The organism is Parafrankia sp. EUN1f (genome assembly GCF_000177675.1).
Classification (GTDB): domain Bacteria; phylum Actinomycetota; class Actinomycetes; order Frankiales; family Frankiaceae; genus Parafrankia.
In genome coordinates this window covers 1-93300 of record NZ_ADGX01000014.1, presented here as the reverse complement: position 1 = coordinate 93300, position 93300 = coordinate 1, and the positions used below count along the sequence as shown (strand labels likewise).

90 protein-coding genes, 4 tRNA genes and 1 pseudogene are annotated in these 93300 nt (G+C 70.0%); 11 read left to right on the top strand and 84 right to left on the bottom strand.

From position 1 onward, the window contains the following. The 28 genes from map to rpsL all read right to left on the bottom strand — a co-directional run. Window positions 1–672, bottom strand: a 672-nt coding sequence (gene map / locus FREUN1FDRAFT_RS06370; protein ID WP_035950365.1) for a type I methionyl aminopeptidase, incomplete at its 3' end; no start/stop codon positions are given. A 378-nt stretch (window positions 673–1050) separates the two neighbouring features. Further along, the gene (locus tag FREUN1FDRAFT_RS06365; RefSeq protein ID WP_006539153.1) at window positions 1051–1704 is read right to left on the bottom strand and encodes an adenylate kinase; all 654 of its coding nucleotides are present in this window, start codon (window positions 1702–1704) and stop codon (window positions 1051–1053) included. After that, window positions 1704–2996, bottom strand: coding sequence for a preprotein translocase subunit SecY (secY, locus tag FREUN1FDRAFT_RS06360; protein WP_006539152.1), 1293 nt, complete (start codon window positions 2994–2996; stop codon window positions 1704–1706). The genes FREUN1FDRAFT_RS06365 and secY overlap by 1 nt, the downstream gene beginning before the upstream one ends. A gap of 365 nt (window positions 2997–3361) precedes the next feature. Continuing rightward, complete coding sequence (rplO, locus tag FREUN1FDRAFT_RS06355) at window positions 3362–3859, bottom strand: 50S ribosomal protein L15 (RefSeq protein ID WP_006539151.1); 498 nt, start codon at window positions 3857–3859, stop codon at window positions 3362–3364. Next, window positions 3859–4044, bottom strand: a complete 186-nt coding sequence (gene rpmD, locus FREUN1FDRAFT_RS06350) for a 50S ribosomal protein L30 (protein WP_006539150.1) — start codon at window positions 4042–4044, stop codon at window positions 3859–3861. Before rpmD ends, rplO begins: the two co-directional genes overlap by 1 nt. After that, a complete protein-coding gene (gene rpsE, locus FREUN1FDRAFT_RS06345; protein WP_006539149.1) occupies window positions 4044–4652 on the bottom strand; it encodes a 30S ribosomal protein S5 in 609 nt (202 codons plus the stop codon). Before rpsE ends, rpmD begins: the two co-directional genes overlap by 1 nt. Before the next feature lie 29 nt (window positions 4653–4681). Then, complete coding sequence (gene rplR, locus FREUN1FDRAFT_RS06340; protein ID WP_006539148.1) at window positions 4682–5056, bottom strand: 50S ribosomal protein L18; 375 nt, start codon at window positions 5054–5056, stop codon at window positions 4682–4684. Between the two features lie 10 nt (window positions 5057–5066). After that, window positions 5067–5603, bottom strand: a complete 537-nt coding sequence (gene rplF / locus FREUN1FDRAFT_RS06335) for a 50S ribosomal protein L6 (RefSeq protein WP_006539147.1) — start codon at window positions 5601–5603, stop codon at window positions 5067–5069. A gap of 12 nt (window positions 5604–5615) precedes the next feature. After that, a complete protein-coding gene (gene rpsH, locus FREUN1FDRAFT_RS06330; protein WP_006539146.1) occupies window positions 5616–6023 on the bottom strand; it encodes a 30S ribosomal protein S8 in 408 nt (135 codons plus the stop codon). A 113-nt stretch (window positions 6024–6136) separates the two neighbouring features. Further along, complete coding sequence (locus FREUN1FDRAFT_RS06325; protein WP_006539145.1) at window positions 6137–6322, bottom strand: type Z 30S ribosomal protein S14; 186 nt, start codon at window positions 6320–6322, stop codon at window positions 6137–6139. A gap of 3 nt (window positions 6323–6325) precedes the next feature. Further along, window positions 6326–6895 (bottom strand): 50S ribosomal protein L5, encoded by a 570-nt coding sequence (gene rplE / locus FREUN1FDRAFT_RS06320; protein ID WP_006539144.1) that lies wholly within the window; start codon window positions 6893–6895, stop codon window positions 6326–6328. 29 nt (window positions 6896–6924) lie between these two features. After that, the gene (rplX, locus tag FREUN1FDRAFT_RS06315) at window positions 6925–7242 is read right to left on the bottom strand and encodes a 50S ribosomal protein L24 (protein WP_035950362.1); all 318 of its coding nucleotides are present in this window, start codon (window positions 7240–7242) and stop codon (window positions 6925–6927) included. Window positions 7243–7254: 12 nt separating this feature from the next. Next, window positions 7255–7623, bottom strand: a complete 369-nt coding sequence (gene rplN / locus FREUN1FDRAFT_RS06310) for a 50S ribosomal protein L14 (RefSeq protein ID WP_006539142.1) — start codon at window positions 7621–7623, stop codon at window positions 7255–7257. A gap of 237 nt (window positions 7624–7860) precedes the next feature. Further along, window positions 7861–8190: a 30S ribosomal protein S17 gene (rpsQ, locus tag FREUN1FDRAFT_RS06305; RefSeq protein WP_035950336.1), complete on the bottom strand. Its 330-nt coding sequence runs from the start codon at window positions 8188–8190 to the stop codon at window positions 7861–7863. Further along, window positions 8187–8438 (bottom strand): 50S ribosomal protein L29, encoded by a 252-nt coding sequence (gene rpmC, locus FREUN1FDRAFT_RS06300; protein WP_006539140.1) that lies wholly within the window; start codon window positions 8436–8438, stop codon window positions 8187–8189. Before rpmC ends, rpsQ begins: the two co-directional genes overlap by 4 nt. Continuing rightward, window positions 8438–8854: a 50S ribosomal protein L16 gene (gene rplP, locus FREUN1FDRAFT_RS06295; RefSeq protein ID WP_006539139.1), complete on the bottom strand. Its 417-nt coding sequence runs from the start codon at window positions 8852–8854 to the stop codon at window positions 8438–8440. The genes rpmC and rplP overlap by 1 nt, the downstream gene beginning before the upstream one ends. Window positions 8855–8859: 5 nt before the next feature. Next, window positions 8860–9822: a 30S ribosomal protein S3 gene (gene rpsC, locus FREUN1FDRAFT_RS06290; protein ID WP_006539138.1), complete on the bottom strand. Its 963-nt coding sequence runs from the start codon at window positions 9820–9822 to the stop codon at window positions 8860–8862. Continuing rightward, entirely contained in the window at window positions 9822–10244 is a 423-nt protein-coding gene (rplV, locus tag FREUN1FDRAFT_RS06285) for a 50S ribosomal protein L22 (RefSeq protein WP_006539137.1), read from the bottom strand. Before rplV ends, rpsC begins: the two co-directional genes overlap by 1 nt. Beyond that, on the bottom strand, window positions 10237–10518 hold the full coding sequence (rpsS, locus tag FREUN1FDRAFT_RS06280; RefSeq protein ID WP_006539136.1) for a 30S ribosomal protein S19: 282 nt from the start codon (window positions 10516–10518) through the stop codon (window positions 10237–10239). The genes rplV and rpsS overlap by 8 nt, the downstream gene beginning before the upstream one ends. A gap of 63 nt (window positions 10519–10581) precedes the next feature. Continuing rightward, window positions 10582–11415 carry a 50S ribosomal protein L2 gene (gene rplB / locus FREUN1FDRAFT_RS06275; RefSeq protein ID WP_006539135.1) on the bottom strand — a complete coding sequence of 278 codons (834 nt, stop codon included), beginning with the start codon at window positions 11413–11415 and terminating at the stop codon, window positions 10582–10584. Window positions 11416–11473: 58 nt separating this feature from the next. After that, entirely contained in the window at window positions 11474–11770 is a 297-nt protein-coding gene (rplW, locus tag FREUN1FDRAFT_RS06270; protein ID WP_006539134.1) for a 50S ribosomal protein L23, read from the bottom strand. After that, entirely contained in the window at window positions 11767–12510 is a 744-nt protein-coding gene (gene rplD / locus FREUN1FDRAFT_RS06265) for a 50S ribosomal protein L4 (protein WP_006539133.1), read from the bottom strand. Before rplD ends, rplW begins: the two co-directional genes overlap by 4 nt. Continuing rightward, window positions 12507–13220, bottom strand: coding sequence for a 50S ribosomal protein L3 (gene rplC, locus FREUN1FDRAFT_RS06260; protein WP_006539132.1), 714 nt, complete (start codon window positions 13218–13220; stop codon window positions 12507–12509). Before rplC ends, rplD begins: the two co-directional genes overlap by 4 nt. An 18-nt stretch (window positions 13221–13238) precedes the next feature. After that, a complete protein-coding gene (rpsJ, locus tag FREUN1FDRAFT_RS06255) occupies window positions 13239–13547 on the bottom strand; it encodes a 30S ribosomal protein S10 (RefSeq protein ID WP_006539131.1) in 309 nt (102 codons plus the stop codon). 297 nt (window positions 13548–13844) lie between these two features. Next, entirely contained in the window at window positions 13845–15038 is a 1194-nt protein-coding gene (gene tuf, locus FREUN1FDRAFT_RS06250) for an elongation factor Tu (RefSeq protein WP_006539130.1), read from the bottom strand. Between the two features lie 78 nt (window positions 15039–15116). Further along, window positions 15117–17213: an elongation factor G gene (fusA, locus tag FREUN1FDRAFT_RS06245; RefSeq protein WP_006539129.1), complete on the bottom strand. Its 2097-nt coding sequence runs from the start codon at window positions 17211–17213 to the stop codon at window positions 15117–15119. 6 nt (window positions 17214–17219) lie between these two features. Next, complete coding sequence (gene rpsG / locus FREUN1FDRAFT_RS06240) at window positions 17220–17690, bottom strand: 30S ribosomal protein S7 (RefSeq protein ID WP_006539128.1); 471 nt, start codon at window positions 17688–17690, stop codon at window positions 17220–17222. Further along, a complete protein-coding gene (gene rpsL, locus FREUN1FDRAFT_RS06235; RefSeq protein WP_006539127.1) occupies window positions 17690–18064 on the bottom strand; it encodes a 30S ribosomal protein S12 in 375 nt (124 codons plus the stop codon). The genes rpsG and rpsL overlap by 1 nt, the downstream gene beginning before the upstream one ends. Window positions 18065–18970: 906 nt before the next feature. Between rpsL and mug the strand changes: the two genes are divergently transcribed. After that, window positions 18971–19714, top strand: a complete 744-nt coding sequence (gene mug, locus FREUN1FDRAFT_RS06230) for a G/U mismatch-specific DNA glycosylase (RefSeq protein ID WP_006539126.1) — start codon at window positions 18971–18973, stop codon at window positions 19712–19714. Window positions 19715–19791: 77 nt separating this feature from the next. Here the strand turns inward: mug and FREUN1FDRAFT_RS06225 are convergent, their stop codons facing one another. The 10 genes from FREUN1FDRAFT_RS06225 to FREUN1FDRAFT_RS06180 all read right to left on the bottom strand — a co-directional run bounded on the left by FREUN1FDRAFT_RS06225 (window position 19792) and on the right by FREUN1FDRAFT_RS06180 (window position 33793). Next, window positions 19792–20118 carry a hypothetical protein gene (locus FREUN1FDRAFT_RS06225; RefSeq protein WP_006539124.1) on the bottom strand — a complete coding sequence of 109 codons (327 nt, stop codon included), beginning with the start codon at window positions 20116–20118 and terminating at the stop codon, window positions 19792–19794. A gap of 113 nt (window positions 20119–20231) precedes the next feature. Next, a complete protein-coding gene (locus FREUN1FDRAFT_RS06220; protein ID WP_006539123.1) occupies window positions 20232–24122 on the bottom strand; it encodes a DNA-directed RNA polymerase subunit beta' in 3891 nt (1296 codons plus the stop codon). 135 nt (window positions 24123–24257) lie between these two features. Then, on the bottom strand, window positions 24258–27683 hold the full coding sequence (rpoB, locus tag FREUN1FDRAFT_RS06215) for a DNA-directed RNA polymerase subunit beta (RefSeq protein ID WP_006539122.1): 3426 nt from the start codon (window positions 27681–27683) through the stop codon (window positions 24258–24260). Between the two features lie 1873 nt (window positions 27684–29556). Beyond that, window positions 29557–29949, bottom strand: coding sequence for a 50S ribosomal protein L7/L12 (gene rplL, locus FREUN1FDRAFT_RS06210; RefSeq protein ID WP_006539121.1), 393 nt, complete (start codon window positions 29947–29949; stop codon window positions 29557–29559). A 96-nt stretch (window positions 29950–30045) separates the two neighbouring features. Next, a complete protein-coding gene (rplJ, locus tag FREUN1FDRAFT_RS06205) occupies window positions 30046–30624 on the bottom strand; it encodes a 50S ribosomal protein L10 (protein WP_006539120.1) in 579 nt (192 codons plus the stop codon). Between the two features lie 402 nt (window positions 30625–31026). Then, a complete protein-coding gene (gene rplA / locus FREUN1FDRAFT_RS06200) occupies window positions 31027–31740 on the bottom strand; it encodes a 50S ribosomal protein L1 (RefSeq protein ID WP_006539119.1) in 714 nt (237 codons plus the stop codon). A 174-nt stretch (window positions 31741–31914) separates the two neighbouring features. After that, on the bottom strand, window positions 31915–32349 hold the full coding sequence (gene rplK / locus FREUN1FDRAFT_RS06195; RefSeq protein WP_006539118.1) for a 50S ribosomal protein L11: 435 nt from the start codon (window positions 32347–32349) through the stop codon (window positions 31915–31917). A gap of 35 nt (window positions 32350–32384) precedes the next feature. Further along, a complete protein-coding gene (gene nusG / locus FREUN1FDRAFT_RS06190) occupies window positions 32385–33185 on the bottom strand; it encodes a transcription termination/antitermination protein NusG (RefSeq protein ID WP_006539117.1) in 801 nt (266 codons plus the stop codon). A 239-nt stretch (window positions 33186–33424) separates the two neighbouring features. Next, complete coding sequence (gene secE / locus FREUN1FDRAFT_RS06185) at window positions 33425–33688, bottom strand: preprotein translocase subunit SecE (RefSeq protein WP_006539116.1); 264 nt, start codon at window positions 33686–33688, stop codon at window positions 33425–33427. 32 nt (window positions 33689–33720) lie between these two features. Beyond that, window positions 33721–33793 (bottom strand) — tRNA-Trp (locus FREUN1FDRAFT_RS06180). A gap of 175 nt (window positions 33794–33968) precedes the next feature. Here FREUN1FDRAFT_RS06180 and FREUN1FDRAFT_RS06175 point away from each other — a divergent pair. Further along, window positions 33969–35168 (top strand): pyridoxal phosphate-dependent aminotransferase, encoded by a 1200-nt coding sequence (locus FREUN1FDRAFT_RS06175; RefSeq protein WP_006539115.1) that lies wholly within the window; start codon window positions 33969–33971, stop codon window positions 35166–35168. 231 nt (window positions 35169–35399) lie between these two features. Here the strand turns inward: FREUN1FDRAFT_RS06175 and FREUN1FDRAFT_RS06170 are convergent, their stop codons facing one another. The 5 genes from FREUN1FDRAFT_RS06170 to FREUN1FDRAFT_RS06150 form a co-directional block, all read right to left on the bottom strand. Continuing rightward, entirely contained in the window at window positions 35400–35837 is a 438-nt protein-coding gene (locus FREUN1FDRAFT_RS06170) for a MaoC/PaaZ C-terminal domain-containing protein (RefSeq protein WP_006539114.1), read from the bottom strand. 20 nt (window positions 35838–35857) lie between these two features. Continuing rightward, window positions 35858–36313, bottom strand: a complete 456-nt coding sequence (locus FREUN1FDRAFT_RS06165; protein ID WP_006539113.1) for a MaoC family dehydratase N-terminal domain-containing protein — start codon at window positions 36311–36313, stop codon at window positions 35858–35860. Window positions 36314–36581: 268 nt separating this feature from the next. Next, on the bottom strand, window positions 36582–36746 hold the full coding sequence (rpmG, locus tag FREUN1FDRAFT_RS06160) for a 50S ribosomal protein L33 (protein ID WP_006539112.1): 165 nt from the start codon (window positions 36744–36746) through the stop codon (window positions 36582–36584). 94 nt (window positions 36747–36840) lie between these two features. Continuing rightward, window positions 36841–36917: transfer RNA gene (locus FREUN1FDRAFT_RS06155), tRNA-Met, on the bottom strand. Window positions 36918–37011: 94 nt separating this feature from the next. After that, a tRNA-Thr gene (locus FREUN1FDRAFT_RS06150) sits at window positions 37012–37084 on the bottom strand. A gap of 430 nt (window positions 37085–37514) precedes the next feature. On the opposite strand from FREUN1FDRAFT_RS06150, the gene FREUN1FDRAFT_RS39520 reads away from it, so the two are divergent. Continuing rightward, window positions 37515–39173: a GH25 family lysozyme gene (locus tag FREUN1FDRAFT_RS39520; protein WP_083828578.1), complete on the top strand. Its 1659-nt coding sequence runs from the start codon at window positions 37515–37517 to the stop codon at window positions 39171–39173. 89 nt (window positions 39174–39262) lie between these two features. On the opposite strand, the gene FREUN1FDRAFT_RS06140 is transcribed toward FREUN1FDRAFT_RS39520, so the two are convergent. Then, window positions 39263–39805 carry a hypothetical protein gene (locus FREUN1FDRAFT_RS06140; protein WP_006539110.1) on the bottom strand — a complete coding sequence of 181 codons (543 nt, stop codon included), beginning with the start codon at window positions 39803–39805 and terminating at the stop codon, window positions 39263–39265. A gap of 432 nt (window positions 39806–40237) precedes the next feature. Between FREUN1FDRAFT_RS06140 and FREUN1FDRAFT_RS06135 the strand changes: the two genes are divergently transcribed. Beyond that, window positions 40238–40987 carry a hypothetical protein gene (locus FREUN1FDRAFT_RS06135; RefSeq protein WP_006539109.1) on the top strand — a complete coding sequence of 250 codons (750 nt, stop codon included), beginning with the start codon at window positions 40238–40240 and terminating at the stop codon, window positions 40985–40987. Between the two features lie 88 nt (window positions 40988–41075). Here the strand turns inward: FREUN1FDRAFT_RS06135 and FREUN1FDRAFT_RS06130 are convergent, their stop codons facing one another. From FREUN1FDRAFT_RS06130 to FREUN1FDRAFT_RS06120, 3 genes are all read right to left on the bottom strand, one after another. Then, window positions 41076–41561, bottom strand: a complete 486-nt coding sequence (locus tag FREUN1FDRAFT_RS06130) for a gamma-glutamylcyclotransferase family protein (RefSeq protein ID WP_006539108.1) — start codon at window positions 41559–41561, stop codon at window positions 41076–41078. Beyond that, window positions 41558–42094: an orotate phosphoribosyltransferase gene (gene pyrE, locus FREUN1FDRAFT_RS06125; RefSeq protein WP_006539107.1), complete on the bottom strand. Its 537-nt coding sequence runs from the start codon at window positions 42092–42094 to the stop codon at window positions 41558–41560. The genes FREUN1FDRAFT_RS06130 and pyrE overlap by 4 nt, the downstream gene beginning before the upstream one ends. Before the next feature lie 140 nt (window positions 42095–42234). After that, window positions 42235–42319 (bottom strand) — tRNA-Tyr (locus FREUN1FDRAFT_RS06120). Between the two features lie 143 nt (window positions 42320–42462). Between FREUN1FDRAFT_RS06120 and FREUN1FDRAFT_RS06115 the strand changes: the two genes are divergently transcribed. Next, window positions 42463–42951, top strand: a complete 489-nt coding sequence (locus FREUN1FDRAFT_RS06115; protein ID WP_006539106.1) for a YajQ family cyclic di-GMP-binding protein — start codon at window positions 42463–42465, stop codon at window positions 42949–42951. Window positions 42952–43465: 514 nt separating this feature from the next. On the opposite strand, the gene htpX is transcribed toward FREUN1FDRAFT_RS06115, so the two are convergent. Both htpX and FREUN1FDRAFT_RS06105 read right to left on the bottom strand, forming a co-directional pair. Beyond that, the gene (gene htpX, locus FREUN1FDRAFT_RS06110; RefSeq protein WP_006539105.1) at window positions 43466–44338 is read right to left on the bottom strand and encodes a zinc metalloprotease HtpX; all 873 of its coding nucleotides are present in this window, start codon (window positions 44336–44338) and stop codon (window positions 43466–43468) included. A 137-nt stretch (window positions 44339–44475) separates the two neighbouring features. After that, entirely contained in the window at window positions 44476–45462 is a 987-nt protein-coding gene (locus tag FREUN1FDRAFT_RS06105; RefSeq protein ID WP_006539104.1) for a Rossmann-like and DUF2520 domain-containing protein, read from the bottom strand. 1171 nt (window positions 45463–46633) lie between these two features. On the opposite strand from FREUN1FDRAFT_RS06105, the gene FREUN1FDRAFT_RS06100 reads away from it, so the two are divergent. Then, window positions 46634–48520 (top strand): 2-oxoacid:acceptor oxidoreductase subunit alpha, encoded by a 1887-nt coding sequence (locus FREUN1FDRAFT_RS06100; RefSeq protein WP_006539103.1) that lies wholly within the window; start codon window positions 46634–46636, stop codon window positions 48518–48520. Continuing rightward, window positions 48517–49578, top strand: coding sequence for a 2-oxoacid:ferredoxin oxidoreductase subunit beta (locus FREUN1FDRAFT_RS06095; RefSeq protein ID WP_006539102.1), 1062 nt, complete (start codon window positions 48517–48519; stop codon window positions 49576–49578). Before FREUN1FDRAFT_RS06100 ends, FREUN1FDRAFT_RS06095 begins: the two co-directional genes overlap by 4 nt. A 564-nt stretch (window positions 49579–50142) precedes the next feature. Here the strand turns inward: FREUN1FDRAFT_RS06095 and FREUN1FDRAFT_RS43515 are convergent. Further along, window positions 50143–50724 (bottom strand): hypothetical protein, encoded by a 582-nt coding sequence (locus FREUN1FDRAFT_RS43515; protein ID WP_157474380.1) that lies wholly within the window; start codon window positions 50722–50724, stop codon window positions 50143–50145. Between FREUN1FDRAFT_RS43515 and FREUN1FDRAFT_RS40605 the strand changes: the two genes are divergently transcribed. Then, entirely contained in the window at window positions 50714–51439 is a 726-nt protein-coding gene (locus FREUN1FDRAFT_RS40605; RefSeq protein WP_157474378.1) for a hypothetical protein, read from the top strand. The two genes, FREUN1FDRAFT_RS43515 and FREUN1FDRAFT_RS40605, sit on opposite strands and share 11 nt — an antisense overlap. Window positions 51440–52091: 652 nt before the next feature. Here FREUN1FDRAFT_RS40605 and FREUN1FDRAFT_RS06080 read toward each other — a convergent pair. From FREUN1FDRAFT_RS06080 to FREUN1FDRAFT_RS06005, 16 genes are all read right to left on the bottom strand, one after another. After that, window positions 52092–53108, bottom strand: coding sequence for a polyprenyl synthetase family protein (locus FREUN1FDRAFT_RS06080; protein WP_006539099.1), 1017 nt, complete (start codon window positions 53106–53108; stop codon window positions 52092–52094). A gap of 7 nt (window positions 53109–53115) precedes the next feature. Continuing rightward, entirely contained in the window at window positions 53116–54693 is a 1578-nt protein-coding gene (nuoN, locus tag FREUN1FDRAFT_RS06075; protein ID WP_006539098.1) for an NADH-quinone oxidoreductase subunit NuoN, read from the bottom strand. After that, a complete protein-coding gene (locus FREUN1FDRAFT_RS06070) occupies window positions 54690–56255 on the bottom strand; it encodes an NADH-quinone oxidoreductase subunit M (RefSeq protein ID WP_006539097.1) in 1566 nt (521 codons plus the stop codon). Before FREUN1FDRAFT_RS06070 ends, nuoN begins: the two co-directional genes overlap by 4 nt. A 1-nt stretch (window position 56256) precedes the next feature. After that, window positions 56257–58242, bottom strand: coding sequence for an NADH-quinone oxidoreductase subunit L (gene nuoL, locus FREUN1FDRAFT_RS06065; protein WP_006539096.1), 1986 nt, complete (start codon window positions 58240–58242; stop codon window positions 56257–56259). 277 nt (window positions 58243–58519) lie between these two features. After that, on the bottom strand, window positions 58520–58819 hold the full coding sequence (nuoK, locus tag FREUN1FDRAFT_RS06060; RefSeq protein WP_006539095.1) for an NADH-quinone oxidoreductase subunit NuoK: 300 nt from the start codon (window positions 58817–58819) through the stop codon (window positions 58520–58522). Further along, window positions 58816–59769 carry an NADH-quinone oxidoreductase subunit J gene (locus FREUN1FDRAFT_RS06055; protein WP_006539094.1) on the bottom strand — a complete coding sequence of 318 codons (954 nt, stop codon included), beginning with the start codon at window positions 59767–59769 and terminating at the stop codon, window positions 58816–58818. Before FREUN1FDRAFT_RS06055 ends, nuoK begins: the two co-directional genes overlap by 4 nt. Beyond that, window positions 59766–60437, bottom strand: coding sequence for an NADH-quinone oxidoreductase subunit NuoI (nuoI, locus tag FREUN1FDRAFT_RS06050; RefSeq protein WP_006539093.1), 672 nt, complete (start codon window positions 60435–60437; stop codon window positions 59766–59768). Before nuoI ends, FREUN1FDRAFT_RS06055 begins: the two co-directional genes overlap by 4 nt. 3 nt (window positions 60438–60440) lie before the next feature. Further along, window positions 60441–61775, bottom strand: coding sequence for an NADH-quinone oxidoreductase subunit NuoH (nuoH, locus tag FREUN1FDRAFT_RS06045; RefSeq protein ID WP_006539092.1), 1335 nt, complete (start codon window positions 61773–61775; stop codon window positions 60441–60443). Continuing rightward, window positions 61772–64204, bottom strand: a complete 2433-nt coding sequence (locus FREUN1FDRAFT_RS06040) for an NADH-quinone oxidoreductase subunit G (protein ID WP_006539091.1) — start codon at window positions 64202–64204, stop codon at window positions 61772–61774. The genes nuoH and FREUN1FDRAFT_RS06040 overlap by 4 nt, the downstream gene beginning before the upstream one ends. Before the next feature lie 4 nt (window positions 64205–64208). Further along, window positions 64209–65546 (bottom strand): NADH-quinone oxidoreductase subunit NuoF, encoded by a 1338-nt coding sequence (nuoF, locus tag FREUN1FDRAFT_RS06035; RefSeq protein WP_006539090.1) that lies wholly within the window; start codon window positions 65544–65546, stop codon window positions 64209–64211. A 2-nt stretch (window positions 65547–65548) separates the two neighbouring features. Beyond that, window positions 65549–66277, bottom strand: coding sequence for an NADH-quinone oxidoreductase subunit NuoE (gene nuoE, locus FREUN1FDRAFT_RS06030; RefSeq protein WP_006539089.1), 729 nt, complete (start codon window positions 66275–66277; stop codon window positions 65549–65551). Then, a complete protein-coding gene (locus FREUN1FDRAFT_RS06025) occupies window positions 66277–67674 on the bottom strand; it encodes an NADH-quinone oxidoreductase subunit D (RefSeq protein ID WP_006539088.1) in 1398 nt (465 codons plus the stop codon). The genes nuoE and FREUN1FDRAFT_RS06025 overlap by 1 nt, the downstream gene beginning before the upstream one ends. 124 nt (window positions 67675–67798) lie before the next feature. After that, the gene (locus FREUN1FDRAFT_RS06020) at window positions 67799–68488 is read right to left on the bottom strand and encodes an NADH-quinone oxidoreductase subunit C (RefSeq protein WP_006539087.1); all 690 of its coding nucleotides are present in this window, start codon (window positions 68486–68488) and stop codon (window positions 67799–67801) included. After that, window positions 68481–69275 carry an NADH-quinone oxidoreductase subunit B family protein gene (locus FREUN1FDRAFT_RS47930; protein WP_006539086.1) on the bottom strand — a complete coding sequence of 265 codons (795 nt, stop codon included), beginning with the start codon at window positions 69273–69275 and terminating at the stop codon, window positions 68481–68483. The genes FREUN1FDRAFT_RS06020 and FREUN1FDRAFT_RS47930 overlap by 8 nt, the downstream gene beginning before the upstream one ends. Further along, complete coding sequence (locus FREUN1FDRAFT_RS06010) at window positions 69266–69628, bottom strand: NADH-quinone oxidoreductase subunit A (RefSeq protein WP_006539085.1); 363 nt, start codon at window positions 69626–69628, stop codon at window positions 69266–69268. Before FREUN1FDRAFT_RS06010 ends, FREUN1FDRAFT_RS47930 begins: the two co-directional genes overlap by 10 nt. A 328-nt stretch (window positions 69629–69956) precedes the next feature. Then, entirely contained in the window at window positions 69957–71255 is a 1299-nt protein-coding gene (locus tag FREUN1FDRAFT_RS06005) for a geranylgeranyl reductase family protein (RefSeq protein ID WP_035950322.1), read from the bottom strand. Window positions 71256–71903: 648 nt separating this feature from the next. Here FREUN1FDRAFT_RS06005 and FREUN1FDRAFT_RS06000 point away from each other — a divergent pair. Continuing rightward, a complete protein-coding gene (locus FREUN1FDRAFT_RS06000) occupies window positions 71904–72533 on the top strand; it encodes a dienelactone hydrolase family protein (RefSeq protein ID WP_006539083.1) in 630 nt (209 codons plus the stop codon). Window positions 72534–72996: 463 nt separating this feature from the next. Here the strand turns inward: FREUN1FDRAFT_RS06000 and FREUN1FDRAFT_RS05995 are convergent, their stop codons facing one another. The 5 genes from FREUN1FDRAFT_RS05995 to FREUN1FDRAFT_RS05975 all read right to left on the bottom strand — a co-directional run bounded on the left by FREUN1FDRAFT_RS05995 (window position 72997) and on the right by FREUN1FDRAFT_RS05975 (window position 78733). Then, complete coding sequence (locus FREUN1FDRAFT_RS05995) at window positions 72997–73782, bottom strand: demethylmenaquinone methyltransferase (protein WP_006539082.1); 786 nt, start codon at window positions 73780–73782, stop codon at window positions 72997–72999. A 4-nt stretch (window positions 73783–73786) separates the two neighbouring features. After that, a complete protein-coding gene (add, locus tag FREUN1FDRAFT_RS05990) occupies window positions 73787–75025 on the bottom strand; it encodes an adenosine deaminase (RefSeq protein ID WP_006539081.1) in 1239 nt (412 codons plus the stop codon). A 74-nt stretch (window positions 75026–75099) separates the two neighbouring features. Then, complete coding sequence (mqnC, locus tag FREUN1FDRAFT_RS05985; RefSeq protein WP_006539080.1) at window positions 75100–76305, bottom strand: cyclic dehypoxanthinyl futalosine synthase; 1206 nt, start codon at window positions 76303–76305, stop codon at window positions 75100–75102. A gap of 320 nt (window positions 76306–76625) precedes the next feature. Continuing rightward, window positions 76626–76898: a hypothetical protein gene (locus FREUN1FDRAFT_RS05980; protein ID WP_006539079.1), complete on the bottom strand. Its 273-nt coding sequence runs from the start codon at window positions 76896–76898 to the stop codon at window positions 76626–76628. A gap of 74 nt (window positions 76899–76972) precedes the next feature. Further along, complete coding sequence (locus tag FREUN1FDRAFT_RS05975) at window positions 76973–78733, bottom strand: serine/threonine-protein kinase (RefSeq protein ID WP_035950319.1); 1761 nt, start codon at window positions 78731–78733, stop codon at window positions 76973–76975. A gap of 610 nt (window positions 78734–79343) precedes the next feature. Here FREUN1FDRAFT_RS05975 and FREUN1FDRAFT_RS05965 point away from each other — a divergent pair. Beyond that, entirely contained in the window at window positions 79344–79907 is a 564-nt protein-coding gene (locus tag FREUN1FDRAFT_RS05965) for a sirohydrochlorin chelatase (protein ID WP_232295064.1), read from the top strand. On the opposite strand, the gene cobA is transcribed toward FREUN1FDRAFT_RS05965, so the two are convergent. The 6 genes from cobA to FREUN1FDRAFT_RS05940 all read right to left on the bottom strand — a co-directional run bounded on the left by cobA (window position 79850) and on the right by FREUN1FDRAFT_RS05940 (window position 85301). Next, window positions 79850–81484, bottom strand: a complete 1635-nt coding sequence (cobA, locus tag FREUN1FDRAFT_RS05960) for a uroporphyrinogen-III C-methyltransferase (protein ID WP_083828579.1) — start codon at window positions 81482–81484, stop codon at window positions 79850–79852. The two genes, FREUN1FDRAFT_RS05965 and cobA, sit on opposite strands and share 58 nt — an antisense overlap. Window positions 81485–81660: 176 nt before the next feature. Further along, window positions 81661–82332 carry a phosphoadenylyl-sulfate reductase gene (locus FREUN1FDRAFT_RS05955; RefSeq protein ID WP_006539075.1) on the bottom strand — a complete coding sequence of 224 codons (672 nt, stop codon included), beginning with the start codon at window positions 82330–82332 and terminating at the stop codon, window positions 81661–81663. Then, window positions 82332–82613, bottom strand: coding sequence for a hypothetical protein (locus tag FREUN1FDRAFT_RS05950; protein WP_006539074.1), 282 nt, complete (start codon window positions 82611–82613; stop codon window positions 82332–82334). Before FREUN1FDRAFT_RS05950 ends, FREUN1FDRAFT_RS05955 begins: the two co-directional genes overlap by 1 nt. Continuing rightward, on the bottom strand, window positions 82610–84337 hold the full coding sequence (locus tag FREUN1FDRAFT_RS05945; RefSeq protein ID WP_006539073.1) for a nitrite/sulfite reductase: 1728 nt from the start codon (window positions 84335–84337) through the stop codon (window positions 82610–82612). Before FREUN1FDRAFT_RS05945 ends, FREUN1FDRAFT_RS05950 begins: the two co-directional genes overlap by 4 nt. A 55-nt stretch (window positions 84338–84392) precedes the next feature. Beyond that, a complete protein-coding gene (locus tag FREUN1FDRAFT_RS47925; protein WP_341271968.1) occupies window positions 84393–84497 on the bottom strand; it encodes a putative leader peptide in 105 nt (34 codons plus the stop codon). Window positions 84498–84755: 258 nt separating this feature from the next. Further along, window positions 84756–85301 (bottom strand): response regulator transcription factor, encoded by a 546-nt coding sequence (locus FREUN1FDRAFT_RS05940; RefSeq protein ID WP_035950314.1) that lies wholly within the window; start codon window positions 85299–85301, stop codon window positions 84756–84758. Window positions 85302–86103: 802 nt separating this feature from the next. Between FREUN1FDRAFT_RS05940 and FREUN1FDRAFT_RS05935 the strand changes: the two genes are divergently transcribed. Next, window positions 86104–87270, top strand: a complete 1167-nt coding sequence (locus FREUN1FDRAFT_RS05935) for a helix-turn-helix transcriptional regulator (protein WP_006539071.1) — start codon at window positions 86104–86106, stop codon at window positions 87268–87270. 141 nt (window positions 87271–87411) lie between these two features. Here the strand turns inward: FREUN1FDRAFT_RS05935 and FREUN1FDRAFT_RS05930 are convergent, their stop codons facing one another. The 7 genes and pseudogenes from FREUN1FDRAFT_RS05930 to FREUN1FDRAFT_RS05900 form a co-directional block, all read right to left on the bottom strand. Then, window positions 87412–88434, bottom strand: coding sequence for a menaquinone biosynthetic enzyme MqnA/MqnD family protein (locus tag FREUN1FDRAFT_RS05930; protein ID WP_006539070.1), 1023 nt, complete (start codon window positions 88432–88434; stop codon window positions 87412–87414). Further along, on the bottom strand, window positions 88431–88736 hold the full coding sequence (locus FREUN1FDRAFT_RS05925; RefSeq protein WP_035950311.1) for a DUF4229 domain-containing protein: 306 nt from the start codon (window positions 88734–88736) through the stop codon (window positions 88431–88433). The genes FREUN1FDRAFT_RS05930 and FREUN1FDRAFT_RS05925 overlap by 4 nt, the downstream gene beginning before the upstream one ends. Next, the gene (locus tag FREUN1FDRAFT_RS05920; RefSeq protein ID WP_085948851.1) at window positions 88736–89116 is read right to left on the bottom strand and encodes a hypothetical protein; all 381 of its coding nucleotides are present in this window, start codon (window positions 89114–89116) and stop codon (window positions 88736–88738) included. Before FREUN1FDRAFT_RS05920 ends, FREUN1FDRAFT_RS05925 begins: the two co-directional genes overlap by 1 nt. A gap of 6 nt (window positions 89117–89122) precedes the next feature. Continuing rightward, on the bottom strand, window positions 89123–90271 hold the full coding sequence (gene mqnE / locus FREUN1FDRAFT_RS05915) for an aminofutalosine synthase MqnE (protein ID WP_006539067.1): 1149 nt from the start codon (window positions 90269–90271) through the stop codon (window positions 89123–89125). Window positions 90272–90958: 687 nt separating this feature from the next. Beyond that, window positions 90959–91672, bottom strand: a complete 714-nt coding sequence (locus FREUN1FDRAFT_RS05910; protein ID WP_035950342.1) for a UbiX family flavin prenyltransferase — start codon at window positions 91670–91672, stop codon at window positions 90959–90961. A 68-nt stretch (window positions 91673–91740) separates the two neighbouring features. Beyond that, a complete protein-coding gene (gene mqnP / locus FREUN1FDRAFT_RS05905; RefSeq protein ID WP_006539065.1) occupies window positions 91741–92706 on the bottom strand; it encodes a menaquinone biosynthesis prenyltransferase MqnP in 966 nt (321 codons plus the stop codon). Beyond that, a pseudogene (locus FREUN1FDRAFT_RS05900) lies at window positions 92703–93300 on the bottom strand (UbiD family decarboxylase domain-containing protein); the annotation flags it as partial. The gene mqnP and the pseudogene FREUN1FDRAFT_RS05900, both read right to left, overlap by 4 nt.

Here is a 93300-nt window from a genome sequence, read left to right as displayed (position 1 = left end):
GTCCGAGAGAATCACCGTGTCCGGCGAGCCGAGAGTGATCATCGGCTCGATGGCCAGCGCCACTCCCTCGACCAGCTTCAGACCGCGCCCAGGCCGGCCGTAGTTCAGCACGTGCGGCGGCTGGTGCATCTCCGTGCCGATGCCGTGACCGCCGTAGTGGTCCACGATGCCGTAGCCATGCGGGGTGATGTGGCGCTCCACCGCGTTGCTGATGTCGGTCAGTCTGCCGCCGAGCTGGGCGGCCGCCAGGCCCCGCCACAGCGCCTCGTCGCAGACCCGCAGCATGTCGAGCACCTCGGGGGCCACCTCGCCGACGGGGACGGTGATCGCCGAGTCGCCGTGCCAGCCGTCGACGATCGCTCCGCAGTCGATCGAGACGATGTCGCCCTCGCGCAGCACCCGCCGCCGGCTCGGGATCGCATGCACGACCTCGTTGTTCACCGAGCTGCAGATCGACGCGGGGTAGGGCGGGTGGGCGTAGCCCTTGAAGGACGGAATGCCTCCGTCGGCCCGGATCGTCTTCTCCGCGAGTTCGTCCAGATCGGCCGTGGTGACCCCGGGCGCGACCGCTTCCCTCAGCTTGGCCAGGGTTTTCGCGACGAGCAGCCCGGCCACTCGCATCTTGGCGATCTCAGATGCCGTCTTGATCTGGACATGCTCTCGTCGTGCCACGGTCTGACCGGTCCCGTCCTCAGTAGTGTTCGCCCTGTTCAGCAACCCAGCCGAGCCGTCAGTCCCACCGGGAGCGTGCCGCCACGGGGCAGGGCCGGCGGGCCCTGGCGGGCCGGCTCGGCTCCGCAGGCCCGGTCATCGCCTCCCTGAGCCGGGAGGCGAGCCACGCCCCGCGGAAACAGGCTTCCGCGCCGACAGGCCCCACCTCTTCCTCGACGATAACCGCCCGGAGCCGCCTCGACGGGGCCGCGGCCGAGTCCGGGCCGCCCGGTTCGTGACCGGGCGCCCCGCGCCGGTGCCGGATGCTCCAGGCCGAGCAGTCGGCCCGCCCATCCGCCGGCAGGGATCTACCGACGCGGATCAGTGGGCGTAGTGGCGTCAGTCGGCGTAGTGGCGCAGTGCGTCCAACGCGCGATCGGTCACGTTGTCCACCGGCCCGGTCGCGTCGATACCGATGAGAACGCCCTTGGCCGCGTAGTAGGCGACGAGCGGAGCTGTCTGCTCCGCGTACACCTCCAGCCGGTGGCGAACGGTCTCCGAACGGTCGTCGTCCCGCTGGAACAGCTCACCCGAGCAGCGGTCGCAGACCCCTTCGTCGCGGGGCGGATCGAAGTCGAGATGCCAGATGTGCCCGCAGTTGCGGCAGGTGCGGCGACCCGAGAGCCGACGCACCACCTCATCGTCGTCGACGACGAGCTCAAGCACGACGTCGAGGCGGGTGCCCATCTCGTCCAGCATGCCGCCGAGCACCTCGGCCTGTGGCACGTTGCGCGGGAAGCCGTCCAGGAGGAAGCCCTTGACCGCGTCGTCCTCGGCGAGCCGGTTGCGCACCATGCCGATGGTGATCTCGTCGGGGACGAGGTCGCCGGCATCCATGTAGGTCTTCGCCAGGACACCCAGCTCGGTGCCTTCGCGTACGTTCGCCCGGAAGATGTCACCGGTCGAGATCTTCGGAATGGACCTCGCCTGGGCTATGAAGGCGGCCTGCGTTCCCTTACCTGCACCGGGCGGTCCGACCAGTACGAGGCGCACTACCGGAGGAATCCTTCGTAGTTGCGCAGCATCAGCTGGCTTTCAATCTGTTTCACGGTTTCCAGCCCCACTCCCACCATGATCAGCACCGACGTACCAGCGAACGGGAAGGGCTGGTCCTTGGTCAGGTTGAGAAGCGCCAACGGCAACACCGTGATGACCCCCAGGAACAACGAGCCAGGGAGGGTGATGCGGGACAGCACGTGGTCCAGGTATTCGGCCGTCGGGCGGCCGGGCCGGATCCCCGGGATGAACCCGCCGTACTTCTTCATGTTGTCCGCGACCTCCGTCGGATTGAAGGTGATCGCGACGTAGAAGTACGTGAAGAAGATGATCAGCGCGCCGTAGGCCACGAGATAGAGCGGGTGGTCTCCGCGGGAGAGGTAGCGCTGCTCGAAATCCTGGAATGTCTGGTTGTTCCACACCTGGCCCAGCAGCTGCGGGAGCTGAAGGAGCGACGAGGCGAAGATGACCGGGATGATGCCGGCCTGGTTCACCTTGATCGGCAGATAGGTCGAGGTCCCGCCGTACATGCGGCGCCCGATGAGGCGCTTCGCGTACTGGACGGGGATTCGACGCTGCGACTGCTCGACGAAGATGACGAACACGACGATCGCGAGGCCCAGCAGGATCACCAGGCCGAAGACGAGGCCACCTGCGACCTGGAGGATGCGCCCGCCCTGCGAGGGCAGCTGCGCGGCGATCGAGGTGAAGATCAGCAGCGACATGCCGTTACCCACGCCGCGGGCCGTGATCAACTCACCCATCCACATGATGACCGACGTGCCGGCGGTCATCGTGATCACGATGGTGGCGATACGGAAGAGGCTGGTGTCCGGAATGATGGCGGCGCTGCAGCTCGGGAAGAGCCGACCGCTGCGCGCCAGCGCCACGATGCCGGTGGCCTGCAGAACCCCCAGCGCGATCGTCAGATAACGGGTGTACTGAGTGAGCTTCTGCTCACCCGAACTGCCTTCCTTCTTCAGCTGCTCAAGCCGCGGGATGACCACGACGAGCAGCTGGATGATGATGCTCGACGTGATGTACGGCATGATGCCGAGCGCGAAGATCGACAGCTGCAGGAGTGCGCCGCCGCTGAACAGGTTGATCAGCGAGTAGACGTTGCTGCTGTCCTCGCTGGCCGCGTCCAGACAGGAGTTCACCGCCGCGGTGGAGACGCCGGGCGACGGCATGACGCTGCCCAGCCGGAACAGGACGACGATGCCTGCGGTAAAGAGCAGCTTCTTCCGCAGGTCGGGCGTGCGGAAGGCCCGCGTGAAGGCGGTGAGCACGTCTCCTCCTGCTGTTCCTACGGCTGACGGGACGGCGCGGCGTTTGGTGCAGATCCGTTCGGTGCAGATCTCCGGCGGCCCTGGAAGCGGACCGTACGCGGTGAGGCGACTCTAACAGCACCTGAGGCTCACTCGTCCGGACATCACGCGCGGTAGGCACTGGTGTACCGGGAAGCCGGTGCGCAAACCACTGCCAAACCACGCCAAGCCCAAACCACTGCCGAGCCGGCGTGTGCCGGTATCCGTACAGTGGCCTGTCCTGCCCGGGTCACGCGGCGAGATGTGCTTACAACCACCTCGCCGCGCGGCCCGGCAAAGCACGAACGCCTCGGGACGGGCGTGGGTACGCCCGTCCCGAGGCGCTGTCAGACCTGGGTGACGCTGCCGCCGGCGGCCTCGATCTTCTGCTTGGCCGAGCCGGAGAAAGCATGCGCGGTGACCTGAACGGCCACGCCGATCTCCCCGTCGCCGAGGACCTTCACCAACGACTTCGAGCGGACGGCGCCAGCGGCCACCAACTCGTCGACGCCGACCGTGCCACCCTCGGGGAACAGCTCCTCGATCGTGGCGACGTTCACCACCTGGTACTCGGTACGGAAACGGTTACGGAAGCCCTTCAGCTTCGGAACCCGCATATGCAGTGGCATCTGGCCACCCTCGAAGCGGGCCGGAACCTGCTTGCGGGCCTTGGAACCCTTCGTACCACGCCCCGCGGTCTTTCCCTTGGAGCCCTCACCGCGGCCCACCCGCTGCTTCTTCTTGTGGGCACCAGGCGCCGGGCGAAGGTGATGGACCTTCAGCCCGAGCGCACGGGGCTCCTGGGCGCCGGCGGAATCCGCCTTCTCGAGCGTCTGCTCGGCCATCAGGAGTCCACCTCCTCGACCCGCACGAGATGGGTCACAGTAGCGATCATCCCACGAACCTCGGGACGATCCTCACGAACAGTGCTGCCGTTGATACGGCGCAGACCCAGCGTCCGCAGCGTCTCACGCTGGTTGCGGGTTCCGCCGATCTCGGAGCGGATCTGGGTGATGCGCAGCTTCGCCATTACGCACCGACCCCAGCCGCCCGCGCGCGAAGCATAGCCGGCGGAGCAACGTCCTCCAGCGGCAGCCCACGACGAGCGGCGATCTCCTCAGGCCGCATCAGCCCGCGCAGCGCCGCAACGGTCGCGTGCACGATGTTGATCGGGTTCGAGGACCCCAGCGACTTCGACAGCACGTCGTGCACGCCGGCGCACTCCAGCACCGCACGCACCGGGCCACCGGCGATGACACCGGTACCCGGCGAGGCCGGCTTGAGCAGCACGACGCCGGCGGCGTCCTCACCCTGCACCGGGTGCGGGATGGTGGAGCCGATCCGCGGGACCTTGAAGAAGTGCTTCTTGGCCTCCTCGACCCCCTTGGCGATGGCCGCCGGGACCTCCTTGGCCTTGCCGTAGCCGACGCCGACGGTCCCGTCCGCGTCGCCGACGACGACGAGCGCCGTGAAGCTGAAGCGGCGCCCACCCTTCACGACCTTCGCCACCCGGTTGATGGCGACGACCCGCTCGACATAAGCGGTCTTCTCCTGCGCCGGGCCACCGCCCGAACGGTCGCGGCGCTCGCGGCGGTCGGAACCGCCGGAGCCGCCTCCGCGGCGCTGCTGGCCTGGCATCTAGAACATCTCCCTAGTAGCTGTGGTCATCAGAAGTTCAGCCCGCCTTCGCGGGCCGCGTCCGCCAACGCGGCGATCCGGCCGTGGTAGGTGCGACCACCGCGGTCGAACACCACGGCGTCGATCCCGGCGGCGCGGGCACGCTCCGCGACGAGGCGGCCGACCTCGCGGGCCTTGGCGCTCTTGTCTCCCTCGGAGGCGCGCAGACCGTCCTCCAGCGTGGAGGCCGAGGCCAACGTGTGCCCGGCGACGTCGTCGATGACCTGGGCGTAGATGTGCCGCGAGGACCGGGTGACGACGAGACGCGGGCGGGCCGGGGTACCCGACACCTTCTTGCGCACACGGACGTGGCGGCGGAGCTTGGCCGTCCGCCGACGCGCGCTGGCGCTGAGGCTCACTGCCATGTCTGTCTACCTACTTCCCGGTCTTCCCGACCTTGCGGCGAACGACCTCGCCCTGGTACCGCACACCCTTGCCCTTGTAGGGGTCCGGCTTGCGCAGCCCGCGAATCTTGGCGGAGACCTCGCCGACCAGCTGCTTGTCGATGCCGTGCACGACGAAGCGGGTCGGGGTCTGCACCTCGAACCGGATGCCCTCGGGCGCCTTCACCGGAACCGGGTGGCTGTAGCCGAGAGCGAACTCCAGGTCCGAGCCCTTGGCCTGGACCCGGTAACCGACCCCGACGATCTCCAGGGTCTTCGAGTAACCGGCGGTGACCCCGACGACCATGTTGGAGACGAGCGTCCGGGTCAGGCCGTGCAGCGCGCGGCTGCGCCGCTCGTCGTTCGGCCGGCTGACGACGATCTGACCGTCCTCGCGGGCGACCTCGATCGGCTCGACGACAGTGTGGCTCAGAGTCCCCTTGGGGCCCTTCACCGTCACCGTCGGGCCCTCGAGAGTCACCTCGACGCCGCTGGGAACACTGATGGGCTGGCGCCCGATCCGTGACATCGTTCGCCTTCCTTACCAGACGTAGGCGAGGACTTCCCCGCCCACGCCCCGCTTGCCGGCCTGCCTGTCGGTCAGCAGCCCCGACGAGGTAGAGATGATTGCAACACCCAGGCCGCCAAGGACCTTCGGCAGGTTCGTCGACTTCGCGTACACGCGCAGACCCGGCTTGCTGATCCGCTTCACGCCCGCGATGGAACGCTCCCGGTTCGGGCCGTACTTGAGGTCGACGATCAGAGTCCTGCCGACCGCGCCCGCCGGTGCGTCCTCGACGTGCCAGCCGAGGATGTAACCCTCCTGCTGGAGGATCTCGGCGATGTGAGTCTTGATCTTGCTGTGCGGCATCACCACCCGGTCGTGATAAGCCCGGTTGGCGTTGCGGACACGGGTGAGCATGTCCGCGATCGGATCGGTCATCGTCATGGCTTGACGCCTTTCTCACGGCGGTTCCCGTCGCTCGCACCGGAGCCGGTCGGGCCTACCGCGATCGTGTGGGTACTACGAGGAGCTCGAGGTACTACCAGGAGCTCCGTCTGCTACCAGGAGCTCTTGGTCACGCCCGGCAGTTCGCCCCGGTGGGCCATCTGCCGCAGGCACACCCGGCACAGCCCGAACACCCGGTAGACCGAGCGCGGCCGGCCACACCGCTGGCAGCGGGTGTAGCCGCGCACGGCGTACTTGGGCTTGCGGGCGGCCTTCTCGACCAGCGCCTTCTTCGCCATCTCTCAGCTCTCCCGGAACGGGAAGCCCAGCGCGCGCAGCAGCGCCCGGCCCTCGTCGTCGTTGGTCGCGGTGGTCACGACCGTGATGTCCATACCGCGGACCCGGTCGATCTTGTCGATGTCGATCTCGTGGAAGATCGACTGCTCGGTCACACCGAACGTGTAGTTGCCCGCGCCGTCGAACTGCTTGGGCGACAGCCCGCGGAAGTCGCGAATGCGGGGCAGCGCGATCGAGACCAGGCGGTCGAGGAACTCCCACATCCGGTCACCGCGCAGGGTCACCTTCGCCCCGATGGGCTGGCCCTCGCGCAGCTTGAACTGGGCGATCGACTTCTTGGCCCGACGGATCGCCGGCTTCTGGCCGGTGATGGCCGCGAGGTCCCGGGTGGCTCCGTCGATCAGCTTCGCGTCCCGGGCGGCGTCGCCGACACCCATGTTGACGACGACCTTCACCACGCCTGGGATCTGCATGACGTTGCCGTAGGAGAACTGCTCCCGCAGAGCCGGGGAGATCTCCTCGCGGTACCGCTGCTTCAGCCGAGGGACCGGCCGGGCTTCCGTGGTCACACTCATGTCTCGTTTCCTAGCCTTGCGCCGGGGGCCTAGAGCTCGGCACCGGTGCGGCGCGAGATCCGGACCTTGGTGCCGTCCTCGTTGATGCGGTAACCGACACGGGTCGGCTTGCCATCCGACGGATCGACGATCATCACGTTGCTCACGTGGATCGGCGCTTCCTGGGTGACGATTCCCCCGGACTGCGAGCCACGCGCGCTCTGCTGGACCCGGGTGTGCTTCGTGATCCGGTTCGCGCCCTCGACGACGACCTTGTTCTGGTCGGGGAGAGCCCGGATGACCTTGCCCTTGAGACCCCGGTCCTTGCCAGTGATGATCTGGACCGTGTCGCCCTTCTTGATCTTCAAACCGGCCACGGTCTAGAGCACCTCCGGCGCCAGCGAAATAATCTTCATGAAACGCTTGTCCCGCAGCTCACGGCCGACCGGGCCGAAAATGCGGGTACCGCGGGGGTCTCCCCCGTCTCGGATGAGGACCGCCGCGTTCTCGTCGAACCGGATGTAGGAGCCGTCCGGCCGCCGCCGCTCCTTGGTGGTGCGCACCACGACCGCCTTGACCACGTCGCCGCGCTTCACGCCGGCGCCGGGCAGGGCGTCCTTCACCGTTCCGACGATGATGTCGCCGATCCCCGCGTAACGACGCCCAGAGCCGCCGAGAACCCGGATGCACAGAATCTCCCTGGCTCCGGTGTTGTCGGCGACCCGAAGTCGCGACTCCTGCTGAATCACTTTCCGCTCCTGATCACCCGTTGCCGCCGTTGCAATCCCTCGTACGAGGCGATGAGGGCCGCCCGTAGTGCGGCACCGCCTCGCGCCGGCACCCGGCCGGCCGTCCCCGTGGTCACGGCACCCTCGGGTCCGGATCCGGCGAGAGAATCCGGATCACTGCCGGGCCGATCACCGCTGGGTTGTGGTGGCGCGAACCCATCACGGCCACGCCACCACAGCCACCAGGCCGCCTCGGACCTACTTGGCCTTCTCGAGGACCTCGACGACCCGCCAGCGCTTGGTGGCCGACAGGGGCCGCGTCTCCATCAGCAGAACGCGGTCGCCGACACCGACGGTGCCGGCCTCGTCGTGCGCCTTGACCCTCTTCGTACGACGGATCGTCTTGCCGTAGAGCGGGTGCTGGACCCGGTCCTCGACCGCGACGACAACCGTCTTCTCCATCTTGTCGCTGATCACCAGGCCCTCACGCACCTTGCGGAAACCCCGCGCGGCGGCCTCGTCGGTGGCGGCAGCGGTGGTGCTGGTGGTGCTTTCCGTGCTCACTTCTTCTCCGCTCACTGCGCTCACGCCCGATCCGTGCCGGCGTCGTCCACCGCGACGGCCGGGTCGTCGCTCAGCCCGAGCTCCCGCTCGCGCATAACCGTGTAGATCCGCGCGATGTCCTGACGGATGTCGCGCAGCCGCCGGTTGTTACGCAGCTGACCAGTCGCGGCCTGGAACCGGAGGTTGAACAGCTCCTCCTTGGCCTCCCGCAACTTGTCCACCAGCTCGCCGGCGGACAGGGCACGCAGATCGTCCGCTGTCGTGACGGCCATCAGGCACCACCCTCACGGGTCACGAAACGGCACTTCATCGGCAGCTTGTGGATGGCGCGGCGCATCGCCTCACGGGCGACGGGCTCCGCGACACCGGACAGCTCGAACATGATGCGCCCGGGCTTGACGTTGGCGACCCACCACTCCGGCGAGCCCTTACCGGAACCCATCCGGGTCTCGGCCGGCTTCTTGGTCAGCGGACGGTCCGGGTAGATGTTGATCCAGACCTTTCCACCACGCCGGATGTGCCGGGTCATCGCGATACGGGCCGACTCGATCTGCCGGTTCGTCACGTAGGCCGGCTCCAAGGCCTGGATCGCGTATTCGCCGAAGGCGATCCTCGTGCCGCCCTTGGCCGCGCCCGTCCGCTTGGGGTGGTGCTGCTTGCGGTGCGCGACCTTCCGGGGAATGAGCATGTTTCCTAACCCTCCGCCTTCTCCGGCGCGCCCTGGGCCTCGGCGACCACCGGGGCCGACGTCACCTCGGGCACAACCGCCTCGGGCGCCGCCGGGCTGGCCGGCGTGCTCTCGGTCGCGGTCTTCTCGCCCGAGGTCTTCTCGCCCGACGCCTTCTCCGCCGCCGAGCCACCGGCTCCGCCGCTGCCGCCACGACCGCGGCGCTCACCCGCGCGGGCAGCCGCCCGGCCGGCGTCCGTACCGCCCTGCGTGGTACCCGACGAACCCGAGCGCGGGCCGCGGCGCGGACGGTCGCGACGCTGCTGACGAAGCAGCGCCTCCTGCGCCTCCCGCTCCGCGCGGCTCTGGACGACGTCGCCCTTGTAGATCCAGACCTTCACGCCGATGCGGCCGAAGTTCGTCCTGGCCTCGTAGAAGCCGTAGTCGATGTCCGCGCGCAGCGTGTGCAGCGGCACCCGGCCCTCGCGGTAGAACTCCGACCGGCTCATCTCGGCGCCGCCCAGGCGGCCCGAGCACTGGACCCGGATGCCCTTCGCGCCGCCCTTCATCGCCGACTGCATCGCCTTGCGCATCGCACGCCGGAAGCTGACCCGGCTGGACAGCTGCTCGGCGACGCCCTGGGCGACAAGCTGCGCGTCGGTCTCGGGGTTCTTGACCTCGAGGATGTTGAGCTGCACCTGCTTGCCGGTGAGCTTCTCCAGGTCACCGCGGATGCGGTCGGCCTCGGCGCCACGACGACCGATCACGATGCCCGGGCGGGCGGTGTGGATGTCCACCCGCAGCCGGCCCTGGGTGCGCTCGATGTCGACGCGGCTGATGCCGGCCCGCTCCATACCGCGGGACATCATCTTGCGGATCTTGACGTCCTCACCGACGTACGCCTTGTACTGCTTGTCGGCGTACCAGCGGGAGGTGAACTCCGACGTGATGCCAAGTCGGAACCCGTGCGGGTTTACCTTCTGCCCCACTACCGGGCCCTCCTTGTCGTCCTGGCGCCGGCGCCCGTCGCGACCGGTTCCCGGCTCTCCACCACGACCGTGATGTGGCTGGTGCGCTTGCGGATCCGGTACGCACGGCCCTGCGCGCGGGGCCGGATGCGCTTGAGCGTCGGCCCCTCGTCGACGTAGGCCGCGCTGATCCACAGCGTCGCCGGGTCCAGGGAGTGGTTGTTCTCGGCGTTCGCCACCGCGCTCGCGACGACCTTGTAGACGTCGGTGCTCGCCGCCTGTGGGGCGAACCGCAGGATGTCGAGCGCCTCGCCAGCCGACCGGCCGCGGACCAGGTCGACGACCCGGCGCGCCTTGGTCGGGGAGGTGTGGACGTACCGGGCGGTCGCCTTGGCTCCGGGCAGGCCGGCGCGGGTCAGGCCCTCGACGAGGTCGTCAGCCACGACGTGACCTCCGGTCCTCCTTGACGTGCCCGCGGAACGTGCGCGTCGGCGCGAACTCGCCAAGCTTGTGCCCGACCATGCCCTCGGTGATGAACACCGGGACGTGCTTGCGGCCGTCGTGCACGGCGATGGTGTGGCCCAGCATGTCGGGGATCACGGTCGAGCGTCGCGACCAGGTCCTGATGACGTGCTTGGTGCCCTTCTCGTTCTGGGCGTCCACCTTCTTGAGCAGGTGGTCGTCGACGAACGGGCCCTTCTTAAGACTGCGTGGCATGGCTGTGTCTCCTCCTTCCTGCTCAGTGGTGGGGGTGGATCGAGGTGGCCGGCACGCTCATTGTTACCGCCGCCTGTTCTGCTTGCGCCGACGCACGATCATCGCGTCGCTGGACTTCTTGGTCCGCCGGGTCCGACCCTCGGGACGGCCCTTCGGGTTGACCGGGTGGCGACCACCGGAGGTCTTGCCCTCACCACCACCATGCGGGTGATCGACCGGGTTCATGGCGACACCGCGCACGGTGGGCCGACGGCCCTTCCAGCGCATACGGCCGGCCTTGCCCCAGTTGATGTTGCTCTGCTCGGCGTTGCCCACCTCGCCGACGGTCGCGCGGCAGCGCACGTCGACGTTGCGGATCTCACCGGAGGGCATCCGGAGCTGGGCGTACGGACCGTCCTTGGCGACGAGCTGCACACTGGCGCCGGCGCTGCGGGCGATCTTGGCGCCGCCGCCGGGGCGCAGCTCGATCGCGTGCACCACGGTGCCGGTCGGGATGTTACGCAGCGGCAGGGCGTTGCCCGGCTTGATGTCGGCGCCGACGCCCGAGCTCACCATGTCGCCCTGGCGCAGCTTCACCGGGGCGAGGATGTAGCGCTTCTCGCCGTCCAGGTAGTGCAGCAGCGCGATGCGCGCGGTGCGGTTCGGGTCGTACTCGATGTGCGCGACCTTGGCCGGCACGCCGTCCTTGTCCCGACGGAAGTCGATGAGCCGGTAGGCGCGCTTGTGGCCACCACCCTGGTGCCGGGTGGTGATCCGCCCGTGAACGTTACGACCGCCCTTGGAGTGCAGCGGCCGGACGAGGGACTTCTCGGGGTGATCACGGGTGATCTCGACGAAGTCTGCGACGCTCGACCCACGGCGCCCCGGCGTCGTCGGCTTGTACCTACGAATACCCATGCTCTACTTCCGATCCGACGCCGGGCTGTGCGGCACCCGGGTGAGCCCCACGCGGGTGTCAGGCACCGGGGCCTCCGAAGATCTCGATGGTGTCACCGGGCGCGAGGCTCACGAGCGCACGCTTGGTGGCCGGGCGGTGTCCCCAGCCGGACTTCGTCCGCTTGCGCTTGCCCTGCCGGTTGATCGTGTTGACGCTGGTGACCCGCACGTTGAAGATCTTCTGCACGGCGAGCTTGATCTGCGTCTTGTTGGCGTCGGGGCGGACGATGAACGTGTAGACGTTCTCGTCGAGCAGGCCGTAGCTCTTCTCGGAGACGACCGGGCGAAGAATGATGTCACGCGGGTCGGGGATCACTTGTCCTCCTGCTCGCCAGCCGGGCTGCCGGCCAGGCTGCCGTTGTCAGCCGCCGGACGGGAGCCACGCGCGAGGAACGCGGCGAGCGCGCCCTCGGTGAACACCACGTCGTCGCTCACCAGCACGTCGTACGTGTTGAGCTGGCCCGGGTCGAGCAGGTGCACGGCCGCGACGTTGCGCAGGCTGAGCCACGTCTGCTCGTCCGAACGCTGCGCGACGACCAGCACCCGGCGGGCGTCGACCAGGCTGGTCAGCGCCTTGAAGGCGGCCTTGGTCGACGGCGCGTCGCCGGCGACCAGCGAGGACACCACGTGCACCCGGTCGTTGCGGGCCCGGTCGGACAGGGCACCGCGCAGCGCGGCGGCCTTCATCTTCTTGGGCGTGCGCTGGTCGTAGTTGCGCGGCTTCGGGCCATGGACGACGCCACCACCGGTGAACTGCGGCGCCCGCAGCGAACCCTGGCGGGCGCGACCGGTGCCCTTCTGGCGGTACGGCTTGCGGCCACCACCGCGAACCTCGCCCCGGGTCTTGGTGTCGTGCGTGCCCTGCCGCGCCGCGGCGAGCTGCGCCACCACGACCTGGTGGATGAGCGGCACGTTGAGCGGCACGTCGAAGACGGCACCCGGCAGCTCGACGCTGCCCGCGTCGCCACCCGCCGGCGCGTGCACCGGGACCGTGCGGTCGACCGGCGCGTCCACCTCGGCGGAGTCTTCCTTCGTCACTGTTGCCGTCGCGCTCATGCCGAGGCCTCCTCAGCGGTGCCAGCGGTCGCACCTTCGGCCACCGGAGCGAGCGGCTCCGGCGCGGGCCGCTTGGCCGCGCTGCGCACGAAGACCAGACCGCCGTCGGGGCCGGGGACCGCACCCTTGATCAGCAGAAAACCACGCTCGGTGTCCACGGCGTGGATGGTCAGCCCGGCCACGGTGACCCGGGCGTGCCCCATCCGACCGGCCATCCGCAGGCCCTTGAAGACCCGGCCCGGGGTGGCACAGCCACCGACCGATCCCGGGGAGCGGTGCTTGCGCTCGACGCCGTGACCGGCGCCCAGGCCCTTGAAGCCGTGCCGCTTCATGACACCGGCGAAGCCCTTGCCCTTGGAGGTGCCGGTGACGTCGACGACCTGACCGGCGTCGAACAGCTCACCGGTCAGCTCCTGGCCGGCCCGGTAGTTGCCGGCGTCCGCCGTGCGGAGCTCCACCAGATGCCGCCGGGGGGTGACCCCGGAGGTCTCGAAGTGGCCTCGCAGCGGCTTGTTGATCCGACGCGGGTCGATCTCGCCGAAGCCGAGCTGGACGGCGGAGTAGCCGTCGTTGTCTGTCGTCTTGACCTGGGTCACGACGTTGGGGCCGGCCTGAATGACGGTGACCGGCACGACGCGGTTGTTCGCGTCCCATACCTGGGTCATCCCGAGCTTGGTGCCCAGGAGCCCTCTGTAATTGCGGTTGAGCATGACTGGCGCCGGCCCCTCTTACAGCTTGATCTCGATGTCCACGCCGGCGGGCAGGTCGAGGCGCATCAGCGAGTCGACCGTCTTCGGCGTCGGGTCAAGGATGTCGATCAGCCGCTTGTGCGTCCGCATCTCGAAGTGCTCGCGGCTGTCCTTGTACTTGTGCGGCGACCGGATGACGCAGTAGACGTTCTTCTCCGTCGGCAGCGGCACCGGACCCGCGACCTGCGCACCGGTACGCGTCACGGTCTCGACGATCTTCCGCGCCGAGCTGTCGATGACCTCGTGGTCATAGGCCTTGAGCCGGATGCGGATCTTCTGTGCCGCCATGGTGGGCTTCGCCTGTCCTGTCTGTCTCGTCCGGCCGGTATCACTACCGGGTCCCCGTCGACCTGTCCGGCGCTGCGCGGCGCGGGCTGCCGTCGGGATCGACGGCAGCCCGGCCGGGCCGGATTCGTGCCGGGTGTACCGCCTTGTCTGACGCCTATCGGTTCCGCAGCGCGGCCCGCAGGCAACTTCCGAGCCCGGTCTCGCACTGACCCGGGGCGATCGGAGTCGCCCCGGCGTGCCGCCGGGCAGCAATAGCGGGCGGCGGGGCCCCGTGGAGGCACCCGCCGCCCGCCGTTACTACTTGATGACCTTCAGAACCTGGCCCGCACCGACGGTCCGGCCACCCTCGCGGATGGCGAAGCGCAGACCTTCCTCCATGGCGATCGGCTGGATGAGCTCGACCGTCATCTCGGTGTTGTCGCCCGGCATGACCATCTCGGTGCCCTCGGGGAGGGTCACGACGCCGGTCACGTCGGTGGTGCGGAAGTAGAACTGCGGCCGGTAGTTCTTGAAGAACGGCGTGTGCCGGCCACCCTCGTCCTTGTTGAGGATGTAGACGCGCGCCTCGAACACCGTGTGCGGGGTGATCGACTTCGGCTTGACGATGACCTGGCCGCGCTCGACGTCCTCGCGCTTGATGCCACGCAGGAGCAGACCGACGTTGTCACCGGCCTGGCCCTCGTCGAGCAGCTTGCGGAACATCTCGACGCCGGTCACGGTCGTCGTCGTGGTCGCGTCCTTGATACCGACGATCTCGACGGTCTCGTTGACCTTGACGATTCCACGCTCGATACGGCCGGTGACGACCGTGCCACGACCGGTGATCGTGAAGACGTCCTCGATCGGCATGAGGAACGGCCGGTCGATGTCACGCTCGGGCTCGGGGATGGACGCGTCCACCGCCGCCATGAGCTCGAGGAGCTTCGCGCCCCACTCCTTGTCGCCCTCCAGCGCCTTGAGCGCGGAGACGCGGATGACCGGCACGTCGTCGCCGGGGAACTCGTAGGTGTTCAGGAGCTCCCGGACCTCGAGCTCGACGAGCTCGAGGATCTCCTCGTCGTCGACCATGTCGGCCTTGTTCAGCGCGACGACGATGTACGGCACGCCGACCTGGCGGGCGAGGAGCACGTGCTCCTTCGTCTGCGGCATCGGGCCGTCGGTCGCCGAGACCACCAGGATCGCGCCGTCCATCTGCGCGGCACCGGTGATCATGTTCTTGATGTAGTCGGCGTGGCCGGGGCAGTCGACGTGCGCGTAGTGCCGCGCGTCGGTCTGGTACTCGACGTGCGCGATCGAGATCGTGATACCGCGGGCCTTCTCCTCCGGCGCCTTGTCGATCTGGTCGAACGGCGTGAAGGGGTTGAGGTCCGGGTGCGCGTCGTGCAGAACCTTGGTGATGGCCGCAGTCAGCGTCGTCTTGCCATGGTCGATGTGACCGATGGTGCCGATGTTGACGTGCGGCTTGGTCCGCTCGAACTTCTGCTTCGCCACTGGTGTCCCTCCAAGGACGGGTGGTGTCGTGCTGGTGTAGTCGTCAGTGGTGCCGGCAGCCCGGCCCCCGGAGCGTTGTTACTCGCCCCTTGCCTTCGCGATGATCTCCTTGGCGACGTTCGCGGGAACCTCGGCATAGGAGTCGAACTGCATCGAGTAACTCGCCCGACCGGAGGTCTTCGAACGCAGGTCGCCGACGTACCCGAACATCTCCGAGAGCGGGACCAGAGCCTTGACGATGCGGGAACCGCCCCGCTCGTCCATCGCCTGGATCTGCCCACGGCGTGAGTTCAGGTCGCCGATCACGTCACCCATGTGGTCCTCGGGTGTCGTGACCTCGACCGACATCAGCGGCTCGAGGATGACCGGGTCAGCCTTGCGCGCCGCGTCCTTGAAGGCCATCGAGCCGGCGATCTTGAAGGCGAGCTCCGAGGAGTCCACCTCGTGGAACTGACCGTCCCGCAGGGTGACCTTGACGTCCACCAGCGGGTAGCCGGCCAGGACGCCGAACTCCATGGCCTCCTGGCAGCCGGCGTCCACCGAGGGGATGAACTCCTTGGGGATGCGACCGCCGGTGACCTTGTTCGAGAACTCGTAACCGCCGCCGTCGCCGCCGGAAGGCTCGAGGTCGATGATCACGCGAGCGTACTGACCGGAGCCACCCGTCTGCTTCTTGTGGGTGTAGTCGACCTTCTCCACCTTGCGGCGGATGGTCTCCCGGTAGGCCACCTGCGGCTTGCCGACGTTGGCCTCGACACCGAACTCGCGGCGCATCCGGTCGACCAGGACGTCGAGGTGCAGCTCGCCCATCCCGGCGATGACCGTCTGGCCGGTCTCCTCGTCGGTGCGGACCTGGAAGGTCGGGTCCTCTTCGGCGAGACGCTGGATCGCGGTGCCCAGCTTCTGCTGGTCGGCCTTGGTCTTCGGCTCGATGGCGACGTCGATGACCGGGGCAGGGAAGATCATCGACTCGAGGATGACCGGCGAGTTCGGGTCGCACAGCGTGTCACCGGTGGTGGTGTTCTTCAGGCCCACCACGGCGACGATCTGGCCGGCGCCCGCGCCCTCGCGGTCCTCCCGGTGGTTGGCGTGCATCTGGAGGATGCGGCCGATCCGTTCCTTGCGGTCCTTGGTCGAGTTCAGGACCGCGGAACCACCACTGATCTTGCCGGAGTACACCCGGATGTAGGTCAGCTTGCCGACGTACGGGTCCGACATGATCTTGAAGGCGAGAGCGGAGAACGGCTCGTCCTCGTCGGCCCTGCGGACGACCTCGGTGTCCTCGTTACCGACCGCGTGGCCGATGACGGAGCCGATGTCGGTCGGCGAGGGCAGGAAGTCGATGACCGCGTCAAGCATGGGCTGGACGCCCTTGTTCTTGAACGCGGAACCGCAGAGGACCGGGTTGACCTTGCTGCTGACGGTCGCCCGCCGCAGCGCCGCCATGAGCTGCTCCTCGCTGGGCTCGACGCCCTCGAGGTAGAGCTCCATGAGCTCGTCGTCGTTCTCGGAGACCGTCTCGACCAGCTTCTCCCGCCACTCCTGCGCGGCTTCGGCGTGGTCCTCGGGGATGTCGACCGTCTCGTACGAGGCGCCCTTGTCCTCGGTGTGCCAGAGCAGGCCCTTCATGCGGATCAGGTCGATCACGCCACGGAAGTCGGCCTCGACGCCCCAGGGCAGCTGGATGACGGCGGGCGTCGCGTCCAGCCGGTCGATCATCATGTCGACACAGCGGTGGAACTCGGCGCCGACCCGGTCCATCTTGTTGACGAACGCGATCCGCGGGACGTCGTAGCGGTCGGCCTGCTTCCACACCGTCTCGCTCTGCGGCTCGACGCCGGCGACGGCGTCGAACACGGCAACCGCTCCGTCGAGGACCCGCAGCGACCGCTCCACCTCGACGGTGAAGTCGACGTGGCCCGGAGTGTCAATGATGTTGATGGTGTGATCGCGCCACGAGCAGGTGGTGGCGGCGGAGGTGATGGTGATCCCCCGCTCCTGCTCCTGCTCCATCCAGTCCATCGTGGCGCCACCCTCGTGGACTTCACCGATCTTGTAGTTCACACCGGTGTAGTAGAGGATCCGCTCGGTGGTCGTGGTCTTGCCCGCGTCGATGTGGGCCATGATCCCGATGTTGCGGGTCGCGGCCAGCGCGGCACGTACGTCAGCAGCCATGATGAGTTACCAGCGGTAGTGGGCGAAGGCCTTGTTGGACTCCGCCATCTTGTGGGTGTCCTCCCGGCGCTTCACGCTTGCGCCGAGGCCGTTGCTCGCGTCGATCAGCTCGTTCATCAGACGCTCGGTCATCGTCTTCTCACGACGGCCACGGGCGTACCCGACGATCCAGCGCAGAGCCAGCGTCGTGCTGCGGCCCGCGCGGACCTCGACCGGCACCTGGTAGGTGGCGCCACCGACCCGGCGGCTGCGCACCTCAAGGGTGGGCTTGACGTTGTCCAACGCGCGCTTGAGCGTGACGACCGGGTCGTTGCCGGTCTTGTTCTTGGCGCCCTCGAGCGCACCGTAGACGATGCGCTCCGCCACCGACTTCTTGCCGCTCAGCAGCACCTTGTTGACCAGAGCGGTCACCAGCGGCGAGCCGTAGACCGGGTCGACGACGACGGCGTGCTTGGGCGCGGGCCCCTTGCGCGGCATCAGCCCTTCTCCTTCTTCGCGCCGTAGCGGCTGCGAGCCTGCTTCCGGTTACGGACGCCCTGCGTGTCGAGAGCGCCACGGACAATCTTGTAGCGAACGCCCGGAAGGTCCTTCACTTGGCCACCGCGCACCAGGACGATCGAGTGCTCCTGCAGGTTGTGACCAACCCCGGGGATGTAGGCGGTGACCTCGATCCCGCTGTTCAGCCGGACGCGAGCGACCTTGCGCAGCGCCGAGTTCGGCTTCTTGGGCGTGGTCGTGTAGACGCGGGTGCACACGCCACGACGCTGCGGGCTCCCCTTGAGTGCCGGGGTCTTGGTCTTCTCGACCTTGTCCTGCCGGCCCTTGCGGACCAACTGCTGGATCGTGGGCAACGCCGCTCCCGTTCCTTCGTGCCTCGTCGTACTCGTCGGCAGCCATCCCGGATGGCCGGCCTGTCTGCCTGCTGTGTAACGGTGCCGCTCCTGGCCGTCTGGCACGGAGTGTGAGCGCCGGTGTGCCCCTCTGCCGACCCACGCGGTCGGGCGTGTCGCGCCTTCCGAACGATTCGGATGAACCGAACTGTCCCAGAAGGAGCGCGCCCACCCGACTGCCAGTCGGCCCGAACCTGACAGTCACCGACGGCTGCCTGATCACCTGACCGCCTGGTTCACGCGGACCTCAGTCCAGCAGGAACCCACCGGTTGGTTCTCGGCGCCACGGCGCCACGACAGGGCGCAGGACACACGCCGGAGCCACGTGGGCTCCAGCCACAGGCACCAACATTACTCCACGCCCGCGTCAAGTGTCGAACGGGGTATCAGCCGACGACCACGACACCCGGGATCGGGCAACCGACGCCCTGGCCTGCGGCTTCTCCGTCCACCGCAAGGCCCACACCGATGGGTCCGATCATCGGTGCGCTACCGGTGTCTTTCTGCCGTGTTGCCCGCGAGTGTTGTTGGAATGTTTGCGGCCGGCGCTCTCATCCCTGCCGTCGCAGACGGTCATCCCGGTCGTTGCCGACGGGCGTCGACTCGCGGCATCCGTCGCGACTCGCCGAATCGGTCCCAGCTCAGCGTTGCTACCGGGCAAGACCCGAGGATCTTGGCCGTCAGAACAGCCGAAATCCTCAACCTTTGCCTGGCAGCTGCCGCTGCCGGCCGCAGCGGCGGCAGCGGCAGCGGCAGCGGCAGCGGCAGCCACGGTGGCGGCTCGACACCCTCTCCTGCGACCGTGAGCCTCGAGTTCTCGCCCAGCCCGTTGGAAGGCCGGCGGGCCTCGAGGTGAAGGATGGCGCCGTGCGCAGCTCTCCACCGTTTCCCGCCACCTCCGAGCCACCGACCGCCGCCCCCACGCCCGGCACGGCCGACACGGCCGACACGGCCAGCACGGCCGGCTCGGCCAGCACGGTCGGCGCAGGCGACACGGCCGGCGCAGGCGACACGCACGGCCAGGCAACCCGCCGGCGGGAGCTGCCGACCCGGCCCAGCCGTGCGGAGGTGCTCGCCGCCTACGGCAGGACCGTCCCCGACCTCGTCGGCCCCGAGACCCGGGTGCTGCTGTGCGGCATCAACCCGTCCCTGGAGTCCGGGGCGACCGGATTCCATTTCGGGACGCCGAGCAACCGGCTGTGGCCGGTCCTGCACCTGGCCGGATTCACCCCCCGGCGGCTGCATCCGTCGGAGACCGACGAACTGCGCTCCTGCGGCATCGGCATCACCAACCTGGTGCACCGGGCGACGGCGCGTGCCGACGAGATCGACGACGACGAGGTGCGGGCGGGCGTGGCGACCCTCACCGTGCTGGTGGAGCGGGTCCAGCCGGAGTGGGTGGCGTTCCTGGGCCTGGCCGCCTACCGCATCGGCTTCGGCCGGCGGTCGGCGAAGGTGGGCCGGCAGGCGGAGCGCCTCGGCCCGGCCGGCGTCTGGCTGCTGCCGAACCCCAGCGGCCTCAACGCCCACTACCAGCTTCCGGACCTGGTGCGCGTCTACAGCGAGCTGCGCGAGGCGGTGAGCGGGTCAGGACCTCTCCCGCCCGGCTGAACCGCCGAGGCTCTCCACCGTCACGGTGGGATAGGGATTGGCCAGCCGGCCGAGATCCGAAGCGTCGCCGGTGAGGATCACACCACCGCCGGCCTCGACCGCGGCGGCACCGCGTGCGCGTCGGCGAGATACCGGGAACCGAGCCCGGCCTGGGCCAGCACCGCGCCGACGAGCCGGGCCATCGAGCGGTCCGTGTCGCGCAGGCACAGCGCCTCGGCATCCCGGGCGAGCAGGGCGTCCACCGCCACGCTGCGGCCCGCGCCGCGGTAGAGCTCGGCCAGGACAGCGGAGGGCACGACGACGTCACGGCCGAGCCGGGCCGCCGCCCGCAGACAGTTCCGGACCTGAGCACGGCTGCGGTGGTCGCGCTGGAGCAGCGCGTTGTGATCCCACCCCGAGCACACGCCCTTGACGCGCCCAGGAACGCGAACGGCCCGGCAGGCCCACCTGATGTGGGCCTGCCGGGCCGTGCCGCGTCAGACCGGCCGGGCGGGCTGGTCAGCCCGCCCGGAGCGGATCAGCGGTAGTCGCCGGAGCTGCGGTAGTCGAACTCGTCCAGCGGGACGGCCTGGCCGGAGCCGGCGCCGAACGCGCCGTACTCGACCGAGCCGCCGTCGTCGTAGCCGCTGACGGAGTACATCGCCGCGCGCGCCTCGTCGGTCGGCTCCACCCGGATGTTGCGGTACCGGGAGATACCGGTACCCGCCGGGATGAGCTTTCCGATGATGACGTTCTCCTTGAGGCCGACCAACGAGTCCGAGCGGGCGTTGATCGCCGCGTCGGTGAGCACCCGGGTGGTCTCCTGGAAGGACGCCGCCGACAGCCACGACTCCGTGGCGAGCGAGGCCTTGGTGATACCCATGAGCACCGGGCGGGCCGAGGCCGGCTGGCCGCCGGTCTCCACCACGCGGCGGTTCTCACTCTCGAACCGGGCCCGCTCGACGAGCTCGCCGGGCAGCAGCGCGGTCTCCCCCGACTCCAGCACGTTCACCCGCTTGAGCATCTGGCGGATGATGATCTCGATGTGCTTGTCGTGGATCGACACACCCTGCGACCGGTACACCTCCTGCACCTGGTCGACCAGGTGCAGCTGCACCTGGCGCGGGCCGAGGATGCGCAGCACCTCGTGCGGGTCGACGGCACCGTCGATGAGCTGGGCGCCGACATCGACCCGCTCACCCTCACGGACCCGCAGCCGGGAGCGGCGGGACACCGGGTAGGCGATCTCCTCGCTGCCGTCGTCGGGGACGATGACGACCTTGAAGGTCTTCTCCGTCTCCTCGATCTTGACCCGGCCGACCACCTCGCTGATCGGAGCCTTGCCCTTGGGGCTACGGGCCTCGAACAGCTCGACGACTCGGGGCAGACCCTGGGTGATGTCGTCACCGGCGACACCGCCCGAGTGGAAGGTACGCATCGTCAGCTGCGTACCCGGCTCACCGATCGACTGGGCGGCGACGATACCGACGGCCTCGCCGACGTCCACCAGCTTGCCGGTGGCGAGCGAGCGGCCGTAGCACTGCGCGCAGACGCCCATCCGCGACTCGCAGGTGAGCGCGGAGCGCACCCGCACCGTCTCGATGCCGGCCTCGATGATCTGGCCGATGACCACGTCACCCGCGTCGGCCCCGGCCGGGACGACGACCTCGCCCTGGGCGTCGACGGCGTCGGAGGCCAGCGTGCGGGCGTACGCGGAGGTCTCCGCGTAACGGTCGCGCACCAGCGTTCCGTCCGGGCCCTTGCGCGCGATCCGGGTGAGGATGCCACGCTCGGTGCCACAGTCGTCATCGCGGACGATGACGTCCTGGCTGACGTCGACCAGACGGCGGGTCAGGTAGCCGGAGTCGGCGGTCCGCAGGGCGGTGTCCGCGAGACCCTTACGGGCACCGTGCGTCGAGATGAAGTACTCGAGCACGGTGAGGCCTTCGCGGAAGTTCGCCTTGATCGGCCGCGGGATGATCTCACCCTTGGGGTTGGAGACCAGACCACGCATACCGGCGAGCTGCCGGATCTGCATCATGTTTCCGGCGGCCCCGGAGTTGACCAGCGTGTAGACCGGGTTGGTCTCCGGGAAGTTCGCCTCCATGGCCTCGGCGATCTTGTTCGTCGCCTCGGTCCAGATCTGAACCAGCTCGCTGCGGCGCTCCTCGTCGGAGAGGAAACCGCGGTCGAACTGCTTCTGCACCCGGTCGGCCCGCTGCTCGTACTCGTCGAGGATCTCGCCCTTGTTCGGCGGGGCGATGACGTCCTCGATCGCGACCGTCACACCGGACCGGGTGGCCCAGTAGAAGCCGGCGCTCTTGAGGGCGTCCAGCGTCGCCGCCACCTGGATCTTCGGGTACCGCTCGGCCAGGTCGTTGACGATCGCGGCCTGTGCCTTCTTGTTCAGCTGGGCGTTGATGAAGGGGTAGCCCTCCGGCAGCGCCTCGTTGAGCAGGCAGCGCCCGAACGTGGTCTCCAGGGTGAACGGGTCACCCGGCAGCCAGTCCGCCGGCGGCACCCAGTCGGTCGGCGGCGTGCTCTCCCGCAGCCGCACCTGAATGCGGGCCTGCAGCTGGATCTCACGCGCGTCGAAGGCCATCTGCGCCTCGGCCACGCCGGAGAAGTACCGACCCTCGCCCACGGCACTGTCGGCCATCCGGGACAGGTGGAACACCCCGGTGACCATGTCGAGGCTGGGCATGGCCAGCGGACGTCCCGACGCCGGCGACAGGATGTTGTTGCTCGACAGCATCAGGATCCGCGCCTCGGCCTGCGCCTCGGCGGACAGCGGCAGGTGCACCGCCATCTGGTCACCGTCGAAGTCGGCGTTGAAGGCGGTGCAGACCAGCGGGTGGATCTGGATCGCCTTGCCCTCGACCAGCTGCGGCTCGAACGCCTGGATGCCGAGCCGGTGCAGGGTCGGCGCCCGGTTGAGCAGCACGGGGTGCTCGGTGATGACCTCTTCGAGCACGTCCCACACGACGGGGCGGGCCCGCTCGACCATGCGCTTCGCCGACTTGATGTTCTGCGCGTGGTTGAGGTCGACCAGCCGCTTCATCACGAACGGCTTGAACAACTCCAGCGCCATCTGCTTGGGCAGGCCGCACTGGTGCAGCTTCAGCTGCGGGCCGACGACGATGACCGAACGGCCGGAGTAGTCGACTCGCTTGCCGAGCAGGTTCTGGCGGAACCGGCCCTGCTTGCCCTTGAGCATGTCGGACAGCGACTTGAGCGGACGGTTGCCGGGCCCGGTGACGGGCCGGCCGCGGCGGCCGTTGTCGAACAGCGCGTCGACGGCCTCCTGCAGCATCCGCTTCTCGTTGTTGACGATGATCTCGGGCGCGCCGAGGTCGAGCAGCCGCTTCAGCCGGTTGTTCCGGTTGATGACCCGGCGGTACAGGTCGTTCAGGTCGGACGTCGCGAACCGGCCACCGTCGAGCTGCACCATCGGGCGCAGGTCCGGCGGGATGACCGGGACGCAGTCCAGCACCATCCCCATCGGGGAGTTGCGGGTGTTGAGGAACGCCGACACGACCTTGAGCCGCTTGAGCGCACGGGCCTTCTTCTGCCCCTTGCCGCTGCGGATGGTCTCGCGCAGCGACTCCGCCTCGGAGGCCAGGTCGAACTCGGCGAGCCGGCGCTGCAGCGCCTCGGCGCCCATGCCGCCCTCGAAGTACTGGCCGAACCGGTCGCGCAGCTCGCGGTAGAGCAGCTCGTCCGGCTCCAGGTCCTGGACCTTCATGTTCTTGAAGCGCTCGAAGACCCGCTCGAGGTCGTCGATCTTGCGCTGCGAACGGTCCCGGATCTGGCGCATCTCGCGCTCGGCCGACTCGCGGACCTTGCGGCGCGCGTCGCCCTTGGCCCCTTCGGCCTCCAGCTGCGCGAGGTCCTCCTCCAGCTTGCGCTGGCGGGTCTCGACGTCGGCGTTCTTCTTGTCCTCGAGCTGCTGCTTCTCGACGCCGATGCGGGCCTCGAGAGTCGGCAGGTCGCGGTGCCGGCCGTCGGCGTCGACCTTGGTGATCATGTAGGCGGCGAAGTAGATGACCTTTTCCAGGTCCTTCGGCGCCAGGTCGAGCAGGTAGCCGAGACGGCTCGGCACACCCTTGAAGTACCAGATGTGGGTGACCGGGGCGGCGAGCTCGATGTGGCCCATCCGCTCACGACGCACCTTGGCGCGGGTTACCTCGACGCCACAGCGCTCACAGATGATGCCCTTGAACCGGACCCGCTTGTACTTCCCGCAGTAGCACTCCCAGTCCCGGGTCGGACCGAAGATCTTCTCGCAGAAGAGCCCGTCCTTCTCCGGCTTGAGGGTGCGGTAGTTGATCGTCTCCGGCTTCTTGACCTCACCGAACGACCACTGGCGGATGTCGTCCGCGGTGGCCAGACCGATGCGCAGCTCGTCGAAGAAGTTGACGTCCAGCAAGACTGTCGCCTGCTCTCTCTTTCTCAGTCGGGACGCTGCCGGGGCCCCCGGTCAGGCACCGGTGGGTGCCGCGCCGGGTGGCACGAGTGGACGGGGTCGGGGGCCTGGCCTGGCTAGACCAGGCCCCCCGTCACGTCAGACCTCCTCGACGCTGCTCGGCTCACGCCGCGACAGATCGATACCGAGCTCCTCCGCCGCGCGGAAGACGTCCTCGTCGGTGTCCCGCATCTCGATCGAGACACCGTCGCTGGACAGCACCTCGACGTTGAGGCACAGCGACTGCATCTCCTTGATGAGGACCTTGAACGACTCCGGGATACCGGGTTCCGGGATGTTCTCGCCCTTGACGATGGCCTCGTAGACCTTGACGCGGCCCACGACGTCGTCGGACTTGATCGTCAGCAGCTCCTGCAGGGCGTAGGCGGCGCCGTACGCCTCCAACGCCCACACCTCCATCTCGCCGAACCGCTGGCCACCGAACTGTGCCTTACCACCGAGCGGCTGCTGCGTGATCATCGAGTAGGGGCCGGTCGACCGGGCGTGGATCTTGTCGTCGACCAGGTGCAGGAGCTTGAGGATGTAGATGTAGCCGACCGCCACCGGGTACGGGTAGGGCTCCCCCGTGCGGCCGTCGTACAGCTCGGCCTTGCCCGAGGAGCCGATGAGCTGCGTACCGTCCCGGTTCGGCAGGGTGGCGTCGAGCAGGCCGGTGATCTCCTCCTCGCGGGCGCCGTCGAAGACCGGCGTCGCCACGTTCGTTCCGGGCGGGGCGGCGTCGGCGCCGATGCCGCGCAGGCGCTCCTTCCAGTCCTCGGAGCCGGAGTCGACCTGCCACCCGGTCTTGGCCACCCACCCGAGGTGGGTCTCCAGGATCTGGCCGATGTTCATACGCCGCGGCACGCCGTGCGGGTTCAGGACGACGTCGACCGCGGTGCCGTCGGAGAGGAAGGGCATGTCCTCGACGGGCAGGATCTTGGCGATGACACCCTTGTTGCCGTGGCGGCCGGCGAGCTTGTCACCGTCGGTGATCTTCCGCTTCTGGGCCACGTAGACGCGGACCAGCTCGTTCACACCCGGCGGCAGCTCGTCGCCGTCCTCCCGGGAGAACACGCGGACACCGATGACCTTGCCGGACTCGCCGTGCGGCACCTTCAGCGAGGTGTCACGGACCTCCCGGGCCTTCTCACCGAAGATCGCGCGCAGCAGGCGCTCCTCCGGGGTCAGCTCGGTCTCACCCTTCGGGGTGACCTTGCCGACCAGCACGTCACCGGGCGAGACCTCGGCACCGATCCGGATGATGCCGCGCTCGTCGAGGTCCGCCAGGACCTCCTCGGCCACGTTCGGGATGTCCCGGGTGATCTCCTCAGGGCCCAGCTTGGTGTCCCGGGCGTCGACCTCGTGCTCCTCGATGTGGATCGAGGAGAGGACGTCGTCCTGGACGAGGCGCTGGGAGAGGATGATCGCGTCCTCGTAGTTGTGCCCCTCCCACGGCATGAAGGCGACGAGCAGGTTCTTGCCCAGCGCCATCTCGCCGTTGTCGGTGCACGGACCGTCCGCGATGACCTGGCCGGCCTCGACCCGGTCCCCCTCGAAGACGATCGGCTTCTGGTTGATGCAGGTGCCCTGGTTCGACCGGCGGAACTTCGCCAGCCGGTAGGTGCGCCGGGTGCCGTCGTCGTGCATGACGGTGATGTAGTCCGCCGACAGGTCCTCGACCACGCCGGACTGCGCGCAGACGACGACGTCACCGGCATCCTTGGCCGCGCGGGCCTCCATGCCGGTACCGACCAGCGGAGCCTCCGAGCGCAGCAGCGGAACCGACTGGCGCTGCATGTTCGAGCCCATGAGGGCACGGTTGGCGTCGTCGTGCTCGAGGAACGGGATCATGGCCGTCGCCACCGACACCATCTGGCGCGGCGAGACGTCCATGTAGTCGACCTCGTCCGGCGGGATGAACTCGACCTCACCGCCCTTACGGCGGACCAGGACGCGCTCCTCGGCGAACGAGCCGTCCGCGTTCAGCGGGGTGTTCGCCTGCGCCTTGACGTGCCGGTCCTCCTCGTCCGCGGTCAGGTAGTCGATCTGGCCGGTGACCCGGCCGTTCTCCACCTTGCGGTACGGGGTCTCGACGAAGCCGAACGGGTTGACCCGCGCGAACGTCGACAGCGAGCCGATCAGACCGATGTTCGGGCCTTCCGGCGTCTCGATCGGGCACATCCGGCCGTAGTGGCTGGGGTGCACGTCACGGACCTCGAAGCCGGCCCGCTCCCGGGACAGACCGCCGGGGCCCAGCGCCGACAGACGGCGCTTGTGGGTCAGCCCGGCCAGCGGATTCGTCTGGTCCATGAACTGGGACAGCTGGCTGGTGCCGAAGAACTCCTTGATGGAGGCGACGACCGGCCGGATGTTGATCAGGGTCTGCGGCGTGATCGCCTCGACGTCCTGGGTCGTCATGCGCTCGCGCACGACGCGCTCCATCCGGGCGAGGCCCAGGCGGACCTGGTTCTGGATGAGCTCGCCGACGGTGCGCAGACGCCGGTTACCGAAGTGGTCGATGTCGTCGACCTCGTAGGTGTCCGGCTCCTGGCCCGCGTGCAGCTTGACGATGTACTCGATCGTGCGTACGACGTCGTCCTCGGTGAGGACGCCGACGTCGTACGCGACCTCGAGCTCCAGCTTCTTGTTGACCTTGTAGCGGCCGACCTTGGCCAGGTCGTAGCGCTTCGGGTTGAAGAAGAGGTTCTCCAGCAGGGTCTGCGCCGACTCCCGCGTCGGCGGCTCGCCCGGGCGCAGCTTGCGGTAGATGTCGAGCAGCGCGTCGTCCTGGCTGGAGGTGTGGTCCTTCTCCAGCGTCACCCGCATCGACGGGAACTCGCCGAACCGCTCCAGGATGCGCGCCTCGTCCCAGCCCAGCGCCTTGAGCAGCACGGTGACCGACTGGCGGCGCTTGCGGTCGATGCGCACGCCGACGGTGTCCCGCTTGTCGATCTCGAACTCGAGCCAGGCCCCTCGCGAGGGGATGATCTTGCAGGAGAAAAGATCCTTGTCGGACGCCTTGTCGATCGCCTTCTCGAAGTAGACGCCCGGGGACCGGACGAGCTGGCTGACCACCACTCGCTCGGTGCCGTTGATGACGAACGTGCCCTTCGTGGTCATGAGCGGGAAGTCGCCCATGAACACGGTCTGGCTCTTGATCTCGCCAGTGGTGTTGTTGGTGAACTCGGCGGTGACGAACAGCGGCGCCGAGAACGTCATGTCCTTGTCCTTGCACTCCTCGACGGAGTACTTGGGAGGCTCAAACCTGTGATCCCGGAAGGACAGGGACATCGAGCCGGAGAAGTCCTCGATCGGGGAGATCTCCTCGAAGACCTCCTCGAGCCCGGAGGTGATGGGGACGTCGTCCCTACCGGCGTCGATGCTCTCCTGGACCCGCTCCGCCCAGGCGTCGTTACCGATCAGCCAATCGAACGACTGCGTCTGCAGGGCGAGAAGATCCGGGACCTCGAGAGGCTCGATGATCTTGGCGAACGAGATGCGGGAGGCGGAACGCGAGGCGGCCAAGGTGGTCCTTCCGGTGGCCTGATCGTGGGGCTGGCGTCGCGGATGTCAAGGATCCGTTTGGGGGTGGTCAGGTGATCAGTGTCTCGCTACGGTTATGCGGAACATCGGCGGGGGGTGCCCCGGCAATGCGACGATCCCGAGAGGGAGGCTCCTTCGCCGATATGACAGTCCGTCGGGCAATGCCCGCCCCCGCGGACGCCTGCGCGAACGGGGCGGTCGGGCCGAACCGGCCGAGTGGGTCGAGCGGAGCAGCCGGGGCAGAGGTCCACGGGGCATCCGGGCCAGCGAAGGCTCCGGGCACGACAAAGCCGCCGCGGGTCTGGTCGGCAGGCGCTGGAATGCCCAGGCGCCGCCGGCGCGGCGGTCTCGGATCGATGTGTCGGTGCAAGGGCGAGAAGTCTCGTTCGGGTCTCGTTGCGGACAGCCGGGCCGCCGTGCTCGCGAACGAGGCACGGCCACGCCGCTCTCGCGTCACCCGAACCCGCTGGGGCGGCGAGCCCTCGGCCACTGAGCCGGAGGGCCGCGGACCGCTCCGCAGCGCGAACCCGATCACCCGATGGGGCCGGATCCCGATGTCGAACGTGTTACCGACGAGCCCGATGTAACGAGAAAGACAGCGCAAACTAGCAGTGTAGCCGAGGGCTTCACTGCTGGCAAGGACGAGACATGATCAAGTCACGCGCCGCTTCCCGACGAAGGTTCGCAAAACGATGGAACTCCGTTGCCCGGGAGCTCGTCAAGGGCCCGAAGCCAACATCGTCTCGGGCAAGGGCCCGCGCTGACTGGCAGTTCCGGCCGAGGCCGGGCCCGCGCCCGGGGTCGGCCCGTCGCCGAGAGCCCGCCCGCCACATACGGACATGCGTCGTGAAAAGGCCATTCATGCATGAAGCCGGTGATTCGAGCAGACGGTCCGCCTCCCGGCCCGGCCGCCCGCGGGCCACCAGCCCCCCGCACGTCGTCACGCTGCGCACCGGCCCCGACCGACGGACAGCACGTAGGTCTTACCACTGATGGCGCCCGCCTGGCGCCCGCCTGGCTCCCGCCACCAGTCGGCGTCGCCGCTGCCACCAAGCACGACCTGAGGCTCGCGGTCGCCAGGACGGCGATCCTCGGCTCTCCGAGCTGCCGTTACCGCCGCCGTCGCTGCCGCTGCCACTACCGCCGCCACTACCGCTGCCGCTGACGCTGCCGCTGCCACAGCCGTCGAGCGGGGACTTGAGGATCTCGGCCGCGAGGCAGCCTTCAGCAGAATCCTGAGATGCGGCGGATCCGATTTACCGGCATGGGCTTGGCGGAACCGCGCCGATGGAACGCGAACCCCACCCGCACGGCCACCCATCGAGGATCCCGCACCGCCGCGCAGCATCGGCAATTCACCTCAAGAGGCGCAAAAGGGGCGCCGAACTGCCTGGCGACCCGCAAGAAGTAAGGATTTTGGTCGTTCCGACGACCAAAATCGTTCACTCTTGCGACTCGCCAAACCGGGCTACCGGGCTACCGGGCTACCGGGCGCTCGGAGGTCCGCCCGCGTTCCAGGAGCGCGAGCCTTCCCGCCCACCGACTGGCAATCTTGATCGGCGCCAGCCTGCGACAGGCTCACGAACGACCAGATCCTCAACGCTTCGGGCCGCCGCTGCGACTGCCGCCTGCCCGTGGCGACAGCAGCCGCGTCCGCCCGGTTACCGATCTCGGCTGGCGCGATTCCGCGACAGGCTGGTCGCCGGAATGACGCGGCCCCCGGCCCCGGCCCCGGCCCCGGCCCGCGCGGCCCGCAGCCGCACAGACCCACCACCGGACGCGGCGAAGCCCCGCCCTGGAGCGTCCAGGACGGGGCTTCAGATGCCACAGGTGCCGCTCAGCGGCACCTGGCGAACTACTTGACGGTGACCGTGGCGCCAGCGCCCTCGAGAGCCGCCTTGGCCTTCTCAGCGGCCTCCTTGGCAACCTTCTCGAGGACGGGCTTCGGCGCGCCGTCGACGAGGTCCTTGGCCTCCTTGAGGCCCAGGCTGGTGAGCGCGCGGACTTCCTTGATGACCTGGATCTTCTTGTCGCCGACGGACTCGAGGATCACGTCGAACTCGTCCTGCTCCTCGGCCGCGGCAGCCTCGCCGCCGCCGCCACCGGCAGCCGGCGCGGCCGCGACGGCGACCGGAGCGGCAGCGGTCACGCCGAAGGTGTCCTCGAACTCCTTCACGAACTCGGAGAGCTCGAGGAGAGTCATCTCCTTGAAGGCGTCGAGGAGCTCGGTGGTCGAAAGCTTCGCCATGGTGGCGGTTCCTTCCTGGTAATGCCGATCAGGTGATCCGGCGCCCGGTCAGCCGGGCCTTCGTGCGGGGGATGGTCCGTGGTGAGCGGGGATCGCTCAGGCGTCGGTGGCAGCTGCCTCGACCGCGACCGCCTCGGCCGCAGCCGGCTCGGCGCCGGCCGTCGCCTCGCGCTGTGCGCGCAGCGCCTCCACGAGGCGGGCGACCTGGGACAGCGGAGCCGCGAACAGGCCGACCGCCTTCGCCAGGGAGCCGTTCATCGCCCCGGCGAGCTTGGCGAGCAGCACCTCGCGGGATTCCAGGTCGGCGAGCTTGCGGATCTCGTCCGCGGTCATCGCCTTGCCCTCGACGTACCCGCCCTTGACGATCAGGGCCGGGTTGGCGCGGGCGAAGTCCCGCAGCCCCTTCGCCGCCTCGACGGGGTCGCCCCCGACGAAGGCCACGGCGGTCGGGCCGACGAGCAGGTCATCGAGGCCGGAGACCCCGGCCTGCTCTGCCGCGATCTTGGTGAGGGTGTTCTTGACCACCGCGTAACGAGTGGTCTCGCCGAGGGTGCGACGCAGCTCGGTGAGCTGGCTCACCGTGAGGCCGCGATACTCGGTCAGCACCGCGGCGGTCGAACCACGGAACTCCTCGGCGATCTCCGCCACGGCGGCGGTCTTCTCCGAGTTCGCCATCGGGCTCCTTCAGGTGTCGGCCGGCCATGCCGACAAGCCCTGGAAACAACGAACGCCCCGGCGCAGAGAGGCGCGGGGGCGTCATGAACATCCGACTGTGCCCGGGAGGCTGGCGGCCCATCGAAGTGGACGACCAGCGAACCTGACGGTCTTCGTAGCGACTTCCCGTTCGCCACCTGCGCGGGCCGCTCGGAAACCCGAGCCTTCGGCCTCCAGCGCCTGGATCCCGCGACAAACCGGAACCCTGACAGCTGAAGAACGACCAGCGGTCTTCGGTGTGGAACTGTTGGCAATGGTAGCAGGCACCGGCGTAGGAACGAACGAAGGGGCACGCCCGAAAAACGGTGCGTGCCCCTTCGGAGTCCGCGCGCGATGTCGACGCGCGACGTCCGCGACGCCCGGTCAGACCGGGGTCTCCTCCAGGAGGTTGCGGGTCCGGTTCGGGTCCACCGGGATACCGGGGCCCATCGTCGTCGCGAAGGTGATCTTCTTGAGGTAACGGCCCTTCGCCGCGGACGGCTTGACCCGGACGATCTCGTCCAGCGCCACGCCGTAGTTCTCGATGAGCTGTGCCTCCGAGAAGCTCACCTTGCCGATGACGATGTGCAGGTTGCCCTGCTTGTCGACCCGGAAGTTGATCTTACCGCCCTTGATGTCACCGACGACCTTGGCCACGTCGAGGGTGACCGTCCCGGTCTTCGGGTTGGGCATCAGGCCACGCGGGCCGAGGATACGGGCGATCCGCCCGACCTTCGCCATCTGGTCCGGCGTGGCCACCGTGGCGTCGAAGTCGAGGAAGCCCTCCTGGATCCGCGCGACCAGGTCGTCGCTGCCGACGACATCCGCACCGGCGGCGGCGGCCTCGGCGGCCTTCTCACCGGCGGCGAAGACGGCGACCCGCGGCGACTTTCCGGTGCCGTGCGGCAGGTTGACCGTGCCGCGGACCATCTGGTCCGCCTTGCGCGGGTCCACACCGAGACGGATCGCGACCTCGACGGTCGCGTCGTACTTCGTGGAGGACGTCTCGCGGGCCAGCTTCGCGGCCTCAAGCGGGCTGTAGAGAGCGGCCCGGTCGATCTTCTCAGCCGCGGCGCGGTACGCCTTGCTGCGCTTCATGTGCTCTCCCTGTGGTGTTGGCGGGTCCTGGCCACCCGACACCGGGTCCGGAGTGATCCCGGACAGGGTCGGAACGGGACAGGCCCTCCCACATACCTGGCCGCGACGGAGTCGTCGCGGCACCGTGTTCGTGGTCGTACAGCTCCGTGGTCACGCGGCGACCACGGAAGGGCCTCACTCGCCGACGGTGATACCCATCGACCGAGCGGTGCCCGCGATGATCTTCTCTGCCGCCTCGATGCTGTTCGCGTTCAGGTCGGGCAGCTTCGTCTGGGCGATCTCACGGACCTGGGCCGGCGTCAGCTTCGCGACCTTGACCCGGTGCGGCGTGCCGCTGCCCTTGTCGACACCGGCGGCCTTGAGGATCAGCCGCGCGGCCGGCGGGGTCTTGGTGACGAAGGTGAAGGAACGGTCCTCGTACACCGTGATCTCGACCGGCACGACGTTGCCGGCCTGCGACTCGGTGGCCGCGTTGTACTGCTTGCAGAACTCCATGATGTTCACGCCGTGCTGGCCGAGGGCCGGGCCGACCGGCGGGGCCGGGGTCGCCTTGCCGGCGTTGATCTGGAGCTTGATCAGCGCAGTGATCTTCTTCTTCTTGGGAGGCATCTGTTCGTCTTCCTACCGGAGTTCTACGGAGCGGATCAGATCTTCGCGACCTGGTTGAACTGGAGCTCGACCGGCGTCTCCCGACCGAAGATGGAGACAAGCACCTTGAGGCGCTGCGCGTCGAGGTTGATCTCGCTGATGGTGGCAGGCAGGGTGGCGAACGGGCCGTCCATGACCGTGACGGACTCCCCGACCTCGAACTCCTGGGCCTTGACCGTCTCGACCTTCTTCTCCTTCGGCGCGACCGGCGCGAGGATGGCGACCACCTCTTCGCGGCGCAGCGGCGAAGGCCGGTTCGTGAGGCCCACGAACCCGGTCACACCCGGCGTGTTCCGGACCGCCGACCAGGACTGGTCGGTGAGATCCATCCGGACGTAGATGTAGCCGGGGTACTTCTTCTGCAGGACGAGCTGGCGCTTGCCGTTCTTGACCACCGGGACCTCCTCGGTGGGCACCTCGATCTGGAAGATGTAGTCCTCCATGTTGAGGCTGGAGATCCGGGTCTCGAGATTGGCCTTGACCTTGTTCTCGTAACCCGCGTAGGAGTGCACGACGTACCACTCGCCCGGCGCCTCCTCCAGCGCACGGAGCAGGTCGTCGGCGTCGTCCTCCGCCGGCTCGGCCTCGGCGCCTGGGGCCGAGGCCGCCGCCGAGGGCACGTCCACCTCCGCCTGGTCGGCCGATTCGGCCTGGTCTACCGACTCGGCGTCGTCCACGTCGGGTTCAGCCGCGGCATCCGTGCTCGCGACCTCATCGCGCTCGAACGCCGCGACGGGGTCGAGGCGTTCGAGCGCCTCCCCCTGCTCGGAGGAAGCGTGCTCGGGAGACTGGGACACGCGGCCGATCCTTCTCTCGTGGACGGATGCACTAGTGGGTGGTTCTGTCGCTGACGGCCGTCACCCGCCGAACGGCCCTTCTGGACTGGACCCGCCCGCGGTGCCCGCCTGTGGCCGGCACCTCAACCCGCGCACGACGCGACGGGGCGAACCGGGATCAGGCCAGAACCCGCCAGGCCAGGCACCGGGCCACGCCGACCATCGGTCAGCCCGGCTCGGAACCCGACGCGGCCTCGGTATCAGCCGAAGACCGCGAGGACCGCCTTCGTCAGGCCGAAGTCAAGGCCAGCAACGAAGGCCGTCATCACCGTGACGAAGACAAGCACGACGATCACGTAGGTGACCAGCTCGCTACGCCCCGGGTAGACGACCTTGCGGAGCTCCCCGATGACCTCGCGGACGAACTGACGAATCCTGCGGACAATCGAGAACGGCGACCGACGACGGTCAGCCCGCGCGGACCGGCCGGCCCGCGGTGCCGCGTCACGCGTATCGGTCGCCACTCAGCTCCACCCACTCGTTCGTCGGTCCAACGCAGGGGCGACAGGACTCGAACCTGCAACCGCCGGTTTTGGAGACCGGTGCTCTACCAATTGAGCCACGCCCCTTAGACGTACTCGAACTTTTGGGCCCGCAAGCGGGCCCGACAGACCGAGCGGATCGAGCATACCCCGTCATCGCCCAGAAGCTCGCCACACGGTGCTCTTGGACGTCCGCTAGTCGCCCCAGGACGGGCCGGACGGGCCGGCCCCAGACCGCTCCCCCGTGGCAGCATGGCGACCCATGAGCAGGATCTCCCACCGCATCGCAGGCATCGCGCCCTCCGCGACCCTAGCCGTCGACGCGACCGCCAAGGCGATGCGCGCCGCGGGCAGGGACGTGATCGGCTTCGGTGCCGGCGAGCCCGATTTTCCCACGCCCGAGCACATCGTCGCCGCCGCGGAGAAGGCGTGCCGCGCACCGGCCATGCACCGCTACACCCCGGCCGCGGGCCTGCCGGACCTGCGTGAGGCCGTCGCGGAGAAGACCAGGCGGGATTCCAACCTGGTCATCGAGCCGAGTCAGGTCCTCATCACCAACGGCGGCAAGCAGGCCGTCTACCAGTCGTTCGCGACCCTGCTCGACCCCGGCGACGAGGTCCTCCTGCCGGCGCCCTACTGGACGACCTATCCCGAGGCGATCCGACTCGCCGGCGGTGTCCCCGTCGATGTCGTGACCGGCCCTGACGCCGGTTATCGGGTGACCGTCGAGCAGCTCGAGGCCGCCCGGACCCCCCGCACCAAGGTTCTGCTGTTCTGCTCGCCGTCGAACCCGACCGGCGCCGTCCACACACCGGAGGAAGTCCGCGCCATCGGCCGCTGGGCAGCCGAGGCCGGCATCTACGTGATCAGCGACGAGATCTACGAGCACCTCGTCTACGGCGACGCGCGCTTCTCCTCGATGCCCGTCGAGGCACCGGAGCTCGGCGACCGCTGGATCGTCGTCAACGGTGTGGCCAAGACCTACGCGATGACCGGTTGGCGGGTCGGCTGGATGATCGCCCCTCTCGACATCATCAAGGCCGCCACCAACATGCAGTCCCACGCCACGTCGAACGTCTGCAACGTCGCGCAGGCCGCGGCGCTCGCGGCCGTCGCGGGTCCCCTCGACGCCGTCTACGAGATGCGGACGGCGTTCGACCGCCGCCGCAAGACCATGCACGAGATGCTCGTCCAGATCCCGGGCGTGCAGTGCCCGCTCCCGGACGGCGCCTTCTACGCCTACCCGTCGCTGGAGGGCGTGATCGGCCGCACCCTGCGGGGGAAGACCCCGACCACGTCCGGCGACCTGTGCCAGCTCATCCTGGAGGAGGCCGGCGTCGCGATCGTCCCCGGCGAGGCCTTCGGCACCCCGAACTTCGCCCGGCTGTCCTACGCCCTCGGGGACAACGACCTGGTCGAGGGTGTCCGGCGGCTCGCGGCCCTGCTGGCCGAGGCGGCCTGAGCGCTCCGAAGCACTCCGAGTTCCCAGCACGGGCCCCGCGGCGAGCCGCCGCGGGGCCCGTGCCGTCTCGTGGTCTCAGTGCCCTCTCGTGGTCTCAGAGCCCTCTCGTGGCCTCAGAGCCGTCTCACGGGCCCACAGCCGTCTCACGGGCCCACAGCCATTCCGTGGCCTGGCGGCCGGCCCCACTCGCCGGCGAGTGGGGCCGGCTCGCCGACGGGCCCCGGCCGCCGCTCAGGAAAGCTGGACCGTCGCCCGCGCGGCCATGAGGACCTTGGCACCCTGGTGGCGAACTGTGAGGTTCACCACGACGCGGCCACCGTCCAGCTTCTTCTCGACAACGCCCTGGACCGAGACCTGGGCGCCCTCGTCGTCGTCAGGCACCACAACCGGTGAGGAAAACTTCACACCGTACTCGATCACTGCCCCCGGATCACCGGCCCAGTCGGTGACCAGACGACCCGCGGTGGCCATCGTCAGCATGCCGTGCGCGAGCACCCCTGGCAGCCCCGCCTCCTGGGCCACCCGTTCGTTCCAGTGGATGGGATTGAAGTCTCCCGAGGCACCGGCATACCGCACCAGATCGGACCGGCGCAGGGTGAAGATCCGGTCGCCGATCTCGGTACCCACAGCAACCTCGTCGTAGCTGACAGCGCTGACAGTGGAAGGCATCCACAGCTCCGATCGGTCGTTCACCGCGGCGGAGCCGTGCCGCGGGACACCAGACTGCAGGTCCCCTCGGCGACGAGCTCGCCGCTCGTCGTCAGGAAGTCGTACGCCGTGACGAGCACCTCGTTGCGCCCGACCGGCCGAATGGAGGCCAGCGTGGACCGCACGACCAGCTCGTCGCCGGCCACCAACGGCCGGTGGAAGGTGAATCTCTGCTCGCCGTGCACGACGAGCGAGTAGTCCAACCCCAGCGCCGGATCGTCGGTCGGCAGGCCGAGGCTTCCCGGAATGGTGGTGACCAGGAAGGTCGGCGGCGCGAGCAGATCGGCGTGACCGGCCGCCTTCGCCGCCGCCACGTCGTGGTAGAGCGGATTGTCGTCGCCGATCGCACGGGCGAACTGGCGGATGTGCTCACGGCCCACCTGGAAGGGCACCTCGGACGTGTAGCTACGACCGACGAAGTCCTGGTTCAGCGGCACAGCACGCTCCGATCTCGACGAGGGCCCGACGTCGGCGGGATCGGATCGGGCTACGCCGGTCCATCCGACCGGTTCAGGACCCTACCGGGCGCAGCGTCGTGCCCTCCTGGACAGAGGCCAGAACAGCAAAGAACCCGGGCGGGTCCGAGAGATTTCGGACCCGCCCGGGCAAACATCTCTTACGGCCACCGGCGGAACCTGAAACACCGCCAGCGCCGGGAGCGGCGATACGATCCGCCGCCTGCCGCGAGAGTGCGACCTCGATCGGTCAGCGGGTCTCGCGGTGCTCCGTGTGCGTGCGGCAGTTCGGGCAGAACTTGCGCAGCTCGAGACGGTCGGGGTCGTTCCGCCGGTTCTTGCGCGTGATGTAGTTGCGGTGCTTGCACACCTGACACGCCATTGTGATCTTCGGACGAACGTCGGTGGCAGCCACGGCGAGAGGCCTCTTCCTGTCTCGAATGCTTAACAAGCCAAGGGGTCGCGACTCACCAGACCCCCTGGGGGTTACACGGTGTGCCGCGACCCGATGGTAGCGGTGGCCGGACTTGAACCGGCGACACAGCGATTATGAGCCGCTTGCTCTGCCAGACTGAGCTACACCGCCAGGACGGATCACCGCCGGGCGAAGACCCGAAGACAGTATAAGCGGACGTACCACTTACTGCCGATCACGATCCCACCCGGCACCGGACCGCCTGAGCCCCTTTACGGAATCGAACCGTAGACCTTCTCCTTACCATGGAGACGCTCTGCCGACTGAGCTAAAGGGGCGCGTTCGCGGAACTCACGTTACACGACTCCGGAGCCTTCGTGGCGGGCGGGCCCCCACCAGTTTGACGAGCCGACACATGGCCAGCCGGGCAGGCCGCCAACTCACCCCACAACACCCCACTCCCCGCAACATCGCCCCTTGATCACAACCCTCGACCGCCACCCTGATCGCCGCCGCGCGACTGCGGGACGTCACGACGCCGTCGACCACCCACCGCCGGGTTGTCGACGCTGCGCGACGACCTCGAGGGACGAAGCACCACCAAGGCCGCATCGGCGCGGATCCGAGTGACGGCCGGCCCGACACGCCTCCCACGTCGATAGCTGTAAGTAATCACTCGAGTGCTTAGCGTGTGCCATGCCCCCGGATACGCGCCCTTCCGGGAGCTCCCGCAGCCGCTGCCGCGCCGCCGAGCATCGAGGTTTGCCCATGCCGCCCACGCACCGTCCGCCCCGAGACTCCCGAACACCGGATGCGGCACCCGACGTCCCAGCTGGGCCGCACCCGCGAGCGATGGCCAGCCGGCCGGTTCCGTGGGGTGGGCTGCACGTCCCGGCGGGAGCGTCCCTCCCGCCCGGGACGTCCTACGCGACGCTGCACGCCGCGTTCCAGGCTCAGCCGAGACCGGCCGACCGGAAGCTGGCCGCGGACAGGGCCCGCGCGAGGATGACGGTCGGCCGGGAGGAGGTCGGCAGCGAAGCGACCGGCCGGGAGGCGACCGGCCAGTCCGGTGGCCAGGATGACGACGATCCGGCTGTGATCCATCGCTCAGTCGCCGCCTGGCGGCTGCGCAACGCCCGCCGGTTCTCCGTGCGCGTTCTCAGTGCGGCGACGGTCGCCGTCACCGCGGTCGCGTTGTCCGCACCGACCGCCTCCGCGGCGCCGTCTCCCACCTGGCCCAAGGGCGTCGACATCGCCTCGTGGCAGCACCCCGGCTCGGCACCGATCGACTGGAACGCGGTCAAGGGCTCCGGGGTGGCCTTCACGATCGTGAAGGCCACCGAGGGCACCGAGTACACCAACCCGTACTTCGCCGCGGACCGCGACGCGGCCGGGCTGGCGGGGCTCACCGTGGGTGCCTACCACTACGCCCGCCCGGCGGCCCCGATCTCCACCGCGGTCGACCAGGCACGGCACTTTCTGGCTGTGACAGGTCTCACTCGCTCGGCCGGGCATCTGGCCCCCGTCCTCGACCTCGAGACGACCGGCGGCCTGGACCCGGTCGCGCTCGCCGCGTGGACCCGGGCCTTCCTCGAGGAGATCGAGACCCAGACCGGCCGCGCGCCCATCATCTACACCTATCGGTCGTTCTGGACGGACCACATGGCCGACACGGACGACTTCGCCCTCTATCCGTTCTGGTTCGCGATCTACAACAACGAGGACACTCCGGGGTGGCTACCCGGCGGCTGGTCCAACTGGGCGATCTGGCAGTACAGCTCGTCCGGCGACGTCCCGGGCATCATCGGGAACGTCGACATGAACGCCGCCTGCTGCTCGCCCGCCTCCCTGGCCGCGCTCGCCGACGGAACCCAGTCCGAGCTCGACAGGAGGTACGCATCGGGCGGTCTCATGCGGATAGCCCTGGGCGCTCCGACCAACACGGAGCTCGCGGCCGGCGGCGGCGGACGCTGGCGGCCGTTCACGAACGGACTGCTCTTCTGGTCGGTCCGGACCGGAGCACGGGCGCTGCACGGTGAGGTGGCCCGGAAGTACCTGGCCCTCGGCGGCTCCGACAGCTTCCTAAAACGCCCGCTGAGCGACGTCGAGTGGGCCGCGGCACCCGGCGCGCATCAGGCGATGTTCGAGGGCGGCTGGATCTACTGGAGCCTGGCCACCGGCGCGCACGAGGTGCACGGCCAGATCCTGCGGCACTACCTGGATCTCGGCGGTTCCGTGTCGAGCCTGGGGCTGCCGGTCACGGACGAGTACTCGGTGCCGGGCGGCCGGGAGAGCGCGTTCCAGTTCGGCCGGCTGCGATGGATGGCGGCGACGAACTCGGTCGTGCTGCTGCCGGCCACACCTGGCGTGGGCGGTGCGGCCTCTACCGCAGGAGCGGCGGCGGGGGCCGCGCTGGCACCCCAGTAGCTCGATCAGTCCGAGGGATACCTCCGGCGGAAGACATAGGAGACGGAAGACATAGGAGAAGAGCGCGTGGTGCGTCCTCGGCGCGCGGGTTACTTGCTCGCGAACAGGATGGTCGCGAAGGGTGGCAGTCCCTCGAGGGAGTCGGAGTCTGCGCCTTCGTCGGACGCAGCGATCAGCGAGCCGTCGGGCACGGCCGCGGGCCTGGAGCCGAAGTTCGCGAGGACGTCAAAGCCGTCGACCTCGAACGCGATGACCGAGTTGGCGTCCCGCCACGCGGACCAGCCGCCAATCCAGCGGGGCAGACGCCGCGGGTCACCGCGCCGGTCCCGGCGGAGCAGGAACTGCACCAAGGCCTCGTTGAAGTGCGCATTCGCCCCCTGGATGGTCCGCTCCTCGGCCGCGCCGAGGACCTCGCCGGGAAGCATGAGCATGAACAGCAGCGCCGCGCGGCGCACCTGCAGGACGAACTCGTCGCCTGGATCCCGCGCTGGCGGCAGCCGCCACGTCGGCGCCCGGCCGGCCCACGCCGCCTCGTGGATCGTGTCGTCCACGAAGGCCCGCAGCGACCGCCAGTCCCACCGGAAGGGAACCATCGGAAAGACCCCAAGCTCGGCGGCGTCGTCGTCCGTCATCGCCCCGTTCCCCCGTCTCCGCGGTGGTGTAGCCATGGGCATGCGATCAAGACGCTAGCGCGAGCCACGATCGACCTCGATACCACCCGCCAGGACCTCGCCCGCCAGCTCGACGCTCCGGGTCGCCGGCATGCCGAGCCTGCTCGCACTACCTGCGCTGATCGCTACCTGCGCTGATCGCCGGAAGTCGCTTCAGTAGTTCGTCGCGCGCTACGCGACTCCGCCGAGATCAGGCCGTTGGGCTAACGCCCGGCGACGCGGATCTGACGTCACACGAGCGACCGGGACGAGTCGCGGATCGCGGGAGTGCACCCGACGCGGGGAGTGACAGACGCGGGGAGTGACATGGGCCGACGGGGGTATCTGATTCGGGTGCGGCGCATGGTGGCCGCCTGGCTACAGCAAGCGTTGCCGCGCAGCCGGGAGGACCAGATGGTAGACCTGCGGCAGGCACGCAGCACGGACGGTTGGCTGATCTTCGCCGCCGTCGTCATGTTCATCGTCGGTTTCCACAACCTCATCTACGGCATCGCGTCCCTGCGCGACTACGTCGTGGTGGTGGACAACCTGAGCTCCAGCTCGAACGGCAACGGAGTGATCTACGCCGGCACCACCTTCTGGGGCTGGCTCTGGATCGCGGTCGGCATCGTCGAGATGTGCATCGCGTTCGCCATCGCGGCCGGCAACGAGCTCGCCCGCTGGGTCGGAATCATGATCGCCGCGCTGAACGCCATCGGTCAGCTGGCCTTCCTCGCCGCCTTCCCGGTCTGGTCGGTGATCATCATCGCGCTCGACATCCTGGTGATCTACGCTCTGGCGACCTATCCGAGCCGGGTCAGCACAGGCGGAGCGGTCCAGCCCTACCCAGGAGACCGGCCCGGCCTGGCGCGCGGCTCCGCGGAGCAGGTCCGCAGCGGCGCCTACGCGGGTAGCTCCGGCGGTGCCGGTCCGCGAACCCGAGGTAGCGCCGTCGCGACCGGCGGCGGAGACCGCGCGGCAGGTGACAGCGGCGGCGACTTCTTCCAGCCGACCACGGCCGGCCCGGGCACCCGCTCCGGCGCCGGAACCTCCGAACACCTCGGAGCCGAACGCCCGGACACCGGCTACCGGAACGCCCAGGGCGACGTCGGTCACCGAGGCGGCGACGAACCGCCGACCCGGAACGACGGCCTCGACCGATGACGTCCTGACCGTCCAGGACGTCCTGGTAGTCCACGACGTCCTGGCCAGGCCATCGACGTCCTGACCGCCGGGGCCGCCGCGGCACCTGTCACCGCGGCGGCTCCGGCACGACCTGGGCCCGCCACTGCTGGCAGCGCCGGACGAACTCGGCGAGATGCCTGGCCGCGAACCGGCCTGCGTCCCAGTTCGAGGCCAGCACCGGAACCTGCGCCACGGGTCCCCGCCACAGGTACGCGACAGCGACTTCGCCGCCCACCAGCGAAACCTCGCGTGCCTCGTAGTAGTCGCCCTCGAACAGGTCGAGCAGCTCGCGTTCCGCCGAGGTGAGACCGTGCAGGCAGGCGCCGGCGCAGATCTCGGTGGGACCGGCGGGAACCAGCCCCGGGTAGGTCTGGCTCCGCAGCTCCGCCGCCCGCCAACCCGCGGCCGATGCCGGGCTCATGACCGGACGCCGCGCGAGCAGCGCCTCGACGACCTCGGGAAACTGCAGCGTTCCGTAGACGAACAGCGTCGGCGCCCGGCCCGGACCGCTGCCGCCGCTGGCGCCGGCGCCGGCCGGAACGCCCTGGGTCACCCCCGGGGCTCCGCCGCTTCAAGGTCGGCCCGGGTGAGCGCGGGGCGCAGCGTGAGCCCGATCTCGGCGAGCCGCTCGCGACCGCCCTCCTGCCGATCGATGACGCACAGGACGTCCTCCACGATCGCGCCCTGCTCCCGCAGCACCCGGGTGGCGTCCAGCACGGCACCACCGCTGGTCACGACATCCTCGACCAGGACGATCCGCCGGCCCGCGACCTCGCCGCCCTCGGCGATCTGCCGGGTGCCGTACTCCTTGGCCTTCTTGCGCACGAACCTGGCCGGCAGGCCGGTCCGCGCCGAAAGCAGTGTCACCAGCGGGATGCCGCCGAGCTCGAGCCCGCCGAGAAGTTCCGTCCCGGCCGGGAGGTGCTCCGCCATCGCGGCAGCGATCTCCGCGAGCAGCGTGGGCTCAGCCTCGAACAGGTACTTGTCGAAGTACTCCGTACTGGTGCGCCCCGACCGTAGGACGAAGGTGCCGGTCAGATGGGATGCCGCCCGGACTCGGGCAGCCAGCGCGTCGATGTCGGCCACATCTGGCGACTCTACGGCTCGCCCTGCTCCCGCCCGTTCTCGTCCCGCTCGCTGATGGCGGGAACGGCGCTGGGAACGACTCAGGCCCGGAGAGTTTCCTCCGGGCCTGAGTCAAAGAGTGTGCCCCGGGTAGCCCGGGGTGGTGGCAGGTGATGGATTCGAACCATCGTAGGCTGAGCCGACGGTTTTACAGACCGCTCCCTTTGGCCACTCGGGCAACCTGCCGTACTCGGCAAGCATACCGGTTGCTCCGAGCATGCTGACGGGAGGGTCCCCAAGTACATCCCCGACGGGCCCCGCGACGCGTGCCCGCGGGTCGCGGGGCCCGTCGCCCGCACCGAACGACTCGACCCAGGAGGTCCGTGCCCGTGGCAGATCCGTCCTTCGACATCGTCAGCAAGGTCGACACCCAGGAGATCGACAACGCGGTCAACCAGACGGCGAAGGAGATCAAGACCCGGTTCGACTTCCGCGACACCGGCGCGTCCGCGGAGCTCTCCGGCGAGGCGATCCAGCTGCAGGCCAACAGCGAGGAGCGGGTGAAGGCCGTCCTGGACGTCCTCCAGGAGAAGTGCGTGAAGCGCGGCATCTCGCTCAAGTCCCTGGAGTACGGCGAGCCCCGGCAGTCCGGCAAGGAGTTCCGGCTGACGGTCACCGTGCAGCAGGGCATCGCGGACGACAAGGCCAAGGCGATCGCGAAGAAGATCCGCGCGGACGGGCCGAAGGGCGTGCAGGCGCAGATCCAGGGCGACCAGCTGCGCGTCACCGGCAAGAAGCGGGATGACCTGCAGCGGGTCATCCAGCTCCTCAAGGAGGAGGACTTCGAGGTCCCGCTGCAGTTTGTCAACTACCGCTGAACCGTGGCCCGCGCATCTGGTGGCAGCCGACGAATGGGAGATTGAGCCTTTCCGTCGTCGACTCGGACCTGCGGCGTCCCTGGCCTGGGCCGGGAGACGGAAAAGGCTCACCGTTTCGTCAACAACAGTCGCGCACGCGACAGCCCGTACCGGGCGAATTCACGCGCATATGCACGGGAAGAAGCGTGTGCGAGGATTCCGGTGGCTGACCGGGCCGGGAGCGCTTCGGGCGCTCCCGGTGATGTTCCTCAGAAAAAGTGCACCCCGCCCGATGGGGGGTTTCGGGCGGGGTGCAGGCGGCGGAACCTGGGGGGTACGCTCCGCCGCTGTCCTGGGAGCTTTGAGACTACTCTCATTCGCGCGGCGCAGCGTGCCTTCCGCGGGTCTCTCTATTTCACCACAGTGAACTTGATGTGCCCGACATGTGGCTTCTCACACCCGCCCGTCGTACCCGTTCCATGCCGGGCGCGCCCGCCCCGGTCACGCGGTCGGGGCCGGACCCGACCGGGCCGCCCTACCGGTACGGATTCATCCGGGCGCGCTGCTCCAACCGGGCGATTCGCTCGGTCAGCGGCGGATGGGTCGAGAACAGCTTGGCCACACCGCCTCCGCGGAACGGGTTCGCGATCATCATGGCGGAGGCCGGGCCCAGCCGGGAGTTCGCGGGCATCGGACGCGCCGCCGTCCCCGCCTCCAGCTTGCGCAGGGCGCTGGCCAGCCCGAGCGGGTCACCCGTCAGCGTCGCCCCGGATTCGTCTGCCTGGTATTCACGGGCGCGACTGATCGCCAGCTGAATGATTGACGCGGCAATCGGCCCGACAATGATGATCGCGAGCATCTCGGCCACGCCTGGGCCGTCCTCGTCCCGACCGCCGCCGAAGAAGGCGAAGACCTGCATCATGTTCGCGATGTAGACGATGATCGCCGCCAGGGTGCCAGCGACCGAGGCGATCAGGATGTCGCGGTTGTACACGTGGCTGAGCTCATGCCCGAGCACGCCGCGAAGCTCACGATCGTCCATGATCTCGAGAATTCCCTCGGTGCAGCACACCGCGGCGTTGCGAGGGTTGCGACCGGTGGCAAAGGCGTTCGGTGAGGCGGTTGGGCTCAGGTACAGCCGTGGCATCGGCATGCGAGCCCTGGTCGCGAGTTCCTGCACGATCGCGTACAGCCGAGGCTGCTGGACCTGGCTGACCGGATAGGCCCGCATCGCCCGCAATGCGATCCGGTCCGAGTAGAAGTAGGAGACGGCGTTCATCACGACGGCGAGAACGACCGCGATGACGAGCCCGTGCTGGCCGAACAGCGAACCGAACCACACGATCACTGCGGAGAGCACGCCAAGGAGAAGGGCCGTCTTCAGCCCGTTGAGACTGCGATGAGGCATGGCTTGTCGCGCATCCGTCCTGTCGACCTGTTGCGACTACATCAACGAAGGACCTGACACTCCTCGTTCCCAACGCTCGGGCGTCCACGCCGAGCCACCGCCCTCGCAGCACCCACCGTCCCCGCCGCCCCCCGCTCTCACGGTCCATGCGGCCTGTCGTCCGGGCGGGCCACGCCGGCCCGTAGCGCGGCGGCGGCCTGGGCGGGCAGCAGGCCGGAGCGCTCGAGGCGATCGGCCGTCAACACCGCCAGCGCGCCGTACGCGTCCGCGAGGTGGGGGTCCAGGCGCGCCAGCTCCGACCACTGCGCTGTGACGGTGCCGACATCCCCGCGTCGGACCGGACCGGTCATCGCGCCCTCCCCGTGCGCCAGGGCGTTGTCGAGCGACATCCGCAGGAGCGGTCCGAGCGCCTCCGCCGGATCGGGGACGCCTGCGGCGGCGAGCAGCTGCCCCGCAGCCGTGACCAGCGTGGCCAGAAAGTTGCCCCCCAGCACCAGCGCCGCGTGGTAGCTCGCGCGTCGCTCCTCGGGAATGACCGCAACCCGGCCTCCGATGCCTTCCACCAGGCGGCGGACGAGCCCGGCCGTGTCCTCATCACCGGGCGCGGTGGTGACCCCGAAGGTCGCGCCGACGAGCTGGTCGGGGTCAGTCGCCGCACCGGTCAGCGTCATGATCGGATGGATCGCGGCCGGCCGGGCGCCCACCGCGGCCGCCGGTGCGAGTGGCGCGATCCCATGGCGCCCGCTCAGATGGGCGACCAGCACAGCGGGCGTGCGCGCGACACCGGGCGCGATCCGCCCGGCCGTCTGTTCGATGCTGTCGTCCGGAACCCCGAGCAGGACCACGTCGGCGCGCGCGGCCGCCTCGGCCGGCGTGGCGCAGACCTCAGCCGCGGGGAAGAGGGCCGCGGCTCGTTCCCGCCCGGCCCGCGTCCGGCTGTGGAGCGCGCGCACCTGATGCCCCGCGGCCACGAGCGCCCTGCCCACCGCTGCGCCGGCCCGACCCGGCCCGACGATGGCGATCGACAGACCGGCGGCCGACAGACCGGCGGCCGACAGACCGGCGGCCGACTGGCCCGCGACCGACCGGCCGGCGACCGGCACCGCCGCGCACGTGTGCTCCATCACGCCCCACTCCCCCGAACGCCCGCCGATGCGCCGCCGGTACCCGGCTCGATCCTCCTCGCCCGTCTCCGGCCGGTACCCGGCTCATGACATGTCGACAGATCTCCTCCGCCACGGCGGGCAGGTGTCCGGACCCACCCGCCTTCCAGCGGCTCGATCAGCTGGCCACCAGCTGTCCGCCGAGAGGAAGGCCGGCCGCTTCACGGCCTTCTCCGCGGCCATTCACGATGAAACCTACTGAGCGGAAACTTAGTCGGCCCCGGCCGGCCGTCCTACGTGGCCAGGTCTGCTGCCTCAGCGATCCCCTTATGGCGTTCCGTACACGTCCGGTTTCGAGCGGATACCACCCTGTAGCGGCGATCTCCCGTCCCGCCGTTCGAATGGGCGAGTACCCCCCCGCCAGCCGGTGGCATGCAATGCTCATCGTTGACGACTCCGGGTCGCCGTGCTGCTTCCAGCCAGTCACCGCTATACCGACGAACGTCCGGAAGAGAGTCGGTCCTGCCACTGACGACCCGCCGACGACGGCGTCGTGATATCACCGTCAGACCGGTCGGTGATACCACCACCAGGCCAGATGGTCGTTTCACCGACAACTCGACCGCTACGCCCCGGGAGACACCTCAGGAAGGGAGAGCCGCTGAATAGATCCCCCTTCGGACACACCCGGCCAGACATCATCAGCGTCGTCCGCCCGCGCCGGCGGCATGGCGCCCACTGCCGGGCCAGGCACGACCAGGGGGCCTACCGGACGGCCGGACGGACCACCGACCCGGGTGTCTGCCTGCGGACACCCGTCAGGGTGTGTGCAGGCAGGTGATGTCGCACGTGGTGGGCCTACAGGCAGCCGGATCGGCGATCACGCCCAGCGGGCTCGACTGATCACATGACTCATGTCCGGCGTGTTGGGAGCGTAAGGTCCCGGCCTGTCGGAGCATGATCGACCAGCCCCGCCGAGCCGCCCGGCAACTCCACTTCAGCTGGACTCGGCACCGTTACCAGAAAACGCATACCGCAACCAGTCGCGCACGGCCTGCAAGGGGGGGTGGCCGGGATAATCCAGCCGTAAGCCACGGCGCATCACACTTCCCAGTGCCACCAGGCGGCGCGATCCTCGTGCCGTATTGAGCCGCCCGGTACGCTGGGGTGGTACCTGAGGAGGTTACTTAAGGTGTCTGAGCAGGTCAGGGAGAGGGAGACCCGCCGGCTCGACCGGGTCGTCGTGCGGTTCGCCGGCGACTCCGGCGACGGTATGCAGCTCACCGGAGAACAGTTCACGAGCGAGACGGCGGCATTCGGCAACGATCTGTCCACGCTTCCGGACTTTCCCGCGGAAATCCGGGCGCCAGCTGGCACTCCGGCCGGAGTTTCTGGCTTCCAGCTCCATTTCTCCGATCACGATATTCTCACCCCGGGCGACGCCCCGGACGTCCTCGTCGCGATGAACCCGGCCGCGCTGAAGGCGAACCTCAAGGATCTGCCGCCCGGGGCCGACCTGATCGTCAACACCGACGCGTTCACCGGCGGCAACCTCAAGAAGGCCGGCTACGCGGACGACCCGCTGACGGACGGGACGCTCGACAGCTACACCGTCCACCGGGTCCCGCTGACCTCGATGACGATCAACGCTGTCAACGCCGCCGAAGGCGTCGGCGGCGCGGTCAACAAGAAGGAGGCCGAGCGAGCGAAGAACATGTTCGCGCTCGGCCTGATGAGCTGGCTGTACCACCGGCCCACCGACGGCACCGAGGGCTTCCTCAAGAAGAAGTTCGCCAAGCGGCCGGAGATCGCGGCAGCCAACATCGCCGCCTTCCGCGCCGGCTTCAACTACGGCGAGACCACCGAGTCCTTCTCGGTCACCTACGAGGTCGCCCCGGCCCGGATGCGCGCGGGCACGTACCGGCGGATCACCGGCAACATCGCGATGTCCTATGGGCTGATCGCGGCCGGTGAGCTGACGAAGCTGCCGCTGTTCCTCGGCACCTACCCGATCACGCCGGCGTCGGACATCCTGCACGAGCTGAGCAAGCACAAGCAGTTCGGCATCCGGACCTTCCAGGCCGAGGACGAGATCGCCGGCATCGGTGCGGCACTCGGCGCCTCGTTCGGTGGGTCGCTGGGCGTGACGACGACCTCCGGCCCGGGTGTCGCGCTCAAGAGCGAGACGATCGGTCTCGCGGTCAGCCTCGAGCTGCCGCTGCTGATCGTGGACATTCAGCGCGGCGGCCCGTCGACCGGTCTGCCGACGAAGACCGAGCAGGCCGACCTGCTGCAGGCGATGTTCGGCCGCAACGGCGAGGCTCCGGTGCCGATCATCGCGCCGCGCTCGCCGGCCGACTGCTTCGACGCCGCGGTGGAGGCCGCCCGGATCGCGACGAAGTACCGCACACCGGTCTTCCTGCTCTCCGACGGCTACCTGGCGAACGGCTCCGAGCCGTGGCTGCTGCCGACCATCGACGAGCTCCCGGACCTCACGGTCACCTTCACCACCGAGCCGAACCACGAAGGGCCCAAGGGCCCCGAGTTCTGGCCCTACCTGCGCGATCCCGAGACGCTGGCCCGCCCCTGGGCGGTTCCCGGCACCCCGGGCCTCGAGCACCGGATCGGTGGTCTGGAGAAGGCCGACGGGTCGGGCAACATCTCCTACGACCCGGCGAACCACGACCGGATGGTGCGGCTGCGCCAGGCGAAGGTCGAGGGCATCGCGCGCGACATCGCCCCGCTCGAGGTCGACGACCCGTCCGGCATGGCGGAGGTCCTCGTGCTCGGCTGGGGGTCGACCTTCGGGCCGATCGCCGCCGGCTGCCGTCGGGTGCGCGCCAAGGGCCTGCACGTGGCCCAGGCGCACCTGCGCCACCTCAACCCGTTCCCGGCCAACACGGCCGAGGTGCTGCGCTCCTACGACAAGGTGCTGATTCCCGAGATGAACCTCGGCCAGCTCCGCATGCTGATCAGGTCGCAGTTCCTGGTGGACGCGATCGGGTACAACCAGGTCCGCGGACTGCCGTTCAAGGCCGCGGAACTCGCGGGCGTCTTGGAGGACGTGATCAACCAGTGACCGTGACGACGAACGGCAGCGGGATCTCCAACCGGCTCCTCGACCTGATCCCCGCCACGCCGAACCAGCTCACCCGCAAGGACTTCACCTCCGACCAGGAGGTCCGGTGGTGCCCGGGATGCGGCGACTACGCCATCCTGGCCACCGTCCAGGGCTTCCTGCCCGAGCTGGGCATCGCCCGGGAGAACATCGCGTTCATCTCGGGCATCGGATGCTCCTCGCGCTTCCCGTACTACCTGCAGACCTACGGGATGCACTCCATCCACGGGCGCGCGCCGGCGATCGCGACGGGGCTGGCCACGTCGCGGCCGGACCTGTCGGTGTGGGTGGTCACCGGTGACGGTGACGCCCTGTCCATCGGCGGCAACCACCTGCTCCACGCGATGCGCCGCAACGTCAACATCAAGATCCTGATGTTCAACAACAGGATCTACGGCCTGACCAAGGGGCAGTACTCGCCGACCTCCGAGGTCGGGAAGATCACCAAGTCGACGCCGTTCGGCTCGCTCGACCGCCCGTACAACCCGGCGTCGCTGGCGCTGGGCGCGGAGGCGACCTTCGTCGCCCGGTCGATCGACTCGGACCGGGCCCACCTGACCGCGACGCTGCGCGCGGCGGCGGAGCACCCGGGCACCGCGTTCGTCGAGATCTTCCAGAACTGCAACATCTTCAACGACGGCGCGTTCGAGGCGCTGAAGGACCGGGACACCCGGGACGACGCGACGCTGAAGATGGTCGACGGCGAGCCGCTGCTCTTCGGCGCGGAGCGGGACAAGGGCATTCGGCGCGCGGCGTCGGGCGGCCTGGAGGTCTGCGCGGCGACCGACGAGAACGTCCTCGTGCACGACGCGGCGAACCTCGACCCGAGCCAGGCGTTCGCGTTGTCGCGGCTGACCGGAGACGCACACGGGGTGACTCCCATCGGCGTGTTCCGCAACGTCGACATGCCGACCTACGACGAGGCGCTCAACGACCAGGTGGCGCAGGCTCGTACCAAGCTGGGCAAGGGCGATCTGCTCGGGCTCATCTCGGGCAACGAGACCTGGACCATCAACTGACGGATCCATCCATGTGACGGGTACCGGTGGTACCTAGAAGGCCGGGGTGGCGAACTGCCACCCCGGCCTTCGCCGTCCGGAGCCTTCGGTCGCTGCTCGTCCGGAGCTTCGGTCGCTGGTCGTCCGGAGCTTCGGTCGCTGGTCGTCTGAGCGCCAGTCGTTGCACCGCCCGCTCCCAGCATGCCCAGAAGTGCCATCTGCACTGATTGCCCAATTAGTGGACGTATGCATTGGTTGCGGCCCTCTGATCAGCATGCGGTATGGTGACCCCCGGGTGGGGGTGCCGTGTGGCCCGGGGGGGCTCACAACACCAATGCAGCAGCCGGAGGCGCAGTGCGGGCTTACGCAGTGCGAGATCACCGAGCCCGTCACCGGGGCTCACCGTTAACCCAGGCCATGTTCTGCGCCCTGGCGGCAGCGGGCGGTCAGCGTGGGTAGCCACTCCGCGGGCCGGCACAGCCGGGGCGCCGAGACCACCGGCGAGTTCCGCCGGCCGGTTCTGCCCCAGTCGGCACCGGCCGAGCGTGCTCCCGCTCCGGGCGGAGCCGCGTCTGGCTCCACCGCTCACGGCGCCGTCACACCCCAGCTCGCGCAGTGGAACGATCTTCCGCGGCGCACGCGGTCCGAGCCGCGCTCGAACTGGGTGACCAGTGAGTGGAGCAGCAACCCCTCGGCGGGGACGGCTTCGCTCCCCAGGCGCTCACCGCCGCCACGGCCGCCGATTCTGCCACCCGGGGAGATCGACACCCTCACCGGGCCGATCTCGACCAGTTCGTCGGTCAGGCCCGCCCGTACCGCGCACACGGCCCGGTTCTCCGCCTTCGAGCCGGCCCGGTCGGAGCGGCCGGTCGGGTCGGAGCGACGGGTCGGGTCGGAGCAGCCGGTCGGGTCGGAGCGGCCGGTCGGGTCGGAGCGGCCGGTCGGGTCACTGTTCGAGCCGATGCCTCCGTCCGCGCCGACCGCTGGAGCCGGCCCGCGGCCGGTGGTGGTGCCGCGCCAGAACGGCACCCGGCCGGGTTCGGCGACGGGCCGGGGGGCACACCGAGCCCCCGCGCCACGCCGCGCGCCGGGCCGCACCCGCATGGTCGTCGCGGGCACCGCCTCACTCGCCGGGCTTTCGGCGATCGTGACCGGTATGGCGCTCACCGCGGAGACCCCAGTGATCTCCGCGGGGCCCACCACCGGCGCCAACCCACTCGTCCAGGCGGACCAGGCACGCGACGCGTTCGGCTCCGCCGACACGCAGGCGTCTCGCAGCAGCCGCACCGAGCTGCCGACTCCCCAGCCCACCGCGACCACTGGGCCCACCGCCTCCGACGAGGGTTCCACCCCGGCGGAAACCGACTATCTGCAGGTCTCCCGCTACTCGTCGCAGTACCACGCCACCCAGACGCCCGCGTCCGCCCAGGCTCCGTCGCCGGAGCAGAGCCTCGCCGCCGAGAGCGAGAGCAACGACCTGTCCGGCTACGAGCTTCCGTTCGTGCCGCTCACTCCGCAGACCACCGCGGCGACCCCGACGAACGGAACTGACACCTCGGACGACGAGACGTCCGACCCGAGCACTCCAGGCGTGCCCACGCCGACGCCGAGCGCTTCGGCGAGCCCGGACCAGCCGGAACCGAAACCCACGACCAAACCGGCGTCCACTCCCACGGCGATCTCGACGACCTCCGGGAGCACCACGACGCCGCGTTCGACGGCGACGACGACTCGGCGGCCGACGACCTCGGCCACGTCGACGACTCCGCCCGCGACGACGGCTACGCAGACCTCCGGCGAGGGCTCGTTGCCGTTCAACCCGGATCCGGTGGAGGTCACGCCGATCTGGGACGTCAGCATCCCGTCCATCACCGTCGAGTAGACGTCCTCGTCCGCCTGAACCGGTGTCTCCGCGTCCCCAGGGGGCGCCCCCGCCGGGCGTGCAGTCCTGAAGGCCGATCTCGGACTGCCCGCCCGGAGTTGGCGGCTCGAAGCGCTGATGATTTTGGTCGTTGCGGGAGCCCGTCGCGGAATCCCGAGCCTCGGACCTCCGCTGCCGCCGTTGCTTTAGAGCAAAAGTCGAGGATTCTGGCTGCTACAGCAACCGAAATCCTCGACTCTTGCGGATCGTCAAGTGACTCTACGTCACTTTTTGTCGCCATTGGTATGAATTGCTGGCGCTGCTCGGCAGCGCGGGATCGCCGGTGGGTCGCCGTGCGGCGGGTGAGTCCGGACCCCTGGCGACCCCGGATCCCTGGCGACCCCGGATCCCTGGCGACCCCGGATCCCTGGCGACCCCGGATCCCTGGCGACCCCGGATCCCTGGCGACCCCGGATCCCTGGCGGCCACAGTCCTCAGATCTTGCTTGGCAGCAACAGCGGCCGTGGGGGACCCGAAGCTGATCTCCGGTCCAGCAACCGAAGCCGACCCCGAGGAGAGTTGGGCCTGGGTCGGCTGATACGGCGATGCGTCCTGGTACGGCGATGTGTCAGCCGGTGCGCAGCTGGTCCCGCCCTCAGCTGGTGCCGTGTGGTCAGCTGGTGCGGTCGACGACGAAGTCGGCCAGCGACTCCAGAGCCGTCTTCGCGGGACCGTCGGGCAGCGGGGCGAGGCAGGCCCGGGCTTCGCCCGACCAGCGCGCCAGCTCCGCTCGGGCCCGGTCCATCGCGGGATGCTCCCGCAGCACCTCCAGTGCCTCCACGACGGCGCTTTCGGTCACCCCGGAGCTCGCCCACGGGTCCGCGCCGAGCAGGTCACGCAGCCGGCGCGCACCCGCGTCCTCGCCCTCAAGGGCGTAGAGGACGGGCAGGGTCGGAATTCCCTCACGAAGATCGGTTCCGGGGGTCTTCCCGGAGGTCTCGGTCGGTGACGCGAGGTCGATGATGTCGTCGGAAAGCTGGAAGGCGACACCGAACCGCTCACCGAAGGCCGCCAGGACGTCGGCCGTGACCCGGTCGGCACCGGCCAGCATCGCACCGAGCCGGCCCGAGGTGGCGATCAGCGACGCGGTCTTGTCGGTGATGACCCGCAGGTAGTGCTCGATCTGGTTCTGGCCGGGCCCGGGGCCGACGGTCTCCCGGATCTGCCCTTCGCACAGTGTCGCGATGGTGCGGGCGAGAATGCGCGTCGCCTCCGGGCCCAGGTCGGCCGTGATCTCGGAGGCGCGGGCGAACAGGAAGTCGCCGGTGAGGATCGCGACGGTGTTCGTCCAGCGCGCGTTCGCCGACGCCGCTCCGCGCCTCAGCGGCGCCTCGTCCATGACGTCGTCGTGGTAGAGCGTCGAAAGATGCGTCAGCTCGATCGCGACGGCGGCCGGCACGACGCCGGCCGCCTCGGGATCGGCGAACTGGGCGGCCAGCAGCACGACCATCGGCCGGAACCGCTTGCCGCCCGCGTCAACGAGGTGCCGCGAGGCCTCGGTGACAAAGGAGAACTCGCTGTGGACGGAAAGCCGCAGCATCTCCTCGACCGCGGCCAGCCCCACCCGGACAGCCTTCTCCAGATCAGGGTCAGCCCTGATCCCCATCACGTCCAACCCGATAGCGCTCATACCACCATCAGCGTACGAAGCCGGAGGTCGCTGCGGTGTTCGCCAGGTCGAGAAGCGGCTGTGGAACAACACCCAGCAGAAGCGTCATGAGCGCGCCGATGCCCACTGTCGCAAAGGTCAACGTCGGTCGGGTGACGACGACAGGACCGTCGGCGAGCGGTTCGGAGAAGAACATGACAACGATCACACGGACGTAGAAGAACGCGGCGATCGCGCTGCACACGAGCGCGACGATGACCAGCGGGGTCGCGTCACCGTCGATCGCGGCCTGGAAGACCGCGAACTTGCCGGTGAAGCCGCTGGTCAGCGGGATTCCGGCGAGTGCGAGCAGCAGGAAGGCGAAGATGCCCGCCAGCACCGGTGAGGTGCGGCCCACGCCCTGCCACTGGGACAGGTCGCTGGCCTCGCCGTCCCCGGTCCGGACCAGCGAGACGACGGCGAACGCGGCCATGGTGGTGAAGCCGTAGGTCACCAGGTAGAACATCGCGCCGCGCAGGCCGTCGGAGTTCGACCCGGCCATGCCGACCAGCAGAAAGCCGGCGTGCGCGACGGCCGAGTAGGCCAGCATCCGCTTGATGTCGCGCTGGGTCAGCGCGAGCACGGCACCCACGACCATGGTGAGGATCGCGACGGCCCAGATCACCGGGCGCCAGTCCCACCGCATGCCACCGAAGGCCACGTAGAAGACCCGCAGCAGCGCGCCGAAGGCCGCGACCTTGGTACCGGCGGCCATGAAGGCGGTGATCGGCGTCGGTGAACCCTGGTAGACGTCCGGCGTCCAGGAGTGGAACGGGGCGGCGCCGATCTTGAAGAAGAGACCGACCCCGATCAGCGCGAGCGACAGGTAGAGGTAGGTGTCGTTCTTCCCGACCGTGCCGACCGCGTCAGCGACCCGGCCGAGCTCGACGCTGCTGGCGTAGCCGTAGGCGAACGCGACGCCGTACAGAAAGAAGGCGGAGGAGAACGCGCCGAGCAGGAAGTACTTCATCGCCGCTTCCTGCGACAGCAGCCGGCGCCGGCGGGCAAGCCCGGCCAGCAGGTACAGCGGCAGGGAGAGGATCTCCAGCGCGACGAACATGACGAGCAGGTTGTTCGACGCGACGAACAGCAGCATCCCGGTGACCGAGAAGACCATCAGCGGGTACGCCTCGGTCTGCACCTCCGGGGAGGTGCGCTGCGCCGTGGAGCCCTTCGAGCCGGGCACCACGGCCGCGGAGGCGACGAGCGCACCGCCGGAGGAGTCCAGCGAGCGCTCGGCCACCAGCAGCACGGCCAGCGCCGCGAAGACCAGGATGGTGCCCTGCATGAACAGGGTCGGGCCGTCGATGGCCACCGCGCCGGCCGCGAGGATCTGCCGGCGGGCGTGCAGGAGCACCACGGCGACGAACGCGCCGATGAACCCGGCACCGGCGAGCAGCGGCTGGATCAGCCGCCGCGCCTTCGGCGGTGCGAAGGCGTCGACGAGCACCCCGGCCAGCGCGACGCCGAACAGGATGAGCATCGGGCTGAGCGCCGAGTACTCGATCGACGGTGGTGTGATCTTCTGTGTGACGCCCTGCGCCACCACGGTCGAAACCGCGCTCACGAATGGCCTCCGGACTGCGTTGCGGCCACCGGGGCCGTCGGGGCCGGGTCGGACTTCCCGATGTCCTCGAACGTGCTGGTCACCGCGGGCGTGATGATGTCAAGCAGCGGCTTCGGGTAGACCCCGAGCCCGATGATCAGCGCCACCATCGGCGCGACCACGACCCGTTCCCGCACGCTCAGGTCCTTGACGAGGCGAAGCTTCTCGTCCTTCACCGGACCGGTCATCGTGCGCTGGTACAGGAACAGGATGTAGATCGCGGCCAGCACGATCCCGCAGGTCGCGACGATCGCCAGCGCGCGGTACTCGGTGAACGTCCCCACCAGGACGAGGAACTCGCTCACGAAGCTGTTCGTCCCCGGCAGCGCCAGCGAGGAGAGGCCGGCGATCAGGAACACCCCGGCGAGCATCGGTGTCACCTGGGCCATGCCGCCGTAGGCGCCGACGTCCCGGCTGCCCTGGCGGGAGACCAGGAAGCCGACCACCACGAACAGCAGGCCGGTCGACAGGCCGTGGTTGACCATGTAGAGCACGGCGCCGGTCCCGGCCTGCGAGGTGAAGGCGAACGTGCCCAGCGCGATGAACCCGAAGTGCGCCAGCGAGGTGTAGGCGACCAGGCGTTTCATGTCCCGTTGCCCGATCGCCAGCAGCGCGCCGTAGAAGATGCCGATCACCGCGAGCGCCAGCACCATCGGCGCGAAGTACTCGGAGGCGTCCGGGAACAGCGGGATGCAGTAGCGGATGAGGCCGAACGTGCCGACCTTGTCCAGGACGCCGACGAGCAGCACGGCGCCACCGGTCGGCGACTGGGCACCGGCGTCGGGCAGCCAGGTGTGGAACGGGAACAACGGCGCCTTGATCGCGAAGGCGATGAAGAAGCCGAGGAAGAGCAGCTTCTGCGTGTCCGGCGTGATGACCAGGTGCTGGCGCAGCGTGGCGAAGTCGAACGTGCCGCCGGTGTCGAACTGCTGCGAGGAGAGCACGTAGAGGCCGATCACCGCGGCGAGCATCAGCAGCCCGCCGAACAGGCTGTAGAGCAGGAACTTCACCGCCGCGTACGACCGCTGCGCCTTCTCCTCGACGGGCCCGTAGCTCCCGATGAGGAAGTACATCGGGATGAGCATGGCCTCGAAGAAGACGTAGAAGAGGAACACGTCGGTCGCCGCGAAGACGCCGATCATGCCCGTCTCCAGCGCCAGCAGCAGCGCAAAGAACGCCGGGACGGACCGGTTGACGTTGTCCGCCTCGTCCCAGGAGGCCAGCACGACCACCGGGACCAGCAGCGCGGCGAGCAGCATCAGCACCAGCGAGATGCCGTCGGCGCCGACCGAGTAGGAGACGCCGAACTGCTTGATCCATTCGTGCTTCTGGCCGAACTGGAAGCCGGCCTTGTCCGGGTCGTAGGCGGCGGTGGCCAGCACCGCGAGCACCAGCACGACCAGCGAGACGGCCAGTGCGAGCTGCTTGGCGAGCAGCGCGGAGCGGCGCGGAAGCAGCGCGACCAGAAGCGAACCGACCGCGGGGACGATCAGCATGATCGTCAGCCAGGGAGCCGTACTCATGTCAGCCGGCCCTGGTCAGCAGCAGAGCACCGACCACGAGGACGGTACCTCCCAACATCGACAGTGCGTAGGACCGGACGAAGCCGGTCTGGGTGCGTCGCAGCCGGCCGGACAGTCCACCGATGGCCGCAGCGCTGCCGCGCACGAAGCCGTCGATCCCGACGTTGTCCGCCCATACCAGGAAGCGGGTCAGGTACTGCCCCGGCCGCATGGCGACGGTCTCGTTGATCGTGTTCGCATAGAGGTCGTGCCGCGCGGCGACGGTCAGCACGCTGACCTCGGCGTCGGTCCGGGCGACGGCCTCGACCGGGCGGAGCTGGTAGCGCAGGAAGGCGCCGGCGAAACCACCGGCCGAGACGACCAGCGTGAGCGCGGTGACCACGGCCGGCGAGATGTCGTGATGGGCCTCGCCGTGCTCGCCGACCACCGGGGCGAGCCAGTTCTGCATCGAGTCACCGAGGACGAACAGACCACCGGCGAACACGGAGCCGACCGCCAGCAGCAGCATCGGGCCGGTCATGCTGGCCGGCGACTCGTGCGGGTGCTTCGCCTCCGGCCCGTCGTGCGCCCAGCGCTCCTCGCCGTGGAAGGTCATCAGGAACAGCCGGGTCATGTAGAAGGCGGTGATCCCGGCGCCGAGCAGGGCCACGCCACCGAGGACGTAGCCGCTCGTGCCGCCCTTGGCCAGCGCGGTCTCGATGATCCGGTCCTTGGTGAAGAAGCCGGACAGGCCCGGGAAGCCGATGATCGCCAGGTAGCCGAGCCCGAAGGTGATCCAGGTGATCGGCATGTACTTGCGCAGGTTTCCGTAGCGGCGCATGTCCTGCTCGTCGTCCATCGCGTGGATGACGGAGCCGGACCCGAGGAAGAGGCCGGCCTTGAAGAAGCCGTGCGCGAGCAGGTGCATGATGCCCAGCGCGTATCCCGCGGGCCCGAGCCCGACGGCCAGGAACATGTAGCCGATCTGGCTGACCGTCGAGTACGCCAGGACCTTCTTGATGTCGTCGTAGGCGCAGCCGATGACGCACCCGATCATGATCGTGACGGCGCCGATGATCAGGACCACGGTGCGCGCGGCCTGCGTCTGGTCGAAGATCGGAGCCGAGCGGACGATCAGGTACACGCCGGCGGTGACCATCGTCGCCGCGTGGATCAGCGCCGAGATCGGGGTCGGGCCCTCCATGGCGTCCGGGAGCCAGGCCTGCAGCGGGAACTGGCCGGACTTGCCGCAGGCGCCGAGCAGGAGCAGCAGCGCCATCGCGCTGATGGTCCCGTACCCGATCACGTCCGCGGCGGCGGCGCCGAACACGTCGTCGTAGTTGGTGCTGCCGACGGTGGCGAACATGAACATGATCGCGAGCGCCAGGCCGACGTCACCGACCCGGTTCATGTAGAAGGCCTTGTTCGCGGCGGTGGCCGCCGCGGGCTTGTACTCCCAGAACTTGATGAGCAGGAAGGAGGAGAGGCCGACCAGCTCCCACCCGCCGTAGAGGACCAGGAAGTTGTTGCCCAGCACCAGCAGCAGCATCGAGGCCAGGAAGAGGTTCATGTAGGCGAAGAAGCGCCGCCGGCCCGGATCGTGCGACATGTAGCCGATCGAGTAGATGTGGATCAGCGTGCCCACACCGGTGATCAGCAGCACGAACAGAACGGAGAGCTGGTCGACCAGCAGGCCGACGTCCACCTGGAAACCGTTGACCGGCACCCAGCTGAACAGGTGCTGGGAGACCGCGCGGCCGTCGCCGCCGCGGTCGAGCAGCCCGAAGAACAGCACCAGGCCGACGACGAACGACGCCGCCGCCGTGGCCGTGCCGAGCAGGTGGCCCCACCGGTCGGTGCGCTTCCCGCCGAGCAGGAGGATCGCCGCCCCGGCCAGCGGAAGTGCGATGAGCAGCCAGGTCAGCGAGAACGCCCCGGACGCGGTGGCGTAGTGCACGGCCCCACCGCCGTGCTCCTCGGCCGCGAGGAGGGCCGCGGGGGCGCTCATCGTGGTCCGGTTCCGGGCGCGTGCGCCAGCGCCAGGGCCACCGCAGGTGGTCCGGGCCGCGCCGCCCCTGTTGCGCAAAGCGTCACTGCAGTGTCGTCCGTTCTTCCGTGACCGGAGGTCCCGGTCGCGGCCGCGCCTGCGGCGGCCGGGGACAGGCCTGGAGGAGGCCCGAGTACGTCGAAAAGGGTCCCGAGTACGTCGAAAGGGTTCAGTGAGTCTTTTCCACCGTCGGCGCCGACCTGCGGTATCCGGCCGTACACCGTGAGATGGAAATGGCTCAGTACTTCAGCAGGTTCACGTCGTCGACGGAGGCGGATCTGCGCGTCCGGAAGATCGCCAGGATGATCGCGAGGCCCACGACCACCTCGGCGGCGGCCACCACCATGACGAAGAAGGCCATGATCTGGCCCTCCAGCGTCCCGTGGATCCGGGAGAACGTCACCAGCGTCAGGTTCACCGAGTTGAGCATCAGCTCGATGGACATGAACACGACGATCGCGTTGCGGCGGACCAGGACACCCGTCGCCCCGATGGTGAACAGCAGCCCCGCCAGGATCAGATAGTTCGCCGGGTTCACCGACCACCCCCGCTGCCCGCGCCGACCGGCGCCGCCTCGCCGACAGCGTTCGCGCCGTCCGCGTCCTCCGCCACGGCGGAGCCGTTGACATGCTGACCGCCGCCGCCGACCTGGGGACCGCCTGCTCCGGAGTCGCCTGAATCGGGCCCGCCTGAACCGGGACCGCCGGAAGGCCCGGAGGAGCCAGGACCCCCGAGGCCGGTGCCGCCGGTACCGCTCGCGTCCGGCCCCTCGTCGTGGGACGGACCGCCGACGACCGCCGGCTCCCCGGAGCCGCGCACGGCCTGCTCCAGATCCGGGTTGATCGCGAAGACCTTCGGCCCGGGCCGCGGGGTGATCGGGCCGCCCTCGGTGAAGCGGCGGCGCATCCGCTCCTTCTGCGTCAGCTTCTCGCCGGTGTGCTCACGGTGGCCGAGCACCATCGTCCCGATGGCGGCCACGACGAGCAGTGCCGAGATCGCCTCGAAGACGAAGACGTACTCGCTGAAGAGCAGCTTCCCGATCGCCGTGACGTTGCCCTCGGAGTTCGCCGCGTCGAGGCCGGCGGCGCTGCCGCCGTCGATCGCCCGCCCGATCGGGAAGACCAGCAGCCCGGCGAAGCCCAGGCCGAGGATCACCGCGGCGATTCGCTGGCCGCGCAGCGTCTCGACGAGTGAGTCGGACGAGTCCACCCCGACCAGCATCAGCACGAACAGGAACAGAACCATGATCGCGCCGGTATAGACGATGATCTGGACGAAACCCAGGAAGGGCGCGTCCTGGAGCAGGTAGAACACCGCCACGCAGAACAGGTTCACCACGAGCAGCAACGCCGAGTGCACGGCGCTGCGCATCAGCACCATCCCGAGCCCGGCGATCAGCGCCACCGGCGCGAGCAGCCAGAAGGTCCAGGCCTCGCCGTTCGACGTGCTGGTGATCTCGGCCGCCTGGGCGAGGATCTGCGGGCTCATCGCGCCCGCTCCGAACCCGCGCCGTTGGCTGGCACCGCGCCCGTCTGGGTGTCGCCGCCCGTCTGGGTGTCGCCGCCCGTCTGGGTGTCGCCGCCCGTCTGGGTGTCGCCGTCCGCCTGGGTGTCGCCGTCCGCCTGGGTGTCGCTGCCGACCTGCCAGGGCAGCGGGGCCTCGGGGTCGCGGGTGTAGTAGTCGGTCTCGCTCTCGCCGAGGAACATCGGATGCGGCGGTGCCTGCATCCCCTCCCGCAGCGGCGCGAGGAGCTGCTCCTTGGTGAAGATCAGGTCCTGGCGGCTGTCGTCGGCGAGCTCGTACTCGTTCGACATCGTGAGCGCCCGGGTCGGGCATGCCTCGATGCACAGCCCGCACAGGATGCAGCGCAGGTAGTTGATCTGGTAGACGCGGCCGTACCGCTCACCCGGGGAGTAACGCTCCTCGTCGGTGTTGTCCGCGCCCTCGACGTAGATCGCGTCCGCCGGGCAGGCCCAGGCGCACAGCTCGCACCCGACGCACTTCTCCAGCCCGTCGGGGTGCCGGTTGAGCTGGTGACGCCCGTGGAACCGCGGCGCCGTCTCCTTCTTGTACTCCGGGTACTGCTCGGTCGTCGGCTTCTTGAACATCGTCGAGAAGGTGACGCCGAAACCCTTGTAGGGGTCGAGGATCCCCATGGTTCAGCTCTCCTGACGCGGGCCGGCGCCCGCGGGGATGACGGTGGTGTTTCCCTTGTCGAGCCCGGCGATCGCCCGTGCCGGGCCGCCCTGCGGCGGCGGCCAGGGAATGTTGTCCAGGCTCGGAGCCGATTCGGCCCGTTCCCGCTCGGCCTCCTCCTGCTCGCGCGCTGCCTTGGCCGCGCCCGGATCGATGATCGCGACGATGAGCAGGATGCCGACCACGACCCCGAAGCCGATGAGCCAGGGTGTCCGGTCGGTGACGTGCTGCTGGTAGGCGCGGAACGTGGCGACCGCGCACACCCAGACGAGTCCGACCGGGATCAGGACCTTCCAGCCGAAGGCCATGAACTGGTCGTAGCGCAGCCGCGGCAGCGTTCCCCGCAGCCAGATGAAGAAGAAGATGAACGCCAGCAGCTTGCCGACGAACCAGATCAGCGGGAACCACCCGTGGTCCAGCCCGGACAGCCCCGGAATCGGCGGCGGCTGCCAGCCGCCGAGGAACAGCGTGGTCGCGATCGCCGACACGGTGACCATGTTGATGTACTCGGCGAGGAAGAAGAACGCGAACTTGATCGAGCTGTACTCGGTGTGGAAGCCACCGACCAGCTCGCCCTCGGCCTCGGGCAGGTCGAAGGGGGTCCGGTTCGTCTCACCGACCATCGCGATGACGTACAGGACGAACGACGGCAGCAGCGCGACATACCACCAGTCGTGCTGGCTCTGCACGATGCCCGCGGTGCTGAGCGTGCCGGCGTAGATGAAGACCGCGACGAACGCCAGGCCCATCGCGACCTCGTAGGAGATGATCTGCGCGGCCGACCGCAGCGAGCCCAGCAGCGGGTACGTCGACCCGCTGGACCAGCCGGAGAGGATCAGGCCGTATACCCCGATCGACGCGGCCGCCAGCAGGTACAGCACGCCGACCGGCAGGTCCGCGAGCTGCAGCAGGGTGCGCTCACCGAAGATCGACACCTCGGGCCCGAACGGGATGCAGGCGAACGCCGCGAACGCCGGCACCGCCGAGATGATCGGCGCCAGGATGAAGATCGGCTTGTCGGCCAGCGCCGGGATGATGTCTTCCTTGAGCATGAGCTTCACGCCGTCGGCGAGGCTCTGCAGCCAGCCGCGCGGGCCGTGCCGGTTCGGCCCGATCCGCTGCTGCATCTTCGCGACGACCTTGCGCTCGAAGACGATCGAGAACAGCGTCATCACGAGCAGGAACCCGAAGACCACGACCGCTTTGAGCAGGATGAGCCAGAACGGGTCGTCGGTGAGGACGGATGTGTCCGGGTCGCCGACGTTCGCGGCGAGCAGGAGCGTCGAGGTCCCGGTCATGCCCGGCCTCCGGTGATGTCGGTGGTGAGGCGGACCAGCACCCCGGCGTGCTCCGCCAGCGAACGGCGGACGTGGGAGCCCGGGGAGTGGGTCGGTACCCAGACCACCCGGTCCGGCATCTCGATGATCTCCAGCGGCAGGGTCACCGAACCGCGGGCCGTGCTCGCGGTGACCGGCTGGCCCTCGACCGCGCCGATCTCGGCCGCAGTCGCCGCGGACAGCAGCAGACGCGGCGGGCGCGCGGTCCCGGCGAGGTAGATCTCACCGGCCTGCAGGGCACCGTCGTCGAGGTTGAGGTGCCAGGTCGCGAGCAGCGCCTCCCCCGGCCCGGCGGTCGCCGGGGCGAGCCCGATGTCGGTCGGCGGCTGGCTGCGGTGGGTCTCGTCGCCGGCCCGGCCGAGCTCGTTCAGCTCCCGCGCGGCCGCGCCCGCATCCGGCAGGAGCAGGTCGACGCCCATCTCGGCGGCGAGCAGGTGCAGCACCCGCAGGTCGGGCAGCGCGGGGGTGTCCAGCGCCCGCTGGAACGGGCGCAGGCGCCCCTCCCAGTTCACGAACGCGCCCGCCTTCTCCGCGACCGGAGCGACCGGGAACACCACGTCCGCGACCGCCGCGATGGACGAGCGGCGGATCTCCAGCGACACGCAGAACGGCACCCGGGCCAGGGTGGCCAGCGCGCCGGCCGGGTCGGGCAGGTCCTCGGCGTCCACGCCGGCGACGATGACCGCGTCGAGCCGGCCCGCCTCGGCGGCGGCCAGGATGCCGGCGGTGTCCCGGCCCGGCGCGCCGAGCAGCGGAGCGCCCCAGAAGGACTCGACCTCGGCGCGGGCACCGACGTCCGCCACCGGGCGCCCGCCCGGAAGCAGCGACGGCAGCAGGCCGGCGGAGACCGCCCCGCGCTCACCGGCGCGGCGTGGAACCCAGGCCAGCGCGGCGCCGGTGGCCGCGGCGAGCCGCAGGGCCGCCGACAGCGCACCGGGTGACTCGGCGGCCCGGGAGCCGACCAGGATCACCGCACCGGGGGCGCGCAGCGCCTCGACGGTGGCCGACGACCCGGCTGCCAGCTCGTCCAGCACCGCGGCCTCGCCGCCGGGCAGGACCGGGATCAGCGTGCCGGCCAGCTTGCGCAGCCCACGGGTGGTCAGCGGCGCGAGCGCGTGCACCGCGGTGCCGCGCTTGGTGGCGGCCTTGCGCAGCCGCAGGAAGACGACGGCGGACTCCTCCTCGGGCTCGAACGCCACGAGCAGGACGGCGGGCGCGGCCTCCAGATCGGCGTAGGTGACACCGATCCCGGTGCCCGCGACGACGCTGCCGAGGAAGGCCTCCTCCTCGGCGGAGTGCGGGCGGGCGCGGAAGTCCACGTCGTTGGTGCGCAGCGCCAGCCGGGCGAACTTGGCGTAGGCGTAGGCGTCCTCGCGGGTCAGCCGGCCGCCGGCCAGGACGCCGACACCGTTGCGGTCGCGGCACTCGGCCAGCCCCCGGGCCGCGTACTCCAACGCCTCGGACCAGCTGGCCTCGACCAGCTCACCGGTGTTGTCGTCGCGGATCAGCGGGGTGGTGAGCCGATCGGCCTGGCGGGCGTAGGTGAACGCGAAGCGGCCCTTGTCGCAGTTCCACTCCTCGTTCACCGCCGGGTCCTCGGCGGCGAGGCGCCGGGTCACCTTGCCGCGACGGTGGTCGGTGCGCAGCGAGCAGCCGGCCGCGCAGTGCTCGCAGGACGTCGGCGTCGACACCAGGTCGAACGGCCGGGCCCGGAACCGGTAGGCGGCGCTGGTGAGCGCGCCGACCGGGCAGATCTGCACGGTGTTGCCGGAGAAGTAGGACGAGAACGGCTGCCCGTCGCTGACGGCGACCTGCTCGGCCGCGCCCCGCTCGAACAGCTCGATGAACGGGTCACCGGCGATCTGCGCGGAGAACCGGGTACACCGCGCGCACAGCACGCAGCGCTCGCGGTCCAGCAGGATCTGGGTGGAGATCGCCAGCGGCTTGGGGTAGGCCCGCTTCGTCTCCTTGAACCGGGAGGTGGCGGCGCCGTTCGCCATCGACTGGTTCTGCAGCGGGCACTCACCGCCCTTGTCGCAGATCGGGCAGTCGAGCGGGTGGTTGAGGAGAAGGAACTCCAGCGTCCCCGCCTGGGCCTTCGCGGCCACCGGCGAGGAGAGCTGGGTCTTCACCACCATGTCCGCGGCGACCGTGGTCGTGCAGGACGCGACCGGCTTGCGCTGGCCCTCGACCTCGACGATGCACTGCCGGCAGGCCCCGACCGGGTCCAGCAGCGGATGGTCGCAGAAGCGCGGGATCTCGATTCCCAGCTGCTCCGCGGCCCGGATGATCAGGGTGCCCTTCGGCACGCTCACCTCGAGGCCGTCGACGGTGAGCGTGACGTGGTCGGGGGCGGCCGGCGCGGCCGGCTTCTCTGGGGCGACAGTCATGATCTCAGTGCGCTCCCGCGTAGGCGCCCGGCGTGTCCGCGGCCTTGCTTGCAGCGGCCGTGCCGTTCGCCGAGCCGGACGGGGTGGAGCCCGACGGGCCCACCGGAGTGATCGGGAGGAACTCGTTCCGGAAGTGCTTGATCCCGGAGACGATCGGCGAGGTGGCGCCGTCCGCGAGCGCGCAGAACGCGCGTCCGAAGATGTTGTCGCAGGCGTCGACGAGGGTGTCGACGTCGTCGGAGTCGCCGTGGCCGCGCTCCATCCGGGAGAGGATCTGCACCATCCAGGTGGTGCCTTCCCGGCAGGGAGTGCACTTGCCGCACGACTCGTGTGCGTAGAACTGGGTGAGGCGGCGGACCACCGGCAGCATGTCGACGGTCTCATCCATGATCATCAGTGCCGCGGTGCCGAGCAGTGACCCGGCCTCCTGCACGCCCTCGAAGTCCAGCGGGACGTCCAGGTGGTCGGCGGTGAGCAGCGGGGTGGACGAGCCACCGGGCGTCCAGGCCTTCAGCTTCCGGCCGCCGAGCACACCGCCCGCCATCTCCAGCAGCTCGCGCAGAGTCGTGCCCATCGGTGCCTCGTACTGGCCGGGCCTGGTCACATGGCCGGACAGGCTGTAGATCTTCGGGCCCGGGGCCCGCTCCCGCCCCATCGAGCGGAACCAGTCGACGCCGTAGTTCACGATGAAGGGCACCGTGGCGATGGTCTCGACGTTGTTCACGACCGTGGGGGACGCGTACAGCCCGTGGGTCGCCGGGAACGGCGGGCGCAGCCGCGGCTGGCCGCGCCGGCCCTCCAGCGAGTCCAGCAGGGCGGTCTCCTCGCCGCAGATGTAGGCGCCGGCGCCGGAGTGCACCACCAGTTCGAGGTCGAAACCGCTACCGAGGATGTCCCGCCCCAGGTAGCCGGCCTCGTACGCCTCCGCGACGGCCGCCCGCAGGCGGCGCGCGGCGTGGATCAGCTCGCCGCGCAGGTAGATGAAGGCCCGGTTCGCGCGCACCGCGTAGGCGGCGATCACGATGCCCTCGATCAGCGAGTGCGGGTCGGCCTTCATCAGCGGGGCGTCCTTGCAGGTGCCCGGCTCGCCCTCGTCGGCGTTGATGACGAGGTAGTGCGGCTTGCCGTCGCCCTGCGGGATGAAGCCCCACTTCATGCCGGTGGGGAAGCCCGCGCCGCCCCGGCCGCGCAGGCCGGAGTCCTTGACGAGCTTGATGAGGTCGTCCGGCGCCTGCGCCAGCGCCCGGCGCAGGCCCTGGTAGCCGTCGAGACGCTCGTAGGTCGCCAGCGTCCACGACTCGGGCACGTTCCAGCGCCGGGTGAGGACCGGGGTGACAGGCATGGTCAGTTCACCTTCGTCTGCGGCGCGGCCGCCGGCGGCGCGGTCGACGGGAGCGGGGTCAGCGGCGGGGCGCCGGCGACGCCGTCCTCGGGCTTCCAGCCGCCGGCCTCGGCGATCAGCACCCCGGCGAGCGACGGCTCCCCCACGCCCGGGCCGGCGACGCCGTCGGGCCGCGGGTCGGCGAACCCGGCGAGTTGGAAGGACGCCTCGGCGAACGTGCACAGCGGGCCGCCGCGGGTCGGCGCCGGGCGCTCGCCGCGCCGCAGCGCGTCCACGATGCCCTCGGCGGAGTCCGGGGTGACCTGGTCGTAGAACTCGTAGTTCACGGTCATGACCGGCGCGTAGTCGCAGGCCGCCAGGCACTCGGCGTGCTCCAGCGTGATCGTTCCGTCCTCGGTGGTCTGGTCGTGCCCGACCCCGAGGTTCGCCGACAGCCGCTTGTAGACGTCCTCACCGCCGCGCAGCAGGCAGGACAGGTTCGTGCACACCGAGACCAGCCAGTCACCGACCGGACGGCGCTTGTACATCGTGTAGAAGGTCGCGACCGCGCCGACCTCGGCGTGGGTGAGGCCGAGCTGCTCGGCGCAGAAGTCCACGCCCTCCGCGGTGACCGCCCCCTCCTCCGACTGCACCAGGTGCAGCATGGGCAGCAGCGCGGAGCGGGAACGCCCCTCCGGGTAGCGCGCGATGATCTCGCGGGCGGCAGCCCGGGTCTGTTCGGTCAGTGGCATCAGCGGTCAACTCCCCCGAGCACCGGGTCCACGGAGGCAACTCCGACGATCACGTCGGCCACCTGCCCGCCCTCCGTCATCGCGGGCACGGCCTGCAGATTGACGAAGCTTGGGTCACGCACGTGGACGCGGAACGGCCTGGTGCCGCCGTCGCTGACCACGTGGTAGCCGAGTTCGCCGCGCGGCGACTCGATCTGTGTGTAGACCTGGCCGGCCGGCACCCGGAAGCCCTCGGTGACGAGCTTGAAGTGGTGGATCAGGGCCTCCATCGAGGTGCCCATGATCTTGCGGATGTGGTCGAGCGAGTTACCCATGCCGTCGGAGCCGATCGAGAGCTGGGACGGCCAGGCGATCTTCTTGTCGGCGACCATGACCGGCCCGGGCCGCAGCCGGTCCAGGCACTGCTCGATGATCTTGAGGGACTCGCCCATCTCCTCCAGCCGCACCAGGTACCGGGCGTAGGAGTCGCCCTCAAGCGCGGTGGGGACGTCGAAGTCGTAGGTCTCGTAGCCGCAGTACGGCATGGTCTTGCGCAGGTCCCACGGCAGGCCGGCGGCACGCAGCACCGGGCCGGTCGTCCCCAGCGCGATGCAGGCGGCCGCGTCGAGGAAGTTGACGTCGACCATCCGCGCCTTCCAGATGGGCTGGCCGGTCAGCAGCGCGTGGTATTCGCGGATCCTCTTCGGCATGTCGACCAGGAACTCGCGGATCCGCGGGATCGCCTCGTCCGGGATGTCCTGGGCGAGGCCGCCGGGGCGGATGTAGGCGTGGTTCATCCGCAGGCCGGTGATCAGCTCGAGCAGGTCGAGGATCTTCTCCCGCTCACGGAAACCGAAGATCATGCCGGTGGTGGCGCCGAGCTCCATACCGCCGGTCGCCAGCCACACCAGGTGCGAGGCGATCCGCTGCAGCTCCATGACCAGCACCCGGATGACGGTCGCCCGCTCGGGGACCTCGTCGGTGATGCCGAGCAGCTTCTCCACCGACAGGCAGTAGGCCGCCTCGTTGTACAGCGGGGACAGGTAGTCCGCCCGGGTCAGGAAGGTGACCGCCTGAGTCCAGGTGCGGTACTCGCAGCTCTTCTCGATGCCGGTGTGCAGGTAGCCGATGACGATCCGGGTCTCGGTGACCGTCTCGCCCTCGATCTCCAGCACCAGCCGCAGCACGCCGTGCGTGGACGGATGCTGGGGGCCCATGTTGACGGTGATGCGCTCGCCGTCGGACTCGCCGGAGCCCAGGACCTGCTCCCAGTCACCACCGGTGACGGTGTAGACGCGGCCGGCTGACGACTCGGTGAAGCCTGCCTCGTAGGGCTGCGCCCCGGTGACGGGCTCGGCCGGACCGCCGGGTGCCATCCCGCCCGCGGCGTCGACGGGCGTCTCGGTGTGCGTGCTCATAGCGAACCTCGGATGTCGGCTCGGGTGTACCTGCCAGCCGGGATATGGGCGGCTGTACCAGTCGCGGCCCCGGCCTCCACCCGCTCCGGCGTGCAACCCGGGCGGTGCCTGGTCGGCAGCCCGGTCACGAGTAGCTCCGGCGGGTGTCAGGGGGCGGGATCTGCGCGCCCTTGTAGTCGACGGCGATGCCGCCGAGCGGATAGTCCTTGCGCTGCGGGTGGCCCACCCAGTCGTCCGGCATCATGATCCGGGCCAGGCCCGGGTGGCCCTCGTAGACGAGGCCGAACAGGTCGTAGGCCTCGCGCTCGTGCCAGTCCGCGGTCGGCCAGACCGGGGTCAGGCTCGGCAGGTGCGGGTCGCCGTCGGCCACCGAGACCTCGACGCGCAGCCGGCGGCGGTGGGTCATCGAGGTCAGGTGCACGACCGAATGCAGGCGGCGGCCGGTGAGGTCGTCCGGATAGTCGACGCCGGACAGCGACGACAGCAGCTCGAAGCGCAGGCCCGGGTCGTCGCGCAGCGTCCAGGCTACATCCAGCAGCCGCTCGCGGCGCACGTGGATCGTCAGCTCGCCGTACGCGAACACGACCCGCTCGACGGCGTCACCCAGCTCGGGGAAGACCCGCTCCAGGGTGTCGTACACCGAGTCCGCGGCGTCGTCCCCGAACGGCCTGACGCTGGAGGCCAGGCTGGGCACCGGCGGCACGAGCCCGCCGAACCCGGAGGTGTCACCGCTGCCGCGCGCGCCGAAGGCGTCCCGGCGACGGCCGCCCGGGCCCCCCGGCACTCCGGCGCTGCCCGGAACCAGCTCAGTCATCGGTCAGGGTCTCCGTGCTCGGGCCGGGACCACCGGCCCGGGACTCGTCGGTCGGCTTCGCGTCGAACGGCACCCGCTTGCCTCGGCCGAAGACCGACGGCGGGGCGATCGCGGCGGGGCGGCGGGCATCCAGCGAAGGCTCGACGGCGCCGAGGCCGGCCGGGACCGGTGCGCCCTCGGGGATGCTGAAACGCTTGCGGTCGTTGACCGACAGCGTGCGGGTGTCGAGCGCCCCCGCCGGCAGGCCGGCCTGGGCGGTAGCGACCTCGATGGGCTTGGCGTAGGGCGCCGAGCCGATCTTCGTGTGCTCGACCTTGCCCGCGACCGACCCGGCGAGGATCTTCTCGTGCAGCTTGATGATCGCGTCCATCAGCATCTCGGGACGCGGCGGGCACCCGGGCAGGTACATGTCGACCGGCACGATGTGGTCGACGCCCTGCACGATCGCGTAGTTGTTGAACATCCCGCCGCTGCTCGCGCAGACACCCATCGACAGCACCCACTTGGGCTCGGGCATCTGGTCGTAGATCTGGCGCAGCACCGGGGCCATCTTCTGGCTGACCCGGCCGGCCACGATCATGAGGTCGGCCTGGCGGGGGCTGGCCCGGAAGACCTCCATCCCGAAGCGGGACAGGTCGTACCGACCGGCACCGGTCGACATCATCTCGATGGCACAGCAGGCCAGGCCGAAGGTGGCCGGCCACAGCGACGAGCGTCGTGACCAGTTGGCCAGCATCTCGACGGTGGTCAGCAGCACTCCACCGGGAAGCTTCTCTTCTAGTCCCATTCCAGACCCCCCCGGCGCCACATGTAGGCGTAGGCGACGAAGATCGTCGCCATGAACGACACCATCGCGCCGAGACCGAAGACCGCGAGACTGTCGAACGCGACGGCCCACGGGAACAGGAAGATGATCTCGATGTCGAAGACGATGAAGAGCATCGCGGTGATGTAGTACTTCACCGGGAACCGGTGCGGCCCGGCCGGCACCGGCTCGGGTTCGATACCGCACTCGTAGATGTCGACCTTGGCACGGTTGAACCGTTTCGGGCCGACCAGGGTGCTCACCACCACGGAACCAACCGCGAACAGCATCGCGATCGCGAGCAGAACGAGGATCGGCACATAACTGTCAAGCATGCCGAACTCCTCTCCTTCGAATGTTTGGTGCGGACGTCTTGGTGGCGGTTCGCCGGGCGCGGTCGCCGTAACGCGCCCCTCCCGGGCCAACCGGTACTTCACGCTCCCACCCCGGCCAGCGGCGTGAGTGCGGGTGCAGCCTACGCGACCTCTCTTTTCCCGGTCGCACCGGGATTGTTCTCCCGACCAGCGCCGCGACACCCGCCCGAGCACGGACGGATCGCGGCCGAAACACTCTTCCGTCCGTAGCCCGCGGGCCGGACGAAAATCCGCTTCACTCGACCGGGTCGAGGGTCGCGGGCCGGTGGGCGGACGTCGGAGGCGGCAGTCAGGATGCGGGAGTCAGCCGGGTAAGTGCGTTGATCAGTCGGTCGGCGGCATCACCTCCCTGCGGATCGGTGAGATTAGCCATGATCTTCAGGACGAAGCGCATCAGCGTCGGCCGAGGCAGTCCGTACCGGGTACCGAGGCCCATCACGGTTGGATTCCCGATGAGCTGTACAAAGAAGCGACCCAGGGTGTAATAGCCCCCATAGGTCTCCCGGATGATCTCCGGATAACGGGCCAGCGCCCGCTCACGGGCCGGCCCCGAGTGCCGGGCGAGCGCGAGCACGATCGTCTCCGCCGCAATGCGGCCCGACTCCATCGCATAGGCGATGCCCTCACCGTTGAACGGGTTCACCATCCCGCCGGCGTCACCGACGAGCAGAACACCGTCCTGGTAGTGCGGGGTGCGGTTGAACGCCATCGGCAGGGCACTCCCGCGCACCGGCCCGAGCGCGTTCTCCTCGCCGAATCCCCACTCCGCCGGCAGCGGCGACAGCCATCGCCCCAGCAGGTCCCGGTAGTCGGTGTTCTGGAAGGCCGTCGCGGTGTTCAGCATGCCCAGGCCGACATTGCTGGTGCCGTCACCCATACCGAAGATCCAGCCGTATCCGGGAAGGAGCCGGCTCTCCCTCGGCTTGCCCTCCCACAGCTCGAGATGGGACTCCAGGAAGTCGTCGTTGGTACGCGGGCTGCGGTAGTAGCGGCGCACCGCCACGCCGAGCGGTCGGTCCTCCCGCCGGCGAATCCCGAGCGCGAGCGCGATACGCGCGCTGTTCCCGTCCGCCGCGACGACGACCGGCGCGTGGAAGTTCACCGGCGCCCGGTCCACCCCCGACCGGGCGGTCACCCCGATCACCCGCCCCGTGCGCTCGTCGCGCAGCGGGCCGGTCACCGACGTCGCCTCCCGCAACCGCGCCCCGGCCTTCACGGCGTGTCGCGCGAGCATCTCGTCGAAGTCCGCGCGGGGCCGGACGAGCCCGTAGTCGGGCCAGCTCGCGAGCTCCGGCCACGGCAGCTCGAGCCGCACCCCGCCACCGACGATGCGCAGCCCCTTGTTCCGCAGCCAGCCGGCCTCGGTGGAGGTGTCGATCCCCATCTCGACGAGGCTGCGCACGGCACGGGGGGTCAGCCCGTCACCGCAGACCTTCTCACGCGGGAAGGTGCTCTTCTCCAGCAGCAGCACATCGAGGCCGGTGCGGGCCAGGTGGTAGGCCGCCGCCGACCCGCCGGGCCCCGCGCCCACCACGATGACGTCGGCGTCGCGGCGGTCGTCCGTTCGGGCGCCGTCTCGTTTCGCCATCCCTGTGGTCACACGCTGCTCCGGATTCCCACGCCTGTCGGCCGATCGCCGGCCTTGTTCCAGATCCCCTGCTTGCGCGCTCGTGAAATTCTTCACGAGCGCCACGCCGAAGTGTAGGCCTTGGCCGGCCCTGAGGCACCAACCAGGACCTCCAGAAAAGAAGAACAGTCAACCGACACCCCAGGGCGACGACACAGCGCTACAGCCCGGCAACCGATGGCACCTTCGTTCTGGCCCGTCCGGGCCAGACCGGCGACGGACCGACCCGCCCGACAGCACCCGACCCGAGCGGGCCGACACGGCCGGACAGGGCCGACGCGAGCGAGGCGATACGACCAGACAGGGCCCGACCCGAGCGACCCGACGCCGCCAGAGGGGGCCCGACGGGGCCCGGCCCGGCCCAGGAGGTGACATGACCATCCGAACCGGGTAGTTCCCGAAAGCTGGATGACCCCGCGCTGGCCCGCGCGCTCACGGACCGACGCCCCCACTGACCCGGAGCCCGCCGATCATCTCCGGCACGGATCGACAGGCCCCACCGACCTCCGAGAGCGACGCGGTCATGACATCAGAAACAGTCGTCCTCACCACGGCGGACGGCCCCACCCCGCCTTCATCGCGGAACCCGGGCGTACCGTCCGCGGCGGAGTGCTCATCCTGCACGAGGTGTTCGGTCTCACCGACCACATCACCGACGTGTGCCGCAGGTTCGCGGACGCCGGCTGGCGGGCCGTCGCCCCGGACCTCTACCACCGGCAGGGATCGCCCGTGTTCGACCACTCGGACGCCGGAGCGGCGCTCGCGCTGCGCGGGCGGCTGGCCGGTGACGACATCCTCGACGACCTGGACTCCGGGCTGATGGTCCTCGCCGAGTCGGGAACACCGATCGACCGAAGCGCGGTCGTCGGATTCTGCATGGGCGGCAGCCTCGCCTTCCACGCCGCGGTCCACCGCCCGCTCGCGGCGGCGGTCACGTTCTACGGGGGCGGGATCGAGGACGGGCGCTTCGGGGAGCCCTCTCAGCTCGAGGTCGCCACCAGCCTGCAGAGCCCCTGGCTGGGCCTGTACGGCGACCTCGACCCGTCGACACCGGTCGAGCAGGTGGAGCACCTGCGGATGGCGGTCTCCCTCGCCGACGTCGACACGGAGATCGTGCTCTACCCCGGGGTCGGCCACTCGTTCCACAACGACGCCCGACCGGACTCCTACGACGCCGCGGCCGCCCACGATGCCTGGGCCCGCACTCTCGCCTGGCTCGAGGCCCACGTCCCCCGGTAGCCTCGCGTCCACGCCAGCCAGCCAGCCAGTCCTGCCCGGCCCAGTCCCAGCCCAGTCAGCCCGTCCAGTCCCGACCCAGTCAGCCCGTCCAGTCCGGCTGCCGGCCGAGCCGCCGCTGGCGGTCCGTGCCTACCCGCGCACGGCAACCCATCGGGAAATCCCGCTGATCCCGCGCCGCCATGCAGCGCAATTCACGCAAACGCGGACAAAAACGGACGCGGAGTCAATAGACGATCCGCAAGAAGTACGGATTTCGGTCGCTGCAACAGCCAAAATCCTCACTCTTTACTCGGGGACAGCAGAGCTTCTTGCTCAGGGACAGGGGGCAGCGGAGCTTCTTGCTCGGGGACAGCGGAGCCCGAAGCTCGGGATTCCGCGCCGGGCGCCGGGACGACGAAGGTCCTCAGCTCTTCGGACGAGCGACGAGCCCAGACCGGTCCGGCAGGTCGCGAGGGGTGCCTGGTCAGTCCTGCCCGCCGGGCCGCACCGCCCGGTGCACGGCGACGATGCCGCCGCTGAGGTTGCGCCAGTTCACCCTCGTCCAGCCCGCCGAGCGGACGAGCTCCGCCAGCTCCGCCTGCCCGGGCCAGGCCCGGATGGACTCGGCGAGGTACACATAAGAGTCGGGGTTGCTGCTGACCGCCCGCGCCACCGCGGGCAGGGCGCGCATCAGGTACTCCATGTACACCGTGCGCACCGGCCGCCACACCGGCCGGCTGAACTCGCAGACCGCCAGCACACCGCCCGGCCGGGTGACGCGCAGCAGCTCGCCGAGGCAGACGTCGACGGAGGCGACGTTACGCAGCCCGAACGAGATGGTCACCCGGTCGAACGACTCGTCGGCGAAGGGCAGCCGCAGACCGTCACCCGCCGTGAGCAGCACCCGGCCGCCGACCGGACCGCCCGCGCCGGCGCCTGTGCCCGAGGCCGTCGTGGTCGCGGCCGTGGCGGCCGACCGCGCGCGGTCGGCGAGGCGCCGACGGCCCTCCGCCAGCATCCCGAGGGAGAAGTCGCAGGCCACCACGTCCGAACCGGAGTCCGCGAACGCCCGCGACGACGTGGCGGTGCCGGCCGCGACGTCGAGGACACGCAGACCGGGGGCCAGATCCAGCGCCCGCGCGGTGGCCGTCCGCCAGGTTCGGTCAAGGCCGGCCGACAGCACCGCGTTCGTCAGGTCGTAACGCCGTGCGACCTGGTCGAACATCGCGGCGACCTGGTCGGGCTTCTTGTCCAGTCCCGCTCGGCTCACTGGTTCATCCCTCTGTGCTCGCCATCGACGGTGCCTGCTCTACCCCGGTCCGGTCGACCGCCACCGCGATGCCGCTGCCGCTGCCACGGTCGGCTCCGCCGTCACGGCCGCCGTCGCTGCCACAGCCGCCGTCGCTGCCACAGCCGCCGTCGCTGCCACGGCCGCCGTCGCTGCCACGGCCGCCGTCGCGGACGCTGCCGGATACCACGGGGCTGCCGGCGATCGCCGCGGCGCTGGCGGCGGCTGCCGCGGCCTGCACCCGGTCCCAGTCGGTACGCGCGGCGGCCGCCGCCAGCCTCACCCGGGTGCCCTCGTCACAGAGCGCACCGGCCAGCCCGGCGGCGAACACCTCCCGCAGCGACACCCCGAGGCCCGCGGCGATCGCGTACTCCCGTTCGAGGTCGGTGCCGAACATCGCGGGGTCGTCCGTCGCCAGCGAGCAGCGCAGTCCGGCCGCGACCAGCGCGGGCAGCGGATGGTCGGCCAGGTCGCGCACGACGCCGGTGCGCAGGTTCGACACCGGGCAGACGTCCAGCACGATGTTCCGCTCGACGAGCTCCGCGACCAGGTCGGGGTCCTCCAGCGCGCGCACGCCGTGGCGGATCCGCCGTGCGCCCAGCGCGTGCAGCGCGCCACGCACCGACTCCGCCCCGGCAGTCTCCCCCGCGTGCGGGACGGCGGCGAGCCCCGCGTCGGCGGCGGCGGCGAAGACCGGCGCGTACGGCTCCGGCGGATAGCCCACCTCGGGGCCGCCGAGGCCGATCCCGACGACACCGCGGTCGACGAACCGCGACGACCAGCGCACGACGTCCATCGCGGCCTCCGGGGGGAGCACCCGGTCGATGTCGGGGGTTAGCCGCACCTCGACCCCGAACCGCTCGCGTGCCTCGCACGCGCCGTCCGCGTAGCCGGTGAAGATCTCCTCCCACGGCACGCCCCGGTGCACCCGGTACCAGGGGGAGAAGATCCCCTCCAGGTACACGGCGCCCTGCTCGGCCGCGCGGCGGGCGTAGTCGACGACGACCTCCCGGAAGTCGTCGGCCGTCCGCATGACGTGGGTGGTGAGGACCCAGACCTTGATGAAGTGGTCGAAGTCCCGGAACCGGTAAAGCTCGGCGATGCCCTCGACGGTGCGGGCCGGCAGCGCCTCGTTGTTGCGGCGGCCCATCGCGAGCAGCATCTCAGGCCGCACCGTCCCCTCCAGGTGGACGTGCAACTCGATCTTCGGCCCGGTCTCGGACACCGACCCGACCTCGGACGCCGACCCGTACGCGGACGCCGCAGGCCCAGAGGCCGCCGCGGCGGCCCGCTCGGGGGTCAGCTCGCCACCAGCGGCAGGGCCGTCGACGAGAAGTGGGAGGCCACCCGGTCGTCGACCGGGTCCAACGCCGGGTCGCTGTGCACGACGAGGTGCCGGTAGAGGGTGTCCCGCTGGGCCGGAATCCGCCCCGCCGAGCGGATCAGGTGGATCAGCTCGGCGCGGTTGGTCCGGTGCCGGGCACCGGCGGAGGAGACGACGTTCTCCTCCAGCATGACCGAGCCGAGATCGTCGGCGCCCATGTGCAGGGTGAGCTGCCCGACCTCCTTGCCGGTCGTCAGCCACGAGCCCTGCAGGTGCGCGACGTTGTCGAAGAACAGCCGCGCGACGGCCACCAGCCGCAGGTACTCGAGGGTGGTCGCCTGCGTCCGACCGCCCAGGTGGTTGTTCTCCGGCTGGTACGTCCACGGGATGAACGACCGGAAACCACCGGTACGGTCCTGGACGTCCCGGATCATCCGCATGTGCTCGATGCGCTCGGCGTTCGTCTCGCCGGTGCCCATCATGAACGTCGCCGTCGACTCCAGGCCGAGGCCGTGCGCCGTCTCCATCACCGACAGCCAGACATGACCCGGCTCCTTGAGCGGGGCGATCGCGTGCCGCGGCCGCTCGGTGAGGATCTCGGCACCGGCACCGGCGAAACTGTCCAGCCCGGCGTCACGCAGCCTGGTGATGACCTCCGCGTGCTCCAGGCCGGACGTCCGGGCGATGTGGACGACCTCGCTGGCCCCGAGCGAGTGCAGTGCCAGCTGCGGATACGCCGCCTTGATGCCGGCGAACGTCCGCTCGTACCACTCGATCCCGAACTCGGGATGGTGGCCGCCCTGGAGCATGATCTGCGTCGCCCCGAGTTCGACGGCCTCACCGCACTTGGCCACGATGTCGTCCAGCTCGCGCACCCAGCCCTCGGCGTGCTTCGGCGCCCGGTAGAAGGCGCAGAACCGGCAGGCGGTCACGCAGACGTTCGTGTAGTTGATGTTCCGGTCGATGATGTAGGTCGCGATCCCGTCGGGGAACCGGCGGCGGCGCACGGTGTCGGCGGCCAGGCCGAGCGCGTGCAGCGGCGCGGACGTGTAAAGCAGCAACGCCTCTTCCGGCGAGATCCGCCCGCCGTCGGCCGCGCGATCCAGCAGGGCGCGGATCTCGCCGTCAGCCACGCGGGCCGGACCCGCCGGGGACTCACCGTCGGCATCAACAAGGCTCACCCGTCAGATCGTACGACCTGTACCGCCTGGACCGATCGGAACGCGAGCGCACCCGCTCCCGGACAACCACGATCGGTTGTTGGCCGACGGCGGCCCGAAGCCACCGTTCGAAGACCCGAAGCCACCGCTCGAAGATCTGAGGATTCTGGTCGTGCCGGCGACCAGAATCCTCAGATCTTGCTCAACAGCAGCGACGGCACCGACGGTTCGCCAGTTCGCCCTGGCCGGATCCGGGCCTCCGGGGGCACCGGCCCGGGCGGAGGCGAGGCCCGGCCGCTCGCCGTCACGAGCTACGCAGAAGGGCCCAACCACCCGACTACTCAAAAGGGCCCGTAGTCCGACGGGTTGTCGCCGGAGCCGCGCCCCGCGCCACCGATCGGACCGGAGGGCCCGGTGCTCGGCGTGCTCGACGTGTGGCCCTGGCCGGTCGAGCCGCCGCCCGGTCCCCGGCCCTTGCCGGTGAACTTGCTGGTCAGGTGCTTGAACTTCTCCCGGTTCTCCGGCTTGTTCGCCACCGTCCGGGCCTTGTCGACCATCTCCTGGGCCTTGGGGCTGTGGAGCAGCTCCTGGACCTTGCTGGTGAAGTTCGCCATACCCTCGGTGTACCTGCGTCAGGCCCGGTTCATGCCGACAACCCCGCACGCGTGGAGACACGGCAGCGCCCGGGTCACCCCGAACCGTTCGGCAGCAGGCCCGAGAGCCCGCCGGGCAGGTCCTCAAGCCGGCTGCGCAGACTCTCGTCGCCCGCGGACGGAATCTCAATGTTGTCGTTGTTCAGCTCCGGGATCTGGTTACGCAGATCGTCGCTCTTGCCCCGGAACCGGTCGATGATCTCGTCGTCCACCGTGTCCCGGACCGAGGTGACGATCTTGTCCCAGATCTGCTGGCGCTTGTCGTCCACCATCGTCGCGATCTGGTCGGCCGCGGACAGCAGAAGCAACACCATCAACACGAAGATGATCGTCCGCTTGAACGGGATCCGCAGCCGCCACCGCCGCCGCGGACGGCGCGGCTCGCGGTAGGGAGCTGGTTCCGGCGCGGGCGGAGGCGCGGGCGGCGGGCGGTGCGCGTCACCATAGGGCGGACGGTGGGCGTCGCGGTACGCGGAGCGCGGGGCGTCCTCGTAGTAGGGGGCCGCGGGTGGTGCGGGTGGCGGCGCCGGGCGGGCGGCGCGCGGTGCGGCCTGCCCGGGGCCGGCCGAGCCCGCCGGGTAGGGGGCACCTGACCGGGCCAGGTCGGGTTGGTCGCCGTACTGGACGAATCCACCCTTGCGTCGACGCGCCGGCTGCGGACCGCCCGCGCCCGGCGCGGGCTGGCCGGGCTGGTATGCCTGGCCCGCCCCCGCGGAGCCGCCGCGGGCGGCATCCGGTGGTGCCTCCCACCAACGGCCACTGACGTCACCGGCGCCCGCGACCCGGGTCTGCGCCGGCCGCTGGGCCGCGCCGGCACCGTACGCGGCACCCGCACCCGCACCCGCGGCGCCCGCGCCCAGCCCGAGACCGGCCGCTGCCGCGGCGGCGGACCGGCTGCTGGGCCAGGTGTTGTCGATGACCTCGGTGGCCGCGACCCGGGGGTTCGCCTTGGCACCACCCCGGTCACCGAGCAGGCGCAGCAGCAGCTGCTCCGCGGACGGACGGCGCCGCGGATCACGATGCAGGGCGGAGCTGACGATGCCGGCCAGCGCGGGCGGAACCTGGCGCAGATCGGGTTCGGTGGTGAGCACCCGCTCCGACATCTCCAGGTAGGTGCCGTCGCCGTAGGGGTGGTCACCGGCCGCGGCATACGCGACGAGCAGGCCCCAGGCGAAGACGTCGGTGGCCGGGCCTACCGGCGCCGTGCCCTCCATCTGCTCCGGGGCCATCCAGCCGACCGAGCCCAGGACCAGCCCGGTCTGGGTCCTCCCGCTGACCGCGTCGAGCGCGCGGGCGATCCCGAAGTCGATCACCCTGGGGCCGGAGTAGGACAGCAGGACGTTGCTCGGCTTGAGATCGCGGTGGACGATGCCAGCGCCGTGGATCGCGGTCAGCGCCGAGGCGACACCCACGGCCACACCCTGCAGGGTCGACAGCGGAAGCGCCCCGGATTCGTCCACCACCCGGTCGAGGCGGGCGCCGTCGATGAACTCGGTGACCAGGTAGGGGCGGCGCGCGTGCGGGTCCGCGTCGAGGACCTGTGCGGTGCAGAAGGGAGCGACCCGGCGCGCGGCGGCGACCTCGTCGGCGAAACGGTCCCGGAACTGGGGATCCACCGCGAGATCCGACCGGATCACCTTGATGGCCACCTTGCGGCCCTGCTGGTCGAGGGCGAGGTAGACCCGGCCCATGCCACCGGCACCCAGCCGGCCGATCACCTCATACCGCCCGATCGACGTCGGATCGTCCGGGTGCAGAGGTTCTCCCTGCGACCGGAGGGCCGATCGGTCCGCCACGTCTCGCCCGCTCTCCGCTCGTCGGCGCGGCCACGAACGACGCGCCCGGTGTTCGCGCGCATCGCGCGAACACAGCCATCATCACGCTTCGGCGGCGCCCATGACAGACCTCCGAACCCGGGTCATGAAACGCATCGCCGACCGCGACGCTAACGCGCCCGCGACCGCGCGGCCGTGCGCTGTCCGCATTCCGACGCCGCGGCGCCGACCGGTAGCCTGATCGGCACGATCTCGCTGGTCGCGTTCTCGCGAGAAGCGGAGGAAGCGGAGAAAGAGGCCGGCTTCGGCGCGGGCCTGGCGCTTCGGGCACCCGGCGAGGAGAGAGCCTACCTGCGGCCGCCGACGGGACAGGGCCGGCGGCAGCAGGTACGGGAAGAGCACACCATCGCCGACCCGCCCATGTCGAACGCCTGTTCACACCATTGGGGAGTGAAAGCCCGTTCTCGTGGGCTTGCACGGACTTCGACCACCCGGGCGTGTTACTCAACCGGGTGGTCGGGGCGATTCGCCCGGTATTCTCCCGCTCCGCCCGATACCTGCCGTGGCTCCGGCCCCATCTCCCCCGGTCCCCCAGCGGCGGCGCAGGGCGGGCGGCGGCAGACTTGAGGTCATGCGCGGTCTACTGGTGATCGGACACGGCTCACGCCGAGACGAGGCGAATGCCATGGTGATCGAGCTCGCGCGCGCGCTCGGCCGCGGCGGCGACCCCGTGGGCGAGGAGCTGTTCCACGCCGGCACGGCAGACGCGGGCTCGCCAGACGCAGGCACAGCAGACGCAGGCACGGCGAGCGCGGGCACGGCGAGCGCGGGCACGGCGAGCACCGCACCGGCCTGGCAGGCGGTGGAACCCGCCTTCCTCGACGTCGTCCACCCGGACATCGCCCAGGGCTATGCCGCGCTGGTCCGTGCCGGCTGCTCGGAGATCATCGCGCACCCGTTCTTCCTGTTCGAGGGCAACCACACCACCCGCGACATACCCGCGGCACTGGCCGCCGCCCAGGCGGAGCACCCCACGACCCGCTGGACGATCACCCGCCCGCTCGGGCTGCATGCGGGCGTCGTACAGGCGGTGCGGGCCCGCATCGACGACGCCGTCGGCCGGCTCGGCCCCGGCTACTACCCGGGTGTCGGCCGACCGGTCACAAGCTCGCCGACGACCGCCGCGAGGGGGTAGATCCCGGGCTCCGCCGGCACGGCGTCCACCCGCAGCCCCACCGCCTCGCAGGCCTCGACGGTCCGGCGGCCCATGGCAGCGACCCGGACGGTGTCGGGCAGCGGCCCGTACAGCTCGAACAGGCAGCGCGCCGCGGTCGAGGAGGCGAGCGCGACGGCGTCGAGGTCACCGTGCCGCAGTTCCTCGGCGATCCTCGGGTCCGGCTCCGCCGCGACGTCCGTGAGCAGCCTGACCCGGCGCAGCGTCCGAATCCCCGCCGGCGGCGGCGCCGACCCGCAGATCACCACCCGCAGCCCCGGCACAGGCACCTCGGTCACCACTCGGTTGGCGACCTGGACCTCGGCCGAGGAGCGCACCGAGACGAGTCCCAGCGCGTCCAGGGCGGCGGCGGCCGAGTCGGAGGCGGCGATGAGGGTCAGACCGGCGAGGGCCCGTACGTCGGCGCCGGCCGCACGCAGCAGCGTCACGGTCGCCGCGACCTCGTCCGCGTCCGCCAGCACCAGGCCGTCCGCGCCCGGCAGCGCCTCCCGCAGGGCGGCGCCGTCGGTGGCCGGGACGAGACGGCTGACCACGGTCTCGACCGCCTCCGCGCCGAGCTCGCGCAGCCTGCGGGCGAGCAGGCTGTGCCGAGCCCGCGTCCGCGGCACGAGCACTCGGACGCCCGCCAGCGGCCCGGTGGGCCCGGTGACCGTCGATCGGTCGCCGCCGGTATCGGCCGCCGAGCCCACCGCCGCCTGATCAGGCAGAACGGCGGCGTCGCGCCGAGCCGCGACCGGGCCGACCACCAGCACGGCCGGTGAGCGCAGCCGAAAGGCGACGGCGTCGACGGCGATGGACTCCAGCGTCGTCCGCAGCACCCGCTGGGCGGGCGTCGTCCCACGTTCGATGACAGCGGCCGGGGTCTCCGGCGGACGTCCGCCGCGCAGCAGGGCGTCGGCGATGTCGATCAGTCGGGCGACCCCCATGAGCACGACGACCGTGGCGCGTGAGGACGCCAGCGCAGCCCAGTCCACCGTCGAGTCGGGATGACCCGGCGGGACGTGGCCCGACACGATGGTGAGGTCCTGCGCCACCCCGCGATGGGTGACGGGAATGCCGGCGTAGGCCGGCGCGGCGATCGCGGAGGTCACACCGGGGACCACGGTGGCGCGGATACCGGCGGCGGCGCAGGCCTCGGCCTCCTCACCACCGCGGCCGAGCAGGAACGGGTCACCGCCCTTGAGCCGCACCACCATCGCACCGGTTCGGGCCTCAGCCACCAGGATCTGGTTGACCTCGTCCTGGCTGCGCGATCGCGTCGGGCTCTTGCCGACATGGATGATGCGAGCGTCCGGCCGGACCACGTCGAGCAGCACGGCCGCGGCCAACCGGTCGGCGACCACCACGTCCGCGGCGGCGAGCAGCTCGCGGCCACGGACCGTCAGCAGCCCGGGATCACCCGGCCCGGCACCCACCAGCCAGACCTCACCAGGGCCGCCGCGGCCGGTGCTCGGGCGCCCGGTCGTCGTGGGCTCCAGGGCCGAGGCCGAGCCCGGGGCCGGGGCCGATCCAGGTTGATGGGCGCCCGGCCCGATCATCGCGAGAACCACGGCGTGCACGGTACAGGCCAGAGGTCACCGCAGGTCGGGGTCACCATCAGCTACGAGCTGCCGCTGCTGCCGAGCAGTACCTGAGGATCGTGGTCACCGGAACAACCAAGATCCTCAGATCCTCAGGCTGCGGCTACGAGCTGCCGCCGCCGGAGGCCGCTGTACTAGTGGATGCCGCACTCGGTCTTGCTGGTGCCGGCCCAGCGGCCGTCCCGGCCGGTGCCCCGCCTGGTGCACGGCCAGCAGCCCACCGAGTCGTAGCCGTCGCTGAGCAGCGGGTTGACGATCACGTTGTGCTCCTGGACGTACCGGTTGACGTCCTCGTCCGTCCACGCGGCCAGGGGAAGCACCTTGACCTTGCCGCGGCGCTGGTCCCAGCCGATGACCGGCAGGTTGCGCCGCCCCGCCGACTCGGCGCGGCGGGAGCCGGCGGCCCAGGCCCGGTACGGCGCGAGCGCACGGTCCAGCGGGACGACCTTCCGCATCCGGCAGCACAGGTCCGGGTCGCTCTCGTAGAGCCGCGGGCCGTGCACGGCGTCCTGCCCGGCGACGGTGAGCTGCGGGCTCGCGCTGATGATCGGCAGGGAGTAGGTCTGCGCGACGGCGTCGCGGGTGCCGATGGTCTCGGCGAAGTGGTAACCGGTGTCGACGAAGATCACCGGAACGTCCGACCGGATCCGCGACAGCATGTCGGCGAGAACCGCCTCGGCCATGGAGGCCGCGACAGCCAGCCCGGCGCCGAACTCCTCCACCGCCCAGCCGAGGATCTCCTCGGCTGGCGCGCCTTCGAGCTCCTCGCCGGCCCGCAGTGCCCGGGCCTTCAGCGCGGCATCCATCAGTTCGTCTCCTCCACGTCCGACGGCGCTGCGGCGGTGCCGTTCGCCGAACCCGGTGTTCTGGCCGTCGTCCCGACGGCGACGTCCCTGCTGGTCTGATCGGGGCTGCTGTGATCGGGTGTCGCCGCTACCAGCGCCGTGAGGCTGAGCCGGAAAGCCCGCCGGCAGGCCCGGCAGGCCCAGTGCCCGTGCCCCTCGCCCGTACCGCCCGGGGCGGGCTCGGGTACGAGCTCCTCCTCGCCGCAGTACGGGCAGTAGAAGGGGACGGCACGGGCGCTCACGTCGCGCCTCCTGAGGCGCCGTGGCTGGGCGCCGTCAGCAGCGCCTCGTCGGCGTGCTCCGCCCAGTCGGCGAACGTGTCGCCGTCGGACCGGTTCGCCTGGTAGGTCTCCAGCAGCCCGACGACATAGTCGACGAGGCCGTCCGCGGTCACCTTGAGCCCACGGGACTTGCGGCCCAGCCGGGAACGGGTGCCGAGGTGCCCACCGAGGTGGACCTGGAAGCCCTCGACCATCTCGCCCTTGTCGTCGGGGACGAGGGAGCCCTTGAGGCCGATGTCCGCCACCTGGAAGCGGGCGCAGGCGTTCGGGCACCCGTTGATGTTGATGCCGATCGGCTCGTCGAAGTCCGGCAGCCGGCGCTCGAGCTCGAGGATGAGGTCGCGGGCGTTGCCCTTGGTCTCGACGATCGCCAGCTTGCAGAACTCGATGCCGGTGCAGGCCATCGTGCTGCGGCGGAACACGCTCGGCTTCACGACCAGGTCGAGCTCGGCGAGCTCGGCCTCGAGCGCGTCGAGGTCGCTCTCCGGCACGTCGAGGATCACCAGCTTCTGCATGGTGGTCGCCCGGATCCGGCCCTGGCCGAAACGGTCCGCCAGGTTCGCGACGGCGGTGAGGATGGTGCCGCTCACCCGGCCGGCCCGGGGTGCGAAACCGACGGCGAAGCGCCCGTCGCGCTGGCGGTGGATCCCGATGTGGTCGCGCCCCTCGTTGCGCGGCGGAGGCGGCGGCGGGCCGTCCGGCAGCGGCGAGGCGAGGTACTCCTTCTCCAGGGTCGACCGCACCCACTCGACACCCATGTCGGCGACGAGGAACTTCAGCCGGGCCCGGGTCCGCATCCGCCGGTACCCGTAGTCACGGAAGAGCTGGATGACGCCGTGCCACACCTCGGCCACCCGGTCGGGCGTCACGAACGTGCCGAGGCGCACGCCGAGCTTCGGGTTCGTCGACAGGCCGCCGCCGACCCACAGGTCGTAGCCGGCGCCGAGCTCGGGGTGCACCACGCCGACGAACGCGATGTCGTTGATCTCGTGCAGGGTGCACTGGTCCGCGCAACCCGACATCGCGCTCTTGAACTTGCGCGGCAGGTTGGACAGTGACCGGTCCCCCACGAACCGCTCGACGACCTCGTCGATCACGCCGGTGGCGTCGATGACCTCGTCGTCGTCCACGCCCGCCAACGGGCAGCCGAGGATGACCCGGGGCGTGTCGCCACAGGACTCCTCGACCGTCATCCCCGCGGCCTCGAGCGCGCCCCAGATGGCCGGCACGTCCTCGATGCGGATCCAGTGCAGCTGGATGTTCTGGCGGTCGGTCACGTCGGCGACGTCGCGCCCGTACCGGGTGGAGATGTCCCCGATGACCCGAAGCTGATCGGACGTCAACCGGCCGCCGTCGAGGCGGATGCGCTGCATGAAGTAGCGGTCGTCGAGCTCCTCGGGCTCCAGCACGGCGGTACGCCCGCCACTGATCCCCGGCCGGCGCTGCGTGTAGAGCCCCCACCAGCGGAACCGACCGCGCAGGTCCTGCGGGTCGATCCCGTCGAAGCCCGTCTGCGGGTAGAGGTTCAGAATGCGGTCACGGACATCGAGACCGTTCTGGTCCTTCTTCATCCGCTCGTTGGCGTTCAGCGGCTCGGTGTAGCCCAACGCCCACTGGCCCTGCCCCTTCGGTCGGGACGGAGCGTTCGAGCGCGCGGCACGCGGGTTCGGAGCAGGAGAAGTCATGGTATCTCTCGGTGAGCAGGGTCCACCCAGGCGTGACACGCCGAGGTGGGCGGAGTCAGCGGGAGCGGCGACAGCCGGCGCTGGAGACGCGCAACAGGTCGACGTGGAGACGCGCGACCAGGCGAGGGTCGATGGGACCGACATCAGTCGGCCGCGGCATGGGCCCGACCCGCGAGGGGGCCCCGAGGCCTGACAGCCCGGCCACAGGGAACGCGCCAGCACGCCGGCGCCGAGCGACCATCCGCCGCTCGCCCGACGGCTCCAGCGCGTGGACCCGGGCAGTCACGCTGGCCATGTTCCCACAGATGAGGCGCAGACGTCGTGGATACGTCGTCACACCTCATCTGGGTCACAGGCCAGCCACAACCGGCAACCAAGTCCACGTTCGGGCGGGGCGGGTTCCGACCCCGGGCAGGGCTCAGACCAGACGGGGCCTGCGACACATCTGGCGAATCCGGTCCAGCAGGGCCCCGGTGGACAGGTCCTTCTCCATGAGCTCGTCGGCACCGAGCGCCATGGCCTCCTCACGCAGGCTTCGCTCCGAGAAGCCCGTGAAGATCACCACTCGCGCCTCGGGCACGGCCCGGCGGACGCGTGGCAGCGCACCGAGCCCGTCGAGGACGGGCATCGCCACGTCCAGCAGCACCAGGTCCGGCTCCGTCCGGGCGACGACCTCGACCGCTTCGGCACCGTTGGCCGCCCGGCCGACCACGGTGAAGTCCGGCTCGGTGTCGAACAGGAGGCACAGAAGCTCGCGGAGCCCGTCGGCGTCGTCCGCGACGACCACACGGTAGGGACCCCGCCGGCCGCCGCGGCCGCGGGCCACCGAAACCCGGTGCGCCGCCCCGGCGATACCGACCTCGGGGAGGCCGGCCGCCGAGACACCAGCCTCAGGGACATCAACCCCGGGGACATCAACCCCAGTGAGGTCGATCTCCTCATCCGTCGACGGCCAGGAGTCCATCACTCGTCTTTTGTACGCGCTACCCGGCGCCGCGCCCATCGTCATTCGGGATGGTTCCACGGTATGACCCAAACGCGCTGGACACCCACCCGTTCGCTCCGGCTTGAAGCCCCTCTCGGGCCATCCACTCCGGATACCCGCGACACTGCGACGAATTGTGGCGACGCGACGGCGACCAACGCTTTTTCGGTCCCATTTCCGGCGCGTCAATAAAAACGCCCAGCACACAACCAATTCACAATAGAACGGCGCCCAACGGCACGGGCGCGAGACGCGCGGCGGGGCGCCGATCCAGCTCGCGACACAACGACATGGACCGCGGGAGCACCTCACACCCTAAGCCGTGAACAGCCGTCCGACTACGAAGAGTAGCCATCACGAAGGCAACACCGCTACCACAGGCCCGCACGAGAGAGGTAACTGTCCGTGTCCGGGACCTTTGACCCAAGGCACTCCTTGTGCCAGGAGGAGTATTGTCATCACTCCAGGTGATGCTTCACCCGGTCACCTCTACGCACAGGTACAGCTAGCCGCAGGCGCAGCAGCGTCAGAGACAACCCAAGCAGACACAGATAACCCCGTACGCACACGGTGGCAGGCATCGGATTGTCCGGAGCGTGGGCGCGACCTCAGCCAGGGAGCATCCACCCCGTCGTCAACGGTGTCGCCACGCCCCCACGACAGTGAGCGGGCAGCCGACGACAGCGGCGCACGACCGGCGTTTCATCCGCCCCGCCCACTGGATGAAGCACGCCGGAGTGGTCGCGTCTCGGAGCCCCGGGCAGCGGAAGGATCGGCGCACATGCGGCAACGGAGCCGGGGCCGGCAGGGTTTGAGTACCGCGGAGGACATGCTCCCGACGGAGATCCGACGGCGCCGTTGCGAACGTGGCCTGACCCGGGAGGAGCTTGCTGGCCGGACTGGTTACAGCCGCCAGTACATCAGCCAGTTGGAGCAGCCCAGCCGCGGCATCCCGGCCCGGCCGGTCCTGGCCGCGGTGGACGCGGCACTGGAAGCCGGCGGCGCACTCGTCGACCTGCGTGAGGCTGCCGTCGCCGAACGCGCCGAACGGCGCGGGCAGCAGCCGGACGCCGAGGTCGAATCCCGCCGTCGGATCGGCGACCTGCTCGACCACCGTCGCTCCGATCGCGAGCTGGACTATCTCGACCGGCTTGCCGCGGATCTCATCGCCGCCGCGGACGCGCTGGAACCGGCCGACGTCACCGCCCGGGTGCTCGACCAGCAGACCTTCGTCGACCAGCTCCTGGCGACCCCGATGCTGCCGCACCAGCAGTTCCGGCTCTTCATGATCGCCGGCCACCTCGCAGGCCTGCTGGCGATCTCCCTGCTCGACATGGACGAGCTGGCGAAGGCGAGCACCTGCTGCCTGGAGGCCGCGGTCTTCACCGAGCTGACCGGGCACGAAGGGCTACGAGCGTGGACGCTGGCGATCAACAGTCTCATCGACGCCGCGGCCCGGCATGCGGACGAGACCGGAGCCTCGGCGGTGGCGGGCGCGGGGGCAACGGCCGAACGCTCGGAGCCGAGGCTGGTGACGGCGCGAACTGTCAGGAATCCTGACATCGGCTCGGGGAGTCGCGCTTCTCGGCCGCCGGCCAGCCGCGACCCCGACCTGGCGCTGGAAACACCTCCCCGTAACTCCGGGTACACCGACGAGCAGCAGAACCGTGGGGAGCCTCCGCTGGCGAGTGGCCCGTCCGACGCCCGTCCGGTGCTCCCCCACCGGCAGGCCGAGGAACTCTCGTCACTGTCCGCATCCAGTTTCGGCGATTCGCCGTTCGGCCCGTCGCCGAGCGTCGACGAGATGTTGATTGCTCCGGGCGGGCGCGCGACTCCGCCCCGGCTGATCGCTCTCGTCAAAAGGCGGATCGCTCGCTTCGCCACGGCGTCGGCCCAGCGAGCTACTCCACCGGTGGGCATCTCCCAGGCTTTCCGCCCGCCGGTCTGAATCTATAGACCGATTGATCCTTTTTCGTCGCGACCCATACCTGCGGCATCCCCGACCAGGCACCGTGAGACGAAGAAGGATCATTGATCGAAGCGATCGAGGAAACGTGGTCCCGCCGCGCCGATTATCGGCGACGGTGCGTCACACCGCGGCGAAAATGATCTCGTCGAGTGGGGGTGCGTCACCACGCGCCGCCGCCCGGCGGGCGAATTCGAGAATCCCCGCCTGCTGCCTGGCTCCCAGGCGAAAATCCAGGGTCGTGAAGTAGCGCGCGAGGGTCGCGGGGTCGAAAACCTCGAACCTCGCCGCCCGCCGGGCAACCTCGTCCACCTCACGCAGCGCCACATCGAGGCTCGACCGGAACGCGGCGTGCACCTCCTTGACCACTCCAGGGTGGTCGGTGGCGAAGGAACGCCGCGCGGCCCAGACCGCGAAGACCATCGGCAGGCCAGTCCATTCGCGCCATTCGTTTCCGAGGTCGACGACCTGGAGGGGGTGGCCCTCACCGGCCCGCTCCGCGTCGTAGGTCGCCCGCAGCGCCACGTCACCGATGGTCACAGCCGCATCGGCCTCACGCAGCATCAGCGGAATCTCCGGCGGCATCGTGACGTACTCCGGCCGCAGCCCCCATCGCTGCTCGAACAGCATCCGGGCCAGCAGCACGCTCGTCCGGGACGTCGACCCCAGCGCGACGGTGCGGATCTGCTCGAACGGGACAGCGCTGCTGACGACGACGGACAGCACCGGGCCATCCGAACCCACGGCCAGGTCAGGCAGGAGGACGAGCTCGTCCGCGTGCCTCAGGTACTCGACCAGGCTGATCGGGCCGATGTCGAGATCGCCGGCGACCAGGGCTTCGTTGAGCCGGTCCGGGGAGTCCTTGGTCAGATCCAGGTCGAGCAGCGCGTCGGAATGGACCAGACCCCAGTACAGCGGAAGACAGTTGAGGAACTGGATATGGCCGACCCTCGGTCGCGCGGCCCGCGCCAGGAGCCCGGCCTCCGTCAGCACTCCCACGGCCTGCTCAGGCACTCCCGCGCGGGTCGGCGCCGCCGGCCGCGTCTGGGCCCCGACCTGCTCGGGCACCCCGACGTGCTCACGCGCCCCGGCCCGGCCCGCTGTCTCCGGCGGCCGTGCCCACGGCGCCGGGTCCGCCGCCGTCATCTGGACTCGCCGCCGCGCCGCGCGGCAACGCTGTCCAGCACTGCCCGGCGCTGCCGCAGCGCGAGTGGATAGCTGAGCAGCCCGCTGACAACCAGCGCAAGGGCGAAACCGAGCAGGCCACCCACACCGACGAGCAACAGCACCGCGAGAACCGCCGCGAAAAGCGCGGCGCGGATCGCGAAATACCGCAGGTTGAGGCCCCACATGCCGACCTCGCCAGCCGGCCGCTGGCTCCCTCGCGATCCAGCGCGACGCGGCAGGCGGGACACCGGACCGGCCGGCGGTACGTCGTCAGCGGACATCATGCGCTCCGGTTTCTGGAGGTACGGCGTGCTCGGCGGCGTACCCAGCCAAGGCGCTGCAGCAACGCCGGATAGAAGCCCAGCCCGAGAAAGATGATCAGCAGCCCGAGCAGACCGGCCGGGCCGATCGCGAGGCCGGCCCAGCGCAGCAGGCTGTAGGCGACCAGCCCCGGGACGAGGATCACCAGGAACGCCAGCACGAAGATCGAGCCCATGCCGGGCGCACCCGCCGGCCGGTTCGGACGAGCCTGACCGGCCCGCACAGGGCCCGCCGCGCCGCCCGAGGGGCCACCAGATCCGGACACAGCCACCGCCTCGGCCCGCACGGGCCCAGCCTCGCCCCCGGCAGGGCCGGCCGGGGATCTCTCGTCGCTGGTCATGACCGGTCAGGCGTCGATCGCGACGGGCTTGTCCCGCCTGGTGGAGTCCGGACCGTCGTAGGTACGAATGACCCGGTAGCGGGTGTCCCGCTCGACCGGGCGGAACCCGGCGTCGCGGATCACGCCGAGCAGGTCGTCACGGGTCATCGTGGTGGGCGTGCCGAACCCGTCCGCATCATGTGTGATCTTGTATTCGACCACCGACCCGTCGAGGTCGTCCGCGCCGAAGTTGAGCGCGAGCTGGGCCGTGGTCAGCCCGTGCATCACCCAGAAGCACTTGATGTGGTCGACGTTGTCGAACAACAGCCTGGAGACGGCGAAGGTCTTCAGCGCCTCGGCGCCCGTCGCCATCGGCTGCCCCATCAGCCGGTTCCGCGGATCCCCCACCGAGTCGTGCTGGAAGCGCAGCGGGATGAACACCGCGAAGCCACCGGTCTCGTCCTGCAGCTCACGCAGGCGAAGCACGTGGTCGACCCGGTGCCGCGGCTCCTCGACGTGCCCGTAAAGCATGGTGCACGGTGTCCGCAGGCCCTTGGCGTGAGCGAGCCGGTGGATCCGCGACCAGTCCTCCCAGTGGGTCTCGTGCCCGACGATGTGCTGCCGGACCTCCCAGTCGAAGATCTCCGCGCCGCCGCCCGTCAGGGACTCGAGGCCGGCGTCGATGAGCTCGTCGAGGATCTCGTCGGCAGGCAGGCCGCTGATCTTCTCGAACCAGTGGATCTCGGTCGCGGTGAAGGCCTTGAGCGCGACGCCGGGCAGTGCCTTCCCCAGCTCGCGCAGCGAGCGCGGGTAGTAGCGCCACGGCAGGGTCGGGTGCAGGCCGTTGACGATGTGCAGTTCGGTGATACCGGCCGGCTCCATCTCCTTCGCGAGCCGCACCGCCTCCTCGATACGCATCGTGTAGGCGTCCGACTCGCCGGGCTTGCGCTGGAACGAGCAGTAGGCGCAGGACGCGGAGCAGACGTTCGTCAGGTTGAGATGCCGGTTGACGTTGAAGAAGGTCTGGTCACCGTTCTTCCGGGTCCGCACCTCGTGAGCAAGCCCACCGAGCCAGGCGAGGTCGTCGCTGGCATACAGCGCCTCGCCGTCGGCCCGGCTGAGCCGGGCTCCTTCGTGGACCTTGGCTTCGATCTCTCGCTTGAGCCCGGCATCCATGGATCCCAGACTAGCGCCGCGGACCGTCGGGCCATGGCGGTCACATCCGCCATCAGAGCCGTGACGCAGGACGCAGTTCGTTCCCACCTGCCCCGAAAGTGGACGTCAGCCGCCCGACGGGGGTCCCGGGGGCCCTCGTCACGGGAACGCTCGGCGGCCCGGCGCTGCATGCGCCCCAATGGCCAGGTGAGCAATCCCGCGACCGCGAAGGCGATGATGAGCGCCAGCACCAGGTTGACGCCCGCGACGATGAGGACCACGGCAAGGACCACCAGAACGACCAGCCGGGCCAGAAAGTACGGCAGCTGGACACGCAGGTCGGGGGCGACCTCGGCCGGCTTCCCGGACTGCGCCGCCTTACCGGGCTGAACTGCCTTACCGGGCTGAACTGCCTTACCGGGCTGCACCGCCTTACCGGACTGCACCGCCTTACCGGACTGCACCGCCCTACCGGGCTGCACCGCCCTACCGGGCTGTGCCGCCGGCCCGCGCCCCGGCTCCGGCTCCGGCTGCCCCTTCATGGAACGCCCCGCGGCCGGCCCCTTCCGGGCTGCCGACTTCCCGGTGCTCCCCGGCCGCTCCGTCCGCCTCCCTGCCATGGCCCCTGTCCGCTCCTCATCGCCTCGGGTGGCCGCGGTGAGCGGCCTGTTCATGCGGTCTGTTGTACCCGGATCGGGCCCACCCGGGTCAGGTCGGATCGGGCTGGGGCCCGGCCGCGGCGGAGCGGGCCTCGCCCAGGGTGCCCGTCCAGCGGCGGAACAGGTCGTTGGGCACCCCGGCGGCGTCGAGGACCCGGCCCGCGACGAAGTCGGCAAGGTCGTCGACGTCGCGGGCGCCCGCGTAGAAGCCCGGGCTCGCCGCCGCCACGACCGCGCCGGCGGCATCGAGATCGAGCATGTGGCGCAGCGTCGCGCGGGTGTAGGGCATCTCCCGGGGCACCACGACGAGGCGCCGCCCCTCCTTGAGGGTGACGTCGGCCGCGCGTTGCAGCAGGTCCTTGGACAGGCCGAGCGCGACCCCGGCGAGCGACGCCGTGCTGGCCGGAACGACGATCATGCCGCGGGTCGGGTACGACCCGCTGCTGGGGCGCGCACCGAGATCGGCCGGTGGATGCACCTCGACCAGGCGGTCTATCCGGGCGCTCACCTCGTCGGCGTCCCGTCGGCGTGTCCCGTCGGCGCGCCTGCCCAGCCAGGTCGACAGCGGGTCGAGCCAGGCGGCGTCGCGCCAGCCGATGCCCGTCTCGTCCAGCAGGGTGAGCCGGGCGGCACGGGAGAGCACGAGATCGACCGGCAGCTGGGCCGCGAGCAGACCCCGCAGCACAGCGGCCGCGTACGGGGTTCCGCTGGCACCGCTGACCCCGACGATCCACGGCACCCTGACCACCTCGCCGGCTGCCATGGCGGCCGTACCGGCGGTGGCGGCCGTGGCATTCGTCCCGCCGGTTGGCACGTTGCCGCCCGTCAAGCTCAGGCGCCGAGGCCGCGGTCGATCAGGTCCACCAGGGCGAAGGCGAACAGGGTGATCCCGACGAACCCGTTGGCGGTGAGGAAGGCGCGGTTCACCCGGGAGAGGTCGGTCGGTGACACGATGCTGTGCTCGTAGCAGAACGCGGCGGCGGTCAGTGCCAGGCCCGCCCACCACCAGACACCGAAGTCCTCGACCAGGCCGAACCAGACGAACAGTGCGAAGGTCACGACATGGGTCACGACCGACGCGGCCAGCGCGGCCCGGACCCCGAAGCGGGCGGGCACGGACCGAACGCCGATCCGCCGGTCGACCTCGGCATCCTGGCAGGAGTAGATCAGGTCGAAGCCGCCGATCCAGGTGCCCACGGCCAGCCCGAGCAGCACCGCCGGCCAGGACCAGGTGTCTGTGATCGCGATCCACGCGCCGACCGGGGCCACCGCCTGCGCGATCGCCAGCACCGCGTGCGGGAAGTCCGTGAAGCGCTTCGCGTACGAGTAGACGATCAGCGGTGCGACCGCGACCGGAGCGAGCGCGAGGCACAGCCACGACAGCATCGCGGCCGAGCCGAGGAACACCGCCAGCGCGACGATCGACCCGACCACCGCGGTGCGCACCGACACCACACCGGTGACGAGCTCCCGGCCCGCCGTCCGCGGGTTCCGGGCGTCGATCGCCCGGTCGATGATGCGGTTGGTCGCCATCGCGAACGTGCGTGCCGCCACCATCGCGACCGTCACCAGCGCGAGATCACGCCAGTGGACGGACCGGGACATGTCGAAACACGCCGCGAACGCGGCCACGTAGGCGAACGGCAACGCGAAGACCGAGTGCTCGATGACGACCAGCCGCAGGAAGGCCCGCACCCGGCTGTGGGCCGGGCCATCGGACGCACGTCCCGGCAGACCGGACGCGCCGGACGCGCTGGACGTCCCGGAGGCGCTGGGCGCGAACGCGGCGTCGCTCACAGGCCGTACTCCTTCCACCGCCGGGTCACGGTCTCCCGGACGGCCTCGTCCATCACGATCTCCTCGGGCCAGCCGCCGTCGCGCCGGTAGCCCTCGGTCGGCAGCTTGCGGGTGGCGTCGACCCCGATCTTGCCGCCGTAGAACTGCTCGTAGGAGGCGTGGTCGAGGTGGTCCACCGGCCCCACCGTGGTGACCAGGTCATGCGCGTAGTCCACATTGCCGAAGGCCCGCCAGGCCACCTCGTGGTAGTCGTGCACGTCACAGTCGGCGTCGACGACGACGATCAGCTTCGACAGCGACAGCAGGCCGGCCCCCCAGACCGCGTTCATGACCTTCTGCGCGTGCTTGGGGAAGCGCTTCTCGATCGACACGATCGCGCAGTTGTGGAAGACCCCGGCCTCGGGCAGGTCGTAGTCGACGATCTCAGGGATCATCATCCGGATCAGTGGCAGGAAGATCCGCTCGGTGGCCTTGCCCATCGGCCCGTCCTCCTGGGGGGGACGCCCGACCACGATGCTCTGGAAGACGGGGTCGCGCTGCATCGTCATCACGTCGATGTGCAGGGCGGGGAACGGCTCGATCGGGGTGTAGAAG

Bases quoted from the DNA above. Each gene is read 5' to 3' on its own strand.
- nuoH (WP_006539092.1), bottom strand. From the start codon at position 61,775: ATGACCGGGACCTCGACGCTCCTGCTCGCCGCGAACGTCGGCGACCCG.
- htpX (WP_006539105.1), bottom strand. From the start codon at position 44,338: ATGCCTCATCGCAGTCTCAACGGGCTGAAGACGGCCCTTCTCCTTGGC.
- FREUN1FDRAFT_RS06175 (WP_006539115.1), top strand. From the start codon at position 33,969: ATGAGCAGGATCTCCCACCGCATCGCAGGCATCGCGCCCTCCGCGACC.
- FREUN1FDRAFT_RS06010 (WP_006539085.1), bottom strand. From the start codon at position 69,628: ATGCTTGACAGTTATGTGCCGATCCTCGTTCTGCTCGCGATCGCGATG.
- nuoE (WP_006539089.1), bottom strand. From the start codon at position 66,277: ATGCCACTGACCGAACAGACCCGGGCTGCCGCCCGCGAGATCATCGCG.
- rpsG (WP_006539128.1), bottom strand. From the start codon at position 17,690: ATGCCGCGCAAGGGGCCCGCGCCCAAGCACGCCGTCGTCGTCGACCCG.
- FREUN1FDRAFT_RS06005 (WP_035950322.1), bottom strand. From the start codon at position 71,255: ATGGCGAAACGAGACGGCGCCCGAACGGACGACCGCCGCGACGCCGAC.
- FREUN1FDRAFT_RS06135 (WP_006539109.1), top strand. From the start codon at position 40,238: ATGGTAGACCTGCGGCAGGCACGCAGCACGGACGGTTGGCTGATCTTC.
- FREUN1FDRAFT_RS05955 (WP_006539075.1), bottom strand. From the start codon at position 82,332: ATGGATGCCGCGCTGAAGGCCCGGGCACTGCGGGCCGGCGAGGAGCTC.
- FREUN1FDRAFT_RS47925 (WP_341271968.1), bottom strand. From the start codon at position 84,497: ATGCCGCGGCCGACTGATGTCGGTCCCATCGACCCTCGCCTGGTCGCG.
- rpsJ (WP_006539131.1), bottom strand. From the start codon at position 13,547: ATGGCGGCACAGAAGATCCGCATCCGGCTCAAGGCCTATGACCACGAG.
- mqnE (WP_006539067.1), bottom strand. From the start codon at position 90,271: ATGGATGCCGGGCTCAAGCGAGAGATCGAAGCCAAGGTCCACGAAGGA.
- rplR (WP_006539148.1), bottom strand. From the start codon at position 5,056: ATGGCAGTGAGCCTCAGCGCCAGCGCGCGTCGGCGGACGGCCAAGCTC.
- FREUN1FDRAFT_RS05940 (WP_035950314.1), bottom strand. From the start codon at position 85,301: ATGGACTCCTGGCCGTCGACGGATGAGGAGATCGACCTCACTGGGGTT.
- FREUN1FDRAFT_RS05925 (WP_035950311.1), bottom strand. From the start codon at position 88,736: ATGTCCGCTGACGACGTACCGCCGGCCGGTCCGGTGTCCCGCCTGCCG.
- rplA (WP_006539119.1), bottom strand. From the start codon at position 31,740: ATGAAGCGCAGCAAGGCGTACCGCGCCGCGGCTGAGAAGATCGACCGG.
- rpsS (WP_006539136.1), bottom strand. From the start codon at position 10,518: ATGCCACGCAGTCTTAAGAAGGGCCCGTTCGTCGACGACCACCTGCTC.
- nuoF (WP_006539090.1), bottom strand. From the start codon at position 65,546: ATGCCTGTCACCCCGGTCCTCACCCGGCGCTGGAACGTGCCCGAGTCG.
- rpmD (WP_006539150.1), bottom strand. From the start codon at position 4,044: ATGGCGAAGCTGCGCATCACCCAGATCCGCTCCGAGATCGGCGGAACC.
- FREUN1FDRAFT_RS06055 (WP_006539094.1), bottom strand. From the start codon at position 59,769: ATGAGCCCGCAGATCCTCGCCCAGGCGGCCGAGATCACCAGCACGTCG.
- fusA (WP_006539129.1), bottom strand. From the start codon at position 17,213: ATGGCTGCTGACGTACGTGCCGCGCTGGCCGCGACCCGCAACATCGGG.
- rplC (WP_006539132.1), bottom strand. From the start codon at position 13,220: ATGCTCAACCGCAATTACAGAGGGCTCCTGGGCACCAAGCTCGGGATG.
- rplO (WP_006539151.1), bottom strand. From the start codon at position 3,859: ATGGCCGAGCAGACGCTCGAGAAGGCGGATTCCGCCGGCGCCCAGGAG.
- rplF (WP_006539147.1), bottom strand. From the start codon at position 5,603: ATGTCACGGATCGGGCGCCAGCCCATCAGTGTTCCCAGCGGCGTCGAG.
- nuoI (WP_006539093.1), bottom strand. From the start codon at position 60,437: ATGGGGATCCTCGACCCCTACAAGGGTTTCGGCGTCACCTTCTCGACG.
- rpmC (WP_006539140.1), bottom strand. From the start codon at position 8,438: ATGGCCGTCACGACAGCGGACGATCTGCGTGCCCTGTCCGCCGGCGAG.
- FREUN1FDRAFT_RS06080 (WP_006539099.1), bottom strand. From the start codon at position 53,108: ATGAGCGCTATCGGGTTGGACGTGATGGGGATCAGGGCTGACCCTGAT.
- cobA (WP_083828579.1), bottom strand. From the start codon at position 81,484: ATGATCGGGCCGGGCGCCCATCAACCTGGATCGGCCCCGGCCCCGGGC.
- rplB (WP_006539135.1), bottom strand. From the start codon at position 11,415: ATGGGTATTCGTAGGTACAAGCCGACGACGCCGGGGCGCCGTGGGTCG.
- rplE (WP_006539144.1), bottom strand. From the start codon at position 6,895: ATGAGTGTGACCACGGAAGCCCGGCCGGTCCCTCGGCTGAAGCAGCGG.
- rpsE (WP_006539149.1), bottom strand. From the start codon at position 4,652: ATGCCAGGCCAGCAGCGCCGCGGAGGCGGCTCCGGCGGTTCCGACCGC.
- FREUN1FDRAFT_RS39520 (WP_083828578.1), top strand. From the start codon at position 37,515: ATGCCGCCCACGCACCGTCCGCCCCGAGACTCCCGAACACCGGATGCG.
- FREUN1FDRAFT_RS06040 (WP_006539091.1), bottom strand. From the start codon at position 64,204: ATGACTGTCGCCCCAGAGAAGCCGGCCGCGCCGGCCGCCCCCGACCAC.
- FREUN1FDRAFT_RS06140 (WP_006539110.1), bottom strand. From the start codon at position 39,805: ATGACGGACGACGACGCCGCCGAGCTTGGGGTCTTTCCGATGGTTCCC.
- FREUN1FDRAFT_RS05965 (WP_232295064.1), top strand. From the start codon at position 79,344: ATGCGCGGTCTACTGGTGATCGGACACGGCTCACGCCGAGACGAGGCG.
- rplL (WP_006539121.1), bottom strand. From the start codon at position 29,949: ATGGCGAAGCTTTCGACCACCGAGCTCCTCGACGCCTTCAAGGAGATG.
- rplK (WP_006539118.1), bottom strand. From the start codon at position 32,349: ATGCCTCCCAAGAAGAAGAAGATCACTGCGCTGATCAAGCTCCAGATC.
- FREUN1FDRAFT_RS47930 (WP_006539086.1), bottom strand. From the start codon at position 69,275: ATGGGACTAGAAGAGAAGCTTCCCGGTGGAGTGCTGCTGACCACCGTC.
- FREUN1FDRAFT_RS06105 (WP_006539104.1), bottom strand. From the start codon at position 45,462: ATGGAGCACACGTGCGCGGCGGTGCCGGTCGCCGGCCGGTCGGTCGCG.
- rplJ (WP_006539120.1), bottom strand. From the start codon at position 30,624: ATGGCGAACTCGGAGAAGACCGCCGCCGTGGCGGAGATCGCCGAGGAG.
- FREUN1FDRAFT_RS05980 (WP_006539079.1), bottom strand. From the start codon at position 76,898: ATGGCGAACTTCACCAGCAAGGTCCAGGAGCTGCTCCACAGCCCCAAG.
- rpsH (WP_006539146.1), bottom strand. From the start codon at position 6,023: ATGACGATGACCGATCCGATCGCGGACATGCTCACCCGTGTCCGCAAC.
- FREUN1FDRAFT_RS06070 (WP_006539097.1), bottom strand. From the start codon at position 56,255: ATGAGTACGGCTCCCTGGCTGACGATCATGCTGATCGTCCCCGCGGTC.
- FREUN1FDRAFT_RS06025 (WP_006539088.1), bottom strand. From the start codon at position 67,674: ATGAGCACGCACACCGAGACGCCCGTCGACGCCGCGGGCGGGATGGCA.
- FREUN1FDRAFT_RS40605 (WP_157474378.1), top strand. From the start codon at position 50,714: ATGGCGCTCACCGCGGAGACCCCAGTGATCTCCGCGGGGCCCACCACC.
- FREUN1FDRAFT_RS05945 (WP_006539073.1), bottom strand. From the start codon at position 84,337: ATGACTTCTCCTGCTCCGAACCCGCGTGCCGCGCGCTCGAACGCTCCG.
- FREUN1FDRAFT_RS06020 (WP_006539087.1), bottom strand. From the start codon at position 68,488: ATGACTGAGCTGGTTCCGGGCAGCGCCGGAGTGCCGGGGGGCCCGGGC.
- FREUN1FDRAFT_RS05930 (WP_006539070.1), bottom strand. From the start codon at position 88,434: ATGACGGCGGCGGACCCGGCGCCGTGGGCACGGCCGCCGGAGACAGCG.
- FREUN1FDRAFT_RS05935 (WP_006539071.1), top strand. From the start codon at position 86,104: ATGCGGCAACGGAGCCGGGGCCGGCAGGGTTTGAGTACCGCGGAGGAC.
- FREUN1FDRAFT_RS05920 (WP_085948851.1), bottom strand. From the start codon at position 89,116: ATGACCAGCGACGAGAGATCCCCGGCCGGCCCTGCCGGGGGCGAGGCT.
- FREUN1FDRAFT_RS06170 (WP_006539114.1), bottom strand. From the start codon at position 35,837: ATGCCTTCCACTGTCAGCGCTGTCAGCTACGACGAGGTTGCTGTGGGT.
- FREUN1FDRAFT_RS06325 (WP_006539145.1), bottom strand. From the start codon at position 6,322: ATGGCGAAGAAGGCGCTGGTCGAGAAGGCCGCCCGCAAGCCCAAGTAC.
- rplP (WP_006539139.1), bottom strand. From the start codon at position 8,854: ATGCTCATTCCCCGGAAGGTCGCGCACCGCAAGCAGCACCACCCCAAG.
- FREUN1FDRAFT_RS05910 (WP_035950342.1), bottom strand. From the start codon at position 91,672: ATGGCAGCCGGCGAGGTGGTCAGGGTGCCGTGGATCGTCGGGGTCAGC.
- nuoL (WP_006539096.1), bottom strand. From the start codon at position 58,242: ATGAGCGCCCCCGCGGCCCTCCTCGCGGCCGAGGAGCACGGCGGTGGG.
- rplD (WP_006539133.1), bottom strand. From the start codon at position 12,510: ATGAGCGCGACGGCAACAGTGACGAAGGAAGACTCCGCCGAGGTGGAC.